97 protein-coding genes and 1 pseudogene (2 of these 98 running past the window's edge) are annotated in these 115343 nt (G+C 63.2%); 40 read left to right on the top strand and 58 right to left on the bottom strand.

The features are described 5' to 3' along the window. The 7 genes from NXY83_RS17750 to NXY83_RS17780 all read right to left on the bottom strand — a co-directional run. A protein-coding gene (locus tag NXY83_RS17750) for an LLM class flavin-dependent oxidoreductase (protein WP_258803530.1) crosses the window boundary here: on the bottom strand, positions 1-813 show its 5' portion. 255 nt of this gene lie to the left of the window's left edge; 813 of the gene's 1068 nt are visible here — the first part of the coding sequence; its start codon is at positions 811-813; its stop codon lies off the left edge, out of view. After that, entirely contained in the window at positions 813-1067 is a 255-nt protein-coding gene (locus NXY83_RS17755) for a tautomerase family protein (RefSeq protein ID WP_258803531.1), read from the bottom strand. The genes NXY83_RS17750 and NXY83_RS17755 overlap by 1 nt, the downstream gene beginning before the upstream one ends. An 11-nt stretch (positions 1068-1078) precedes the next feature. Next, positions 1079-2560 (bottom strand): aldehyde dehydrogenase, encoded by a 1482-nt coding sequence (locus tag NXY83_RS17760; protein ID WP_258803533.1) that lies wholly within the window; start codon positions 2558-2560, stop codon positions 1079-1081. Then, positions 2557-3297, bottom strand: coding sequence for an alpha/beta fold hydrolase (locus NXY83_RS17765; RefSeq protein ID WP_258803534.1), 741 nt, complete (start codon positions 3295-3297; stop codon positions 2557-2559). Before NXY83_RS17765 ends, NXY83_RS17760 begins: the two co-directional genes overlap by 4 nt. Continuing rightward, positions 3294-3845, bottom strand: coding sequence for an amino acid synthesis family protein (locus NXY83_RS17770; protein ID WP_258803535.1), 552 nt, complete (start codon positions 3843-3845; stop codon positions 3294-3296). The genes NXY83_RS17765 and NXY83_RS17770 overlap by 4 nt, the downstream gene beginning before the upstream one ends. After that, positions 3842-4519, bottom strand: a complete 678-nt coding sequence (locus NXY83_RS17775) for an amino acid synthesis family protein (protein WP_258803537.1) — start codon at positions 4517-4519, stop codon at positions 3842-3844. Before NXY83_RS17775 ends, NXY83_RS17770 begins: the two co-directional genes overlap by 4 nt. A 147-nt stretch (positions 4520-4666) precedes the next feature. Then, the gene (locus tag NXY83_RS17780; RefSeq protein ID WP_258803538.1) at positions 4667-5368 is read right to left on the bottom strand and encodes a GntR family transcriptional regulator; all 702 of its coding nucleotides are present in this window, start codon (positions 5366-5368) and stop codon (positions 4667-4669) included. Between the two features lie 118 nt (positions 5369-5486). Between NXY83_RS17780 and NXY83_RS17785 the strand changes: the two genes are divergently transcribed. The 3 genes from NXY83_RS17785 to NXY83_RS17795 all read left to right on the top strand — a co-directional run bounded on the left by NXY83_RS17785 (position 5487) and on the right by NXY83_RS17795 (position 9898). Next, positions 5487-6437, top strand: coding sequence for a flavin reductase (locus NXY83_RS17785; protein ID WP_258803539.1), 951 nt, complete (start codon positions 5487-5489; stop codon positions 6435-6437). 126 nt (positions 6438-6563) lie between these two features. After that, on the top strand, positions 6564-8243 hold the full coding sequence (locus NXY83_RS17790; RefSeq protein ID WP_258803540.1) for a BCCT family transporter: 1680 nt from the start codon (positions 6564-6566) through the stop codon (positions 8241-8243). Positions 8244-8392: 149 nt separating this feature from the next. Beyond that, positions 8393-9898, top strand: a complete 1506-nt coding sequence (locus NXY83_RS17795) for an NAD-dependent succinate-semialdehyde dehydrogenase (protein ID WP_258803541.1) — start codon at positions 8393-8395, stop codon at positions 9896-9898. 198 nt (positions 9899-10096) lie between these two features. Here NXY83_RS17795 and NXY83_RS17800 read toward each other — a convergent pair whose 3' ends face one another. Continuing rightward, complete coding sequence (locus NXY83_RS17800) at positions 10097-12013, bottom strand: glycoside hydrolase family 15 protein (RefSeq protein ID WP_258803542.1); 1917 nt, start codon at positions 12011-12013, stop codon at positions 10097-10099. A 153-nt stretch (positions 12014-12166) separates the two neighbouring features. Further along, on the bottom strand, positions 12167-12286 hold the full coding sequence (locus NXY83_RS17805) for a RidA family protein (protein ID WP_258803543.1): 120 nt from the start codon (positions 12284-12286) through the stop codon (positions 12167-12169). A 290-nt stretch (positions 12287-12576) separates the two neighbouring features. On the opposite strand from NXY83_RS17805, the gene NXY83_RS17810 reads away from it, so the two are divergent. Then, positions 12577-12786 (top strand): YegP family protein, encoded by a 210-nt coding sequence (locus tag NXY83_RS17810; protein WP_258803544.1) that lies wholly within the window; start codon positions 12577-12579, stop codon positions 12784-12786. A 331-nt stretch (positions 12787-13117) separates the two neighbouring features. Here the strand turns inward: NXY83_RS17810 and NXY83_RS17815 are convergent, their stop codons facing one another. Beyond that, positions 13118-13420, bottom strand: coding sequence for a DUF4193 domain-containing protein (locus NXY83_RS17815; RefSeq protein WP_258803545.1), 303 nt, complete (start codon positions 13418-13420; stop codon positions 13118-13120). Positions 13421-13889: 469 nt separating this feature from the next. Here NXY83_RS17815 and NXY83_RS17820 point away from each other — a divergent pair, with 469 nt between their 5' ends. Beyond that, positions 13890-14534, top strand: a complete 645-nt coding sequence (locus NXY83_RS17820) for a hypothetical protein (RefSeq protein WP_258803546.1) — start codon at positions 13890-13892, stop codon at positions 14532-14534. Positions 14535-14702: 168 nt separating this feature from the next. Here the strand turns inward: NXY83_RS17820 and NXY83_RS17825 are convergent, their stop codons facing one another. From NXY83_RS17825 to NXY83_RS17865, 9 genes are all read right to left on the bottom strand, one after another. Beyond that, positions 14703-16100 carry a plasmid pRiA4b ORF-3 family protein gene (locus NXY83_RS17825; RefSeq protein ID WP_258803547.1) on the bottom strand — a complete coding sequence of 466 codons (1398 nt, stop codon included), beginning with the start codon at positions 16098-16100 and terminating at the stop codon, positions 14703-14705. A gap of 65 nt (positions 16101-16165) precedes the next feature. Next, complete coding sequence (locus NXY83_RS17830; RefSeq protein WP_258803548.1) at positions 16166-17287, bottom strand: hypothetical protein; 1122 nt, start codon at positions 17285-17287, stop codon at positions 16166-16168. A gap of 326 nt (positions 17288-17613) precedes the next feature. Continuing rightward, a complete protein-coding gene (locus tag NXY83_RS17835) occupies positions 17614-17961 on the bottom strand; it encodes a helix-turn-helix domain-containing protein (RefSeq protein WP_258803549.1) in 348 nt (115 codons plus the stop codon). Next, positions 17958-19088 (bottom strand): tyrosine-type recombinase/integrase, encoded by a 1131-nt coding sequence (locus NXY83_RS17840; RefSeq protein WP_309484096.1) that lies wholly within the window; start codon positions 19086-19088, stop codon positions 17958-17960. Before NXY83_RS17840 ends, NXY83_RS17835 begins: the two co-directional genes overlap by 4 nt. 825 nt (positions 19089-19913) lie before the next feature. Continuing rightward, positions 19914-21743 carry a S8 family peptidase gene (locus NXY83_RS17845; protein ID WP_258803550.1) on the bottom strand — a complete coding sequence of 610 codons (1830 nt, stop codon included), beginning with the start codon at positions 21741-21743 and terminating at the stop codon, positions 19914-19916. A 218-nt stretch (positions 21744-21961) separates the two neighbouring features. Beyond that, positions 21962-23218, bottom strand: coding sequence for a glycoside hydrolase family 26 protein (locus NXY83_RS17850; RefSeq protein ID WP_258803551.1), 1257 nt, complete (start codon positions 23216-23218; stop codon positions 21962-21964). Between the two features lie 673 nt (positions 23219-23891). Continuing rightward, on the bottom strand, positions 23892-24758 hold the full coding sequence (locus NXY83_RS17855; protein WP_258803553.1) for an alpha/beta fold hydrolase: 867 nt from the start codon (positions 24756-24758) through the stop codon (positions 23892-23894). Further along, positions 24745-25131, bottom strand: coding sequence for a hypothetical protein (locus tag NXY83_RS17860; protein ID WP_258803554.1), 387 nt, complete (start codon positions 25129-25131; stop codon positions 24745-24747). The genes NXY83_RS17855 and NXY83_RS17860 overlap by 14 nt, the downstream gene beginning before the upstream one ends. A gap of 240 nt (positions 25132-25371) precedes the next feature. After that, complete coding sequence (locus NXY83_RS17865; RefSeq protein WP_258803555.1) at positions 25372-25974, bottom strand: GntR family transcriptional regulator; 603 nt, start codon at positions 25972-25974, stop codon at positions 25372-25374. Positions 25975-26367: 393 nt separating this feature from the next. Between NXY83_RS17865 and NXY83_RS17870 the strand changes: the two genes are divergently transcribed. The 5 genes from NXY83_RS17870 to NXY83_RS17890 all read left to right on the top strand — a co-directional run bounded on the left by NXY83_RS17870 (position 26368) and on the right by NXY83_RS17890 (position 30474). Further along, entirely contained in the window at positions 26368-27285 is a 918-nt protein-coding gene (locus tag NXY83_RS17870; protein WP_258803556.1) for an NAD(P)-dependent oxidoreductase, read from the top strand. 28 nt (positions 27286-27313) lie between these two features. Then, positions 27314-27736: a carboxymuconolactone decarboxylase family protein gene (locus NXY83_RS17875; RefSeq protein WP_258803557.1), complete on the top strand. Its 423-nt coding sequence runs from the start codon at positions 27314-27316 to the stop codon at positions 27734-27736. A gap of 74 nt (positions 27737-27810) precedes the next feature. Then, positions 27811-28620 (top strand): N-acyl homoserine lactonase family protein, encoded by an 810-nt coding sequence (locus NXY83_RS17880; protein WP_258803558.1) that lies wholly within the window; start codon positions 27811-27813, stop codon positions 28618-28620. Further along, on the top strand, positions 28601-28903 hold the full coding sequence (locus tag NXY83_RS17885; RefSeq protein ID WP_258803559.1) for a putative quinol monooxygenase: 303 nt from the start codon (positions 28601-28603) through the stop codon (positions 28901-28903). Before NXY83_RS17880 ends, NXY83_RS17885 begins: the two co-directional genes overlap by 20 nt. Positions 28904-28953: 50 nt before the next feature. Then, on the top strand, positions 28954-30474 hold the full coding sequence (locus NXY83_RS17890; protein ID WP_258803560.1) for an NAD-dependent succinate-semialdehyde dehydrogenase: 1521 nt from the start codon (positions 28954-28956) through the stop codon (positions 30472-30474). Between the two features lie 550 nt (positions 30475-31024). On the opposite strand, the gene NXY83_RS17900 is transcribed toward NXY83_RS17890, so the two are convergent. Continuing rightward, positions 31025-31939 carry a LysR family transcriptional regulator gene (locus tag NXY83_RS17900; protein ID WP_258803561.1) on the bottom strand — a complete coding sequence of 305 codons (915 nt, stop codon included), beginning with the start codon at positions 31937-31939 and terminating at the stop codon, positions 31025-31027. 36 nt (positions 31940-31975) lie between these two features. Here NXY83_RS17900 and NXY83_RS17905 point away from each other — a divergent pair, with 36 nt between their 5' ends. The 4 genes from NXY83_RS17905 (at position 31976) to NXY83_RS17915 (ending at position 36431) form a co-directional block, all read left to right on the top strand. Next, entirely contained in the window at positions 31976-33358 is a 1383-nt protein-coding gene (locus tag NXY83_RS17905) for an MFS transporter (protein ID WP_258803562.1), read from the top strand. A gap of 33 nt (positions 33359-33391) precedes the next feature. After that, positions 33392-34321: a carbon-nitrogen hydrolase family protein gene (locus NXY83_RS17910; RefSeq protein WP_258803563.1), complete on the top strand. Its 930-nt coding sequence runs from the start codon at positions 33392-33394 to the stop codon at positions 34319-34321. Positions 34322-34667: 346 nt separating this feature from the next. After that, positions 34668-35021 (top strand): helicase associated domain-containing protein, encoded by a 354-nt coding sequence (locus NXY83_RS21115; RefSeq protein ID WP_397427525.1) that lies wholly within the window; start codon positions 34668-34670, stop codon positions 35019-35021. Between the two features lie 216 nt (positions 35022-35237). After that, complete coding sequence (locus NXY83_RS17915) at positions 35238-36431, top strand: type III polyketide synthase (RefSeq protein ID WP_258803564.1); 1194 nt, start codon at positions 35238-35240, stop codon at positions 36429-36431. 114 nt (positions 36432-36545) lie between these two features. Here NXY83_RS17915 and NXY83_RS17920 read toward each other — a convergent pair whose 3' ends face one another. Beyond that, positions 36546-37961: a glycosyltransferase 87 family protein gene (locus tag NXY83_RS17920; RefSeq protein ID WP_258803565.1), complete on the bottom strand. Its 1416-nt coding sequence runs from the start codon at positions 37959-37961 to the stop codon at positions 36546-36548. A gap of 140 nt (positions 37962-38101) precedes the next feature. Between NXY83_RS17920 and NXY83_RS17925 the strand changes: the two genes are divergently transcribed. Together NXY83_RS17925 and NXY83_RS17930 are read left to right on the top strand one after the other, a co-directional pair. Continuing rightward, a complete protein-coding gene (locus NXY83_RS17925; RefSeq protein ID WP_258803566.1) occupies positions 38102-39301 on the top strand; it encodes a molybdopterin-dependent oxidoreductase in 1200 nt (399 codons plus the stop codon). Continuing rightward, positions 39301-39813, top strand: a complete 513-nt coding sequence (locus NXY83_RS17930; RefSeq protein WP_258803567.1) for a hypothetical protein — start codon at positions 39301-39303, stop codon at positions 39811-39813. The genes NXY83_RS17925 and NXY83_RS17930 overlap by 1 nt, the downstream gene beginning before the upstream one ends. Here the strand turns inward: NXY83_RS17930 and NXY83_RS17935 are convergent. Genes NXY83_RS17935 through NXY83_RS17945 form a run of 3 tightly spaced genes read right to left on the bottom strand, consistent with a single transcriptional unit; the run spans position 39774 to position 42027 of the window. Then, positions 39774-40511, bottom strand: coding sequence for a class I SAM-dependent methyltransferase (locus tag NXY83_RS17935; protein ID WP_258803568.1), 738 nt, complete (start codon positions 40509-40511; stop codon positions 39774-39776). The genes NXY83_RS17930 and NXY83_RS17935 overlap by 40 nt on opposite strands. After that, positions 40508-41200, bottom strand: a complete 693-nt coding sequence (locus NXY83_RS17940; protein WP_258803569.1) for a TIGR04282 family arsenosugar biosynthesis glycosyltransferase — start codon at positions 41198-41200, stop codon at positions 40508-40510. The genes NXY83_RS17935 and NXY83_RS17940 overlap by 4 nt, the downstream gene beginning before the upstream one ends. Then, positions 41197-42027, bottom strand: a complete 831-nt coding sequence (locus NXY83_RS17945) for a glycosyltransferase family 2 protein (protein WP_309484097.1) — start codon at positions 42025-42027, stop codon at positions 41197-41199. Before NXY83_RS17945 ends, NXY83_RS17940 begins: the two co-directional genes overlap by 4 nt. Positions 42028-42150: 123 nt before the next feature. Here NXY83_RS17945 and NXY83_RS17950 point away from each other — a divergent pair, with 123 nt between their 5' ends. After that, positions 42151-42891, top strand: coding sequence for a response regulator transcription factor (locus NXY83_RS17950; protein WP_258803570.1), 741 nt, complete (start codon positions 42151-42153; stop codon positions 42889-42891). Then, positions 42884-44023: a sensor histidine kinase gene (locus NXY83_RS17955; RefSeq protein ID WP_258803571.1), complete on the top strand. Its 1140-nt coding sequence runs from the start codon at positions 42884-42886 to the stop codon at positions 44021-44023. The genes NXY83_RS17950 and NXY83_RS17955 overlap by 8 nt, the downstream gene beginning before the upstream one ends. Here the strand turns inward: NXY83_RS17955 and NXY83_RS17960 are convergent. The 3 genes from NXY83_RS17960 to NXY83_RS17970 all read right to left on the bottom strand — a co-directional run bounded on the left by NXY83_RS17960 (position 44020) and on the right by NXY83_RS17970 (position 46737). Further along, complete coding sequence (locus NXY83_RS17960; RefSeq protein WP_258803572.1) at positions 44020-45090, bottom strand: NAD-dependent epimerase/dehydratase family protein; 1071 nt, start codon at positions 45088-45090, stop codon at positions 44020-44022. The two genes, NXY83_RS17955 and NXY83_RS17960, sit on opposite strands and share 4 nt — an antisense overlap. Continuing rightward, the gene (locus tag NXY83_RS17965; protein ID WP_258803573.1) at positions 45087-46016 is read right to left on the bottom strand and encodes an MTAP family purine nucleoside phosphorylase; all 930 of its coding nucleotides are present in this window, start codon (positions 46014-46016) and stop codon (positions 45087-45089) included. Before NXY83_RS17965 ends, NXY83_RS17960 begins: the two co-directional genes overlap by 4 nt. Positions 46017-46137: 121 nt before the next feature. After that, entirely contained in the window at positions 46138-46737 is a 600-nt protein-coding gene (locus tag NXY83_RS17970) for a DUF1440 domain-containing protein (protein WP_258803574.1), read from the bottom strand. Between the two features lie 153 nt (positions 46738-46890). On the opposite strand from NXY83_RS17970, the gene NXY83_RS17975 reads away from it, so the two are divergent. The 5 genes and pseudogenes from NXY83_RS17975 to istB all read left to right on the top strand — a co-directional run bounded on the left by NXY83_RS17975 (position 46891) and on the right by istB (position 52620). Further along, on the top strand, positions 46891-48066 hold the full coding sequence (locus NXY83_RS17975; protein WP_258803575.1) for a zinc-dependent alcohol dehydrogenase: 1176 nt from the start codon (positions 46891-46893) through the stop codon (positions 48064-48066). Positions 48067-48139: 73 nt separating this feature from the next. Further along, on the top strand, positions 48140-48832 hold the full coding sequence (locus NXY83_RS17980; protein ID WP_258803576.1) for a DUF1440 domain-containing protein: 693 nt from the start codon (positions 48140-48142) through the stop codon (positions 48830-48832). A 39-nt stretch (positions 48833-48871) separates the two neighbouring features. Then, on the top strand, positions 48872-49837 hold the full coding sequence (locus NXY83_RS17985) for an SDR family NAD(P)-dependent oxidoreductase (protein ID WP_258803577.1): 966 nt from the start codon (positions 48872-48874) through the stop codon (positions 49835-49837). 472 nt (positions 49838-50309) lie between these two features. Beyond that, positions 50310-51805, top strand: a pseudogene (istA, locus tag NXY83_RS17990) (IS21 family transposase). Beyond that, on the top strand, positions 51802-52620 hold the full coding sequence (gene istB, locus NXY83_RS17995) for an IS21-like element helper ATPase IstB (protein WP_258803578.1): 819 nt from the start codon (positions 51802-51804) through the stop codon (positions 52618-52620). Before istA ends, istB begins: the two are co-directional and overlap by 4 nt. A 1923-nt stretch (positions 52621-54543) precedes the next feature. On the opposite strand, the gene NXY83_RS18000 is transcribed toward istB, so the two are convergent. Beyond that, positions 54544-57279: a phytase gene (locus tag NXY83_RS18000; protein WP_258803579.1), complete on the bottom strand. Its 2736-nt coding sequence runs from the start codon at positions 57277-57279 to the stop codon at positions 54544-54546. A 961-nt stretch (positions 57280-58240) separates the two neighbouring features. Beyond that, on the bottom strand, positions 58241-58987 hold the full coding sequence (locus NXY83_RS18005; protein ID WP_258803580.1) for a FadR/GntR family transcriptional regulator: 747 nt from the start codon (positions 58985-58987) through the stop codon (positions 58241-58243). 203 nt (positions 58988-59190) lie between these two features. On the opposite strand from NXY83_RS18005, the gene NXY83_RS18010 reads away from it, so the two are divergent. From NXY83_RS18010 to NXY83_RS18035, 6 genes are all read left to right on the top strand, one after another. Beyond that, the gene (locus tag NXY83_RS18010) at positions 59191-60555 is read left to right on the top strand and encodes an MFS transporter (RefSeq protein ID WP_258803581.1); all 1365 of its coding nucleotides are present in this window, start codon (positions 59191-59193) and stop codon (positions 60553-60555) included. A 111-nt stretch (positions 60556-60666) separates the two neighbouring features. Further along, positions 60667-62412 carry a dihydroxyacetone kinase family protein gene (locus NXY83_RS18015; RefSeq protein WP_258803582.1) on the top strand — a complete coding sequence of 582 codons (1746 nt, stop codon included), beginning with the start codon at positions 60667-60669 and terminating at the stop codon, positions 62410-62412. Beyond that, the gene (locus tag NXY83_RS18020) at positions 62409-62879 is read left to right on the top strand and encodes a ribose-5-phosphate isomerase (protein ID WP_258803583.1); all 471 of its coding nucleotides are present in this window, start codon (positions 62409-62411) and stop codon (positions 62877-62879) included. The genes NXY83_RS18015 and NXY83_RS18020 overlap by 4 nt, the downstream gene beginning before the upstream one ends. Next, positions 62863-63696, top strand: coding sequence for a triose-phosphate isomerase family protein (locus tag NXY83_RS18025; protein WP_258803584.1), 834 nt, complete (start codon positions 62863-62865; stop codon positions 63694-63696). The genes NXY83_RS18020 and NXY83_RS18025 overlap by 17 nt, the downstream gene beginning before the upstream one ends. After that, positions 63693-64493, top strand: coding sequence for a sugar phosphate isomerase/epimerase family protein (locus NXY83_RS18030; RefSeq protein WP_258803585.1), 801 nt, complete (start codon positions 63693-63695; stop codon positions 64491-64493). Before NXY83_RS18025 ends, NXY83_RS18030 begins: the two co-directional genes overlap by 4 nt. 1 nt (position 64494) lies before the next feature. Beyond that, entirely contained in the window at positions 64495-65355 is an 861-nt protein-coding gene (locus NXY83_RS18035; protein WP_258803586.1) for a phosphogluconate dehydrogenase C-terminal domain-containing protein, read from the top strand. Between the two features lie 308 nt (positions 65356-65663). Here NXY83_RS18035 and NXY83_RS18040 read toward each other — a convergent pair whose 3' ends face one another. The 5 genes from NXY83_RS18040 to NXY83_RS18060 form a co-directional block, all read right to left on the bottom strand. Then, on the bottom strand, positions 65664-66071 hold the full coding sequence (locus NXY83_RS18040) for a Dabb family protein (RefSeq protein WP_258803587.1): 408 nt from the start codon (positions 66069-66071) through the stop codon (positions 65664-65666). Beyond that, positions 66068-66823, bottom strand: coding sequence for an SDR family NAD(P)-dependent oxidoreductase (locus tag NXY83_RS18045; protein WP_258803588.1), 756 nt, complete (start codon positions 66821-66823; stop codon positions 66068-66070). Before NXY83_RS18045 ends, NXY83_RS18040 begins: the two co-directional genes overlap by 4 nt. A gap of 23 nt (positions 66824-66846) precedes the next feature. Beyond that, positions 66847-68589, bottom strand: coding sequence for a hypothetical protein (locus NXY83_RS18050; protein WP_258803589.1), 1743 nt, complete (start codon positions 68587-68589; stop codon positions 66847-66849). 77 nt (positions 68590-68666) lie between these two features. Then, entirely contained in the window at positions 68667-68765 is a 99-nt protein-coding gene (locus tag NXY83_RS18055; protein ID WP_258803590.1) for a DUF5605 domain-containing protein, read from the bottom strand. 48 nt (positions 68766-68813) lie between these two features. Next, positions 68814-71261 (bottom strand): beta-glucosidase family protein, encoded by a 2448-nt coding sequence (locus NXY83_RS18060; protein ID WP_258803591.1) that lies wholly within the window; start codon positions 71259-71261, stop codon positions 68814-68816. A 189-nt stretch (positions 71262-71450) separates the two neighbouring features. On the opposite strand from NXY83_RS18060, the gene NXY83_RS18065 reads away from it, so the two are divergent. Continuing rightward, positions 71451-71639, top strand: a complete 189-nt coding sequence (locus NXY83_RS18065) for a hypothetical protein (RefSeq protein WP_258803592.1) — start codon at positions 71451-71453, stop codon at positions 71637-71639. 193 nt (positions 71640-71832) lie between these two features. Here the strand turns inward: NXY83_RS18065 and NXY83_RS18075 are convergent, their stop codons facing one another. After that, positions 71833-73182, bottom strand: coding sequence for a carboxylesterase/lipase family protein (locus tag NXY83_RS18075; RefSeq protein WP_258803594.1), 1350 nt, complete (start codon positions 73180-73182; stop codon positions 71833-71835). A gap of 170 nt (positions 73183-73352) precedes the next feature. Between NXY83_RS18075 and NXY83_RS18080 the strand changes: the two genes are divergently transcribed. Beyond that, on the top strand, positions 73353-74423 hold the full coding sequence (locus NXY83_RS18080; RefSeq protein WP_258803595.1) for a quercetin 2,3-dioxygenase: 1071 nt from the start codon (positions 73353-73355) through the stop codon (positions 74421-74423). A gap of 64 nt (positions 74424-74487) precedes the next feature. Here NXY83_RS18080 and NXY83_RS18085 read toward each other — a convergent pair whose 3' ends face one another. The 6 genes from NXY83_RS18085 to NXY83_RS18110 form a co-directional block, all read right to left on the bottom strand. Continuing rightward, entirely contained in the window at positions 74488-75726 is a 1239-nt protein-coding gene (locus tag NXY83_RS18085; protein ID WP_258803596.1) for a DUF3500 domain-containing protein, read from the bottom strand. Beyond that, entirely contained in the window at positions 75704-77476 is a 1773-nt protein-coding gene (locus NXY83_RS18090; RefSeq protein ID WP_258803597.1) for an FAD-dependent monooxygenase, read from the bottom strand. The genes NXY83_RS18085 and NXY83_RS18090 overlap by 23 nt, the downstream gene beginning before the upstream one ends. Beyond that, positions 77476-78333, bottom strand: coding sequence for a fumarylacetoacetate hydrolase family protein (locus NXY83_RS18095; RefSeq protein ID WP_258803598.1), 858 nt, complete (start codon positions 78331-78333; stop codon positions 77476-77478). The genes NXY83_RS18090 and NXY83_RS18095 overlap by 1 nt, the downstream gene beginning before the upstream one ends. A gap of 54 nt (positions 78334-78387) precedes the next feature. Then, entirely contained in the window at positions 78388-79269 is an 882-nt protein-coding gene (locus NXY83_RS18100; protein ID WP_258803599.1) for an alpha/beta hydrolase, read from the bottom strand. A 784-nt stretch (positions 79270-80053) separates the two neighbouring features. Next, positions 80054-81004, bottom strand: a complete 951-nt coding sequence (locus NXY83_RS18105; RefSeq protein WP_258803600.1) for an alpha/beta hydrolase — start codon at positions 81002-81004, stop codon at positions 80054-80056. Further along, positions 81001-81987: an alpha/beta hydrolase gene (locus NXY83_RS18110; protein ID WP_258803601.1), complete on the bottom strand. Its 987-nt coding sequence runs from the start codon at positions 81985-81987 to the stop codon at positions 81001-81003. Before NXY83_RS18110 ends, NXY83_RS18105 begins: the two co-directional genes overlap by 4 nt. 177 nt (positions 81988-82164) lie before the next feature. On the opposite strand from NXY83_RS18110, the gene NXY83_RS18115 reads away from it, so the two are divergent. Beyond that, positions 82165-82995 (top strand): IclR family transcriptional regulator, encoded by an 831-nt coding sequence (locus NXY83_RS18115; RefSeq protein ID WP_258803602.1) that lies wholly within the window; start codon positions 82165-82167, stop codon positions 82993-82995. Between the two features lie 98 nt (positions 82996-83093). Here the strand turns inward: NXY83_RS18115 and NXY83_RS18120 are convergent, their stop codons facing one another. The 6 genes from NXY83_RS18120 to NXY83_RS18145 form a co-directional block, all read right to left on the bottom strand. Further along, a complete protein-coding gene (locus NXY83_RS18120; protein ID WP_258803603.1) occupies positions 83094-83930 on the bottom strand; it encodes a nucleoside hydrolase in 837 nt (278 codons plus the stop codon). A 532-nt stretch (positions 83931-84462) separates the two neighbouring features. Then, the gene (locus NXY83_RS18125; protein WP_258803604.1) at positions 84463-86748 is read right to left on the bottom strand and encodes a glycoside hydrolase family 78 protein; all 2286 of its coding nucleotides are present in this window, start codon (positions 86746-86748) and stop codon (positions 84463-84465) included. A gap of 72 nt (positions 86749-86820) precedes the next feature. Further along, on the bottom strand, positions 86821-87831 hold the full coding sequence (locus NXY83_RS18130) for an ABC transporter ATP-binding protein (protein ID WP_258803605.1): 1011 nt from the start codon (positions 87829-87831) through the stop codon (positions 86821-86823). Continuing rightward, positions 87828-89930, bottom strand: a complete 2103-nt coding sequence (locus NXY83_RS18135) for a dipeptide/oligopeptide/nickel ABC transporter permease/ATP-binding protein (protein ID WP_258803606.1) — start codon at positions 89928-89930, stop codon at positions 87828-87830. The genes NXY83_RS18130 and NXY83_RS18135 overlap by 4 nt, the downstream gene beginning before the upstream one ends. Continuing rightward, complete coding sequence (locus NXY83_RS18140) at positions 89927-90880, bottom strand: ABC transporter permease (RefSeq protein ID WP_309484098.1); 954 nt, start codon at positions 90878-90880, stop codon at positions 89927-89929. The genes NXY83_RS18135 and NXY83_RS18140 overlap by 4 nt, the downstream gene beginning before the upstream one ends. A 65-nt stretch (positions 90881-90945) precedes the next feature. Beyond that, positions 90946-92499 carry an ABC transporter substrate-binding protein gene (locus NXY83_RS18145; RefSeq protein ID WP_258803608.1) on the bottom strand — a complete coding sequence of 518 codons (1554 nt, stop codon included), beginning with the start codon at positions 92497-92499 and terminating at the stop codon, positions 90946-90948. Positions 92500-92720: 221 nt separating this feature from the next. Here NXY83_RS18145 and NXY83_RS18150 point away from each other — a divergent pair, with 221 nt between their 5' ends. The 4 genes from NXY83_RS18150 to NXY83_RS18165 all read left to right on the top strand — a co-directional run bounded on the left by NXY83_RS18150 (position 92721) and on the right by NXY83_RS18165 (position 98986). Continuing rightward, entirely contained in the window at positions 92721-94025 is a 1305-nt protein-coding gene (locus NXY83_RS18150) for a glycoside hydrolase family 1 protein (protein ID WP_258803609.1), read from the top strand. A gap of 45 nt (positions 94026-94070) precedes the next feature. Next, positions 94071-95249 carry a CaiB/BaiF CoA transferase family protein gene (locus tag NXY83_RS18155; RefSeq protein ID WP_258803610.1) on the top strand — a complete coding sequence of 393 codons (1179 nt, stop codon included), beginning with the start codon at positions 94071-94073 and terminating at the stop codon, positions 95247-95249. Continuing rightward, complete coding sequence (locus tag NXY83_RS18160; RefSeq protein WP_258803611.1) at positions 95246-96766, top strand: acetyl-CoA carboxylase carboxyltransferase subunit alpha/beta; 1521 nt, start codon at positions 95246-95248, stop codon at positions 96764-96766. The genes NXY83_RS18155 and NXY83_RS18160 overlap by 4 nt, the downstream gene beginning before the upstream one ends. 108 nt (positions 96767-96874) lie before the next feature. Further along, complete coding sequence (locus NXY83_RS18165) at positions 96875-98986, top strand: beta-galactosidase (protein WP_258803612.1); 2112 nt, start codon at positions 96875-96877, stop codon at positions 98984-98986. Between the two features lie 1237 nt (positions 98987-100223). Here NXY83_RS18165 and NXY83_RS18170 read toward each other — a convergent pair. From NXY83_RS18170 to NXY83_RS18205, 8 genes are all read right to left on the bottom strand, one after another. Beyond that, on the bottom strand, positions 100224-100592 hold the full coding sequence (locus NXY83_RS18170) for a nuclear transport factor 2 family protein (protein ID WP_258803613.1): 369 nt from the start codon (positions 100590-100592) through the stop codon (positions 100224-100226). 206 nt (positions 100593-100798) lie between these two features. After that, positions 100799-101755, bottom strand: a complete 957-nt coding sequence (locus tag NXY83_RS18175; RefSeq protein WP_258803614.1) for an amidohydrolase family protein — start codon at positions 101753-101755, stop codon at positions 100799-100801. Between the two features lie 3 nt (positions 101756-101758). Then, positions 101759-103039, bottom strand: a complete 1281-nt coding sequence (locus NXY83_RS18180; protein ID WP_258803615.1) for an MFS transporter — start codon at positions 103037-103039, stop codon at positions 101759-101761. Between the two features lie 166 nt (positions 103040-103205). Further along, entirely contained in the window at positions 103206-103829 is a 624-nt protein-coding gene (leuD, locus tag NXY83_RS18185) for a 3-isopropylmalate dehydratase small subunit (RefSeq protein ID WP_258806322.1), read from the bottom strand. 15 nt (positions 103830-103844) lie between these two features. Further along, a complete protein-coding gene (locus tag NXY83_RS18190; protein ID WP_258803616.1) occupies positions 103845-104210 on the bottom strand; it encodes a hypothetical protein in 366 nt (121 codons plus the stop codon). Beyond that, on the bottom strand, positions 104207-105148 hold the full coding sequence (locus NXY83_RS18195) for a hypothetical protein (protein ID WP_258803617.1): 942 nt from the start codon (positions 105146-105148) through the stop codon (positions 104207-104209). The genes NXY83_RS18190 and NXY83_RS18195 overlap by 4 nt, the downstream gene beginning before the upstream one ends. A 77-nt stretch (positions 105149-105225) precedes the next feature. Beyond that, on the bottom strand, positions 105226-106056 hold the full coding sequence (locus NXY83_RS18200) for a citryl-CoA lyase (RefSeq protein WP_258803618.1): 831 nt from the start codon (positions 106054-106056) through the stop codon (positions 105226-105228). Beyond that, on the bottom strand, positions 106053-107267 hold the full coding sequence (locus NXY83_RS18205; protein WP_258803619.1) for a CaiB/BaiF CoA transferase family protein: 1215 nt from the start codon (positions 107265-107267) through the stop codon (positions 106053-106055). The genes NXY83_RS18200 and NXY83_RS18205 overlap by 4 nt, the downstream gene beginning before the upstream one ends. 218 nt (positions 107268-107485) lie before the next feature. Between NXY83_RS18205 and NXY83_RS18210 the strand changes: the two genes are divergently transcribed. The 3 genes from NXY83_RS18210 (at position 107486) to NXY83_RS18220 (ending at position 110396) form a co-directional block, all read left to right on the top strand. After that, positions 107486-108199, top strand: a complete 714-nt coding sequence (locus tag NXY83_RS18210) for an IclR family transcriptional regulator domain-containing protein (RefSeq protein WP_258803620.1) — start codon at positions 107486-107488, stop codon at positions 108197-108199. A 155-nt stretch (positions 108200-108354) separates the two neighbouring features. Continuing rightward, positions 108355-109983: a bifunctional 3-(3-hydroxy-phenyl)propionate/3-hydroxycinnamic acid hydroxylase gene (locus NXY83_RS18215; protein WP_258803621.1), complete on the top strand. Its 1629-nt coding sequence runs from the start codon at positions 108355-108357 to the stop codon at positions 109981-109983. Further along, positions 109980-110396 (top strand): nuclear transport factor 2 family protein, encoded by a 417-nt coding sequence (locus tag NXY83_RS18220; RefSeq protein WP_258803622.1) that lies wholly within the window; start codon positions 109980-109982, stop codon positions 110394-110396. The genes NXY83_RS18215 and NXY83_RS18220 overlap by 4 nt, the downstream gene beginning before the upstream one ends. A gap of 464 nt (positions 110397-110860) precedes the next feature. Here NXY83_RS18220 and NXY83_RS18225 read toward each other — a convergent pair whose 3' ends face one another. Next, positions 110861-112009, bottom strand: a complete 1149-nt coding sequence (locus NXY83_RS18225; RefSeq protein WP_258806324.1) for a 4-hydroxybenzoate 3-monooxygenase — start codon at positions 112007-112009, stop codon at positions 110861-110863. A gap of 132 nt (positions 112010-112141) precedes the next feature. Further along, complete coding sequence (locus NXY83_RS18230) at positions 112142-112921, bottom strand: IclR family transcriptional regulator (protein ID WP_258806326.1); 780 nt, start codon at positions 112919-112921, stop codon at positions 112142-112144. Positions 112922-113054: 133 nt separating this feature from the next. Here NXY83_RS18230 and NXY83_RS18235 point away from each other — a divergent pair, with 133 nt between their 5' ends. After that, on the top strand, positions 113055-114419 hold the full coding sequence (locus NXY83_RS18235) for an MFS transporter (protein WP_258803623.1): 1365 nt from the start codon (positions 113055-113057) through the stop codon (positions 114417-114419). A gap of 205 nt (positions 114420-114624) precedes the next feature. Here the strand turns inward: NXY83_RS18235 and NXY83_RS18240 are convergent, their stop codons facing one another. Beyond that, positions 114625-115343, bottom strand: partial view of a methylenetetrahydrofolate reductase gene (locus NXY83_RS18240; protein ID WP_258803624.1) — the 3' portion only. 118 nt of this gene lie beyond the right edge of the window; the window shows 719 of its 837 coding nt (coding positions 119-837); the start codon falls outside the window, past its right edge — the gene reads right to left on this strand; the stop codon is at positions 114625-114627.

The raw sequence follows: 115343 nt of genomic DNA on the forward strand, positions 1-115343 counted from the left end.
GAAGCCGTTTTTCGGAGTGGTCTTGTTTCCGAACCAGGCATCGAATGTCCGGTAGAACTTTTGGATGGCCTCGGCCGGGCGCCGCCATCCCTCGGGCTCGTCTTCCGAGTGGACATGCGTGTGGCGGAGCACCATGAGGTCCGGGCGGGCAACGCCGGGGTTGTTTTCCACAGCGGTGTTGAACTTGTTGGCAAGGTCTTCGACTTCCTCGTCGCCCTTCATGAGCGGGGTCACCATGACGTTGCAGCCGTTCGCGACGGCGAACTCGTGCGAGGAGATGTCGCGGGCGGCGATCCACATGGGCGGGGTGGGCTTCTGGATCGGCTTGGGGACGCTGGTGGAGGTGGGGAACTGCCAGACTTCGCCGTCGTGTGCGTAGTCACCTTCCCAGAGCTTGCGCACTGCCGGGACGAGCTCGCGCAAGTGCTTGCCGCCGTCGACTGCGGACATGCCGCCCACGAGCCGGTCGAACTCGAACTGGTACGCGCCGCGGGCCAGTCCCACTTCCATCCGGCCGTTGCTGATGACATCCAGCAGAGCTGTTTCGCCGGCCACGCGGAGCGGGTTCCAGAACGGCGCGATGATCGTGCCCGCGCCGAGCCGGATGCGCGAGGTGCGTGCCGCCAGGTATGCGAGCTGGGGCATGGGGCTCGGGGAGATGGTGTACTCCATGGAGTGGTGCTCACCGATCCAGACGGTGCTGAATCCGCCGGCTTCGGCGATGAGCGTGAGTTCCGTCAGGTTCTCGAACAATTCCTGGTGCGAGACGGACTCGTCCCAGCGTTCCATGTGGACGAAGAGGGAAAAGCGCATTAGTGACTCCTTTGTTCTGCGGCGGCGTTCTGCGGTGCTTCATTGAGTACTGCGTCCTGGGCCGCGGCGTTGCGTTCGGCGATGGTCTGGTTGCCGCGGGACCAGTGTTCGTGCTCGATTTCGCGGACTATGACGGTGGTGTTGTCCGGAACCGCACCCACAGCGGTCTCTGCCGCGCGGTGAAGCCCGGCGATGAGTGCGCGGAGCTGCTCCGGGGTCCTGCCCCGGGCTATGGAGACTTCAATGAGAGGCATGGGTGGCTCCTTCAGCTGCGCAGGACGAAGGGGTCGGACACGGGTCCTTCGTCGGTGTTGATCCAGATGCTCTTGAGCCGGGTGTATTCGTGCATGGATTCGAGCCCATGTTCGATGCCCACACCCGAGTTTTTGAAGCCCTGCCGTGGTGACATGGGGGACATGGCGCGGTAGGTGTTGACCCACACTGTCCCTGCCTCCAGCCGGCGGGCCATCCGGTGGGCTCGGGCGAGGTTCTGCGTCCAGACGCCGGCGGCCAGGCCGTACTCAGTATCGTTGGCCAGGCCTACCACCTCGTCCTCCGAGTCGAAGGGCATGATCGCGGCGACGGGGCCGAAGATCTCCTCCCTCACCACACGCATCGAGTTGTCAACGTCGGTCAGGACAGTAGGCGAGAAGAAGAACCCCGGAAGATCGATCTCGGGCCGGCGGCCTCCTGTCCGGACCGTTGCACCCTCACTGACGCCAAGGTCGACGTAAGAGCTGACCTTGTCCAGCTGTGCACCGAAGGCAAGGGGTCCGAGCTCGGTCGTGGCCAGGAGCGGGTCACCGATGATGATCGATGCGGCCCGTTCTGCGACCCGTTCAACAAGTTCGTCGTAGACGCTGCGGTGGGCAAAGACCCGGCTTCCCGCGATGCAGGTCTGCCCTGCTGCGGCAAAGATCCCGGCGATGACACCCATAGCGGCATTCGACACATCGGCATCGTCGAACACAATGTTGGGGCTCTTGCCGCCGAGTTCAAGGGTTGAGCCGATGAAGCGTGAGGCAGTCTCTGCGGCGATGCGGGCTCCGGTCTGCGTGGACCCCGTGAAGGAGATTTTGGCCAGGTCGGGGTGGCTTACCAGGGCAGCCCCGGCCTCCTGGCCGAAGCCCGTGACGACGTTCACCACGCCGTCGGGGAATCCTGCCTGTGAGGCCAGCTCGGCGACGCGGAGGATGGTCCGCGAGGTGTACTCGCTGGGCTTGATGACCACGGTGTTGCCGGCCGCGAGGGCGGGGGCGAGTTTGGAGGTGGTCAGCGTCAGCGGGGAGTTCCATGGAGTGATTGCCCCGACGACGCCAAGCGGTTCGCGCTGGGTGTAGTTGAGCATCGTGAGCGAATTCGTGGGGATCTGGCTGCCCTGGACCTTGTCCGCTAGCCCGGCGTAGTAGTACAGGTACTCGGGCAGGCCGGCGAGCTGGCCGCGCATCTCGCGCAGCAGCTTGCCGTTGTCGAGGGTCTCAAGCTCGGCGAGCTCCTCGGCGTGCTCGCCAATGAGGTCACCGAGGCGGCGCAGAAGGTGCCCGCGCTTCGTTGCTGTAAGGTCACGCCAGAGCGGTGACTGGAACGCGTTGCTTGCCGCTGCCACGGCCCGGCGCACGTCCTCCTCGCTCCCCCGGGCGGCTTCATAGAGAACCTCGAGCGTTGCGGGGTTGGTGCTGGCGAAGTATTCCCCGCCGGCGGGAGCAGACCACGTACCCCCGATGAAGTGGTCGAGTCGAACAGTCATGCGCGTTCTCCTTCGGAATCTTTAATGAACTCATTGATTGCCCGGGCCAGGACGTCAGCGTCCTGAACGGGCAGCATGTGCCGGGCACCAGGCACGATGACGGCCTTTGCGCCAGGGATTGCTGCGGCAAGCCGCCTGGTCATCTCCGGTGTCGAGCCCGGGTCGTGCTCGCCGGTGATGGCCAGTGCCGGCACCTCGATGCGGCTGAGCTCGTTGCCGATCACCCCGTCCCCCAGAGCGAAGACACGGTAAGCGTGCACAAAGGACTGCACATCATTTGCCTCCAGGGTCCGGCGGGTGGCTTCCACGACGCTTTGAGGCACAGCCGTCCCTGAGTACCAGCGGTCGATCGACGCCTCAACCGTCGCGGGAAAGTCCGCTTCGGCCGATGCCAGCCGGGCACTTACCGCGCTGCGCTCGGCATCCGTGCGCTGGCACACGGAACTCACGCAGGTAAGGGTCTTGACCCGGTCTGGATGAAACCTCGCAATGTGCTGCCCAATCAACGCGCCCAGTGAGAAGCCCACGAGGTGGGATCGTTCAGGGAGGCGCGTGAGCACGTCGTCGGCCATGTCTCTAAGGGTGGCCGGTCCCGTCAGCGGTGGCTGCTGTCCGTGCCCCGGCAGGTCGATGGCTATCGACTCACGCCCGAGGGCATCCTGGACTGGTGCCCACATGGCTGCATTGAGCCCGACCCCGTGCAGGAAGGCAACCGGTGTTTCCTGCGTTTGTGTCATTGTTCTGTGGTGAGGGGCGCAAGGCGCTCCTGGGGCCGGCCCTGCGCGGAGGCCGCAAGGGCAACGAGAATTTCACCGGGATGGGGAGCGTCGGCAATCCTGACCTCGACGGTCTGGTGGTGGGAGCGGATGGTCGCGTCCGTGATGTGCTTCATCGGGATGTCGAACACAGTGCCGGCCGGCGCGCGTTTCTCGACGGCGGGCAGCAGGGTGGTTGCGGAAGCGGCCTTGCGGTAGTGGTCGCCGAATTTCAGGGTGTGGATCAGGGCCGAGCCGTGCTCCACCTCCCCTTCGATGCCCACAATGGCTGCCTTGCCATAGGCCTCGACCGGGGCGCCAAGGGCTTCGATGACCTTTGGAGTAAGGAGGGCGCCAAGGTCCGAGGCTGTTGCATCGATGCCGTGACTGAGGTCCTCGACGAAGCCCTGGCCTGCCCAGGGGTTTTCCACGACGGCGATAGCGACGGCGATGCGGGCTCCTGGCGTAACGGGACGCCCGCCCTCGGTCAGGATTTCTTCGGACAAAGTAACGATCTTGCGGATATTCACGGCAGGATTCCCTCCAGTATTTCAGCGGTTACGGGGCGGTCAGTTGTTCGATCGCCAATGCGGGGATGCGGACGCGACCCCGTGGACGCGGCGGCAATGACGACGATTTCATCCGGGTGGGGCGCATCGCTCAGGCTCAGCGTCAGGGTTTGGTAGTGGCTGCGGGTGGACGCGGCCTCTTTGTGCCACATGGGCACGGCGATGGAGGTTCCTGGTTCCGCGCGGTCGTCCGAGAAGGACAGGATTGACGTCCCTTCGAGGAACTCGCGGACAAGGTTGCCGAAGAACGGTGTGTGGATCAGGGCCGCGGCGTGCTCGACCTCACCGTTCAGCCCGACAACGGCCGATTTGCCGAACGCCTCGATTTGTCCGGCGCCGCCCAAGGCGGCGGTGAGGCGGTCGGTGAGGACCTTCGCCAGCACCGGAGCGATCCGTTCGGTCTCGGCCGCAAGGTCCGTCGAGACCGGCAAGCCGGCCCAGGGGTTACGGATGATGGCGGCTGCGGCCGCCCTGGTCACGCTGGTTGGCAGCGAACCCTGACCGTCACGCAGCAGTTCTTCCGTGAGCACGGTAATCTTCCGGACACCGACCCGCCGGGCGAGCTCTTCCATCAGAGGTGCTTGGTGAAGGTCGGTTCCGTCAGTGGCAAGGGAAGTCAGGGTTGTATCAGGCACGGTTCAGGTCCTTCCATCGGAAGCCAATGGCAGTCAGGGAGCACACAGTGCACGTCCTTTCGGTTTCTCCGCCGCGAAGGGCGGTTCGCTGTTATGGCGGCAATGCCGCGTTGGCCCCGCTCACGAGGGATGGAGCCAGCCAAAATTTCAGTTCCCGGCCACTTCGGGGGCTTCGGGCGCTTCGATGCGTGCCGCGGCAAGGCTTGAGGCATTGACGTGGCCGCGCATGGCCAGTTCGGCACCGGTCGGATCCTTTTCCAGGATCGCTTCCAGAACCGACTGATGCTCACGGATGGAGGCCCGCATCCGGGCAGGGCGCTCAACGGTCTCCAGAACGATGCGGTGGTACGCGAGCTGGTTCATCAGGCGTCCGTAGTGCTCGCGGAGCTTTGAGTTATCCGAGCCGTTCACGATGGTCCAGTGGAACTCGTGGACCAGTTCGGCATACTTAGCGCTGTCACGTCTACGCTCGGCGCCCTCTGACGCCTCAATGTTGCGTTTGAGCCGTTCCAGCTCCGGCACCGGACCACGCCGGGCGAGCAGGCTCGCTGCCAGGCCCTCAAGGCTTTCCTTCAGCTGGAACAGTTCGACGATTTCGCGCCGCGTGGGTATCCGGACGAAGGTACCAACCTTTGGCCGTATCTCAACCAGGCCTTCGTTTTCCAGCTGCTTGAGCGCCTCCCGCACAGGTGTCCTGCTCACGTCGAACTCTTCAGCCAGGAACAGCTCCGGAAGAGGAGCGCCGGGAGGGTACTCGCCGCTGAGGACGAGCTTGCGCAGCTTTTCGAGGAGGCTTACCTGGTTCCCGTTCGGCTGCTCTTGTGTTTTTGCCTGAAGCGTCTCTTGCATGCATCAAACCTACGTTGCATACAAGCAGGACGTCAAGGCATTGCTGCTATTCCTTGCTGTTGCACCATTTTTCGCGCAGGGTGTTGACGTGAATCACAGTTAGATTTACGGTTGTGGCATGCAACAGACAATCAACCACACCTTGACCGCAGCTTGGACCGCAGCCTGGGACGAGGGTGACGTCAGTGCTTTCGACGCGATCGTCACCGCCGACTACCAGCGTGAGAGCGCCGGCACGAAGAAAATCACCGGCCTGAAGGAGCTCCAGCAGGAAATCCTGGAAGTCCGGGCGGCATTCCCGGACCTCACCACACGCATCGACAAGGTCATCGCAGACGGCGACGATGTAGCAATCTTCTGGACCACCACCGGCACATTCACGCATCCGCTTGGTGGAGTTCCGCCCACAGGACGTGTCGTGGAGACCCGCGGATCGAACGCCCTCACGCTGCGCGATGGCCGCATCGCTTACGAGCGGGTCACCTGGGACTCCGCGGAACTCCTGGCCGACCTCGGAGTTCCGTCCCTCCACTCAGCATTCGAGGACGATTCATCGAATGTGGTGGTGGATGAATTGACCGGGAACCTTCCGCCGGACGTCATGAAGGGCTTCAACCGGCAGTTCATTACAGGTGTCACCGTTGTGACCACCATCGACGAGGACGGCAAGCCCCGCGGCCTTGCCGCCAACTCCTACGCTTCAATTTCGCTGGACCCGCCGCTCGTTCTCGTGTCTGTCCAGAAGACGTCGTCCACCTACCCGGCCCTGTTCCGGTCGGGACACTTCGGGATCAACATCCTCAGCAACGAACAGCACGACACGGTACGGACGTTCGCTTCAAAGACTCCTGACAAATTCGCCAACATTGAATGGCATGCAGGGCCCAAAGGTGTGCCACTGATCGACGGCTCGGCCGCCTCCCTCGAGGCCGAGATCAAGGAACGGTTCCAGGCGAAGACCCACACGATCTTCGTCGGCCGGGTCCGGCACGCTGAGGTAGCTGACGTAGCCCCCATGATCTACAAGGCAGGGCAGTTTTTTGACGGCGCGCGCCTCGAGGAACTCTGAGCGCACCACCGCACAGCCGCCCGGATCTGCCGGCCCCCAACGGACTGGTCCGGGCCCTCAACGTCCCTCATTCGTGAAGGCCTCCCGAACCCCAACCTATGCAGCCCACTGCAACCTGGAGCACCCATGACCCACATCAAAACTGCCGAGGACCTGATGGATGAAACATCCCCCGGCATGGGCGACAACAGCAAGGCATCAAACTCCCCCGCTGCCCCCGAGCACACAACCGAAACCGCCATGGCCCAAGCTGACCGCCTCCGGCACAGGCCCGGGGCAGTCTTCTGGACATCTGTCGGCCTCATCGGCGCGTTCACCGCCTGGGCATCACTGGCCCCCGAAAACCTGAGCGGCGTTATGACCGCGGCAATGAACTGGGTCGCTGAGAGCGTCGGCTGGAGCTACCTGGTTGTGACCCTCGGCTGCATCGGCCTGCTCATCTACATTGCCCTCAGCAGGTTCGGAACTATCCGCCTCGGCGCCGACGACGCAAAGCCCGACTTCAGCACCTGGTCCTGGCTTGCGATGATCCTGTCCGCGGTGATGGGAATCGGCCTCGTCAGCTACGGTGTCGCCGAGCCCATCTCGCATTTTGCTTCACCTCCGCACGGCCTGGCCGAGGCCGGCACGATGGAAGCCGCGGTCCGCGCCATGCAGTTCTCCTACTTTGACTGGGGTCCGCACGCCTGGGCCGTGTTCGGGGTCTTCGGCCTCGCCATCGCCTACTCCACACACCGCCGCAACAACGCCGGACTGGTGTCACCGATGCTGCGCCCGGTCTTCGGCAACCTGGTTGACGGCTGGTTCGGCAAGATGATCGACATCTTCGCCATCATCGCCACCCTCTTCGGAACAACGACGTCACTTGGGCTCGGTGCTTCACAGATCGGTGAAGGAGTCGATCGGGTGTTCGGCATTCCCTCCAGCCTTATAGGCCAAATCCTGATCATCGCCGTCATCACCGTGATCTTCACACTCTCCGCGCTCTCCGGCGTGCACCGCGGCATCAAGTACCTGAGCCAAGGCACCATGGTCCTCTCTGCCGGGCTGGCCCTCTTCGTGCTGTTCACGGGACCAACCAACTTCATCTCAAACCTGTTCTTCCGGTCCCTTGGCCAGTACTTCACCGAATTCTTCGCGGTGAGCCTGCTGACCCCCAGCACCCCCGAAGACGTCCAGTGGATGCAGTGGTGGACCTACTTCATGATGGCCTGGTGGCTCAGCTGGGGTGCCTTCGTCGGTGTCTTCCTCGCAAAAATCTCCAGGGGACGCACCGTACGCCAATTCATCGCAGGGGTCATGATCGTCCCCAGCATCGTGTTCTTCGCCTGGTTCACCATCTTCGGCGGCACGGCAATCAAGTTCGACATGGAAGGCGGAGGCCAGATCGGGGCCGCAGCGCTGGAGAACGTCAACTCGGCGTTCTTCGCCACCCTCGCCGAACTCCCACTTTCCGGCATGACCTCGGTGGTAGCAATCTTCCTGGTCGTGATGTACTTCGTCTCCGGCGCCGACGCGAACACCTACGTCCTCAGCATGATGTCCTCCCGCGGCACACTCAAACCCACCAAGCCAGTCCTGACAACCTGGGGCCTGCTCACCGGCCTGTGCGCCGTCGTGCTCCTGATCGTCGGCGGCCTGGGCGCACTCCAGCAGGCGGCCATGCTGTCGGCACTGCCATTCACCGTGATCGTCGCCCTCCTCGGCTACGGCCTGGTAGTAGAGCTGAGGAAAGACCCCCAATTCCATGGCACACGCGCACTAACCCAGCGCGACCTCAGCCGCATCCTCAAACCGGAGGCGTAGCACCACTGAAGGCAGGTGATGGCGGCGGGAGCACCCCGCCGCCATCACCGCGTTAACTTCCTGCTCTTGCCTGAATACTGCCTGAAACGCGCAGACACTGCGGCCACGACCCCTGAGCACGACATTGTTTCTTCAAAGGAGACCTTCGAATGACCACTTACCCCGCAATATCCCCTGCCATCTCGTCCGAGCGTGAAGCCTCCCTGCTTGCGTCCGTCCCTACCGGCCTGTTGATCGATGGGCAGTGGCGGGACGCGTCCGACGGCGGCACATTCGACGTACACGACCCCGCCACCGGGGAGGTACTTGCCACCCTCGCCTCCGCAACCAGCGAAGATGCGGTCGCCGCTTTGGACGCCGCAGACGCCGCCCAGGCGTCCTGGGCCCGGACCGCGCCCCGGGTGCGGGCTGAGATCCTGCGCCGCGCCTTTGACCTGGTGACCGAGCGGGTCGAGGACTTTGCCCTGCTGATGACCCTGGAAATGGGCAAACCGCTGGCCGAAGCCCGCGGCGAGGTCACCTACGGGGCCGAGTTCCTGCGCTGGTTCTCCGAAGAAACGGTCCGCGACTACGGCCGCTACCTCACCACCCCCGAGGGAAAGAACAAGATCCTGGTCCAGCACAAACCCGTCGGGCCCTGCCTGCTCATCACGCCCTGGAACTTCCCGCTCGCGATGGCCACCCGCAAAGTCGCTCCCGCCGTGGCCGCCGGCTGCACCATGGTCCTCAAACCAGCCAAACTCACCCCCCTCACAGCCCAATACTTCGCCCAAACCATGCACGACGCCGGCCTGCCCGCCGGAGTCCTCAACGTCGTCTCCTCCGCCTCCGCCTCCGGGATCTCCGGGCCGCTGCTGAAAGACTCCCGCCTGCGGAAGGTCTCCTTCACCGGCTCCACCCCGGTCGGCAAACGGCTCATGGCCGACGCCGCCCAGAACGTGCTCCGCACCTCCATGGAACTAGGCGGCAACGCACCGTTCATCGTCTTCGAGGACGCAGACCTGGACAAAGCCGTCGAAGGAGCCATGGCCGCCAAGATGCGCAACATGGGCGAAGCCTGCACCGCCGCCAACCGCTTCCTCGTCCACGAATCCGTCGCACAGGAATTCACCGCCAAGTTCGCCGCCGCCATGGGCGCCCTGACCACCGGCCGCGGCACCGACCCCACCACCCAGGTCGGCCCCCTCATCGATTCCGGAGCACGCGATGACGTCCACGCCCTCGTGGCCGCCGCCGTCGACGCCGGAGCCACCGCTATCACCGGCGGGACACCGGTGGACGGGCCCGGCTACTTCTACCAGCCCACCGTCCTCGGCGGCGTGCCCAACAACGCCGCGATCCTGGGCCAGGAAATCTTCGGACCCGTCGCCCCCGTCACCACCTTCGCCACCGAAGAAGACGCCATCCGGCTGGCCAACGCCAGCGAATACGGACTCGCCTCCTACCTCTACAGCCGCGACCTCAACCGGCTCCTGCGCGTGGCCGAACAGATCGAATTCGGCATGGTCGGCTTCAACGCCGGCGTCATCTCCAACGCCGCAGCACCCTTCGGCGGCGTCAAGCAATCAGGCCTCGGCCGCGAAGGCGGCACCGAAGGCATCGCCGAATACACCACCACCCAATACATCGGCATCGCCGACCCCTACGCCGACTGACCCGCCCCACGCCAAAAGCGCCTGCCGGCCCTCTCATTAAAAGGGGCGGCAGGCGCTTTCTTTTCGGACCCATCAGTGCTGCTTACATAAGGCTGTTATCAGTGGTCAAATCCCGGCAAGGCCATTGTCCATGTCACGGGTCAGCGCCAGGCAGCTTCGCTGAACCCGATGCGCCACATATGGCGAAAAAGGCTGAGCTCATTCCGGGCGGCTTCGAAGGTGGAGTTTGGCCTCGGTGAGGGCGTCGGCTGCTCGAATGAAGCCCAGGTGGCTGAACGCCTGCGGGAAATTCCCGGCCAGCCGCGCGCTGACGGGATCGTACTCCTCCGCGTAAAGCCCGACGTCGTTCGCGTAGCTGGTGAGCTGGTCCAGTAAGGCTGTGGCGTCCTCTATGCGGCCGCTGAATGCGTATTGTTCCACCAACCAGAACGTGCAGATGAGAAACGGGTATTCATGGCCTTCCAACCCATCGAGTCCCGAGGCCGTGCGGTAGCGGTGCAGCAGGCCGTGTTCCTCCTGCAAATCGGCCTCTATCCGGGCAACAGTGCCGAGCATTTTCGGGTCATCGTAGGCCACGAAACCGGTGTGCGGCAGCTGCAGCAACGACGCGTCCACCTCGGTGTTCGAGTAAGTTTGCGTGAACGAGTTGAGCTCGTCGTTGAAGCCGCGGTCCATTATCTCCTCACGCAGCCGATCGCGCAGGCCCCTCCATCGTTCCGCAGGCCCTTCCAGTCCTTGCTCCTCCACCGCGCGCACACCCTGATTGAAGGCCGCCCACATCATGACCCGTCCGTGGACGAAGTATTCCGCTTCCCCTCGCATCTCCCATATCCCGTGGCCTTTACGGTTGAGGTTCTGCTCGCAGAACCGCAACAGGTTCTTCTGCAGCCCCCACGAGTACTCTCCCTCCGGCACGCCCGCGTCACGAAGGGCAGCCAGCGCCAGCATTACCTCGCCGATGACATCGGCCTGGTACTGACCCACCGCCCCGTTCCCAATCCGCACCGGTTTCGATCCCTCGTACCCGCCCAGGTGGTTCAGTTCGCTCTCAGGCAGTTGGCGTTCGCCCGCGATGCCGTACATGATCTGCACCTGATCGAGGTCACCGGCAACCGCGCGCAGGAGCCAGTTGCGCCAGTGCAGGGCCCCGTCGGTGAAGTCATGGGCTATGAGGGCCTCGATTGTCAGAGCCGCGTCCCGCAGCCAGGTGTAACGGTAGTCCCAGTTGCGGGACCCACCGAACTCCTCGGGCAATGACGTGGTGGGAGCAGCCACGATGCCGCCAGTCCTGCCGTGTGTGAGCGCCCGCAACACCATCAGGGAGCGCAACACCGCCTGATCGTGCTGATCGTTGACTTCCACCCGGGAAGACCAGTCCATCCAGAAAGCGGTGGTTGCGTCCAAGGCTGCGGCCGGGTCTGCCGGTGTAGGAAGTCCATCATGGGACTGGTACCAGGTGAGAACCCAGTCAGCGGACTCACCGGCGGAGAGCGGAAAAAGTCCGGTCAGTCGGGTGGACACAGCGCCCTGATAATCGTCCGCGTGGCCTTCCGGGGATGCCTCGTGCCGTTCCTCCATACCGGCTTGTGGCTCTACCTGCTGATCCTCGTACGGATGCAGCAACGGCCCGGCTAACAACAGCGCATCCGGTCCGGCCACCGACAGCAACCCATAGGTGCCGGTCCCGTCGAGATCAACCCGCCGGGTCCAAGGTTTGGCCCGGGCGTAGTCGAAGCGGATCCGCAGGTCATGCTCAACCTGAACGGTCCCCGAGACGCATTCCACCCGCCGCACAAGATCTGACTGCGTATCACCAGGCGGCAGGAAATCAGTGACGACAACCGTCCCGGTCGCTGTACGCCAGGTGGTTTCCAGGATGAAAGTCCGCGGCAGATACCGGCGGGAGATCACCTCCCCGTTCACAGGCGACAGCTTCCACCGTCCATCTTCCGGATTCCCCAGCAGAGCCGCGAAGACGGACGGCGAGTCAAAGCGGGGGAAACATAACCAGTCGATGCTGCCTTCGCGCGACACCAGCGGACCTGTGCCCATATCGGACAGGAGTGCGTATTCCTCCAACGGCGTGGACAAGTGCTCAGCAACCTGATCTCTCATCTGCCCATTCAATCAGCATCCCAAATCGTGGGCGGCACACCCCAACCTGACGTCGGACGCCGTCCTCGGGGTTGTCATAAGATCAGGAGCGCGGAAGAGGAAGTGTCGGGCCGGTTATCGCACAGCGTAGCCGTACCAGGGTTTCCCATCAGGTCAGTCCGATAGCACGGCGATTCCGTCGATCTCGACCTTCATTCCGGGTCCCAGCCCGGCGGAGACTGTGGTGCGGGCCGGATAGGGCTTGTCGAAGAACTCTTCGTAGACCTCGTTCATGCCGGGGAACTCGGCGTGTTCGTTGATGAATACGCCGACCGTGACGAGGTCGCATGCGGAAGCGGCTCGGAAAGGGACTCTCGGGAGGCCTCGTTGACTGACCCGGACACGCCAACCCGACGCCGGCGGTTGGGCCCAAGCTGCCCGACCGCCGGTACGTACTCGCGGGTAACCATTTTTCCATCTAGTGTAGAAACATCGGGCGGCTGGGGGGCCGGGACGCAACGATGCGTTTCGTTTGGTGAAAGATAATCCCGAGGTCGGTGGCCCCGGGGGTTTAGGGGTAAACCATGACCGGAAAGTTTGAACTCTTTATTGACGAGCACGCGTCCTACGCGTTCAGGCTCAAGTCCCACGACGGGGCAGTCGTGGCGGTGTCCGGCCCGTATCCAAGCAAGGAATCCGCTGTTCAGGGCATAAGGGACGTGCGTGAATGCGCCGCCACCGGGTTGATCAGCGATCAGTGTTCCCTTTCGAGGTCCCGCCCTCAGGAGGACTGACTGCATTCCCGCCTTGGATCAGGACTCGACGGTTATGCAGCAGCAGCGACTGCAGTGGCCTAAGAAAGCACTATCCAACTGGTTTCAGTTCGCCGTAACGGATCCAGGTAAAGGCAAATAGACCGCGCCGCTTCACCCATCCGGGGAAGTTAGCGCCTTCTGTGCCACCTTTGCAGGCGGCTAAGACCAGCAAACCGCCAGGCCGGGGTCTTGCCTACCGCATTTGCTGGCGGTGACCGTGCTGCCCAGTCAAGTGCGCCGAGCAGGTGTCGATCGAGATGCCCCTTCGGCCACGTGCCTGGATCTCTTTGAATTCCTCAAAGGTGCGCCCCTAGCCTTCGCACTCGATGCAGTAGGAGTGGCCGTTGCTCTCGCGCGCGATCTGGGACCGGTGCCGGACCAGGAAACAGGAATAGCAGGTGAACTCATCCGCCGCCTGAGGAATGACCTGAACCATGAGCTCTTCGGAGACAATTTCCCCGCCGGGGGTCAGTCCCTCATCGAGTGCGTCGGCCTCGTCCAGTTCCGTGATGACGCTGCGGGCATCCGGGGCGTTCGCAGACTGCAATGCCTCCAGAGAACTGTCCTGGGATTCCTTGACGTCGGAGCGGACTTCGTCATAATCGGTAGCCACGTGATGATTCTCTTTCCGAGGGTTTTGTCTGATTCTGATTTCTGACTACATTGCAACGTACCCCGGCGCGCCGTTGTTCCCGGATGCCGAGCCCGAATGGGTGGAAGCTCCCAAGGCGGGCCTGGCATTCAAAGTCGGCTGCGAGGCCTATCACGCTGACGGCGGCATTCCCGGCCTTTGCCGATGCGGGGCCGTCCATCCCCTGCTATGACTGGATGAGTGCGACGCAATGAAAGGGACACATCATCGGGAACAGAATAGCCGTGACCAGCACTGGAGTGTCCGGATCAGCGCTAGCCCGTACAGGCACCCACCGGGTCCCCGTGCGGCATCCACGTGTGCTCCCGTGGTGACCAACGACGAGAGGCATGGGGGCCGGCGCGGCCCACTTCGGCTGCGCTTAGCCCTTTATCTGCTCGGGGTGCTCGCGTTAGCGCTGGTGCTCCTCGGGCCCGGTCTGCTCAGTAGTTTGCGTATTGAGAACGGCTCGCTGCTGCTGCGCCCGGAATGTACTGTCGAAACCTCTGAGGGGGAAGTGGGGCTCGACCGTGATGAGGCGCAGTTGGCCACCACGGCCGTCGCCCTCCTCGCCCGCGGGATGGAGGCACCGGACACCTCCAACATCGATGAGGCGGTGTTGCAGCGGTTGGCCAACGGACCTCCCGGGGACGCTGGTCCTAGCCTGAGCTGCCGGGCGGCCGCCAGTGACTTGCAGGAACAACAGCTGACTGCCACCGGCCTGACACCGCGCGCCGAGCAGTTGCGCGAAGCCATGACTGAAGTGTTCGGCGACCAAATCCTGGGCGGGTTCGCCCCGGGCGGCATTGACCACGGACACGGGGAAGACTCAACGCACTACGACGGCCGGGCAATGGACATCTTCTTCCGCCCGGTGACCGAGGAGAACCGGCGCAAGGGGTGGATACTGGCCCACTGGCTCGTCGCCCATGCCGAGGACCTGCACATCCAGTACGTCATCTTCGACGACCGGTTCTGGAGCGTGTACAGCTCCCGAGGGCAATGGCGGGACTACGATGCACCGGACCCAGGCAACGAAATACTGCGTCACCTCGACCACGTGCACGTGGACGTGCTGGGCGGAGGCACCGACTAAGAGGCTAATGCACTGCCGCTTTCCGCCTAAGTACTCATTAACGGGCTGGAGCCAGTATGCTGGTGAGCCTGCGTATTCGGAACCTGCGAATACCGTTGCTTCAATTGCAAGACCTAGCCTCCCAGGACGTGGGTCGCCGTGGGGTCGGTGATTGCTGGTTGTGAGTGGTTATGAATGAAGTGCCGCGCGGGCGAAGGCTTGCCTTGGAGCTTTGACGGTGTTGGCTTTGAGCCCGAAACGGTCGTCGAAGATGCCGAGGTTCAGCAGGACCTCGTGGGCGTCGACGAGGAGTGCTTGGACGGTGTTCGGTTCCAGTTCGGCTCCGGTGTGGCTGCGCCAGCCGAGTGCTTCGAGGCCGAAGGCGACGGCTTCAAGATAGTCGGCCCAACCACTTCGTTTCCCTGCCGCGACTTCGAGTAGGAGTAACAGCGCCGCGTCACGCTCGGAGTCATGACGGTGCCGGTGGGCAACGGCTCGGGCCAGGAAAAGCCAAAGGCCTGCGGGATCATCGAGCAGCCGCTTGGCGGCGGAGGTGAGGACGAGCCTGCCTTTGATTTTGCGGATCAGGCCGAGTCGTAGAGCGCTTTCGCGCAGCTGAAGAACGGGCAGGGTCTGGTCCTCGCGGTTGGCTTTGCCGACCCAGTCCTTGGCCCACCCGAGCTCTGTCATGGCCTCGCGGACCACGGCCGGCGGCAGCCAGCCGGCAGCGGTGAGGGATAGACCGTCAAGCCCGACGCGGCGGGTGAGCCAGAGATAGGGCGCGGTCATCGCCTCGACGACGTCTGCTTCGACCGTTGCGGGGCCGTCGAGGCCGGCGGCGTGCAAGTATGAACGGAATTCACGTCGCAGCCCGGGAGGCATCCGATTCGTGAGTTCCTGGGTCAGTGACTCACTTCCGGGGCCGTGTTCGCTGGCAGAGGGAGCAGGGAACAGCAGGGCGAGCTCTTTGTTCACGGCATTGATGTCCAGCTGTTCCGGGTCGAATTCCTGCCATGGCCCGGCTGTCCAGGCGACCCATGCCTTCAGGTCTTTGTGGTCTTTGTGGCCGGGGTCTGCGAGGGCGTCGAGGAGGTCGTGGTAGCCGCCGGTGCCGCCGGAATCTTCCAGCGGCGCCCGCCGCTCCCCGTCCAGGAGCCGCGCCCTTGGGGTGTTGGCCGGCATGGGGAGGCTTCCGGTGAGCTCGAGGCGGTGGATCCAGCCGTCTCCGAAGTCGTATTCATAGAACAGGGGACCGGACTCCGGGGTGAGGAGCTGGCCCAGGTTCCAGTCCGTCTCGGGCAGGTCATCGTCAGAGTCTTCCATCAGGTCCAGGGGGACCCAGCGACGTGGTTCGCGCACGATCCCGTTGACGGCACGCAGACGAACAAAGGGGTCGGTGTCTGTGAAGGAATGCAGGTGTGAATCCCGCCAGCCCACGGCCGTTTGCAGGACCTCGTGGACTCTGTCCATGGTCAGGGATGGGTCTATTTCGAGTAGCCGCCAGATGGCCGGCTCGCTGCCCACGATGGAGACTTTCATCCGCAGCAACATCGCATCGGGATCTGGATCTGGATCGCGTTTCGTCACAGCACTATCCTGCCAGCCCGAGTATTTGCGCTAGACCTCTGTCCGGGTTCGCGGCGTCCACTGTGCTATCGCCGGTAAGAGGCGTAGGTGGCCCAGGTGTTACCGGCTTGTTTGGCGTGCTGTTCGGTGATTTGGGTGCTGTAGCCAAGCGCCTGGGCGACAACTGGAGGAGGCATCGTCAGAACGAGAGCTCGCAGCGTGGCAGTTCTGGCGCCCAGGAGGTGGATGCCGCTTTCACGGAGCTTTTTCATGAGATGGCCGGGATGAAGGTGCTGGCCGGGGCGGTATCCGGGAAAGAGCCACGGAGAGGCGCGGTTGGCGGCGGTGTTCATGTTCGGCCGGTCGGCGAGGTGTTGTTGAAGGATTTCGTCGAAGGGGTGGGGAACCGGGACTGGCTGGTCCTCGAAGACGATGACGGTTTCACCGTCGTCGGTGCGGCTGATTTGCTCGCATCGCATGCTGGCGATACGTGTCAGTGGTTGGGCGTAGAGGAGCAGCAGGACTGCTGCGGCGCGGTGATGGAGTGGGATGTTCTGGTTCTCGAGGGTTTCGCGGAGCAGTCTGAGCCGTTCGTTCTGGTCAAGGACGGGACGGGAATTGGCTTTGCGGTAGGGGAAGTCGACGCGGGGAAGGTGCTGGTTCCGGACTGCCCAGCGCACGAAAGTTCTGGCAGTGCTGCGCGTTGTCGGTCCCGTGGCGATCCAGTGGTCGATGTCTTCCTGCCGGCATTGGGTGGGCAGTTTCCCTCGTTCTGAGAGATGCCGGAGGAAGTCCCTGGCTACGGAGACATCTTGTTTGGCTGCGCGGGCGGTGCCCCAGTTCAGTTCTCCGGCGACGGAGAGTTGGCGCATCCGGCGCAGGTGGTGCCAGGTGGCGAACTGTTTGATCAGGGCGTGGTGATCCGGGTCCATGAGTTCGGCCAGGATCCGGTCCAGCCAGGCCTCGAAGTTCAGTAGGTTCCGGTCGATGGGCTCCAGAAGTCCGTGCTCGATGAAGAGCTCCCGCAGGTGCATCGCCGTCCGCGGCGACTCGTGGTCATCGAAGGTGGTGTGGGCCAGCGGCCGGGCGCCGGTGGCGATGGAGGACAGCAGATCGCGGACGTCCGGGTTGCGCAGCCACGTCAGCGCGCTGCGGGGATGGGGCTGGGCGCTGATTCCCTCGTGCAGGGGTTTGAGGGGTTCAGACACGGTCCCGGTGCCATCGTCGAGGAGGTCGGCCAGGTGATCTTGCAGGCAGCAGCGGGCGCACCGCCGGGCCCGGTAGGGTTCTTCCTCGGCGGAACATTGGGTGCAGTGGAAGTCGGCCGGGATACCGGCGCAGTCGACACAGACCGGGGATCCGGTGTCGTCCAGGCCGGGCAGGAGCCTTTCAGTCCCGCAGCCGGGACAGGTCCCGTGCGTCCGGGCAGCGCGCTGGTAGCAGAGCCGACAGACCCGCCCCTCGGGCCATTTCGCCCCAAGCCTGGCGGCTGGTTTCCTGCAGCGGGCGCATAGCTTCTCGTCCGGGGTCAGCATTACTCTGCGGGGCGGACGCGGGCGCGTTTGGGCCGGATCGTCGTGTTCAGATCAACGACTTTCGGGCCGTTCGATGCGAGACCGTTCACGATATTTTTCCGCTGGGCTGTGGCAACGGTATGGAACTGGCATAAATCCTCGACCGTGCAGTTGAGGGCGTCGCAGAGGGCGCCGAGCAGGGTCATGGACATGCGTTCGGGTTTTTGTCCGACGAGCCGGTAGATCTGTGAGGGGGAGAGGTCGATGCCGCGTTCGACGAGCAGGGGAATGAGGTCGGAGATGTTGAACAGTCCGCGTGCGGCCATGATTTCGCGCAGCCGCCAGGAGTATTCGATGTGCTTTTTCATAGTGCGTTCCTCTGGTCGGTGCCGGTGGCTTCTGCGGCCATCTTGGTCATGGCCGCCCGCAGGGTGCGGGTGCGGTAATCGGAGGAGACACCGGTGTAGAGGGCGGTGGTGGAGGAGTGTTCGTGCCCGACCTGTTGCTGGACGAACAGGGCGTCGTAGCCGTCCTCGATCAGGTGGGTGACGTAGGAGCGGCGCAGGGAGTGGAAATCGATGCCGTCCGCGAGTCCGAGCCCGGTCCGTAGCAGAGTGAATTCCCGGGTGAGTGAGTCGGCGCTGACCCTGCCGCTGCGCTCGGTGGGCCAAAGGGATGCGTGTTCCTCGCCGGTTCCGGGTGGCCGGACCTCCTCGATCCATTGCCTCAGGCAGTCCACGGCCCAGCCGGTGTGGGGGACTGTCAGGACGCTGCGGCGTTTGGGAGGTGAGCCGCGCATGGCTTTGCCGTGCCGGACGTAAAGAACGCCGTATCCGCCGAACTCGGCTGCGTGCGGGTTGGTTCCGAAGTCGGTCAGTTCGAGCATGCGCACCTCGTTGCGCCGAAGGCCCCAGGCGTAGGCGACTTTGATGGTCGTGGCCATGCGGAACGCTGAGATCCAGCCTTTGCGCCCCTGCTTGAGGGCGTGATCGACCCGGTCATCGGCGTAGTCGAACAGGTCCTGCAGCTCGTCCCTGGTCAGCGGTCGCTTGCGGGGGCGGGCGGATGCTTCCTGAACATGCGCGGCGGTGTTCCACTCGTGGCAGACCTGGACCGGGTGGGTGCCGAACCGCTCCATGCATTCCTGCTCCCAGCCGTAGGCCGGATCGGTCAGATAGCCCAGGAACAGGCGGAGGGCGTTCTGGTATGCCAGCAGCGTTGAATGGCTCGCGGAGCGGACGGCACGCAGCTCCATGAAGAACTCATCGACATCACCCACGGTCCAGGACCAGGGATCTTCGCCCGTGAAGGAGCGGAAACGCTGGATGACCTGCTCCCGGCGCGCGATCGTCGTGAAGGCAAGGTTCCGGCTCAACTGCTGATTGCGCCACCCGTCCAGCATCGCCTGGAACACCTGCTCGGCAGGGTTGAACAGCGCCACGTCCCGGGCGATTTGCTGCCTGGCCGTTCCGGCGGGTCCGGGCTGTCTGCCCACATTTTGTCCTCGCATAACACGCGATACTTTCGCATATTCTGCGAATCAACAGCAAAACGGCCTGTAACTGCGGGGATTTTTCATTCGTGCTGTCCGCCCACGTCACGCTGATTTAGCTCCGGTAACGTGCTGCCGTCGGCTCTAAAGAGCCCGAAAACATAAGGAATCCCGGGGGCAGCCGGTTGTCGGCAGGGCAGCGGTATCAAAGTCCGTCGAATTCGCACCAGATGCGATTCGCCGGGTTCCTCCGAACATAATCATCATTATCGGCGTTCAAGTAGGACGAGTAGAAACAGATGAGAGAACCCGTCCCAGCGTGCGGTCGGCAATGAACACCCGTTCATCTTCAGACAGATATCGCGCAGACATCGTTGGTACTGGCACCACAACCCGGGGCGGGTAGAGCATCTGCCTGCTCAAAGCGCCGACGCCCTTGCGACCGCTCAACCACCGGTCACCTGTGTTCCGGTGAATCTCGAGGATTCTGTGGGCTTCCGAGTTTGAATGTCCCTGTTGCATGAGCTGAACGTATCGCTCGCGCTTCTCCGTCAGCCCCGAGGGGCACATCTTCCGCGTGCCGCATCGTGAACGTCCCACAAAAGCACCACTTCCAGTCAGGTGTTGCGACGCTAACGAGAAAGCACATCGGTTACGCCGCTAAGCAGTGCACCGATGATGTGGCCGCTGAATCCGAGCATGGTGTCCTCGCTTCTCCGCTGGGCGGTTCTTCGTTGCCGATCGATCTGCTGGCTTCTATGCAGGCAACGCTGTGACGGAGCAAGGGCAATTGGGCGCACCCGCACTCCGCCCTACCAACTGCCCCGGTCAGACGGCCGGATCCGCCTCGCTTTTGGCTGCCCTGGCTGATTTCAACCTCCTGATCGCATATGTAAGGGCACATCCGCCGAGGAGCATTCCCAGGACCATGGCCGCAAGAGTGCCGTTCGCTTCAGGGGTCTCCTTGGCTTCCGCGGCGTCGGCTGATGCGGTGACAGCGGCAATGTGGGCCGCACTCTGTGATGTCCGACTGGGGGTCGGCTGGATAACAGGTGTTACTTCTTCTGCAGTCTCCACAGGTGCGCTGGCTTCAGGTTCAGCCGGCGCTGTCTCCCCTTTCACAGCGGCAGGGACGTGTGGGGCGGATGCGGCTGCGACCTGTTCGGCGGGAGCGCCGGCTTGTGCAGAGGCCGGCTCACCGGCTCCCGGGGGCGGGCCGACTGCAACCGGCGCAGGAGCCACATCGGCAACTGGCGGACCTGCAGGAGGTACTTTGGAGGTGTCTGTGGCTGGAACCGTCGCCGGCGCTTCAACACTCGCGGGAGCTTCAATTGCGGTTACAGCGGGGACCGGAGCTTCGGCAACGCCCATGGCTGGCTCAGTGGCAGTTGGGTCAACAGAAGTTGCCGATCCCTTCAGCCCGCAATGCGTGCCTATCCCGGACCATGCATCGCCAAGTTTGAGATTGGCGCAGGACGGGTGGTTAAGGGCGGGGCCGGGAATGAACAGCAACCTGTTTGGGGTTGGGCCCTTAATGGCGCTGACTACACCGGTCGTTGCGTTGACAATCATTGCCTGGTGCACCTGGGCCGGAGACAGCGACCGGTCGCGGGAGAGCAGGACTGCGGCGGCGCCGGCAACGTGGGGAGCAGCCATCGAGGTGCCATCCAGGGTGTTGTATCCGGTGGGGGCATTGGTCCAGGCAGACCGGATCCACACTCCCGGCGCGTGAAGATCAACGCAGGAACCGTAGTTGGACCATGATGCCTGGGCGTCGTTGATATTGGTCGCAGCAACAGTGATGGCGGTGGGCACCCGGGCGGGGGAAGCCCAGCAGGCATCAACACCGTCGTTTCCCGCTGCCGCCACTACTGTGATGCCGTCATTCACTGCACCTTGAACGGCCTGGTCAAAGGACCAGTTGGTGAAGCCACCGATGCTCAGGTTCATTACGGCCGGCTGACCGGCAGGGTGATGAGCCACCGCCCAGTCGATTCCGGCCATGACCGTTGAGGACCAGCCGCTGCCGTTGCAGTCGAGGACCCGGACCGGGATGATGTTCGCCTTCTTCGCAACGCCATACGTTGTTCCGGCAACACTCCCCGCAACATGCGTCCCATGTCCGGCGCAGTCGTTGGCGGCACGGCCGTCATGAATACCCCACCAGCTCGTGGGCACCCGGCCGGCAAAGTCTGTGTGGGAAAAGTTCAACCCTGAGTCGACCACGTAGACGTTCACGCCGGCGCCCTCGTCGCCAAGGGAGAACAGGCCGTCGCGCCCTGATCGCTGATCGATCCGGTCAATGCCCCAGATGGAGGTGGCCCCGGAGATCGAAACACGGGTGTCCAGCTCAATTGACGTGACGTCCGCGGATTTCCCCAGGGTCTCTATCTCCTCTGGCGACGCCACAACCACAGACGCCTGCATGGTGTGGGTAAGGGTTTCCTTGACTTCTATGCCCTGCTGCTTCAGGGACTGGGTCTCCGCTTCCGCGTTCACCTCGCTGCCGTATTTCACAATGTATCGCTGATCCCCGCCGGACAGTGAGTCGCTCAGAGATGGTGTTTCCGCAGCCGCGGCTGCCATGACGGGAACCACCACTCCGGAGGCAGCCAGAAGGAAGCCGGCCAGGATGATGCCGGTGAGGCGCTGTTTCATAGGTGCTTTCTGTCGATCGGCTGCTGGGAGGGCTGTCCCGTCACCGGTGCGGCCTTGATACGGTTCACGGCTATATGTACGGCGCAGTACCGACAGGTCATCGCAGGTCAACCGTGATTTCGATTCCTGATTCCTGAATCCCCGGGTCTGGGACCGGCGGGCGCCGATCCCGGAAGCCCAGGCAGGCTGCCGCTGATGAGCGCTCTGCGGCAGCAGGGTTATTTGCGGGCAGCCAGTGCCTGTTTGAGTGCTTCAGCGGATGTTGTGCTGCTGTTGATGCGCCAGTCGGTTTCCTTGTTGAAGTGAAACCAGGTCACGGCTGTGACATCACCCTGGGAGGCGAGGTAGCTGATGAGTGCGGTGTTCCACTCCGCCTTGGAGCCGCCTTGTTCGGCGGAGGAGGTTTCGGCGATGAGGATCTGCTTTCCAGGTGCGAGGGTGCGGAGCTGGGAGAGCCCGTCCCCGAAGAGCTGGGACGGGGTAACCCAGGTGCTCCAGGACGCGGCGGTGCCCCAGTTGTAACCGTCCAGCGCTACAGCGTCCACGTAGGTGCTTCCGGGGTAGAGGCCGGTCAGGGGTGTTGATCCCCAGTAGGGGACATTGGGGTTCCAGACCCAGGTGATGTTGGAGGCACCCTCGGCAGTGAGGACGTCGTGCACGTGTCGCCACGCGGCCACATAGTCGCCTGAGCTGTTCCCGTTGACCTGCTCGGACCACGGGTACCAGTTGCCGTTCATCTCGTGCCCGAACCGCAGCAGTACCGGGTGGCCCCAGCTGGCCAGGGACTGGCCCCACTGGCGCAGGTACGGGTCGAAGTCCCCGGCGGTAATCCGGTCCAAGGCGTACGCCGGCTGTGATGTCCCGCCACCCCAGGCCCACGGCTCCCAGGTCAGCAGGGTGAGCGCGCTGCGGGCGCGGACCGCGTCCAGTTCCTTTAGCGGCGGTGCCTGGTTGAAGTCCTTGTACGAAAGGATGATCGAAGGCGCCTCACCTGCCAGGGCTGTGACTTCATCCAGCTCGGACCCTGCCATCGGCCCGCCGGGGGTCCCCACGCCAAACCTCAAGGCCGCGGTGCTCGGTGTTGTGGTGCTTGTTGAACCGTCAGTGACGACGGGATCGGTTTCTTCTTCCGTGGCCGAAGGTGAGTAGGTGACGGTAAAGGAAGCTGAAGCGCTGGCGGTTGCCGTAGCGGCACGGACGGTGATGGTCGGATCAGCCGTTTCGGGCATCACGACCTCGGCGGTGAAGTACCCGGAGGCGCTGGTCTTGAACGGGGCGCTGGCGGTGCCCGCACTGACGGTTCCGGAAGTCTTCTTCGGGAACCCTGTGCCAGTCACTTTCACGGACGTCCCTACTGGGCCGGTGTCCGGGCTGAGGGTGATCGCCGGGTTCGCAGCATGCGCCGGTGCCGCGCTGAGGGGCAGAACCCATGCCAGCAACACCACTAAACACAGCACGTACCTGAACAGTCTCATCCAAAATCCCCATCTTTCATTCGCCATGAGCGGCACCTGCTGACATGCGGAAGCACGGCCTGCCAAGGAAGGAGACCGGCTCGAACACCCCCTTCCAATTCTCTGCGTTGGGGTCGTTCCCCTGCGGCGGATTTGCGCAGGATTCGCCTAGTATTCCCCCACCAACCACATCGTCAGGCCCACGCGAACACCGCAGAGCGGCTCCCCGAGATCACAGCCTCCGCACAATGGATGCGGAACTGGGCCGATCGGCCCAACGTGCCCAAACAAGAGCATGCCTAGTTCGGGCAGCCTGACGGAATATCAATTATCGGCGTTACGGGAAGGGCCGATGATCTCCTGAGCCAACCTCTACAGCGGGCAACACTTTTCTCGAATGCCTTAGCCGTCATTGGACGAGGAAACAGGGCATCTGTTCCAGGTTTCGGGCGGCTGCCAACCGTCCGTCGAACAGGTCGCTCGTGTTGGAGAAAAGGGAATTACCTTTTAGGAAAGTGAAGACGCGTTTGTACCGGCTGGGTAATTGTCCGGAACCTTTAGCCGGTCGCGGCCCACGCAATCGCTGCCAGCCCTTCCTTCAATCTGTGCGCAAACGGAAAGAGGTCATGCAGCCAAGGGACCTGCCGGGGGTGAAAGTCGCCCTGGCACAGGTGATTGGGATATAAGGCGAGAGCTAAACCGTCGTTGCTTTGCTAATGATTTCGTCGAGGACAGGCGTCAGGAAGGTGCGGAACAGCGGGTAATTCTCCGCCATGGGAAAGTGGCCGATGCCGGGCATTCGTCCTCCCCGGGCACCGGGGATGGCGGCGATGGCTTGCTCAGTATCCTCTGGTGTGCAGGCATGGTCGTACTCGCCAGTCAGGAGGTACACGGGGCAACGAGCCGTATCGATGGTGGAGGCGGTTTCCCTCAGGTCAAAGTCCTGCGCGTAGAAATACGTGTCACCTCTATAGATTCCGGGGCCGCCCTGGCTATAGATCCACCAAACTTCGCGACGGGACTCTTCCGGGCTGTGGGGCGACATCAGACTGTGGGTCCACGTCGGTACAATCTGTTGGGCGTTTAGGTCTGTTCGCACGGGCCAGTCGTGGAACCGACCTTCGACCTTCATGGCGCCGGATAGTCCCAGAACCGCCCGCCATCGATCGGGGCTGCGGCGCGCCAGTTCAATGGCAAGCGAGCCTGCCATTGAGCAGCCGACCACAATGGGCGTCTCCAGTTCCAAGGCTGCGCAGAAGTCTTCGACAAGGGACGCGTAGACGTCCGTAGTCAGGAGATACTCATCTTTCCACCAGCCCGCTGGTGGAAGCGACTTTCCGTGCCATGGGAGATCAAAGACGACGACCCGGAATCGGGAGGTCAGGTCTTCGTCGGCCAGCATATGGCGGAACTGCCGGGAGTCGGCACCGGCGGTGTGGAGTCCGAGGATCACGGGGCCGCTGCCGGCCTCCTCAAAGTAGACCCTGTAGGTCACGTCCTGAGAGGTAAACCTGACGTAGCGGCCAGTGATCGGTTCAAGGTAGACGTCAGGTTGTGGCATTTGCTTTTCCGATCTCAACGAGGCGGGTGATGACGCGCAGGTGGCGGAGAAGGCCGTCGTAGCCGGCAACGACTACCAGCCCGTCTGGTGCCTTCAGGAGGGCTAGAAGGTCGTGGCGGCGCGGGGCGGCATTCGCATCAAAAAGCTCCACCCAAGCGGCGGCGCTTCCTTGGAGGTGGATGAAGTCCTCTTGCGTACCAGGGGCGGGTTTTCCTGGTGTGAGCACCCCTGCCGTGTAGACATAATCGGCCTGGTAGCCGTCCCTCGATTCCAGTCTTAAACCGAACCGGGACATCCGGCCGATGTGGTGGTTTTCAGGGTCTGCGTTGACCGCAGACGCCCAGTGAGAGCCCCAAGCGTCAGTGATGCTCAATGTTGTGCGTCCTTTGCTGGCAGTGCCCCTGCAGGTGCGGACCCTTCAGTTGGCATAGTCGTTGGAGTGCAGATACCGGCTCACAATTGGTCCCTACCAACCAATTCCGTCTTACCGTAATACCGTAACTGGTGAGTTTAGGGATAGATGTAATGCAGATCAATATTGAAACCGGCACGGGTCGGGCGCCGCGACTCTGAGCCCGGCGGGTAACGGGCTTGCCTCGGCGGGCAGGCAGGGTTAGTGGCCGGAGGCACGCTTCATGGCCAGGAGGGCAGCGTCTGCGGCATTGCGCACATGCTCTTCGCAGGCGATTCTTACCTCGTCCGGATCCCGGTTTATGGCGGCGGCAGCCGTGATTCTGGTTATCTCCGCCACCGTTTTCGCTCCGCGGTTCTCGGAGGACAGGGAGTACATGCGCAGCACCTGAGTGCGGGCATTCACAACTCTGAGAAGCTTGCGGATCTCTTCATTGCCCGCCCCGGCGAGCAGCACGTCGTAGTACCGGTCCTTGACTTCGAGCTTGCGTCCGGGGTCGTCGGATGCCATTGCCTTCTTTACTTCATTAAGGCAGTGCACGAGTTCAGTGCACTGTTCATCGGTGGCGCGCTCGGCAAACAGGCTTCCGGCCAGTGATTCCAATGCACGGCGGACCTCGTAAAGGCTTTCGGCCTCGCGGATGGTGAGAGTAGCAACCTCCGGGCCCCTGTTGGGGACGATGGTCACGAGCCCCTCCGCTTCCAGCTGGCGCAACACCTCGCGGACAACGGTCCGGCTAACGGCAAACTTTTCGCACAGGACGGATTCCACGAGACGCTCGCCAGGAGTAAACTCGGCGGTCACGATGGCTCGGCGCAAAGCACCTGTAACCTCCTGCCTCAGCGGAGCGGCGGTCCTCTTCACGGCGGAATTCATATGGTCTCCCCTTCACGTCTAGTCGTGATACTGCCGGTGCCGGCCCAGCCGGAAGAATTTCACGGCACTAGACACTGCTAACCATAATACGGTATTACTGAAAGAATGCTCAATAGCAAGCCCAAACATTTGCATGGTTGGTGGGAACGCTGAGGTTTCATCGTCAGGGCCCTAAACGACGGTTCTTCCCGTCTGGGACGGAGCGCAGTTTCATCTCAGAGTCGTCCAGCCTGACCGCGATATCAGAAGGTGGCAAAGAGTGAACGATCAAGTCCAAAGCCGTATCGGGCAACCCGCTGACGCGGACGGAGAATTCTCAACATGGTAGTCACCGACACCACTCGGTCACTTTTCATCGGTCTGGGCAATATGGGTCGGCCCATGGCCTCACGCTACGCCCAGGGCCGAGAAGTGTTCGTCTTTGACCAGAGCCCAGAGGCAAGGAAAGCCACGGCAGAACAAAGCGGTGCCACGCCTCTGGAGAGCCTGGACACCCTGCCCGAGAACATAAAAGTGGTCATCCTCATGCTGCCTAACAGCCGGATAGTCGAGGCCGTCCTGCGCGAGAGCCCGGGTCTCCTCAGCCGGCTCAACCCGGGGTCGATGATCATCGACATGAGCTCTTCGGAACCAAAAAGCACCACAGCCCTGGCACATGAGGCCGCCCAACTGGGCATTCACTACGTGGACGCACCAGTCTCCGGCGGCGTCGCCCGGGCCGTAACGGGTGAACTGGCCATTATGGCCGGCGGCAGCGACCAGGCAGTCGAAGCGGCACGTCCCCTTCTCGAGGCCATGGGAACCGGCGTCGTGCACGTGGGCCCTTCAGGTACCGGCCACGCAGCGAAGGCTCTGAACAACCTCTTGTCGGCAACTAACATAGCCGCCGCGGCCGAGATCATCTGTGCAGCGGCCTCAGCGGGCATCGCCCCACACGTCATGGTGGACGTCATCAACAACTCCACCGGCCGCAGCCAGGCGACTGAAGTCAAGTATCCGAAGCACATCCTCACCGGGGCATTCGATTCTGGCTTCGCCATGGACCTGATGCTCAAGGACCTCAAAATCGCCCGCCAGATTTTCGAGGCCAATGCCGTGGAAGCACCGGTCGTCCTGACCGCACAGACTGTTGCCGAAAATCTGCGCGAGAAACTTGACTCTGCGGCCCCCGACCACACTGAACTTGTCAGGCACTACGAACAAGCCAATGGAGTCCTTATCCGAGACCCCCGCCCCTAGCTCAACCACCCACACGAGAGGCTTCACCATGACCACCGATACCGCTAGTGCCCAGGAGTACATCAACGACATGGCCCGCAAGCGCGGTTATGTGCTGGACTACCACAAAGTCATGGCCAAACACGATTTCCCCGTGCTGCAGGCCGCCAACCACATTGTTTCGGCCGCCTACCTTGACGACCGCACGCTTGACCGCCGCACCAAAGAACTGATCTTCATCGTCAGCCTTACGGTCATGCGGGCCTCCAAAGGTCACATCCAAAGCCACATCAGGGTCGCCCTCGACCTGGGCCTGACTCCGACCGAAATCCTCGAAGCTATCGAAATTTCGCTTCCCGAGGCGGGAATCGTTGCGTTCCAGGCCGGCTTTGAAGCATGGCGGGAGGTCGTTGACGCTGACGGCATCGAACCGACAGTTAAGGTCCACGAGGGCGGAAGCGGAGCCTCTTGAGCCAACGAACAACCGACCCGCAACGCCCTGCATCAGCAGATGGCACCGCCAAATACCAGGTTATAACCGTCAGGATGGGCACCCGCGCGACAAAGCGCAGCGATGTATTCCTGAACTACCACCTCTACGGGGAGCCAGATGGCCCAGCCAAAGTGGACTACTTCTTCTGGATCCTCCGCAACCAGCACCGGACTGTCATCGTGGATACCGGCTTCAGCCCAAGGGCCGGCCTTAAACGCGACAGGGAACTCCTTCTTCACCCCCGTCAAGCACTGATGGAACTCAGCATCGAACCAGACGATGTCAACGACGTCATTCTCACCCACGGCCACTACGACCACATAGGAAACGCTGACCTCTTTCCGCAGGCGACCTTTCACATGGCTGAAGCCGAATACAGGTTCTGGAACTCACCAACGGCTGCTCACACACAGTTCTCCCACTATGCAGAAGAGGTGGAAATAGGCTACCTTCGCCAACGCCACCACGCAGGAAAACTGAATCTTTTCAGGGGACAATGCTCCCCCGCGCCCGGGCTCGAAGTGGTAGAAGTTGGCGGACATACCCCAGGGCAGGCCATGGTCCGACTGCAGACCACAGCCGGTCCCGTCATACTCGCCTCGGACGCTGTGCACTTCTACGAAGAACTCGAGCGGGACATGCCCTTCATCGCGATCAGCAGTCTTCCTGAAATGTACGACGTGTTCCTGCATCTGAGGGATCAGGCCCGCGCAGCAAACGCCATTATTGTTCCCGGACACGACCCGGATGTGCTTCACCGCTTCACCCCACATGAGTCCGCCCTGGGCGGCAATGCCGTCACGATCGGGGACCTTCCGGTCTCCCGAGAGGAGAAGGAGCACCATGCCAGCGACCAGATTTGAAGTTGTAGCCACATACACAACGCTCACCGGACGTGAAGCGGAAGTCCTCGAAAACCTGCGCGCCCTGGCCCAGGCCAGCCGCGAGGAACCTGGAAACGTCCGCTACGAATACTTCCAAGGAGTCGAAGACGACTCCCGCATCGTCATTCTGGAGACCTACCACACCCCCGGTGACTTCGAAGCCCACCGACAGACGCCGCACTTCCAACGGATTGGCGCCGAAACCATCATTCCGCTCCTGCAAAGCCGAACCGTGTCGACCTTTGAGTCGCCCCTCGACTAACACCCGGCCTCTCCCACCGTTACGCAAGACCCCCGGAAACCCCTTAGGAAATGGAGACCACATTGTCGTCGCCCACCATTGACTCCGCTCCCCCACCCACAAGAGCACGGGAACATCAGCTGCTCGCTTCTGTTCCGACCGGACTGCTGATCAACGGTGAGTGGCGCGGCGCCGCTTCGGGCAAGACGTTCGACGTCGAGGATCCGGCCACCGGGAAGGTCCTGCTCAGCATCGCTGATGCCGGCGCTGAGGACGGTGCCGCGGCCCTGGACGCAGCCGCCGCTGCCCAGGAGTCCTGGGCGAAGGTCCCGCCGCGTGAACGTGGCGAGATCCTGCGCCGTGCCTTTGAACTGGTGACCGAACGCGCCGAAGACTTCGCGCTCCTGATGACCATGGAGATGGGCAAGCCGCTGGCCGAAGCCCGTGGCGAAGTCACCTATGGTGCCGAGTTCCTCCGCTGGTTCTCCGAGGAAGCCGTCCGCGCCTTTGGCCGCTACTCCGTATCCCCGGACGGCAAGTCCCGACTGCTGGTCACCAAGAAGCCCGTAGGCCCCTGCCTGCTGATCACGCCGTGGAACTTCCCGCTGGCCATGGCCACCCGCAAGATCGCACCCGCGGTGGCCGCCGGCTGCACCATGGTCCTGAAGTCCGCGAACCTCACCCCGCTGACCTCCCAATTGTTCGCCGCCGTGATGCAGGAGGCCGGGCTGCCCGCGGGCGTCCTGAACCTCATCCCCACCTCCACGGCCGGTGCCACCACCGGACCGCTGATCAAGGACCAGCGCCTCCGGAAGCTCTCCTTCACCGGCTCCACCGAAGTGGGCCGCCGGCTGCTGGCCGACGCGTCGGAAACCGTACTGCGGACCTCCATGGAACTCGGCGGGAACGCCCCGTTCGTTGTCTTCGAGGACGCGGACCTGGACGCCGCCGTCGCAGGGGCAATGCTCGCTAAGCTGCGGAACATGGGTGAGGCCTGCACCGCTGCCAACCGCTTCATCGTCCACGAATCAGTTGCTGCCGAGTTCGCTGAGAAGTTCGCCGCGAAGATGAAGGAGATGACCACCGCCCGGGGCACCGAACCGGAGTCCAAGGTAGGCCCGCTCATCGATGCCAAGAGCCGGGACAAGGTCCATGAGCTGGTCTCCGACGCCGTTGCCTCAGGCGCCAGGACGGTCCTGGGCGGCGGGCCGGTGGAGGGCCCGGGCTACTTCTACCAGCCCACCATCCTTTCCGGCGTCACCGAAGGAACCCGGATCCTCTCCGAGGAGATTTTCGGCCCCGTCGCCCCGATCATCACCTTCAGCAGCGAAGACGATGCCGTGCGGCTGGCCAACAACACCGAATACGGGCTGGTGGCCTACGTCTTCACCAAGGACCTCAACCGCGGCATCCGGATGGGCGAACGCCTGGAAACCGGCATGCTGGGCCTGAATGCCGGCGTCATCTCCAACGCCGCCGCACCTTTCGGCGGCGTCAAGCAGTCAGGCCTGGGACGCGAAGGCGGCCTCGAAGGCATCGAGGAATACCTCTACACCCAGTACATCGGCATCGCCGACCCCTACGCCGGATAGCCTGCAGGCCGTGCCAACACTACGTGGGCCGCGAGGGCACCCGTGTTGGTTGAAGACTTGCCGGGCTGCTGTGACGTGTGCCGCCCGGCAAAGCGCACTCAATTTAGGGGCCAGGGACACTTCCGTCCCCGCTTTACTGGTCTTGCCGCCGTCGATGATGGTGACTTCTACTTCGCTGGGCGGTGTACCCCCACGTAACCAGCTGGTTCACATAATCCCGGTGGCTCTGGACGGGTGGCCAAAACAAGTCTTTCGCGATGGTCCTTTCATGCCCTGGGCAGACCATCGCGATAAGAGCTAACTCGGGCCCATGGTGAAAAATGGCAGCTGATCGATCAGCGTCTCGGAGGGCTAACGCCCGGGCCGCCTGTGCAGCGGACTTCTCAACATAACGCTGGTCGGTGTGAGGTAGATGAAGCTTCGAGCACACGCTGTAGCGCCGGCCCGAGATACCGCATAAGCGGCAGGGTTTTCGGCGTGCGGAAAGTGCCCCGTTCAGGCATGAGCTCGAACGATGAGTTCAGAATCCGGTCGCCCTTCACGAGATGCGCTACAGGCTCTGCGCGAACTCGCTCAAAGTTTTCCGAATCCAGACGTTCTCAGGCAAGCCATCGGCCTGCGTATTCCAGATCGCTGAAATGGTGAATCGTGGCGCGTGGATTGGGACCGGACTGACGGCCAGACTGGCGATTTCCGCAAGGGCCCTAGCCGCGTGCTCAGGGATAGTTGCGATGACCGGCGCACTCGACAGGATCGGGGGGAGTCCCGCAAAGTGGCTGATGGCACAAAGGGTTTTGCGCTTGTAGCCCCTGGCCGCGAGCAGGTCGTCAACCCACCCGCGTTGCGCGTCATACGAGACGCGCACATGATCTACCGACACATACTCATCGTGCGTGACCGGGTCCGATAGCGGCAGCAATTTTGGGTTGAAAAGGCATAGGTAGCCGCTGGAGAAAAGTGGCTCGGACTGGAAGGCCGCGGACTCCTGGCCAGGGGTCATGGTCAACGCGACATCATTGCGAGAGTTCTCGACGCTCTCGCGCCAGAGAGTGCTGTTGGTTTGATGAATCGCGAATTCGACGCTCCACCCCTCAGCGAGCTTGCGTTGGGCAAGCCAGGGCGCGAGCACGATCTCGAGGTCATCCGACATTGCCAAATGAACAACCCGGTTGCTGCTGGAGGGTTCAAACTCGGGTTCATCGAAGATGACATCGGCGATCGACGTCAACGTCGGAGCAAGACGCGCTGAAATTGCGAGGGCGCGCGAAGTGGGGAGCATGCCCGCCCGGGAACGCTCAAACAAGGGATCATCGAACAGCGTGCGGAGCCTGGCCAGAGCGGCGCTCACGGCGCTTTGACTGAGATTCAGCTTGACCGCGGAACGCGTGACACTACCCTCCTGCATCACCGCCTGAAAGACGACCAAGAGGTTCAGGTCCACGCGACGAAGATCAATCACATTCATAACCCCCATAATAACTATCAACTGGACAGTTCTTCCGTGATCATCGACAGTTGTTTCCATAACCCGCTGTGCCGTAAACAAAGGAGATTACGCATGGAGCTACCCAGCCCCGCGACACAACGCAGCGATACCGAACTGTTGGATCTGCCGAAGCGTGACCGCCAGAAGCGCATGGTCGCCATTGGTATCGGCAACTTCATGGAGTGGTTCGACTTCGCTATATACGGCTACTTCGCTGCCATTATCGGCGCACAGTTTTTCCCATCTGGTGACCCCACTGCCGAAATGCTGTCGGCACTCGCTGTGTTCGCCGTCGGATTCATCTCACGCCCGGTCGGAGCGCTCTTCCTCGGCCCCATGGGAGATAAGCTGGGCCGAAGGACCGTCCTGATTATTACAGTGCTCGGGATGGGCATCATCACGACGCTCATCGGCCTGACACCGTCGTACGCCACGATCGGAATCGCCGCTCCGATCCTAATCGTGATCCTGCGCCTGCTGCAGGGCATGATGGTCGGGGGCGAGTGGACGAGCGCCGCCGCTTACATCGGTGAGAGTGCCCCCAAGGGCAAGCGTGCTCTGTACGCGAGCCTTATAACCGCGACCGCTGGCCTCGCGTTCCTGGTTGGAACGCTTTTCGCAGCACTGCTGACGGCTGTCATGAGCGCGCAAGACCTCGCGAGCTGGGGTTGGCGCATTCCGTTTATCGCTTCGCTGCTGATGGCACTTATCGCCGTCTACATCCGGCGGAAGCTTGCGGATACCCCCGTTTTCGAAGAGCTGGAACGCAAGCGTGCCAATAACACCGTCGAGGTGACGAGCCGTGGACTCAAGGTGCGCGCCTTTGTCATGACGCTCGCATTCGCTGGCATCTTTGGTGTGAGCCTGTACTACTTCATCACCTACTCAAACAACTACCTCTCCGGGCCCATCGGCATGCCGCGCCTCGACTCGCTCATCGTGACAGGAGCGGCCATGGTGGTGTACGTGATATTCAACCCGCTGGTCGGTATGGTCGGTGACCGCATCGGCCGGCGCCCCGTGCTCCTGACGGGCGTGATCGGACTCATCATCTGGTCGGCTCCAGCGTTCCTGCTTATGAGCACCGGCAATCCCTTCCTCGCATTCTTCGGCCTGGTGGTGTTCTCCCTATTTGTCGCCTGCTGCGCGGTCATGAACAACGTACTGCTGGTCGAGGTGTTCCCCGCATCCGTGCGTTCGACCGGTTCAGCGATCGGTTACAACGTCGCTTACGCGGTGCTGGCTGGCCCCGGGCCCCTGATCGCCGCATCACTCGTGGCTGCCACCGGCCTGCTCGTGTCCCCCGCGTTCTACGTCATCGCGGTGGCGATCCTCGCCCTGGCGGTGCTGTGGCCAATGCTGAAAGAAACCAAAAATGTCGACATTTCCTACGGATAATCTGGCAACCCCCTCACGGGCACGGAGGTAATCATGAGCAAAGTTGCAGTCATCCAGAGCGCTTCGGTGCCGTTCAACGCGGACGCATCGACGACAAAAGCGGAGGGGCTCATAGCCCAAGCGGCAACCGCCGGTGCTGAACTGGCAGTATTCCCCGAAGCATTCATCGGCGGCTACCCGAAGGGCACAGCGTTCGGCGCCGCCATCGGATACCGCACAGAGAGCGGCCGCGACGAGTATGCACGATACAGTAACGGTGCCGTTACGCTGGACGGGCCCGAAGTGCGGCGTCTCGTGAATGCTTCATCCGAGCACGGCGTCTTCGTCGTCATCGGAGTCATCGAACGACTCGGGAACACGCTGTACTGCACGGCCTTGATGATCAACCCGGACAAGGGCTTGGTCGGAAAACACCGCAAGCTCATGCCTACGGGCACGGAAAGACTTGTGTGGGGCTACGGCGACGGTTCGACTCTCGACACCATGGACACCCCCCTCGGCCGAGTCGGATCGGTCATCTGCTGGGAAAACTACATGCCGCTCATGCGGCAGGCAATGTACGCGAAAGGTGTACAGCTGTACTGCACCCCGACTGCCGACGACCGGCCAACGTGGCAGGCCAGCATGACCCACATCGCCCTCGAGGGCCGCGTGTTCGTACTGTCAGCCTGCCAGTATCTAACGCGGGGCGCATTCCCATCTGACCACCCATTCGACGTCGAACCGCCACACGGTGATGTACTCCTGCGGGGTGGCAGCGTGATCATCGACCCATCGGGCAAGGTGCTCGCGGGGCCGGTCTTCGATGAGGAAACGATCCTATACGCGGACATCGACCTCGAGACGAAGACCAGAGCCCACCTCGACTTCGACTCGGTCGGACACTACTCACGGCCCGACGTCTTCTCGCTGACAGTTAATACGAGGCCTGCGGACTCGGTGACGTTCACGAACAACAGCTAATACTGAGCCTAAGGGCGTGCGGCAATTATTTGGCCGCACGCCCTTGGTCTGTCTACACGTCTTCCAATGCCACCGGGCAAGCTGGCACTCACAATCCCGCGACCCTTGCTTTTGAGCTCGGGCCGTATTTTCAATTCCTTGCGCGGCCTCTCGAATCGCTCTTGGCCTCAAGGAGGTTAATCCAAGGAACTTTGGACTATCCCGGTTGCACGGGTAGTAGCCAGCTTGCGAAGCGGGGTACTCCTGCCAGAGAAGGTGGTGAAGCTGGAAGAGCTGCTACCTGACTGGAGCTCGCCTTATCCAGCTGGGAACAGATGTTGGCCCACACAGTGCTATTCAAGAGTCAATGGGGCAGGTGGCCTTCGGCCCAGTCTTCGGACAGCGCCGAGCGTACCTTGCGAACTGGCTGTACCGCCAAGCTGCAAACCGGGACCGCAAGCATGCGGAACGAGTAGCCAAGTTGAATAGCGCCTTGCCGGGCTGGCGCAGCCGTCCTTCCGGTGGCTTGGAACAGCTTCTGGAACACGTGCGGAGGTACGGCCGGCTTCCGGTCCTGGGCTCATCCACGCCACCAGAGGAGTACGCGCTGGGCAAGTGGCTGTCAGTTCAGCGGTACGCCCTGAAGAAGGGCACGCTGTACCCGGAACGAATAGCAAGGCTGGATGAGCTTCTTCCGGCATGGCGGCGCCCAAGCGGCTAACCCATGAACCGCCGACGTCACCAGCTCCGGAAAGAAAACCTGTGCAGGGCAGGGCAGGCGTTTCCTGGAGGGGCGAGACAAAGGCTAAATGGCTGTTTTTGGAGGAAGCCCCGGGGATGACCGAACGACGCGGCGACGTCAGCCGGACAGGGGAGGTATCCGACGGATCTGCAGGTCCGCATTGTCTTATTCAGGGCGCTCGTTAAGAATGAGTCAATGACGGTCTATGTGCGATCACTGGAAACTGCAGTCCCAAAAACGATGCTGATCCAAACAGAAGCCCGCGACGTTTTTGCGGCCCAACCAGGATTGTCGAGGCTTGGCTCACGGCTGGTCAGTACCTGTTTCGACTCTGCCGCCATCGACACCCGGTATACGGCCGTGGAGGAATTAACTATGGATTTCCGCTCGGATGATCCGAAGTTCTTCGACCCGGAGACCGGTCTGCTGCTGAATCCCAGCACGAAAGTCCGCAACGACATCTTCGCTCGGGAGGCAACACAGCTGTTCGTGAAGGCTGCCCGCGCAGCGGTCGACGCCGCCCCCGAACTCGAGTCACGAGATATAACGCACGTTGTGACAGTGTCCTGCACCGGATTCTTCAACCCAGGCCCGGACTACAAGGTCGTCCGGGAGCTGGGCCTGAACCCCGCCGTTCAACGCTACCACCTGGGATTCATGGGCTGCTACGCCGCCTTTCCCGCGTTGCGCGCCGCGAAAATGTTTTGTGAGGCCGACCCGCAGGCCGTTGTCCTTGTGGTGTGCGCCGAGCTTTGTTCACTGCATGTCCGGGCGTCGAACGATCCGGACACGATCATGGGCTCCGCTTTGTTCGCCGACGGTGCCGCCGCCGCCGTCGTCACTGCACGCAGCGGGTCGGAGGAAAAGTCCCTGCTGCAGCTTGACCACTTCGAAACCGTCCTCACACCCGTCGGCGAGGACTCCATGGCCTGGAACATCGGCGACCACGGATTCGAAATGGTGCTGGGAAACTACGTGCCGCACATCATCGATGACCACATCGTGGGCGCTTTACAGCCACTTTTTGCCCGGGATCGGGAACTGGAAGCACTCCCTTACACCGACATCAGGCACTGGGCCATCCACCCTGGCGGCCGCAGCATCCTGGACAGAGTCCAGTCCCGGCTGGGTCTTACGGACGAGCAGTTGGTCCCGGCGCGCGAGACGCTGCGCAATTACGGGAACATGAGCAGTGCGACCGTGCTTTTTGTCCTCAAGCACATCCTCGAACAGGACCCCGAGGACGGGGACGAACGGATCTGCTCCATGGCCTTTGGCCCGGGACTCACCGTCGAAACCGCACTGTTCACCAAACTGCGGCAGGCGCCCAGCGCAGTGCTCTCCGGCCACGCGCACGGCAACCTCGCTACCGAAGTACCGGTCCCCTGAGCCCACTGGGTTTGCTGATGCGGCACTGACCGAAACCGGAGCAACCATATGCCTGGCCCGGGTCGTGGTCAGCGTCCGGCCGCTGTCGGAGGGCGGGTTTTAAAGCAGTAGGTTTTAGGCCGTTGAGCGGCGTTGCCGCACGATTGTGGCAGCGACTATGAGCACGGCAACGGTGCTAAGGCCCAGCCTGGCCACTAGCTGGCCGTGTGGTTCGGCGCCGGTGAAGTACATCAGGGCCAGTACGGGGGCGAGGGCGGCGAACTCGTAGCGCCGGCTCAGCACAACGAACGGCAGCAGAAGCAGGGCGTACCAGGGGTAGCTGGGCGAGACGAGCAGCAGCGTCCCTCCGACCATGAAAACTTGCCCGTCCCAGGGCCGGGCGGCGTCGGTGGTCCGCCAGACATACACGGCCAGACCCAGCAGCAGGAGCAGTGCCGCGGGGGCGGCCCAGCTGGCCGGGAGCACCAGCTTTAACAGTGTAAATCGCGGGCTGTTCTGCCCGTCGTACCCCTCGGAGCGGAGGTATTCGGGCAGGTAGCCCAGCACTGACCAGCCGCTGGCGATGACATACGGAATATATGCCACCACGAAGGTCGCCGCTGCTGCGACGATAAAGCGGACCGGTCGGCGGTAGAGCAGGGCCGGGGCGCTGATGGCCGGAATAAGCTTCGTGGCAACCGCCGCCCCGAATGCCATTCCAGAACCCAAGGGCCGCCCGCCCGCCAACAGCAGGGCAGCGGCCAGGGTGAGGGCGGCGCCGAGTGTGTCCACGTGGGCGCCGTTGATGCCTTCGATGGCCACCAACGGGGACCATCCCCACCACACCGCCTGATGTGCCGGACGGCCGGTGCGGCGAAGGAAGGTCAGCAGCAGTACAGTCACAGCCAGGCTCAGCAGCAGCCCGGCCAGCTGGAAGGCGATGAACCGCACTTCGGAACCGGCGACCAGCCGGACGGCAAGGAAATACAACTCCCCCACAGCCGGATAGACGGTGGGAACGGCGGGCCGGTTGATGGCTGTGCACAGCGTCGTGCCCCCGGGAATGTTGGTGGTGGTTTCCGTGCCGGTGGGAAAGGGGTTGGTGTTGCAGGTTCCGTCCGGTCCGGGGTCCTGGAACAGCCATTCCGGCCGGAGCGGCCGCAGCGCCTCATCGGCCGGCACATACTGGTAGGGGGAAATTCCCGCTTTCTGGACGATGCCGTCCCAGGCGTAGCGGGCGGAGTCATTGCTTGTGGCGGGCGGGGCAGAGATCGCCGCGGCACCCATCAGCACCGAACCCAGCAGCACGACGGCGGCCCCATGCCGGGCTGGGATCCGCCGTGCCATCAGGGCGGCCGCAAGAAAGAGTGCCCAGGCCGCCAGCGTACCGACCGGTGACACCCACTCCGCTGAGGGATCGGTGGTGACCGTCCACCAGACAGCGCCGGCAAGCAACGCCACCAGCGCCAGCGCCGCCACTGTCGCAACGAGGCGCGGCGGAGCGCTTGCCGCCGGGCTGTTCCCCGCCCGCCTAGGGAATCCTGGTGCCATGTGCCCTGCGGGGTGTTGGTTCGCTCACCCCTTGATCCTGCACCACGTACAGGCCGGTGCGCGATGGAATCTGGGGAGCGTTCCGGTTTCGTAAGGTCTGGTCCGGGACTGGACAGGAGTCCCGGTGGTCTGATTTTGGTATGGACAGAGTGACCACCATCCTGCACGAGCGGATGGATGCGGTGAACGCACGGTTCTCCTCCCCTTTGCGAAGCAAACGGTTGACGGTGGTCCTGGGCCGCTGGCTCGGCGCGGCATTCACCGTGTGCTTTGTGACGGGGCTGTTCAGCCACCTCCTGCAAAATCCGCCCGGTTGGATGCTTTTCCCGACCCGTCCTGTGTGGCTGTATGTGGCCACCCAGGGCATCCATGTCACCGCCGGAATCGCTTCCATCCCGCTGCTGGCTGCCAAGCTGTGGTCCGTGTTCCCAGAACTGTTGCGGTGGCCGCCGCTGAAATCTGTGATGCACGGCCTGGAGAGGGCCTCGATTGCCCTGTTTGTGGCCGCCTCGCTCGTGGAAGTCACCACCGGGCTGCTGAACACGTTCCACTGGTACCCCTGGCCGTTCTCTTTCAGGGATGTCCATTATTGGCTGGGCTGGGTGGTCATCGGGTCATTGGCGTTGCATATTGCGCTTAAGCTGCCCCTCATCCGGGCGCACTGGAGCCGTCGATCCGCTGCTGCCGCCGAAGAGGCCCCGCCTAGCGAAACGGTTCCTGCTGCGATAGCGGCAGCCAACGGACCGGGGTGGAGCCGCAGGGGGTTCCTGGCGGCAATCACCGCTGGCACCGGCGTCGTCGTTTTGACCACGGCGGGTCAGTCTTTCTCGTGGTTGGCGGGTCTGAACCTCTTCGCGCCGCGCAGAATGGATACCGGTCCGCAAGGGGTACCGATCAACAGAACCGCGGCCCAGGCCGGTGTCGCGGACGCGGCCCTGGCCCCCGACTGGGTGCTGACTGTTTCGTCGGAATCAGTGCAGAAAACGTTGACGCTGGCCCAGCTGGGCGCCCTGCCGCAGTACAGCTATGGACTGCCCATAGCCTGTGTGGAGGGGTGGAGTCAGGACGCCCAATGGCGCGGTGTGCGGATCCGGGACCTGATAGCCATGGTGGGCGCGCCGGCGGACTCCGAGCTCCAGATTTCCAGTTTGGAGCAGGGCGGCGTCTATGGGCGCTCCTTCATGCCCGCGGCGTACAGCCAGGATGAGCAGACATTGCTGGCGCTCGAGCTCAACGGCATGCCACTGGACCTTGACCACGGTTATCCGGCACGAATCATCGCCCCCGGCCGGCCGGGAGTGCTGCAGACCAAATGGGTGCAGAAAGTGGAGGTGATCTGATGCCGCTGCCGCTGATACGTCCGCCGGAGACGACTGGCCGCGGAACGCTGTGGTGGGTCCGGGCTGCGCTGGGCGCCACGGGCCTGGCCGCGGTGGGTTATGCCCTGTTCGGATTGCTGACCAATGTTCCACCTGCCCAGCTGGTCGGTGTGGCGGCCTGGCTTGCCGCGGCGTTGCTGGTGCACGACGGCGTGCTGGTTCCGTTGACAACCCTGGCCGGCGGTGGATTATCGCGGCTGACGTACGGGCTGCGCCCCCTCCAGCAGGGAATAGTCCGGGGTGCCCTGTTGGTGGGGGCAGTGGTGACTCTGGTGGCAGCGCCGCTGATTCGCGCCCAGCAGGTGCTCCAGCCAACCGGCCCGGGAAGCGGTGCCAACGACACGGTCCTGCAGGGAGACTATGGGCAGGCCTTAGGCCTCTTCTGGCTGGTTCTGGCCGTGGCAGCTACGGCGGGCGTCGCCGCTGCAGGACTTTACGCCCGGCGCTCCAGCGTCAAAAAGACCCGGCCCTGAACAATGCGGGTGGCGACGGAAACCAGCCCCGCCCGGGCCGCATGGCCGGCCAGTGCTGTAGCGCCGGCGCGGGCCCAGGGGAAGGCGGCGCTGGCCCGCCCCGTCGAGTCCTCCAGCACGGCCAGGTAGGCCACGTCGAGGGAATCGTCCGTCTCGGCTTCTGCCAGTGCCTGCCCGCCCGGTGCCAGCAGCGAGGCAATACGCTCCAGCAGTCCCCGGATGTTCCCGCCGATTCCGATGTTGCCATCCAATAGCAGTACCGAAGCCCAAGCGCCCTCGTGCGGGACCGGCTGGAAAATCGAGCCATGGATGGCAGCGGCGCCACGGCTGATGGCCAGCCGCACCGCAGGAGCGCTCGTGTCAACGCCCATTGCCGCCAGGCCCAGTTCCCGTGCAGCGGTCAGCATCCGGCCAGGGCCGCAACCGACATCAAGAACCGGCCCGCGAAGTGCGCGCAGCAACTCGCGTTCACCGGCGGTGGCGGGGGCAGACCAGGAGAGGACGCTGAAGTGAACAGGCCCGATCGGTTCCGGGCCGGACCGTTCCGAACGGAGGGTCAAGTTCCCCACCCCCGTGGACAGGCTGCCAGCGTAGGGCTCGTGTCCTCCCTGGCCAAAAAAACCACACGGGATGTAGCCGCCTGCAGCTGCGCCACCGGCCCCGGTCCCGGTATCCCCGGCAGCTGTCGGGGTGCTCATGACGTGGCCGACCCTCTGGTGGGTGCGTTCGCCGGCACCGACACCCCCGGCACCGATAGCCCCAGGGCCAGGCGGTCAACCGCCCGGGCAAACGGGGTGCCGGGGCAGTCCCGGGCGGCGGACATGGCATCGGCGAAGTGATCCACGTCCCGCAACATGGGCAGCAGCCCCACCGCCAGGCCGGCATTGACGATCCGGGCCACCTGGTGTGCCCCGGTCTGCCGGGTGGACATTTCCACGCCCTGGATCAGGGCGCCGTCGGGCTGGTGCAGGGCCAGGGCCCAAAAGCCGCCGTCCGATGCCGGTCCGATCCAGGCGTCGTGGCGGGGTGTCGGGACGGACCAGTCCGCCAGCAGCCGCGCGAGTGGCGCAGGCGAAAGTTGGGGGGTGTCCATGCCCAGAATCAGCAGCGGGCCGGTGACCTGCGAACAGATGGTCGCCAGCCGTTCGTCCAGCCGCCCGGTGCTCTGGGCAACCACGTCAAACCCTGCAGCGTCCCTGGGGTGCGGTGTCCCCTCGAACACGAGCAAACGCCTGGTCCCGGGCAGGGACCGTACCAGCTGCAGCGTCTGGCTGAGGCTGATCTGGGCCAGGGCTGCGGCCTGCGCTGGAGTGAGCGGAGGAGTGAGGCGCGTCTTGGCCTTGCCCGGGATGCATTCTTTGGCGATGACCGCGATGGTGAGGTTCATGGCCTGGCTCCACGGCCTGCTGGCGGCCCGTCCGCCGGTGGCCTGTCACCAGCCGGCCCGCCGGATAGTCCCCCCTGCGCCCGTCGGGATGCGGTGTCCAGTTGCGACTTCATGTCTTTGATGGCCGTCAGGGTTCCCCGCACTGTTCCGGTCACCTTTGACTTGCCCAGGCGGGGTGCATAGGCGACGGGGACCTCGGCGAGTCGCCAGCCGTTGTGGTGTGCTTTGAGGAACATTTCCAGCGGGTAGCCGCTGCGGCGGTCGGTGAGGTCCAGTCCCAGAAGCGCGGTGCGCCGGGCCAGGCGAAGCGGGCCCAGGTCCGTGACGGGGATTCCCGTCATCCGGCGCAGCCGACGGCTCAGGGCGATGTTGGCCAGCCGGGCGTGGAGGGGCCAGGCGCCGCGGACCGTTTGCCGGGTGCCCAGGACCAGATCGGCGCGCCCGCTGCGCACCAGCGTCAGCATAGGGGCCAGTTGGGCAGGGTCCAGCGAGCCATCGCAATCGCAGAAGGCCACAAACTCAGCGGTGGCAGCCAACAACCCCGCATGGGCCGCCGCACCGAACCCGCGCCTGGGTTCCTGGACGACGGTGGCCCCCAGACGTGCGGCCAGCATTCCGGAGCCATCGGTGGACCCGTTGTCGACCACTATTGCGCGGTATCCAGGCGGCAGGGCCGCCAGCACCCAAGGAAGGGCTGAACGCTCATTGAGGCAGGGCAGCACAACGTCCACCAGCACGGCGAACCCGGGCCCGGCGTCCTTATCTGGTCCGCCGCGGCCGCCGGCGGCACCGGTTCCATCGTGCGAACTGCTCTGCTTGTTCTCCACCCTTCGACCGTAGAATCCGTCGGCCCGCCGCGGCAGGGGGAAATCCTTACGGAACAGGGACGTTTGCGCTCCGGTGATCCCCGCACAGACCCACAGCGGCGCGCACGAACCTATGCTGGAAATGTGAACACTGATCAGCCAGACGCGGACCCCGGGGACGTTGGCAACCGGCGCATCCTGCTCGTTGAAGACGAGGCCACCATCGCAAAGATAGTGCATGACTATCTTGTACTGGCCGGTTTCCAAGTGGACATGGCAGGGGATGGATTCAGTGCCCTGCACCTCGCCCAGACGCATAACCCGGACCTTGTCATATTGGACCGTATGCTGCCCGGTCTGGACGGGGTGGAAGTTTGCCGGCGGATCAGGCTCACCCAGTCCATGCCCATCATCATGCTCACCGCACTTGGTACCGAGGACGACCGTATCCTGGGCCTGGAAATGGGCGCCGACGACTACGTCACCAAACCCTTCTCGCCCCGGGAGTTGGTGCTGCGGGTGAAGTCGGTGCTTCGCCGCAGCATCAAGGAATTCACCCCGGAGCCGCCCGTGGAGCTGGCCGGGTTTGTCCTCAACCCGGCCTCGCGCGTTGTCAGGTACCGCGGTAAGAACCTCACTCTCACAGCGCGGGAGTTCGATCTTCTCGCGTTCTTTCTGCGCCGCCCGAACCAGGTCTTCAGCCGTGACGTCCTCATCAAGGCCGTCTGGGGTTGGGATTTTGGTGATCTGTCCACCGTTACAGTTCACGTCCGCCGGTTGCGGGAAAAAATCGAGGCCAACCCAACCCGGCCCGTGCTGCTGAAAACGGTGTGGGGTGTGGGGTACAGGTTTGACCACGGCACGGACACGACCAGCCATGACTAGCGCCGATCTGTTCACCATTGTCGCCGTCGTGCTGGCGTGGGCCCTGGGCATCGGTGCTCTGACTGTCGCGCTGCAGCGCCTGCTCCGCAGGACCTCAATCGTGGTGCAGATCCTGCTGGTGGTCCTGGCTACCGTGGCCATCCTGGTGGCAGGGATGGTCAGCGCCTTTAACGCCATGTTCATCACCGAGTCGGATCTGCAGGTGATGTGGGTCATCCTGGCGGTCGCCTCGGCCGTTGCTACCGTCGTGGCCGTACTCCTGGGAGCCGGGCTGGCCAGGCTCACCAACAGCCTGGCCGGGGACGCTGCCAGAATCGGCCGCGGAGAACCCGTGGCAGCGCAACGGAAAATGACCTCGGAGCTGTCCGCGCTGGCCGCCGAACTGGCCGCTACCAGCCGCAAGCTGGAGGAATCCAGACAACGTGAGCAGGCGGTGGAAGCTGCGCGGCGCGAACTGGTGGCGTGGGTTTCCCACGACCTGCGCACTCCGCTGGCCAGCATGCGCGCCATGGCCGAGGCGCTCGAAGATGGTGTTGTCGAGGATGTCTCGGGCTACCACCGGCGAATCATCGGGCAGACCGACCAGATGGCCGCGCTGGTCAATGACCTGCTCGAGCTCTCCAAGATCCAGGCCGGTACTCTGGTGCTGGACCATCAGCAGCTGGACCTGTACGACGTCGTCAGCGACGCCATAGCCGACCTCGCACCGGTCGCGGCGAGCCGGGCCATCGCCATCAACGGTGACGCCGTCACCCCCACCATGGCGGCCGCCGATGGGGCATCATTATCCCGGGCCATCCGCAACGTGGTCCTCAACGGCATCCTGTACAGCGCCCCGGGCAGCACCGTGTCCATTGCCGTGACATCCACGGGCGGCGAAGTCTCGGTGGAGGTCCGCGACGGCTGCGGCGGGATCCCGGAGGAGGACCTGCCCCGAATGCTCACCCCGGGCTGGCAAAAGGACACCGGACGCACCACATCGCGCTACAGCGGCGCGGGGGTTGGGCTGAGCATGGTCCACGGCATCGTCAAGGCCCACCGAGGCACCCTGGAAGTTGCCAACACTGAAGGCGGCTGCCGGGTTCTGCTGCGCATACCGGCCGGGCAGGAGAACCCCGGACCGGCCACCTAAGGGCGGTCACCGCGCAGCGGAGCGGTGGCGAACTCGCGCATACCGTCCTCAAACCCATGCCGCGCCGCCCAGCCCAGTTCGGCCTTGGCCCGTGCCGAACTCGCGGTGATGTGCCGGACATCGCCCAGCCGGAAGTCCCCTGTGATCACAGGGACCGGGCCGCCAACAGCAGCGCTCAGGACCGCGGCCACCTGCCCAATCGTGTGGACCTCCGGGGCTCCTACGTTGTATGCCCGCAGTGTCCCCGGCGGTATGACCCGGCGGCCTTCCGCCAGCGCTTCGACGGCGCACAGGTTTGCCTCCGCCACATCGGCCACATGGATGAAGCTGCGGCGCTGGCCGCCGTCCTCGAACACCCGCGGCGCCTCCCCCCGGGCCAGGGCCGAGCGGAACAGGCTGGCCACGCCCGCATAGGGGGTGTCTCTGGGCATTCGGGGCCCGTAGACGTTGTGGTACCGCAGCGCGATGGCAGCCCCTCCGGTTGAACGCGCCCATGCTGACGCAAGATTTTCCTGGGCCAGTTTGGAGGCAGCATAGACATTCCGCGGGTCCAGCGCTGCGTCTTCGGCGACCAGTGCAGGCAGCAGGAGCTCTCCGGTGGCCGGGTCCCGGGGATCAAAGATTCCCTCTTCCAAATCTTCCACCCTGCGCGGGCCGGGCCGCACCAGCCGGCCGGTCGGATCGGTGTAGGCGCCTTCGCCGTAGACCACCATTGAGGAGGCCAGCACCAGCTTGTCCATGCCGGCCGAGGCCATTGCTGCCAGGAGTACGGCCGTGGCCAGGTCATTGTTCCGGACATAGTCCGGTGCGTCCGAGAAACCCACGCCAAGGCCCACCTTGGCGCTCTGGTGAACAACGACGTCGATCCCCTCCAGCGCCCCAGCGACAGCAGATGCATCACCGACATCACCCACCAGCAAAAGCGCGCCCGGATTCACTGGCGGCCGGTCCGGGTGCACCGCCGGATCCAGTGAATCCAGGACTCTGACTTCCCAACCACGTGCCAGGGCGGCATCGACGATGTGGCCCCCTATGAAGCCGGCTCCGCCAGTTACCAGAATCCTCACGGCACGCTCGGTGCGGTGCCGGGGAGGACCGGGCAGGAGGCCCCCATCACGGCCGCCACGGCTTCGGCCGGCATGAGGTTCATCGGCGGGAAACCACCCTCACCCGCAGGCCCCGCACCGGCCAATCCCGCCAACACTCCCGGCACCGCCGCAGACAGTACAGCCAGCAGGCGCGGCTGCGCGGCAGCCAAGCGGCCGAGCACCAGCTCAGCGGTCACGGGTTCGGAACCGTCATGGCCGGTGTCAGCGTCTGTGATGAACGCCAGCGTAGCGAAATGCATGTTCAGCTCCGCCGCCAGCACGGGCTCGGGGTACTGGGTCATGCTGACCAGATGGGCACCGGACTGCACCAAATCCGCAGACTCCGCCCTCGTGGAAAATCGCGGCCCGTTGATCACGGCCACGGTCCCTGCGGGTGCGAAGTCTTCGCCCTGCAGCTCCAGCGCCGCGAGGAGCGCCGCGCGCAGCGGGACGCTGTAGGGCTCGGCGGCGGGCAAATGCTGCACCCCGGTGGGCAGCGACCCATCATAAAAGGTGTCTGCCCGGCCCCACGTCCTGTCCAGAAACTGGTCAGGTACGGCAAAGGCGCCGGTTCCATGGCTGGGAACCAACCCGCCCACTGCCGCGCAGGAAAGAACAGCCTCCACACCCAGGCTCTTGAGGGCCCAAAGGTTGGCACGGTGATTGATCTGCTGTGGAGCTATGCTGTGTCCGCGGCCATGACGGCTCAGGAATGCGACCATCGGGCCGTCCGCGCCTGCGTGGCCTCCTGTTGGGCCCAGCCGGGTAAGGGTGACAGGGCTGGAAGGCGCACCGAACGGCGTCGCAACGTTCAATGTGCCCAGCACGGCGGCACCTGGGATCCGGTATAGCCCGGTGCCACCAATGATGCCGACGCGGGCAAGGGGTTCCAAAGGGTAGGCCATGACCCCATCATGCCAACCCCGCCAGCAACCGCAACGAGTGCAATCCTTACATGTTCCGAACGCCGGTCCTTGAAACCCTCGCCGGAACCCTCAAGCACCGAACCGCTGGCCCGTCATTTGTTCATCGGAGGCGGTCGGTTGCGCGCAGGAGGATTTCGGTCGTTATGCCGAGCACCAGATGGGCCACCAGGCCGCGTGCGTGCGCCTGCCAGGGATACCGTCCCGGTGAAGCGGCTATCCCGGTCAGCGGCGCGGCGGTTTCGTCCATCACCACAAACAACACCAACCCGTACAGGGCGCCGGACCCGGTGGCCGCTGCGGGTCTTCTCCGGCGTACTGCGCCGTAGAGGGCGCCGGGCAGCATTCCCAGCGCATAATGAAACAGGCCCGCGCCCGCTCCCAGCTGCTGATCGGTCGGGCTCACCCCGCTGACCTGCGTAGCCTTTTTCAACGCGCCGGCAGTGGAGAGCGTGCCCGTGGCACCCGCCTGCACCGCGCGGACCTGCTTTTCAATCCCCGCTTTCCCAGCCGCATCTTTGTCGCGCGCTGCCAGGTCCCGGGTCAGGGTTTGCCAGTTTTCGAGTCCAAGCATGAACCACCCGACCTGGTCCATGGCCCAGACACCGGCAGCACCTGCAGCTGCACCCAAAACCGCATCAAGGCCTGAAGAACGCAGCCCTGCCACCGGAGCCCATCTCCGGGTGGTCCGCTGGTCATTCACCCGATCACCTTCGTCCTGGCAGTAAATTGCCGATCGATAAGCGCTTACTTCTGACTCGGGGATCGGACCCGGCACAAGCAGCCCCTTCCTTTCGGCCAGTAAACGTGAACATACTGGGACTGCTAAGCATACTTACCAATGACGGGAATGATCATGAGGGCACTTACCTGGCAGGGAAAGCGGTCGGTCAGCGTTGAACAGGTGCCGGACCCGGTCATCCAGGAGCCGACCGACGCGATCATCAGGATTACCTCCACGGCGATCTGTGGGTCGGACCTGCACCTGTATGAGGTGCTGGGCCCCTACATGAGCAAGGGTGATGTTCTGGGTCATGAGCCCATGGGGATTGTCGAAGAGGTTGGCAGTGCCGTGTCGAACCTGGCGGTCGGGGACCCGGTGGTGATTCCCTTCAACATCGCCTGCGGGACCTGCCTGATGTGCAATCTGAACCTGCAGTCGCAGTGTGAGACCACGCAGGTCCGGGAAAAAGGGCTCGGTGCGCGGATCTTTGGCTACTCGGAGCTGTATGGTTCGGTTCCCGGCGGGCAGGCGGAATACCTGCGGGTCCCCTTCGCCGATTACGGCCCGATAAAAGTGGGCCAGGACCTGCCCGATGTGCGGTACCTCTACCTCTCGGACATTGTGCCCACTGCCTGGCAGGGCGTGCAGTACGCGGACGTACCCGACGGCGGCACGCTGGCGGTTTTCGGGCTGGGCCCGGTCGGGCAGTTCGCGGCCCGCGCCGGCGTCCATCTGGGGTACCGGGTCATCGGCATCGAGCGGGTGCCCGAGCGCCGCGCCATGGCCGAACGGCACGGCGTGGCAACCCTGGACTACAGCGACACCATAGGTGATGAGTTGCGGGACATGACCGGCGGCCGGGGCCCGGACTCCGTTCTGGACGCCGTCGGGATGGAGGCACACGGATCCCCGGTAGGGGCTTTCGCGCAACAGGCAGCGGGGCTTTTGCCGGATCCGCTCGCGCAAAAAGCCATCGAGAAGGCCGGTGTGGACCGGTTGAACGTTCTGCACGCTTGTATTGACGCTGTGCGCCGCGGCGGGACTGTCTCCATCAGCGGTGTTTACGGCGGCATGGCAGATCCGATGCCGATGCTGACTTTGTTCGATAAGCAGATCCAGATGCGCATGGGCCAGTGCAACGTCAAAGCCTGGATCGATGACCTCCTGCCGCTGGTCGAGGATCCTTCCGACCCGCTCGGCGTTACCGACCTGGCGACCCATGAAATCCCTTTGGATGAAGCACCCGCAGCCTACGAAGTCTTCCAAAAAAAGCAGGACAACTGCATCAAAGTCATTCTCAAACCCTGACACACCCACCCCGGCACCAGGGTTTCCTTCCGCTATGACGGAAGTTCCCCCGAACCGTTGAAAGGACCCCTCGATGACACATCCCACGACAGCCGAAAACCTGCCGGACGGCTCCCTGGCCCCGACACCCTCCGGGAACGGGCATCTGGGTGCCGCTCCCGTTCCGGTCAGCCCTGTTCCCGCCCGGCATGTAAAACAACCACAGCCCAGCGTTGCTCTGGATATGCTGCTCGGCGCAGTAGCCGGCGCGGCCGGTGTGTGGGCGATGGACCGCGTCGGATGGTTTCTGTACAACCATGAAGACCCGGACGCGATGGCACGCGAACTGCAGGCCCGAAAGGGCGGGAACGACCTCCAGTACACCGATGCCGAGAAAGAGGCCCTGGACCGGCAGCCGCAGGCGCAACCGGCAGGCAAAGACGTCGCCCACGTGGGAGCCGAGAAACTGGCCGCTCTCACCGGCATCAACGTTCACACGGGCCAACCAAACCCTTCCGGTGTTGCCCTGCACTACGCGCTGGGCATTCTGCCCGGAGCGCTGCACGCCGTCGTCCGCAGGAAAGTACCCGTCATGCAGGCAGGCGGAGGTGCCCTGTACGGTTTTGGCCTGTTTGTGATCAACGATGAAGTGGTCGCCCCTGCACTCGGGCTGGCCTCAGGGCCAAAGGAATACCCCTGGCAGGCACACGCAAGGGGCGCGGTAACCCACGTGGTCCTCGGCATGGTCACCGAAAGCTTGCTGCGGTTGTTCGACCGTGTCCGCTGACCATCACCCCACAGCGGCGGCCAACGCGTGGCAAACCCGGTGAAACCGGGAAAACCCGGTGCACCCGGCGCCGTAGTGGTGATCACCGGTGCCTCCAGCGGCATTGGCCGGGCCACCGCTCATGCGTTCGCGAAAGACGGTGCCCGGCTGATTCTCGCCGCCCGCAGCACAGAAACCCTGCAAGAAGTCGCCGCCGAATGCGCCGAGCACGGGGCACAGGTCATCACCGTGCCTACCGATGTCAGCCAGGAGTCCGAGGTAGAAAACCTCATGCGCGCGGCAGTCGAAGCCTTCGGCCACATCGACGTCTGCGTCGCCAATGCCTCCGTCTACAGTTACGGAACCTTCGAAACCACACCACCCCAGGTGTTCCGCCGCATCATCGAAACAAACCTTTTCGGACCCGTCCACACCGCCCGTGCGGTGCTGCCGTACTTCCGCGCCCAGGGCCAGGGAACCTTGATCATGATCGGTTCGGTGTACTCCAAAATCACCTCGCCATACGTCTCCCCCTACGTGACCAGCAAATTCGGGTTGCTTGGTTTCACGGAAGTACTGCGCCAGGAGTTACGAACAGCCAAGGACATCCACATCTGCATGGTGCTGCCGGCAACAATCGACACGCCCATCTACCAGCACGCCGCGAACTACACGGGCCACCTCGTCCACCCACTACCCCCTGTTGTGTCCCCACACCGTGTCGCCAAGGCAATACTCCGAATCGCGAAACGGCCCCGGCCGGTATCAGTGGTAGGTCAGATTCAGGGAACACTCATCCCGATCCACAGCCTCTTTCCACGGCTTTATGACCGATGCATCAACCCGGTGATGAACGTGCTTGCACTACGTCAAGGCGTTATAGCACCTTCAAACGGCACCGTCTTCACCCCGGACCCCTTGAGCAACCAGACCACCGGAAACTGGCGGACCACGCGGACCAGAAGGCTGGCAACAGCCAGCGCCATCTTTACTATCTGGTCGCTCGCACGGCGTCGTCGCCCGTAACGTCCACAGAATCAACCCGGGTCAGCGAACATCATCACTTCGACAGGTGCCGGCTTACCGGCGGCGCAAGCTGACTGCCTGCACTCCGCAGACCGGACCCCGCTCCCAACGAGCAATCCCACCTCGTCCGCTGGCGCGGCAACTACCCGCTCATGCAGGTTAGGGATCATGCGATGAACGAACCCCTGTCCGGCCGTCACCTGGCCAGCCCGAGGAGAGTGCGCCCCTACCTGTGATCATCGCGCAGACCACTCCCTAAAATTCTCGGCCAGGCAAATCCAAATCGGGCAGTCGGCCGCTTCATTGCTGCATTAACGACTGTCTCTGGCTGTGACAGGTTTGGATGGCCCCGGTAGGACGGTTATGTCTGGCCCCACTTTATGACTCGCCGGGCACCTTGTGACAGTTATTTGTGGCCCCACCTTCAACGTTGGATTCATCAGTGGATGGATGCGGCGGAAGGTTGGTCTGGATGGAGTCGAGAGTGGAGTTGTTCGCGCGGATCCGAAGGGACGCCCGGGTTGAGGGCCTGTCCGTTCGTGCGTTGGCGGTCCGGCACGGAGTTCACAGAAGAACGGTGAGGCAGGCACTGGATTCAGCTGCCCCTCCGGAGCGCAAACAGAGGCAAGGCGTGTCCTGGAGGCTGGAACCGTTCAAGGGCGCGATCGACGCGATGCTGATCGAGGACACAACGGCTCCGCGGAAGCAGCGTCATACCGCACGAAGGATCCTGGCCCGGCTCATCGAAGAGCACGGTGTGCAGGAGCTCTCGTATTCCACGGTGCGTGATTACGTAAGGGTCCGTCGGGCCCAGATTGATGTGGAGGCCGGACGCCGCGTTGAGGTGTTTGTTCCTCAGGAACATGCGCCGGGCGCCGAGGCCGAGGTGGACTTCGGCGAGGTCTTTGTCGTGCTTAACGGGGTGAAGACGAAGTGTCACATGTTCATCTTTCGGTTATCGCATTCGGGCAGAGCCATCCACCGGATCTACCCGACCCAGGCCCAGGAAGCCTTTCTCGAGGGCCATATCGAGGCCTTCAACGTTCTTGGCGGCATCCCGACCAAACACATCCGCTACGACAATCTCACCAGCGCGGTCACCGCTGTGGTGTTCGGGCAAGGCCGGCAGCGCCAGGAGAACGACCGGTGGGTGTTATTCCGTTCGTTCTACGGCTTCGATCCCTTCTATTGCCAACCTGGCATCGGAGGGGCCCATGAAAAGGGCGGGGTTGAGGGTGAGGTGGGCTGGTTCCGGCGTAACAGACTCTCGCCCATGCCTGTCGCTGAATCCCTGGACGAGCTCAACGACCGCATCCGCGGATGGGAAGCACAGGACGATCGCCGGCGAATCAATGACAGGATCCGCACCATCGGTCAGGACTTCGAGATTGAACGGCCGTTCCTGGCCCCCTTGCCGGCGGAGGAATTTGATCCGGGTCTGTTGCTGAACCCGAGGGTTGATAGGTCCTCGATGGTCACGGTCCGGATGGTGAAGTACTCCGTCCCGGCCCGGTTCATCGGCCGGAGGGTCCGGGTCTCGTTGCGGGCGTCCGAGGTCGTGGTGTTTGACGGCCGCATGGTGGCCGCCAGACATCAGCGGGTCGCCGCCCGGCCGGGGCAATCGGTCCAGCTGGATCACTATCTCGAAGTACTCAAAACCAAACCCGGTGCGCGGCGCTGGGAGTGGGCGCGGTCAGCGCCGACGTCGTCGCGGTCGAAGCCCGCAGACACGCCGCGGCCTCTTCCCGGGATGGGGCCGGTACCGACTGTCATCCCGTTGCTCACAGCGAATTGAAAGTGCAACGGGTTGTCAGTCTCACCCAGCGCCGACTCATGAACCCCGCAGCCGTCATTGCCGGGCTCCCGCCTGACGTCCGGCCCCTGCCTTCGGTCAGTGCCTATGACGAGCTGCTGGCCAAACGCACCGAACACCCTGCAGGAACCGCGTCGAAGGAGAACATCTCATGAGCCCCACGGCACCCGCCATCACCATCACCCCTACTCTGCGCCGGCGCCGCGGCCTGACCGAACAGGCAGCGGTTGCCGCCGTGGACCAGGCCTGCCGTCGACTGCGTTTGCCCACCATCCGGGGAGTCCTCGATGAAGCCCTCACCGTCGCCGGGAAGGAACAACTCTCCTACCAGGGCTTCCTAGCCGAGCTGCTGCTGGCCGAGTGCGACGACCGGGACCGGCGCTCCTCCATTCGCCGCGTGAAAGCTGCGAACTTTCCCCGGGACAAGTGGCTCGGGGACTTTGATTTCGATGCGAACCCGAACATCAACCCTGCCACCATCCACACCCTGGCCACCGGGGAATGGATCCGCAAAGGACAACCACTCTGCCTCATCGGGGACTCCGGAACCGGAAAATCCCACCTGCTCATCGGCCTCGGCACTGCCGCCGCGGAGAAGGGTTACCGGGTCAAGTACACCCTCGCCACCCGGCTCGTAAACGAACTCGTCGAAGCCGCCGATGAGAAGGTCCTGGCCAAGACCATCGCCCGCTACGGCCGCGTGGACCTGCTTTGCATCGACGAGCTCGGCTACATGGAGCTGGACCGCCGCGGCGCCGAACTCCTGTTCCAGGTCTTGACCGAACGCGAGGAGAAAAACTCCATCGCGATCGCCTCCAATGAATCGTTCTCCGGCTGGACCAAAACCTTCACTGACCCTCGCCTCTGCGCCGCCATCGTGGACCGACTGACCTTCAACGGCACCATCATCGAAACCGGCACCGACTCATACCGCCTCGCCCACACCATCGCTCAACAAGCGGCCACCTAAAAGCAACTGGCACGGCCAGTTGTAGCCGTCCTGCGGGCCCAAAAAGGGTTGATTGGTCAGCCCGTTCTGTTGGGCCGCGGCTGCAGCTCCCCGATCGCGGGAGCTGCCGCGAATAGGCAATGATGCGTCATTGTCCTGATCTCCGTTAAGAAGCCGGTGCGACGTCTCCGAATTGAACTGTGACAGGGCATCCCGCTGCCTCGGAATACCCGCGCTCCAGACTTGCGACATCGGATGAACCCTGGACGGACTCATCGATGGTCAGCTGGAGGGCTGACCCATCGGGTGACACAGAAAAGATGTTGACCGTCGGGTCTGTTGCCAGGAGATGGCTACCGTATTCTCTGAGCTTGCCTGGGGAGCAGCGGGCTGTCTCAACGGTTATCGGAACCTCAGGAAAGCGGGTGATGAGATCTTGCAACTTCGAGTCAACCGGCCCTTCCCAATGAACCACAACGTTTTTTCCCTTCAGCACTTCGACTGAGGCAAAACGGGCATCTCCCGCCAGTTCGCGGCTCAGTTCGCTGGCCGCGTAGGCGACGTCCCCGTCGACAGCCTGCGCCTCGGTGGTGACTATTGAAGCGGGGCTCTCCGAGCCTGGCGCAGGTTGTTCCCTAGCGCAGGAAGTAGCGCAGAGGCTAAGACCCATCAGAACAACGCAGAAGCGCCTCATCTCACAACCACTCATTGGAGATGAGACTGGACAAAAGCGATCTACGTGCAGCCATGCCGGACTCCCATTCGATGCGCTCCCCAGTGAGCAACTTTGCGCTCCCCTGTGAGCACACATAGATCATGCGATTTCTTCGGCCGGTTAATCAAGAGCGTTGATTAACCGGTTGGCGCTCAAACCCGGTAAATGCTGGGTGACAGGCCGACCGTCAAAAGCCCATAGGTGGGGCCAGATTTTGCCGTCCGAGTGGGGCCAAAAATACTTGACACATTCAGTCTCTCAACCCTTGGGAAACGAGACGTCTCACCGACTGTGTGAAGGCACCGTACCCGTAGGTGAATTCCGTGACCCCGATTCTTGCAACTATGTATGGCAACTCGCTGTCTCGGCATCGACACTCGTCATTAGTTTCGAGACGACGAGCACTACGCGCCACCTTCCATGACCGCGTCCTGTTGCAGCACACCTCAAGCTCACGTTGTGAGCGTGGATTTCTCAGACAGTCCCCGTGGGAGCTCGGGCTCTGGACCGACTGGAGCTGCATTCGGAAACCCCGGTGGAGTCAAAGCACTACGGATCAACTACTACCGTCTAAGCGAGTACTGGTACTCATTTAGGCGCCGGGCTGCCTCAAGCGAATCGAAGTAGTGGAGCACCAGAATGTTGTTGGGGTCGTCAGCCATGCGGTGCACTGAATGATCGATAACACCCGCCGGCCTGACGCAGCCCGTCGGCTGAATCGTAGACCCTGCGGAAGTTGTCGTAGTCGGCGAAGTGGCGGAGAAGAGTGACGAGTGCCATGAGAGAGTCCTTCGACTCGTTCCAAAATATAGGGTGGTCCGTATCGTAAAACTAGACGTGGGACCAGGACCGGTCAAGGTATATAACTCTTGGTCCGTGCCCACCAACGTCTGGTGCAGGAAGCGCAGAAGGAATTGGTGGATTACCTGCGCTGACACCTTCGGGGAAGGGAACACCCCGCTCCGATACCCTGCGAACGCCGAGGCGAAGGGGCAACGTTACGGTAGATAGCATTCCTGGCCGTCGGCCTGGTTCTGTTCTTCATCAAGAACAGGCCAAGGTCAACCCCGAAACCCCTCCCAAGGATGAGGACATAACCGGGGTCGTCTGACAAGCAAGCAAAAGGCGGGGTCCACTGGACCCCGCCTTTTGTTCTTCTAAAAAGCGTCAATGGAGACGACCCCTCTTGATACGCAGACAAGGCCTGAAGCTGGTCAAGCTGCGACTACCTACGATTGTTGCAGTTGGAGCACCAGCTTGGGTGGGGTCGTAGTCTCTCTTGAGCCGAAGTCGGCCCCGTCGCTGCTGGTGGCGTTGATGCCAAGCGAGAGGATGCCGCCGAGCTCGCCCTGCAGAGCTGACGCATTCAGCGTCACTTCATAATTGGTGTTCGACGTGACCGGTCCCAGGCTGCCCAGCACGCTGCTGCCCAACGCTGGCCTTGTGCTGTACGTGAGGCCGCTCTCAGTCCACGTGTCGTCCGTAACCAACCTGACGTTCTGCGTACCCACTGAGCCGCTGGTCGTCGCCCGTAGTTGGAGCTTCGCGCTTACGATTGTTTTACCTGCGAGTGCCGACAAATCGAACTTCAGGTAGGCATTCTCCACCGGGCTGTTGTCCACTGCGAGCTTCGGCGCCGTCCCGTAGTTCGTCGTCGTCGCCCCGCTGGAAACATACGCGTCCGCTGTGGCCGTCAAAGTCACCGTCTCCGAGGGCGTCGTAGCTGCGGCTGTAGTGAAAGTCCACGTCTTAGCCACGACTGTGTTGCCGGCGGAATCTTTCGCTCCGCTGACCCTCGCGGTGTACTGCGTACCAGGTTTCAGATTGGCTGTGGGATCCAATGTGGCGGTGTTGTTGCTGAGGGTGACCACCGCATCCACAGGAGTGGTTGACGTTCCCTCGGCCAGCGTGAACGTCGTCCTGTTGACCGTCGTCGGGTCCATGGCCTCCGAAAATGTAGCCGTGACATTTCCGGTGACCGGTGCGTTTGGTGCATTCTCTGCCGGAGTCACTGAGGTAACCGTGGGTGCGGTGCTGTCCTCGGGTGGCGTCCCCGTGCCCGATCCCAGTTGGAGCACCAGCTTTGGTGGGGTCGTAGTCTCTCTTGAGCCGAAGTCGGCCCCGTCGCTGCTGGTGCCGTTGATGCCAAGCGAGAGGATGCCGCCGAGCTCGCCCTGCAGAGCTGACGCACTCAGCGTCACTTCATAATTGGTGTTCGACGAGACGGGTCCGAGGCTGCCCAGCACGCTGCTGCCCAAGGCCGGCCTTGTGCTGTACGTGAGGCCGCTCTCAGTCCACGTGTCGTCCGTAACCAACCTGACGTTCTGCGTACCCACTGAGCCGCTGGTCGTCGCCCGTAGTTGGAGCTTCGCGCTTACGATTGTTTTACCTGCGAGTGCCGACAAATCAAACTTCAGGTAGGCATTCTCCACCGGGCTGTTGTCCACTGCGAGCTTCGGCGCCGTCCCATAGTTCGTCGTCGTCGCCCCGCTGGAAACATACGCGTCCGCTGTCGGCGCCAACGTCGCCGTTTGCGGCGCCGAGGTGTCGATTACCCAAGTTCGTTCCGCAGGAGTCGCGTCGGAGTTGCCAGCCGCGTCGGTCGCCCGCACTGCGAAGACGTGCGAGCCACCTGCGAGATCAGCGTATTTCTTCGGCGACGTACATCCCTCGAAGGCACCCCCATCCAAGGCACACTCGAAAGTCCCAGGCTCCGTCGCAGTGAAGGTGAACTCAGCCGAAGTGCTGCTACTGGTCCCTGATGGACCACCTGTAATCGAGGTATCGGGCGGTGTGGTGTCCGGTCCGGGGCCTCCTCCTCCGGCCGCTGCTCCTATTTGACGCGGGTCAAAAGTGGTGTCCACAAGCAGCCGAGGGCTGAAAGAATCGGCAATTCGCTGCCAGGAGACAAGCTTGTGGTTTTGGTTACCACTGTTGCCGTTGCCCGCATTGGTGTTGTTGTGATCCTGGCTGGTGAAAAGTCCAGCGGGATAGGAAGGGCCAAGTGGAAAATTGGTGACATCAATCCCGTCTTGACCGTTCACACCGTCGACGCCACCGCCATCGATGATCTTGAAGGAACCGACGAAGGCGTTGTCACCGCGGTTGTAGATGACGAAGTTGGATCCGCCCTGGCTCGACACAATCAAATAACCGGTCCCCTGCCGGCCATAATAGATGGCGGTGTTCTTGATGTTGTCCACTATTCGTCCGCCGGTTGCCACGGTGCGGTCCACGAGTGTCCGGGTTGAACCGTCCCCCGGCTCAGCTCCGTACCGCCACACGCCGACTTCCTCCTCGGATACATAGAGACGTTGAAGCTCGTCATCTGCCGAAATGCCTTCGGAGCTGTCGCCGTTGTCGAAGGAACGCACGGCAGTCCCTCGAACCGATCCGTTGGAGCCGTCCAGCTCGAACTGGCTTATCACGTTCGTGTTGAAGTCATGCACAAAGGCGTAATACTTCCCAGAGACTGGGGAGTGATACATCCCGAAGCCGCGAGGCCTGCCCGGGGTGGTGATGCGGCCCACCTCTGTCAGCGACCGATCCGCCACGTTTACCTTGTAGAAGCGAACGCCGGTCGACCCCACATTCCTCTCCGTCACGCCGACGAGGGCGATGCGCTCACTGCCCAACGGAAAGTTGTACCGGAGATCGACGTTATTCATACTGCCGTGCAGGTAAAAATGTAACTGGCGCCCCGACAGGTCGTAGACCCCCACGCCTCCGGTACTTAACTTGTCCGTACCGATCACCACGCTCTGCGACGGATCGGTGGGGTGTATCCAGATCGCGGTGTCGTCTGCCGCGTCACTGGAGCTCGGAACGGGTGTCGTCTCCGCCGACGGAGCCACAAGGACGTCCGCCGCATGCGCTTGCGGGGCGGTGAGTACGGTGAGGCTTGCGAGGGCCGCAGCTAATACCGCGACAATCAGGAGCCGGAGCAGCGTGGGAGCGTGGCGCAAGGATCCGCCAGCTGCGTGCCTGCGTGGAACACTAACAGTGTGAGCCATGGATTTCCTATCCGTTGGCCGGTGCGCTGCACGAAGGCACCGTAGGAGGCTGACGAGCAGATGCGTGCACACCTGTTTCGCCCCCCAGCGGACTATCACCCTCCTCCAAAAGGCCTAGGCAAGAAAGGGAAGTAACTACTCGAATTTATGATTGGGTATTACTTGCGAAGGGATATCCTCGCGAATGGCTTCCCCTCGTTAGTCACCCGGCAAGGTGTGGCGCCAGCCGGGAAAGAGTTCGTCCAAAATGATCCGGGTACAGCTGGTCTTTTTCAGGGCAGGCGGTTCAACCCGAGACCCGTTTGGCCAGGGCATATTCGTGGGGTTGAGCTGGATCATCCCATGAGGGCAGTCGGCCATGTGTCCGGAGGGCTCTAGCAGCTGCTCAAAACGCTTGGTCCGACCTTTATTGTCGCCGGGGGAACTGCGCCACCCCCGCAAAGCATTCCTCAGCTTAATCAATTCGTCCTACTTGACAGACCCGCAGAAAGTCGCTGGCTCAGCCTGTCTACGCCGGCTTGGTATCGACTGTACCCGGGGCTCGGACTCGGAAAAATACGGGAAATCGGGTACGGACGGAGGCTCGTCCAGCTAGGGAACACCCCAACCTGACAAAGGGCTCCTTGCTGGACTACAGAAGCAATGGGAAATGATCTATGGCCGCCGCCCACAGCCGGGGACAATTCTCATAGGTTATCCACCGCTACTGCTGTCAGGGAGCTACCCCAACGGCTCCCAATCCCAGCCGTGGATAACCCGGATTGACCCCAGCCATGGACGGCTCAGAGTCGGCCCCCAGTCCCGGCCGCGTTATCAGCAAGCACGGCCTAATCAGCCCGAGGCAGGTTGACGGAATCTCCATTATCGGCGTTTGCATATGGGCGGGGGAGGGCCTGAAGGAGTACCCTCGCTGCTACTGGGAGGCGTCGAAGCTCAGGAGCAGTCGCCGTGATGCCGTCTGCATATGGGAGCGCATTGAGGCTGTGACTGCGGCAGGATCTCTGGCTTCCAGCGCTGCGTGGATTTCCGTGTGTTCCTTTAGGGCAGCGGCGGCGTGCCCTTCGTCCGTCAGTGCCCGGTCCACCCAGATGCGCAAAAGCGAACGGATGCTCTGAAGCAGTTCCTGAAGCACCTGGTTCCCCGAGCCTTCGGCGATTTCGCGGTGGAAAGCAGCGTCGGCCTCCACGAAGGCGGCGAGGTCGTCGAGATTGGCCGCCATAGTGGCCAGGTTGCCCTTCATCCTTTCCAAGGCTTCGCTGGTGATGCGTTCCGCCGCAAGTTGCGCGGCCTGAACCTCCAAGCCGCTGCGTAATTCAACCAGCTCGCGGGTTCGGGGCGCTCCCAGCATCATGCCCCAGCTCAGTGTTCGGGGCAGAAGCTCCGAGATCCCGTCACGCAGATAAGTCCCGGAGCCCGGACGAACCACAACGATGCCCAGGATTTCCAGAGCGGCCAGAGCCTCCCGCACCGCAGAGCGCCCAACTCCGAGGGAGGCCGCGAGCTGGCGCTCTGCCGGCAACCTTGTTCCCGGAGCGATATCTCCGCTGGTGAAATAGGCAAGGAGGCGTTCAGCCACTTCCGACACCACTGATCCCTGGCCCACCGAGCCGAGGGCTTCGCTGATCTTGGCCGTGGACAGGGACGAGGGGTTTATGGACACAACCCAAGCCTAGCAATGAGGACCGCTGGAGTACTTGCAACAGAACGAATCGATCAACCGGTTGACCAATTTATTTTTGGCGCTTATGGTGGAACTCACATGCTTTAGCCGCCGGTTCGGTCCGCAGACCCTTCCCGGCCTAGAGACAGACCTCAGCCCCCAGTGACGGAGGGCCCTGGGAATTTCACTATCTAGGAGTCAACGTGGACACCACACAATCGGTGGTCGAAAAATCTGCAATCAGGAAAGTGGCGATCCGGCTGGTGCCGTTCGTTGCCCTGATGTTCTTCATCAATTACCTGGACCGCACGGCCATCTCCTTTGCGGGCCCGAATGGCATGAACGAGGATCTCGCTCTCTCGGCAGCCCAGTTCGGCTTCGCGTCCGGCGTGTTCTTCATCGGGTACATCCTGTTGGAAGTACCCAGCAACCTGGCGCTGCATAAGTTCGGTGCCCGCCGGTGGCTTGCCCGCATCATGGTCAGCTGGGGTATCGTGTCCCTGCTGTTCACCTGGGTGGGGAACGTGGAGCAGCTCTATGTCCTGCGCTTCATTCTGGGTGTGGCCGAGGCCGGGTTCTTCCCGGGCGCCATCCTCTTCCTCAGCCTGTGGGTTCCGTCCCGCCACCGCAGCAAGATCCTGGCCCTGTTCTACCTGGCCCAGCCGCTGACAACCGTGATCGGCGCCCCGCTGGCGGGCCTGCTCATCCAGCAGGACGGACTCTTCGGACTAGAGGGCTGGCGCGTCATGTTCTTCGGCGTTGCAGTCCCCGCCATCATCGTCGGCATCATCGCCTGGTTCTACCTGGCTGACTCCCCCGCCACGGCCAAGTGGCTGACCCCTGAGGAAAAGACCTGGCTGACCGGTGCTCTGGAGACGGAGAAAAAGGAAACCGTTGCCGGCAACAAGCACGTCAGTGTCCGCACGGTCTTCGGCAATGGCCGGGTCTGGATGCTTTCGGCCATCTACTTCGGGTTCATCTATGGCCTGTACGCCCTCGGCTTTTTCCTTCCGACCATCATCGCCGGCTTCGAAGGCATCTACGGCACCAAGTTTGACGTCATGCAGAAGGGCCTGATCACGGCAATCCCGTACCTGCCGGCAGCTTTCGCCCTGTACTTCTGGTCCAAGGACGCCACCAAGCGCGGCGTCAAAACCTGGCACATCGCCCTTCCAGCCCTGACCGGCGCACTCAGTATCCCGCTGGCACTTTTCGCCGGATCCCCGGCAGCCACCATCGCCGTCATCACCATCACGGCCATGTCCATCTTCGCGGCCCTGCCCAACTTCTGGACAGTCCCCACCCAGTTCCTCACCGGCGCCGCAGCGGCGGCAGGCATTGCCCTGATCAACACGGTGGGCAACCTGGCGGGCTTCAGCGCCGGCTACATCACCGGCTGGCTCAAGGACCTGACCGGGGCATACACCGTTCCCATGTTCGTTGTCGGCGGCTTCATGTTCCTCTCCGCCGTCCTGATGGTATTGCTGAGCCGCTCCGGCAAGGTCAGTGAAGGCGTACCGGCCGAGGCGCTGGACCCGGCCGGAGCCGGACACCACGCCGAACCCTAGAGACCCGAGCCCTGACAAGACCCGGTGGCGTCCCCCTTACCCGGGGATGCCACCGCACCACAATGCCCCACCGAAACACGACTTCCCTTTAGCTAGGCCCAGGAGCTTTCCATGACCCGCCTGTTCAACGAACCCGCAGCCTTCGCTGACGAAATGATCGAAGGCTTTGTCGCCTCCCACGGACGCTGGGTCAAGCGCGTCTCCGGCGGCGTTGTCCGCAACACCGAAAGCACGCCTGGCACTGTGGCGCTGGTCATCGGCGGAGGCTCCGGCCACTACCCGGCCTTCGCCGGTTTGGTGGGCCAGGGCCTGGCCCATGGCGCCGCTATGGGCAACCTGTTCGCCTCCCCCTCGGCCCAGCAGGTCTACAACGTGGCCAAGGCAGCGGACAACGGTGGGGGGGTCCTGCTGGGCTATGGCAACTACGCCGGTGACGTCCTGCATTTCAATCAGGCGCAGGAACGGCTCCGCCGGGAAGGCATCGACTGCCGCAGCATCGCCGTCACCGACGACGTTTCCTCTGCCCCGCTGGCCGAGCGTACCAAGCGGCGCGGCATCGCCGGGGACCTGACCGTCTTCAAGGTGGCGGCCGCGGCAGCTGAAGCCGGCTACTCCATGGACGCGGTGGTAGACATCGCCGAACGCGCCAACGACCGTACCCGTTCCTTCGGCGTGGCATTCACAGGCTGCACCTTGCCCGGCGCGGAGCACCCGCTGTTCACCGTCCCCGAGGGCAGAATGGCCGTAGGTATGGGCATCCACGGCGAGCCCGGCATTGATGAGACAGACATCCCGACGGCTGATGAACTCGCCGAGCTGCTCGTGTCCAAGCTCCTCGCCGAGGTCCCGGACGGCATGACCGCTACCGGTGCACGCGTGGTCCCCATTCTCAATGGCCTGGGCAGCGTCAAGTACGAAGAGCTTTTCGTGGTTTACCGCAGGGTTGCACAACTCCTCGCTGAAGTTGGCCTGGAAGCGGTAGACCCCCAGGTGGGCGAGCTGGTCACCAGCTTCGACATGGCTGGCACCTCCCTCACTCTGTTCTGGCTCGACGACGAACTCGAGACCCTCTGGAACGCCCCCGCAGACACCCCCGCTTTCCGGCGCGGTGCCGTCACAGCCGCCGCCCTGGAGACAAGCGAAGCTGCCGCCCTGGCCGACGTTGAAGTCTCCATCCCGGAAGCAACAGCCGACTCCCGCGCCGGCGCCATCCAGGTCCTGCACGCACTGCGTGCGGCGAAGGCAGTGGTGGACGCCAACGCCGAAGAGCTGGGCCGGATCGACGCTATCGCCGGCGACGGTGACCATGGGATCGGTATGGAACGCGGCGTCCGCGCCGCCGTCGAAGCCGCATCGGACGCCGTCGCACGCGGGGCAGGGGCCGCCACCGCCCTCTACATCGCAGGTGACGCTTGGGCTGATAAGGCAGGCGGCACTTCCGGCGCCCTCTGGGGCATGGCCCTACGCGCAATCGGCGATGCCCTGGGCAACACCTACAAGCCCGACGCTAATGCTGTTGCCACCGGCGTGGCCCAGGCGGCCGCCGCGATCATGGAGTTCGGCAAAGCCAAGCCCGGGGACAAAACCCTGGTGGACGTCCTGGTCCCGTTCCGCGACGCCCTCACCTCCGAGGTCGTTACCGGGAAGCCCCTCACCGAAGCGTGGGGAACCGCAGCCACCGCCGCCCAGGAAGCAGCCGATGCTACCGCAAACCTGCTCCCCCTGATGGGCAGGGCCCGCCCCCACGCCGAAAAGAGCCTCGGCACCCCTGACGCGGGAGCCGTTTCCATGGCACTGATCATCCGAGCCATCCACACCACCCTCGTCGAGAACACCACTATGAAGGAGAAAGCATGAGCACCAAACTGCGCCTGGTCATCGGAGCCGACGACGCCGGTTTCGAATACAAGGAAGCCCTGAAGGCTGACCTGGTTGCCTCAGACCTGGTGGAATCAGTCACCGACGTCGGGGTGGACGCTACCAGCCACACCCCCTACCCGTCCGTCGCCATCGCCGCCGCCGAACTCGTCGCCGCCGGCAAGGCCGACCGCGCACTGCTGGTCTGCGGAACCGGCCTCGGAGTCGCCATCGCCGCGAACAAGGTCCCCGGCGTCCGTGCCGTCACCGCCCACGACAGCTTCTCCGTGGAACGGTCCGTCCTGAGCAACAACGCCCAGGTCCTCACCTTCGGCCAGCGGGTCGTCGGCCTGGAGCTTGCCCGCAGGCTTGCCCGGGAATGGCTCACCTACACTTTCGACGAAACTTCGGCTTCCGCCGAGAAAGTCACCCTGATTAAGGACTACGAAGGTGTCACTTCCTGCTAAGAACCCTTCCGCCAGCGCCGAAGGATCCACGCCTGCGAAGGCCATCATCGGCGTCAGCCTGAAGATGTACTTCGGCTACCAGCGCTCTGTGGATTACTGCCGCGACGTCGCCGCCATCGCCCTGACGCACCCGGCGGTCCAGAGCGGTGAGATCGAGCTCTTCGTCCTGCCTACCCTCCCTGTCCTTCCCGAAGCCGCCCGAATTCTGGGCCCATCGGGAACGGCTGCGGGAGCCCAGGACATCTTCTGGGAAGACGAGGGCGCGTACACCGGTGAAGTCGGCGGCAAGAACGTAGCTGAACTCGGCGGCCGCTATGCCGAAGTGGGCCACGCCGAACGCCGCCGGATCTTCGGTGAGGACGACGCGGTCATCGGCCTCAAGACCGCCGCAGCCTACCGCAACGGTCTCACTCCGGTGCTGTGCGTCGGGGAGCTGCAGCAGGGCTCGGCGGAGGAGGCAGTGACCCGTTGCGCCGCGGAAATCGACGCCGCCCTCAACCGGGCGCGGTCTCTGGGCCCGACCCGCCGGACCATCGTGGCCTATGAGCCGCAGTGGGCCATCGGCGCCCCGGAACCTGCGACGCCGGAGTACATCAGCGCCGTCATCACCGGATTGGACGCGCACTTGCGCGCCCTACCCGGTCAGGAGAACAGCCGCGTCATTTACGGCGGCAGCGCCGGACCCGGCCTGATCACTAAGCTGGACACCGCCGTCGCCGGCCTGTTCCTGGGCCGCTTCGCCCACGACCCCCAGGCGCTGAAGACCATCCTGGACGAGACCGCCACAAGGCTCGCCGCAGCGGAGGTGACGGTATGACTTCGCGGATTGGATTGAGCAGCTACGCATTCTTCTGGCAGCTCTCGGACAAGGTCTCCGCGCCGCTCAGCATCCACGATGCGCTGGAGCGGACCGCGGAACTCGGCGTCGACCTCTTCCAGATTTGCGACTACGCCCCGCTGGAAGCCATGACGGATTCCGAACTGGAAGCCGTCCGGGCCACCGCTGACGGGCTGGGAATCTCCCTGGAGCTCGGCACCAAGGGCATCCGCCCCGGGCACCTGCGGAAGTTTCTCCACATCGCCGGGATCCTGGGCTCACCCCTGCTGCGGACCATGTTCAACACCCCCGGCCACACCCCCACGAATGAGGAAGCGGTAAGGATCTTTAAGGAAGTCCTGCCCGAGTTCGAAGCCGCGGGAGTAAAGATCGCGGTGGAAACCTACGAACAGGTGCCCACCTCCCGGATCCTGGACGTGATCCGGGGCGTGAACAGCCCGCACCTGGGCATCTGCAGCGACCCAGCCAACACCGTTGCAGCACTGGAAATGCCTCGCGAGGTGATCGACGCCGTCGCTCCCTACGTCCTGAACATGCACATCAAAGACTTCGCGTTCAGCCGCAAGGACGGATGGGTTGGATTCACCTACTCCGGCGCACAACTTGGCGAGGGCCTGCTCGACTACGAGTACATGGTCAGCAAATTCCAGCCCCACCAAAGAAACATCAACCAGATCGTCGAACACTGGCTGCCCTGGCAGGACACCGAGGCCGACACCATCCACCTGGAAAACCAGTGGACCCAGCACAGCATCAAATTCCTAAGGAGCAAATGAAATGTCAGCAGAAAAATTGACCGTCGCCGTCATCGGAGCCGGAGGCAAAATGGGAATGCGCGTTTCCCGGAACCTCCAGAAGAGCGCCCACACCGTCTTCTACAGCGAAAACTCCCCCGCCGGCCAGGACCGCATCAAGGCAGAAGGCCGCGACATCACCCCCACTGACGACGCCGTCAAGGACGCCGACGTGGTCATCCTCGCCGTCCCGGACACCGTCCTGGGCGTCGTATCCGAGGGCGTCGTCCCCCAGATGAAAGCCGGCGCCATCCTGCTCACCCTGGACCCCGCCGCCGCCTACGCCGGCCTGCTGGCCAAGCGCGACGACGTCATCCAGGCCGTGGCGCACCCGTGCCACCCGTCCGTGTTCCTCGAGCGCACCACCAAAGAAGAATGGGCCGACACCTTCGGCGGCGAAGGCGCCCCCCAGAACGTGGTCGCCGCCATCGACGACGACGCCTCCGATGAGACCAAAGCCGCAGCCGAGGCGATCATCCGGGTTATCTACGCCCCCGTCATTGACGTCCACTGGGTTACCGTAAAGCAGCTCGCCATCCTCGAGCCCACACTGGTGGAAACCGTGGCCTGCATGATCGGCACCCTCCTCAACGAGGCCCTGCACGAAACCGTCCACACCGCCGGCGTACCGGAGGAAGCAGCAAAGGCCATGCTCTTCGGCCACGTCCAGATCGCCCTCACCAACGCCCTGCGCGGCTCCAACCCCTTCTCCGAGGCCTGCGAAATCGCCATCCAGTACGGCAAGGACACCATCATCAAGGACGACTGGAAGAAAATCTTCAACGACTCCGAACTCGACAGCGTCATCGCTAAAATGCTCAAGCTCGAAGCAGTCAAGCGCTAGACCCATGATGAGTAGCCCAGTGCCGATGATCGCGGCGCTGGGCTACTTTTTGCTCATTGGCGTCCTGATACAACCGGAAGTAGCCGTTTAGTCGCTACCGAGTAAGGGGATTCTTCCCTAAAGCGGTGGGCGGGGAGCTTGCTTGTCCACGTAGGGCACACCCAAAGCAAACGAGAAGTCCGCTCGCCCGCCCACAGCCGGGGACAATTTGTATAGGCTATCAATCAAGCCCCTACTGCTACCAAGGAGCTACCCCAACGGCTCCTACTTCCCCGCCTGCATCCAACAGCTTCACGCATCGCGCACGCCTATCGGACGCTGAAGTCAAAGACAAGAACACCTGTCGGACTTAGGTATTGGCCCACAAACCTCTTAAATTCATGATGCGCCGGATCATAATTGGCCGGATTGGTGATGAGCGGCTCCCCCACATAGTAGTTCCGGTCTCCCTCAGATTCGAAGGAAGCTATGAATCCGTGCTCCAGATCCCTGTGCTTGCCCTCCGGGCTGTGCTGGACGCCCGATTCGATACTGGCAACGTAGCGTCTGCCCTGCCTTTCTGATTCGGCCAAGGCATGGAACCGCTCCTTGATCTCTTGACGCTGTTCGGGTGTTGTCGCTTCCAAATACTGGAAGAGGACGATGTGCCTTAGTAGCCCCGGGCGATAGTCCGGTGCCGTAATGACCGACTCGTTGAGTGCCTCCGCCGGGGTCATAGTGCTGTGAGCCCGCCGTCGACGGTGAAGAGCCCGCCTGTGGCGTAGGCTGATTCGTCGCTGGCGAGATAGACCATGATGCCTTCAACATCGGCAGCGGTACCTGCCCGCCCGAGCATAGTCGAATCGACCAGGCCGGCACGGCTGGCAGGGTCATCGGCGATGGTTTGCACGAGCGGGGTCTCGGTGTATCCGGGTACTACGGTGTTTACCCGGATACCTTCTTTCGCGTAGTCTGCCGCGACGACCCGGGCCAGTCCGTGAACGCCGGCTTTGGAGCTGGAGTAGGCGGTGAAGGTTTGACCGCAGGCGACGACAGCGGTGGGACTGCCCGTGCAGATGATGGATCCTCCCCTGCCGTTCAGCGCCCGCACGGCGTGCTTCAGGGTCAGGAAGGCTCCTCGGTGGTTGACCGCCACGGTCTTTTCCCAGACATCCAGCGACAGGTCGCCTACTTTGGCGTCCTGGCCGAAGAGCTGGACGCCGGCGTTGGCCACCACAATGTCCAGGTCGCCGTCGGCGGCGATGGCGGCGTAGGCGGCTTCGACGCTCTGCTCGTCAGAGATATCAACTGCCAGTGCACTGGCCCGGCCGGTGCCGGTGACTGCAGCTGCTTTTTCGGCGGCTTCGACATTGATGTCGGCGAAGTAAACGCGGGCACCTTCAGTAGTGAAGCGCTGCGCTACTGCAAGCCCGATGCCGGAACCGGCACCGGTAACGAGGGCGGTCTTGCCTTCTAGCCTGTTGGACATCATGTTCCTCTTTTCATGTTGGGTCAGCTGAGGGGCCGGGTCAGGGCGGACCAGGCCGGGATTTCGAGAGTCCGCGTGTACCCGTCTTCGAGTTTTACGGCTGTCTTCAGCGGCTGTGCTGTGAGATTAGCGGCGAAGAGCAGCATTCCGGTTCCGGATGCTACCGGGTACAGCACCAGGCCGGGGACGGCACCTTCGACATGCAGCACATCAGCGCCCCGCAGGTCGGCCAGTTTTGACAGGATCTCGAACGCCGGCGTAAGGAATCCTTCTGCCGTGACGAGGCCTCTGGGGCCGCTGGCCTCGAAGTAGCTGACGGATTCCACGCCAGGAACCGTCAGGGCATTGATGCTGCCCAGCAGCCAGGCGGCGGTGAACTCCTCCGCCTGGAGCGGGTCGGTTGTCATGGCCTCCAAGGTGGCGGGGTCGTAGGCGCCGTGGGCGGAGACGGCGTTGAAGCGGGCCTTGAGGGTCACGGGACCGATGTGCAGAGGTTTGCCGGATCCGAGATGCAGGGCATTCAGAGCTGTCTGCCGTTGGATGGGCAGGCTTTCGACGATGTGCGGCACTTCGGTGGCGTGCATCTGGGGTGTGATGCTGTAGGTAATCGCGTCTGCGTCGGGCCGGATGGAGTCCCGTTGGCGGTTTAGCTCTGTGAAGTGGGAACGGGCGCCGGAAAGCAATGCACCGTCGAATTTGCGGCGTTTCGCCTCGGTGAGCAGTTGCTCCCACAATTCCGGCTCGGTGACGTGCCCGTTGGAGCTGAACGTTCCGATTCTGATTACATGTGCCAGAGGCAACAGCTCCATCACCGGCGGGATGTCCGCGGGGGTGGTGGCGATAATCCGCACATCCAGCGGGCTGCCGAGTTCGTCGGCCTGCCGGGAGGCGTGTGCCAGCAGCCCTGCGGCGGCGGCAGGATCACGGCCGGGAACCTCCACGATCAAGGCCTCGAGGCCGGGCAAGGACGGCAGTTTTATTACGGATGTGGATGCCGACGTGCTCAGGGCCGGGACGCTACCACGGGCTTCCTTCCTCACGGTCAGCACATTTGGCGCAGATGCCCGGACAGAAATTGTCGTAACCGGTGTCGATGGTATGGCGCTGAGCCGGACACTCTGGTGGATCTGCTGACCGGTGTCAATACTGACGGGGAAGGGCCAGGACAGTGGGGTGCTGTAGGTCTTGAAGGAGGCGTCGGTCCAGTTTCGCTGGTCTTCGGTTTCGAAGACGTCGCCGCTGAAGTCCAGCCGAAAGGCCGTGCCGTCTCGTTCCCAGTTCATGGCGGCAACATCCACGAAGGGCTGGTGCGGGCTGATGTCCGTGGGGAAGGCGCTATGGATCTCGGTGTGGTCCGGCGACGTGATGCCCACATCGCGCCCGGCGTCATCGGGCCGGTGCAGGACTACCAGGCCGATGCGGTTGCTCCGGAAATCCTGGGTCGCGATGCCGTCGAAGGTCACCTGGAGGTCATCGGCAGAGGCATGGAGGGTGAGTTCGGCCCGGTATTCGCAGTCGAGCCCGGTGAACCGAATAACGAGGGTCTTGGCGAGTGTTTCTGCGTCTTGGCTGTGAGTGACAGACTCGATAACGGGCGAAAGGGTTCTCCAGTCGTGATCCCGCACCACGGGCCGGATGGCCCTGACGACTGGTTTTCCCCGATATCTAATGTCGGCGATTTCGTCACCGCGCAATTGCAGCAGCCAGGGTCCGTGTGCAAGTTCCTGGGCAGGCGTAAGGAGCCGGGACTCGTTTTCCGCAAGCATCGTTGGGCTTTCAGGTTGGGGTGGGCGGGGGCGTCAATCGCCGGGGGCTATTGACGCCCCCGGCTATTAGAAAAACGTCACGCTACGGCGCGGAGCCGGACGGCGATGTACTGCCGGCCGGGCAGGTCGATGCGGAACCGGCCTTGAAAGGTGCCTGGAAGTGTCTCCACGGTCATGTTCCAGGTGTCGATGACGTCGAATCTCGAAGCTGACGTCCTGAGGCTTCACGAACCGTCGGTACGTGGGCTGGAAGAAGCCGAAGTAGATGAGCTCGTGCTCGTTTGCAGAGCCGCTGTGAGACTGTCCTTGATGAAAATCTCAGCTGTGGCGTGTATATCCCGGGAGGAAAGCCCCACGGATACCTTGTACGTGCCGGGGTGCAGGATCGACTGCCCGCTACCAGCGTCATAGGCAGCCAGTTCATCTGCGGGGATAGCAAAACTGAAGCGGTAGTTTGCGCCCGCTTTGACCATTGCCGCGCTGAAGGCTTTAAGCATCTGCGGTGGATGGCCTGCTGAAACGGGACAGCCGACATAGACCTGAGGTACTACTTTGCCTTCTCGGTGTCCAATATTGCGGACGTCGACGCTCCCATGAAGATCGCCGGAGATGAGTTCGAGAGCCAGCGGGCCTGAGGTGAATTCTGTATAACCAAGGCCGTGACCAAAAGCGAAGGCAGGCGCGGTGCCGGTAGCGTCATACCAGCGGTAGCCCACCAGGAGTTCATCGTCGTAATGTACAGTCCCATCGACACCGGGATACCGTTCCGGCGAGCTCACCGGGGTCAAGTCTTCACTTCCGGGGAAGGTCAGGGGCAACCGGCCTCCTGGTTCTGCCTTCCCAGCGAGGAGACGGGCCAGGGCCTGCGCGAACCGCTCCCCCGGATTCCACATGTGCAGGACAGCGGCAACATCGTCCAGCCAGGGCATGACCACGGGTCCGCTGCCACAGGTCACCACCACTGTCCTTGGGTTCGCGGCTGCGACCGCTCTTACGAGCGCCTCCTGATCTCCCGGGAGGTGCAACGAATCCGCGTCCATCGCTTCACCGGTCACCCTGCCTACCACGACAACTGCGACATCGGCAGCGCGTGCAGCATCTACAGCATCATCGAGCGCCTGATCCGGACCGGTGATCCCGAGCCTGATTCCTGGTAGGACAACCGGAGGCATGGTTATCGCCGGGCCCGTTTGGTATTCAGCCCTGATGACTACTTCTTCCCCGCCCTTCCATGTGACAACAGCCTGGAGAGGATACTCGGGGCCATGAAACATGGGGGAAGCTTCCCTGAACCCTGCAGCCACTTTCTCCTCATTAATGAAGAGCTCCCCTTCTCCTGCAAATGTGAGGGCAAGGCGATAGCTGCCTGTCTGTGGCGGCGTAAACCGCCACAGCAGGGTAGCGGACCAATCCGGTCCGATCCCCTCCGGCGGGTCGAGGAGCGCAAACTCATCCAGGCTGAGCTCCAGCTCCTGTCCGGTAACGTCGTCCCGGACCGTTGCGTGGACACGGCCCTCAGCAGTCGGCAGGGGCACGTCGCCAAGCGTCCCCCCAACGACCCTGACCGGCATGTCGCCGAAGTGGACGCGCAAGGCCTCCGCCAACGGAGTAACCCGGGCCGGACTCAGCGTAACGGCAGCGGAGCCGCCCATTACCAACAGGTGTGCAGGGTCAGCGATTCCCGGCAGCGCCAGGGATGATGTCGTCTCCGGCGTCAACGGCAGGAGGTTGCCGACGTTTTTGAGCAGGACAGACCCCGACTCCAGGATTTCCTGTGCGAGGTCCTGCGACAGTTCATCATTCAACGGCTCAATGGAATCCTGCACAACCGCCGGATTTGCCTTTGCAAGAGACCAGAGAAGATGCCCGCTGATGAGGTCAAGCTCCTCTCCCACCAACGCCTGGACCATATCCTTGGTTCTGCCGGCTGCACCTCCCAAGCCAGGCAAGTCCAGGCCAGCCTGCATCGCCTTCATGTCGTCCCTGACGGCGAAAAGGAAGTCAGGAACGATGACACCTTCCCACGCCCATTCATCACGCAGGATCCCCAATACTTCCCGGCTTTCCGAAACGTACTCGCCATTAAGCCGGTTGTAGGAGCTGAGTACAGCTCCCGCACCATACTTGGTGAGCACCCTCCGGAATGGCTCGGCATAGATTTCCCGAAGCGCACGCTGCGAAATGTGGACGTCGACGGCATCAGAACGGCGCGGCAGGCTCCCCTTGCCCGTACGGAGGAACTCAAAGTTGTTGGCGACAAAGTGCTTGGGCACGGCCATCACACCGGAGCGCTGGAGTCCTTCGACTATCGGGCCTCCTATTTCACCCACCAAAAAAGGGTCTTCGCCCAAGGCTTCCCCCGTTCGGCCGGCCCACGGGACGCGGGCGATATCAAGACCGGGGGCGAGCAGCGCATTTCGTCCCGCAGCAAGGCATTCACGGGCGAGGGCATCGCCGTAGCGTAAGGCCAGCGGCCGGTCAAAGGAAGATGCGACGGCCAATCCGGATGGAAACGCAGTTGCTCCTTTGGAGCCCCGCACGCCATTAGGTCCGTCCGCATACACCAGATCAGGTAAGCCGGCGGCCGAAAGGTCATGAAGCGCGATGGCTACCTTCTGGTCATGACTTAGCTCCACGGTGGTGGCGGCGCTGTGCTGAGCTGGGCGTGGCATATCGTTTCCTAACCTTCCGAGCAGTTCAAGAGGAGTATTGACCGCTCCTCAACCATCGACGAAGCGCGCCGGCCGCTAACATCAGGATGTCATTCATTGGAAAAGTGTTGGGGCCACGATCACGCGGCGGGCAAGGATTTGCAGGCCCATATTGCAAATTACGAAGAACAGCGGCTCCAAACTCTTGACATGATCGACGCCCTCGAACACCGCGCCCATCCCACGCTTGCAAGGCGCCTCACCCGATACGCCGAAGAGGAACGGGACCAGATCGTCCGCTTCAAAATTTACGCCTACGAAGGCCAACTTGCCCGCGCCGAGCAGGAGATCGCCTGGGCGAAGCGCGGCTTGCAGATACTTGAGGAGATGGGCTTGTAGCCGCGCTGTTTAAAGGGCGGCGTCCCCTGCCCAGAACTTCCGCAGTTCCCGCCGCGGGTCGTCCACCAAGCGAGGGAGCACGTCCAAAATCATGGTCCTCCGGCGCCCGCCGTAAACCGGCCAATCCGGCAGACCAAGAGCCGCAGGCTCGCCCGTGCGCGCAAACGCACCCCAAGCGTTGCTCATCATATCGCTAAGGCTTTGCGGCGCTTCCCCTCGTGTGAGGAAGGCGGCCTGGGACGAGCCCAGCTGCCGGAACACAAAGGGAACATCCAGGGCATGACAGGAGCCCAGCCTGCCGCCCATAGCAGGGGCTGCGCCAGGTGAAGAGGTAGCAAAATGTTTTACCGCCTGTTCCCCGGCGGGCGTCCAGAAGCCGGTTACTGGGTTGCCGGTAGACGGAATCCGAAATTGCCGCCTCCAGCAGCTGCCTGCCGCCGGGTGCGACCCCCACTGATCGGGTAACGGCTTCGTCATACTCCCTGACCCTCCCGGCAGCCCCTGCGCCTGCAAGGACCGCTGCTGCGCGCTGGACATGGGACGGCTCTGCCGGTGTTGCGGGGCGCATCTCGACGGCGAAAGACCCCTCGTTCAGGTTCGTCCCGATCAGCAGGTCAACGTCAGTGTTGAGGCCGTTCCGCACAGCGTCAAGCGGAGGGGCCGGAAGCGATGGCGTTCCTACGGTGGGCTTAAAAGGCAATGGCACCGCGAAGGTTTTGGAACCGGCACGCCGGACCATCTCCTCCTGCGCTGCAAGCAGCCGTTCCACAGGAACCGCAAGCAGTTCCGGCGCGAGAGCATGGTCCAGCCCGCACAGCGAAAGGAATTCCTCCGTGCTGCGTACCGCGTCCCCTGCGCTGCGGTACCTTTCGGCGGTACCGCTCTGCATGATCGCCCTCCGGAACAGCCCCTGGGATGACGGCATTCCCAACAGCGTGCCTATGGCGGCAGCCCCTGCTGATTCACCGAAGAGCGTCACGTTATGCGGGTCACCGCCGAAGGCCCATATATTCGTTCTGACCCATCGCAGCGCTTCAAGCTGATCCAGCAGCGCCGCGTTCGAGGAATCGGCGTACTCCGGGCCCAACAACTCCGCCAAGTGCAGGAAGCCCAGAGCGCCCAGCCGATAGTTGACCGTCACCACCACGGTACCGGTCGCTGCCGCGAGGTATCCGCCGTCGTACATCCCGTCACTGCCGGAACCGGAGACATAAGCACCACCATGGATCCACACCATCACCGGGGCTCTCGCGTCGCCAGTGTGGGGCGTCCAGATATTGAGGTTGAGGCAAGCACTTTCGCTCCAGCTCCGAAGCCTGCTGCCCGGATGTGCCTGCGGTTCGGGGTTCTGCGGCGCGGTCGGTCCGGGCGCTGTGCAGTCACGGACTCCCGCCCAACTCTCCGCGTGAACGGGCGGGAGGAACCGGCGCGACCCTGCAGGCGAACCGGCGTAGGGAATGCCGAGGAACCGGCGGACGCCCACACCGTCAACATGGATGGCTGTTCCACGGACTGTCCCCGCGGAGGTCCTGGCGATCGTCATGAAGTCAATGCTCCTTGGATAACGAAAAGGTCGGTCGCCAGCCTCCCACCATTCGGCATCAGCCGGCATCGGTCTTCCAACTATTGGAAAACCGGTTCGCACCGAAGTCCACCGCACGGAATGATGAAAGTCACATTCCGGCCCAGCCGGACAACTGGAAGGAAGAAACCATGTCCCTCAGCGTGGAGGAAATGAACCAGCAGCTGCCCGTGGCCAATACCCTGCCCGGCGAAGCTGTCCCCTACTACATGGCGTCAGGTGAAGGCGCCCGCTACGAGATCAACGGCCAGCTGGTCACCGTCATCGCCCGCGCGGCTGATACCGGCGGAATTTTCAGTGCCGCGTACATCTCCGGCGGCATGGGTGCGGAATCGCCGTTCGTCAGCCACAAGGTGGAACACAAAACCCTTTACGTCTTCGATGGCATCCTGCACGTCTGGCTCCCCGGCGAAAGCCGCATCCTCACCCCCGGCGACTCCGTGGTCATTCCGCCCAACACGCCCCACGCCTACCGCATGGCCAGCCCCTACACGCGCTTCCTGAACTGGATGACGCCTGGTGGCGCCGAGGCGTACTACGAGCGGGTGGGTACGCCCATTGATTCCCACGTCCCGCCTGTCCGTGCCGGCCGCACGGCAAGTTTGCAGGAACAGGCTGAGGTGGGGGCCGAGTTCGGCATCTCCTTCCCCGACGTGGAGCGGGTCACACCAATTTTCAAGCGTGACGCCGGCCTGCCGCCCACGCAGAGCCCCTACTTCCTCAGCGCCCACGAAGGTGAGCGCCTGGTCAGCTACCAGACCATGTTCACCTACTTGTCACGGCCGGCCAACACCGGCTCAAACTACTTTGCAGTGCACACCAAGGGGGCCAAGACGCCCTATATCCCGCTGCACTTCCACTCGGAGCACACTGAGAACTTCCTCGTCACCGAAGGCCGGATGTGGATGTACGCCAACGGACGGGAAATGCTGCTGACCAAGGGCGACTTCGTGCACGCCCCTGCCGGCACCATCCACTCCTTCGCCCTGGATTCGCACAACACCCAGATGGTGGGCTTCCTGACCCCGTCGGTCTTCAACGGATTCTTCGAGTATTTCAACAAGCCCACCGAGGACTACATGTACACCGAGGGCGGCGAGCCCTACATGGACATGGAAGGCTTCGGCCGGGCCCAGGCCGAGATGGACCTGACAGTGGTGGGCCCCCCGCCGCAGCGCCGGGCGGCACTCGAGATCTCCTAGCTTTTTCCACGGCAACAGGAAAGCCCGGACTTTCAAAAGTCCGGGCTTTCTTGTCGCTACGGGATCAGCTGTTCCAGGCCTGCTTCACAAGTTCGCGGCCGTAGTCGTTGCCGTTGGGGGTGCGGACCACGGTGTGCATGTGGAAGGGTGCGGGTTCGTTGTTGCTGAGGAACACGCCGGTGTGATGGTCGAGTTCAAGTACCACCACGGGGCTCTGCAGCCGGAAGTAGAACGCCTCTTCACCTTTCCAGCCGCCTATCCAGCTGAAGAAGGTCGCGGGGTAGTGCTCCTGGATCTCCCGGCGGCGGGCAGCCCTTGGGCCGTCCGGGAGGTAGGCAATAAAGTCGTCCACCACGGCGTCCAGCACGGTGCGGGCTTCTGCCGGCATGTCAGCTACCCGGATGCCCTCGTACGGGATCACGCGGTTGTCCTGGAAGCAGCCCCCGAGGTGGCGTTCGTCGCCCGGGTGGATCCGGCCCTCCGGCATGGCCGGGTCCACCATCTCCCGGTATACCGTAGCCTGCGCCCGAAGGTCCTCCGGGAGCGCAGCCATCAGCTGCCGGGCCAGCCCAATGCGCTCCTTGAACACCTTGACGCCCTTGTGCGGGCCGTCGTCGATCATGTCCGGTTCGGCACCCATGAACACGGGCGAGATCACCAGCTGCGTCCCGGCCACCAGGCAGTTCAGCGCGGCGTGGTGGCCAAAGATCTGCCACCCCCACGGCTCCGTCCCGGACGGCTCGCCATAAAGGGCCACGTTGTAGCTGAACTCGTTCATCAGCAGCGGCAGCTCCACCAGATCTCCCAGGAAGCCGTTGATCCGCATCAGATTTCGCACCAGTTCGTAGCCCTCGGCGCTCAGGCCCGCCTCCACCAATGCGAGAGCGGCGTCGCGGACCGGCGGATCCAGTTCATCCAGCCGGAGCCCGGTGTCGTGCTGCATGAACTCGGGGTTGGCCCAGCTCTGCCACTCCGGCGCATCCACGGCGTAGCAAAGCCTGCGCTTCTGCTCGGCGGTAACCGCACCGAGGAGCTTGCCCGCTGCCGCCACCATTTCCGCGGTCGGCGCCTCCTCACCGGGACGTGCGGCGGTGAGCGGATACAGGCCCTCGCGGCGGACACCGTCGCTGGTGATGCCGGTGAAAGCCTGCGGATACAGCTTTGTCCAGCCCTCGATCATGGGCCCCGCGAAGGAATCGGTTTTCGCCGCTTCAGCGTATTCACGGGCATTCAGGCCGCGGATTTCCGCCACCCGCGGGTGGTCCGGGGCAAAAAGGAAGTCACGGAATGACAGCGTCGACACGGGTGCTCCTGAACTGGTCTTGGGATGCCGGATCCTGGGATGGCGGCTGTTGGGATGCCGGCCATCCGGCGGCGATGGACAGTGCTGCGGCGGCAGCACCGGCGGAGCTGCCGCGCCAGGCCACATGCTGGTCCGGGCGGACCAACACAGCTTCCGCTCCCCACACTTCGGACAGCGGGGTGCCGTCGTCTGCAGGTCCGACAGCGGCAGCGGTCACCGGGATGCCCTCCCGGACACCGGTCTCCAGCACCGCTGCAAAACCCTCGGCTTCCGGCACCCGGCCCAGCGCGCCGGCATCTACCAGCAGGGTGAAGCCCTGGCCCAGCCGGCCATAGACCGAGGTGGCGTCCTCCAGCCACACGTGGGGCAACAGGGCGCCCGGGCTTGCGCTGGGAATATAGCGGATGGGGTCCTCGGCGGGAACGGGCGAGCCGTCGGGCACCACCACGGACGAATCAGCGTAGGCATAACCGAGAACCAGGCCCAGGGAATCGAACTCGCTTTGCTTCACGGCGAGCGCCTGGTGTGCCGCCTGCCGGGCCGCTTCACCTGCGGCGCCTTCGGAAGTGAGTTCCGGGTCGGCGAAATGGTAGGCCAGGGCCTTGCCGTTGGCCGCAGCGTCCCGGATGGTGCGGGCGGCCACCGGTCTGCGCTCGTCCCCGTAGCTGGCCAGAAGCGAGGGCCCGCCCCATCCCTTGATGACGGCAGCGAGTTTCCATGCCAGGTTGGCGGCGTCGCCGATGCAGGTGTTGAAGCCGTGGCCGCCCCATGGCGGGTTGAGATGGGCAGCGTCGCCCACCAGGAAGATGTTGCCGCGGCTGTATTCGGGAGCCAGCAGCATGCGCGCGGTCCAGGGGTCCGTTGCCAGAACTTCGAGATCCACATCCGCACCCACCAGCGAACGCACCATGGACTCGGCCTCCCCCGTACTGACGGCTTTGTCAGGATCGACGCCTTGGATGATGGCCCACCACATGTCCCCCGTGTCCATGGGGCCCACCATTCCTGACACGTCCGTCCCCACTACCCAGTACTGGACGGCAGGATCGAGGGTCACCGCGGAGGCGAGTTTGGTGGACCGGAAAAGGATACTGATGTTGGACAGCGCAGCGGATCCCCCTTCCAGCCGCATGCCGAGGCTGCGGCGTACGGCGGATGACCCGCCGTCGGCCCCGATCACGTAGTCAGCCTTAATGGTGCGGTTGTCGCCTGAAGCGTTGGACACGTCGACGGCGTGCGGCAACTGCACAACGCCGGCATCGTGCACGCCGCGAACCTCATGGACTGTCCAGCCCGTGATGAAAGTGATCTGCGGATGATCCACCGCAGCGGCGCGGAGCACCTCTTCCAATACCGGCTGCGGAACCTGCTGCCCGCATTCGGGTTGGGGGTCATAACGGCCGGGAACCAGTTGGAACGCGTTCGGGAACCGGCGCAATTCATGAGCTGCCGGGCCGGTGAGCCCGGTGCAGAAGATAACGTCCTGAGCGTAGTCGACCGGAAGGGGTGAGGCGGAACGCAGCGCATCCGCCAGGCCCAGACGCAGTAAGTGCGTCATGGTCCGCGCGTTGGTGGTCTTGGCCCGGGGGCGGGTGTGGTCTACAGCGTTTCGCGGCTCGATGACCGTGCTGGCGATGCCGCGGGCAGCCAGGTCCAGCGCCAGGAACAGCCCGCTGGGGCCGCCGCCCGCAATCAGGACCTGCACCTCTTCCGGGATCCCATGCCCCGGTGGAAGATGTCCGGTGATCATCAGGCACGGCTCCGGAGAGTCGCGTCGCCAACCGGCGTGGTCAAGGTGCCCAGGTTTTCGATCTCCACCTCGACGGTGTCCCCCGGCTGAAGCAGCCACTGCGGAGTCCGCGCGTAACCGACGCCTTCAGGGGTTCCAGTGGCAATGAGGTCCCCGGGATGAAGCGTGAACGTCTGGCTGATCAGGGAAATGATGGCCGGAACCGAGAAAATCATGTCCCGGGTGTTGCCGTTCTGGGCCTCGATGCCGTTCACGCGGGTGCGTACCTGGAGGCCGTCGCGGAGGTCGCCCACCTCGTCGCGGCTGAACAGGGGCCCCGCTGGGCCGCTGAAGTCGCCGTTCTTACCCAGAGTCCATTGCGAGGTGAGCTTCTGTGCCGTACGGGAGGTGATGTCGTTGAAGGTGGAGTAGCCGAAGACCGCCTCTTCAGCCTCGGACTCGTCCGCGGACTCCACGCGCCGGCCGATGTAGGCTGCGACTTCACCTTCCCAGTCCAGACCTGCTTCGCCAGCGGGCACGGGAACCGGGACATTACCCACGGACAGGGATGCAGTCCACCGTCCAAAAAGAGTGGGGTACGGCGGCAGATCCTGGTCTTTGTAGCTGCCTTCCGCAGCATGCGCCTTGTAGTTCAGCCCCACGCAGATGACCCTGGCCGAGGCAGGTACGAGCGGTACTTCGGTGACGCTGCCCCGCACCAACCCTTCATTGGCGTCGGCGGTCAACGTCACGGCCTTGTCCTGCCAGTCGGCGGGATCGGCCCAAAACTGAGGTACGGGTGCCAGTGGAAAGAGGTGCGCGTCCACCAGGGCTGCGACCCAGGATTCGCCATGGTGGTAGATGCCGACAAACTGCATGAGGGGCCTTTCAGTTCTTGCCCGCGCACAATCCGTGCGGTGCGATGTTCAAAGTCAGGGTTTCTGCGCCTGGCGGCGGAAAAAATCGATGGTGGCGCTGGTGGCCTGCTGTGCGGCGGCAGGGCTGTTGTCCGGCAGCAGCCACATGTGGTCCGAATCCTCAATAAGGAGAAGCTCGACGTCCGCGCCGGCGCCTTCCAGTGCTTCGGCGAGGGAGACCGATTGGGTCACCGGCACGAAGCGGTCATGGGAGCCATGGACCAGGAAAAAGGGCGGGGCGTGTCCGCCCACATAAGTGAGAGGGCTGGCCGCTGCGGCCTTGTCCGGGGAATCAGCAGGTTGCGCCCCGATTAGCAGCGCCTCACGCGAGCCGGGATCGTCAGCCGTTGCGACGGCGTCAGGACGGGCCTGTGCACCCATCCTCACGAGGTCTGATGGCGAGTACCAGGCAGCGACCGCAGCAACGGCGTCGTCCGTCTTGTCCGCCGGGTCTTGGAAGTCTTCAGATCCGGCCGTGAGGCCCGTCAGGCTGGCGAGGTGGCCGCCGGCGGAATCACCCCAGGCATAGATCCGGTCCGGGTCCACGCCGTACTCTGCCGCGTGGGAACGAAGCCATCGGATGGCAGCTTTCGCGTCCAGCAACTGAGCCGGAAATGTGGCCTCGGTGCTGAGGCGGTAGTCGGCAGAGGCGACGACAAAACCTGCGTCCACCAACTGCTCAATGGGGCTAAGGCCGGTGGCATCGACCGTTGGTCCCAGCGAAGAGCGCTCCCCCGTCCGCCATCCGCCACCGTGGAAGTGCACTACAGCAGGAAAGCCGGTGCCGGCGGGCGTCTGTTGAGGGGCATAAAGATCCAGCAGTAACGGCCTGGGACCTTCAGGACGGGCGAACTCAATCCCTTTCCGGACCCGCCCTGCCGTCGTCGTCGACTCCATGTGTACCGCGTTTCTGTCATGCGCGGTCCTGTGTTGTGGACCACGTCGTGACTCAACTTTGGGGCATGACAGGAAGGGAGTGCGCCGCGGGTTTCACTGAATGAAAGGTTTTGAAGGAGCCTTGGGACCGTGCTGCGATCGGCAGACCGGCTTGAACTTTCATCAGTTGGATGGGTGAAGAGGAGGCAAGCGCCACCTCTCTTGTGATTCGGCACCTCTTTATCAAGGTATCGACTTTTCACGGCTGGAATTGCAATGTAAGAGGCCTCCCGGTTCGATGACTCTTGAGGAAGCTACCCACGAACTTCTCAACCCGCGGGCAAGGTGCACCTTTGAATCTTCGGAATTCCGCTGGCTAAGGAAGCTCCGCCGTTTCAGCGGAAGCGCTCCTGCCAACGCAGACCGACAGCCCCGGCGTTGCTGGCCCCACGGCAACCGCTGACTGTCTTCCGTGGCAGATTCGACCGGCACGGGCAGTTGCCAACAAAGTCTGGCCCCGGACATGTTGCCATAGGCAGCGCAGGGCAACGGCACTTGGCGGCCACTCACAGACTGTGACCGGAGCCGCGGCCAGGGACGGCCGCCGCCTGCGCTTTGTGCACAACTGGTCTTGGACGCCAAGTCGTTATATAACCTCCCCCGCGGCGCCATCTCGGGAAAGGAGTACAGCATGGGGAAATACCCGAGCTGTCCGCCTGGGATGTGAAAGTCCTGTTTAAGACCAGCTGGGCTGTTTCGGGTTGCAGTGCACCGTAACCGGCGCACTCCAAGCGTGGTGAACCGGTTACCGAGCTGCCCGCAACTCCCCTGCCAGGAAATCCAGGGCCGGCTTTCCCTCGGGAAGACCAGCCGTGTGGTTCAGGTGGCCGTGCACCCCGCCTTCGGCGAGGAAGTAGGTAACGGGCACACCGGCGCGTTCCAAAGACGAGGCAAAAAGTTCGGTTGATCCGCGAACGTCGTCGTACTCACACGCAAGCAGTGCGGTGGGCGGAAGGCCGGTAGGGTCCGCGTAACCTGGCATCGCGTAGGACGACGCCATGCTCACGGGGCCGCCCACGTAGTTCTCGGCGGAACGGACGCAGTCCTCCAGCGTAAACCGCAGACTGCGCGGCAGTTTCGCCATCACTTCCTCATCAAGTCCCTTAGCCGGAGCGGGCAATTCGGCATGGAGGAAAGGGTAGGCCAGCAGGAGCTTTGCCGGCAGCGGATGCCCGGCGTCCAGGAGGTACAGGGCTGCGCCCACCGCGAGGTTTCCGCCAGCACCGGCACCGCCCAGGCACAGAAGCTCCGGATCCAGGCCCAGCGACTCCGCGTTCTTCCGCGCCCAGAACCATCCGGTGAGCGCGTCGTCGTGAGGAACGGGAAAGCTGACGCCGTCGCGGGCCAATCGGTAATCCACGGAAAGCACCGGAGTCCCATTCTCCGCCAATACCCGTGCCAGGTAGTCCGACTCGGGCATGTCAAGGCCACCGCTAACGAAGCTGCCGCCATGCAGCCAGACCAGCCCCGGGCTGCCCGGCGGACTCCCCTCGCCATAGATCCGGATCGGAACCGGACCGTGGCGTCCGTCGGCCGAGACGGTGCGGATGGTTACATCTGGCCCCGGAGAACGGACAGCATTGGGGTTCAGGGTCTGCGGACCTGCAGGAGAGGCCAGGTATTCGGCAAAACCGGCATCCGGTGCCACTCCGGCGTCCGTTGCGGGAACGGTACGCTCCGTACGACGGGGCGTCATCGCTTCAATTTCTCGGAAAAGTAGGAAACGGCCCTTGCAATGATGGTGTCCATCTGGTCCTCGGCGCCGAAGAAGCAGTGGTCGCCGCCCTTGACGGTCAGCACCTCATGCTCCACACCGGCCCCTGCCAGCGCAGCAGCAAGAAGGTCCGTTTGGGAATGCGGCACCAAGCCGTCACGATCACCATGAACCAGCAGGAACGGCGGCGCCCCCGCGTCCACATAGCTGACCGGGCTGGCAGCGGCCAGCAACGCGGGGTCGTCCGAACCACCGACCAGCATGCGATTGGGTTGCAGGGACATTCCCGACGGAACAGCGGCAGTCAGGGCAGCAGAAAACAGTCCTGCAGGGGTTTCCATGGGTGGGACGTCGCAAAGGGAGGAAACACCATAAAAGTCGACGACGGCGCTGATGGCACTTGGATGCCCCTGCGCCCCCAAACCACCATGGAGGTCTTCCCGGTTTCCAGTCAGCCCCAGCATCGCGACGAGGTGCCCGCCGGCGGATTCACCCCACGCTCCGAAGCGGTCCGGGTCGATGTTCAATACCGCGGCGAACTCACGAAGGTACCGGACGGCGGCTTTAAGGTCATGCAATTGCGCAGGGAAGGGCGCTTCCAGGGAATGCCGGTAATCCACGGTGGCACACGCGATTCCTGCCTCATTGAGCAGGCGGAAAACCGAGTCGGACGCGAACGTTGGCGGCAGCTCACGCCGGTCTCCCAACTGGAACGCACCTCCGTGCACCCAAAGGACCAGCGGGACCGGGCCGGAGGACTGACGGGGCAACCAGACGTCCATCTTCAGCGGCCGGAACCCGATGGCCTTGGCGTACGTAATCTCCTGGTGCACCGACGAGACGTCCGAGACGTGCCGGGGCTCGCCTGGAGCGTCAAAGACCGGAATGGACGGTACAGCCGAGCCCGGCCCCGCAGTAGCCGGCAGGGAGGAATCGACTACATCGGTGGTGTCATGCACTGTCAAGTGTGCTCCTAGGTGGCTCAGGTTCCGGGACGCCCCCGCCGGTGGCGGCAACGACGGCTAAGATTCAAGCTTCCTTCCGGGCGACTGGCATCCACAGGTCACTTCCAATAGATGGAATAGTATTATGGATGGCTCATTTTTCAGCGTAGCCACCTCTATGACGCCAGGAAGTTTTTTATGACCGCCCCCATGGAAACAGATGCTCCTCCCGTGCGCGGCAAGCGGCCCAAGCAGGGCGAACCGGTCATTGACCGTGCCCTGAGCCTGCTCGCAGTCTTCTCCGACCGCCGTCGGGCCCTGACGCTCTCAGAACTGGCCCGTCACGCCGGCATGCCTGCACCGACCGCTCTGCGGCTGATCGCCAGGCTGGTCGCCTGGGGTGCGCTGGAACGGCTCGACGACGGCCGGTACGTTGTGGGGGTCCGCTTGTGGGAGGTCGCGTCCCTGTCGCCGCGGGGCCATGGGGTGCGTGAGATTGCGCTGCCTTATCTTGAAGACCTTTTTGAGGTGACCCGCCACCACGTCCTGCTGGCAGTCCGGGACAACGAGCATGCGGTGCTTATTGAGCGGCTGTCCTCGAAAGACGCCATTGAAGCGGCGTACCGGGCGGGCGGCCGGGCACCTTTGCGTAGCACCGCCGTGGGGCTGGTCCTGCTGGCCGGCGCGGACCAGCAGTTTCAGGAAGCGACGCTGCAAGGGCCACCAGAAAACGAAATCGGCGTGGAATTCATGCCGGCGGGCCAGCTTCGCCGGACCCTTTCGGACGTCCGCCGCACTGGAATCGCCATGATCCGCCGCACCTACCCCTCAAGGACCGTATCGGTAGCTTCCCCGGTCTTTGACGCGCAAGGCGCCGTTGTGGCGGCCTTGTCCATTGTGGTCCCGGACGGCTCCACACCGCCCAACGTGCTGGCACCGGCAGTTCGGGCCACAGCCCGCGCCGTGTCCAGAAACCTGGGCCACCAAACAGAAGTCAACCTGGACATACGGGTCAATTCCCAAGGCTAGCTGCCACCAAGGGTCACGGTGCTGCCCGGTTGCACGAGGCGGAACATCGAAACGGCAGCCGGCTGCTGCCTGGCCGTGCGGCGTAGCCCAAGGTGGAACTAGCTATGCATCCTCAGTCGCGCAAAAAAGTCGGAAACGATCAGCCTGGTGTCCACATGTGTGTAAATTCTCCGGTACGGCGAGACGCTGGTTTCATCGTATGTGCAGGTGATGTCCTCAAGTCCCGTCACAATGAGGGGGGCGCTGTCTCCGAGACACCATAAGGGGCCAAATTTGACGAAGTCGGGCACTACAAGGCTGTTGAACCGCTTCCACAACCAAGCACCGCCAGCCCCTGCATCCCTCAGTGAGTAATCGAGCTCGCCGACAGAAATGATGACCTTCCGGTAAGTCTCGGACGGAAACTGCCACACTGGGAGTTGTTGATTAGCAAGGACGAAACGCGCGGCCGCAGGGTCAGTGTAGTAGTTGTACTCGTCCTCATCCTCGCCCGCTGCTGACCCCCCGACCCATGCGAGGGTGATCGAGCCTGCTATTTCAGGCTGAAGGAGGAGTGCGTCAGCGACATTCGTAAGGGGTCCGGCACACACGAGGATTAGAGGGACATCTCCGGCTGACCCGGCGGCTTCAATGATGGCCCGTGCAGCAGCCGTCTCTCGAGGTTTCCCGCTGAAGGGAGTGTCCGCACCGGAGCGGACACTGGCGAGCTCAGGGCGTTTCAGAACAAGGAGCAGATCCTCAGCGAGGTCTGCTCCAACCCGTGCCATGCCCTCCGGAGGGCCGAACATTGGGTTGGTCAATGAGCTGGTTATGGCGACGATTTCGTTGGCGGGAGATAATGCATGGTGCGCCAACCCGAGAAGGCCGTCGGGATCGCCCGCCCAGTCATTGTCAAGGATGACGCGACAACGCGGCTCGACCGAAATCATAGTCATTCGCCGTTCCGCCCGTCACGCGTAAGGGCTGTGGGGCATAGCGACGGATGAGGACTTTGTGCAGGATCGACTGGGGGCTTCCCCGTTTCATTTTTTGGACCTGACTCACTTGTAATGTGTGCCATTCATAACTCCGCTTCTTCAGGCGATGCCTGATTATGTCGAAACACTGAAATCAGCATGACTTGCTCTGACTTCACGGGTGATTGCTTATTTCATTTGGGATACCGTAAACGCTCGCGCAGCCGATGAAGCTGCGGCATGATGCCGTATATGACGACTGGCACAGCTGTCGTCACCACGAAGAAAGGTTCGCAGGATTGAGTGAAGCGTTGCGAGCCAGTCTCCAAAGATGAGGTTGATCGCGGTCAGTGTAGGAAATACCGCGATCCAGATCATCAGTGCCATCTGGTGTTTTGTCGGCGGGGCAAGAAGGTCTTGATGCTCAGCCGGTGAGCTGCCGGTAGCCGCACTCACTGGCTTATTAGGTGCTTTGCCGCCGAACCTTGATTCCACCACATGCGCTGGTTGTTCAGCCCGCTACCGAAGCAGCAATGTGGAGAACGGAGCTGAAGCGGTGCGTGCCGCCGCCCACGGTTCGGAGCTCACCGCCCGGAAGCACGACGTCGGCCTCCACCCCCTCGGGTACCGTCGCCTCGAGGTGGAGGGCGCCGTCGTCGAGCCGCCACTCAACCTGAACGGTTCCGTGCGGGGTCCTCAGTGAAGTCCTGGCCCAGTCGATGTCTCCGCCGGGAACCGGTGCGATCCGTACCTTGCTGTAGCCCGGGGCTGCCGGGCTGATGCCACCGACGGTCTTGTGCAGCCATCCGGCTACGGCGCCCAGGGCGTAGTGGTTGAAGCTGGTCATCTCGCCTGGGTTGATGGTGCCGTCGGGCAACATGGAATCCCAGCGTTCCCATACCGTCGTGGCTCCCATGGTCACCGGGTAGAGCCAGGACGGGCAGCCTTCCTCGAGGAGCAGGCGGTAGGCCTCGTCCATGTAGCCGGTATCGGTGAGGGCGTGGGTGATGAACGGCGTGCCGGCGAACCCGGTGGAGACCCGATAGTTGTTGTCCCGGACAAGTTCTGCCAGGCGGCCGCCGGCGAACTTCCGCAAGGTGGGGGTCTGGAGCACATCGAAGGCAAGGGCCAGGGCGTACACCGTGGTGCAGTCGCTGTGGATAGTTCCATCTGCCGCCACGTAGTGCTCCCCGAAGGACGCCCGGACCCGGGCTGCCAGCTGTTCGAAGTACGCGGCGTCGTCGGTCTTCCCAAGGAGCCGGGCAGCCTGGGCGGTGAGGCATGCCGTCCGGTACAGGCAGGCGGTGGCGACGACGCCTGTATCTGCCTTGGCGGCCCACGGCTGGTCCGGCGCGGCGTCGGGATCCAGCCAGTCACCGAACTGGAAACCCCTGTCCCAAAGCCCGGTGGGTGAAAGCAGAGTTTCCACCCGGCGCGTGTGCGCGGTCATGGATTCGTACTGGTCCTGCAGCACGCTGATGTCCCCGTAGGCTTCCCACAACGCCCACGGTACCCAGACGGACGCCTCGCTCCACAGCGCGGATGACTCCGGCGAAGGGAACTCGGCCGGCTGGGAGCAGTACTTCAGCGCATCCGGAACGGTGATGGGCACCAGGCCGTCGGCAGCCTTCTGCTCAACAGCAAGATCCAGCAGCCAGTCCTGCAGGAAGCCTTTGACGTCGTAGAGGAAGGCAGCGGTGGGAGCGAAGACCGCAATATCACCGGTCCACCCGAGCCTCTCGTCGCGCTGCGGGCAGTCGGTGGGCAGGTCCAGGAAGTTGCCACGCAGGCCCCAGACGATGTTGCGGTGCAGCTGGTTGACCAGTTCGTTGGAGCACTCGAAGGTGCCGGTGCGCTCCAGGTCAGAGTGCACCACTACGGCCTCAAGCGATTCTGCGGTGGGCGTTCCCGGCCAGCCGGTGACCTCGGCATAGCGGAAGCCGTGGAAGGTCTTGGTGGGTTCGAAGACGTCCTGCCCGCCGGAAAGAACGAAAGTGTCTGTTGCCTTGGCCGAGCGCAGGGGACGGGTGCCCAGCTCGCCGTCCTCCAGCACCTCGGCGTGCCGCAGGGTGATAACGGAACCCGCCTCCCCCTGAATTGTGAATCGAAGCCAGCCCACCAGGTTCTGACCGAAATCCACCAGCGTCTTGCCGCTGGGCGAGGTGGTGATTTCCACCGGTTTGACCACGGCGGTACGCACCACGGGCGGGCTAACCGGCTCTGCCAGCCGGTCGACGTCGAATTCCAATTCCTGCACGCCCGTCCAGGTGCCGTCATCGAAGCCCGGCTCCGCCCAGCCGGACTGGTTCCGGCGCGCATCGATGGTTTGCCCGTCATAGAGATCGTTGAATGTAGTGGCGGACGGGCCAGACTGCCAGGAGGTATCCGACGCTACCGACTGGACGTGTCCGTCTGCGAACTCGATGTCCAGCTGGCCGAAAAAACCGAGATCCTTGCCGTAGAGGTTGGATTTGCCGTGCCAGGCGAGCCGGCCCCGGTACCAGCCGTTCCCCAGTTCCACGCCCAGCACAGAGGACGGGGCAACCAGGGCGGTCACGTCGTAGGTGCGGTAGCGGAGCCGCCATTCGTAGGAGCTCCAGCCCGGGCTCAAGACATCCTCACCTACCGGAACACCGTTGATGAAAGCCTCGTAGACACCGAAGGCGGTTGCCCGCAGGGTGGCTTTGGCCACGGCGCCGTGACCCTCCGCCACCCGGAACTCCTGACGCAGGCGCGGGGCGCCGTCGAAGTCCTGCTCAGGGGTGATCATCACTGCGAGCCAGGGTGTCTGCGTCATGTAAAGGGTGTCCGATCTGCTGGGCCGGCAGTGCCGGCGGCGGGGAAGGTCAATAATTCGAAAAGGAACTGGTCAGGATGCGTAGTGGCAGGCGACTTCAGAGCCGCCCACCAGCCGGAGGGCGGGACGCTCTGTAGCGCACAATTCCGTTGCAAGCGGGCAACGGAGCCGGAAGGGGCACCCGCCCGGAGCGGGAGTAGCAGCGGCACCTGTTCGAACGCCCAGGGATTCACGAGCCTCACGGCGGGCGGCCTGCTCGGCGGGCCGCGGCACCGGGGAAGCTGCAACGAGCGCCTGGGTGAACGGGTGCCTGGGGTTCTCGGTGACGGCGGCGGCAGGGCCGCTTTCCATTACCTGGCCACGGTAAAGCACCACCACACGCTGGGCGAGGAACTGCACCACGGCGATGTCGTGGGCGATGAACAGATAACTAAGGCCGCGTTCCTCACGGAGATCGGCCAGAAGGTTCAGCACCTGCGCCTGCGTGGAGAGGTCCAGCGCGCTGACAGCTTCATCGCAGACCACCAGCTGGGGATCGCAGATGAGCGCCCGTGCAACGGAAATCCGCTGCCTTTGCCCGCCGGAAAACTGACTGGGGTATCGGTCAACGGCGTCGCGGGGCAGCCCCACGCGTTCCAGCATGTCCTCGGCACGCTGCCTCGCCTCGGTCGCGTTCACGCCACGGAGCCGGAGAGGTTCCGCAAGCGAGGAGCCCACCGTGTTCCGGGGGTTCAGCGAGGAGTTGGGGTCCTGGAAGACCGCGCGGAGTTCCCCGCCCAAAGCCCGGCGCTGGGAAGCGCCGGCGGACGTGATGTCCCTGCCCTGGTAGGTAATGGTTCCGGCAGTAACCTTCTGCAGGCCCAAGATCGCCTTGCCGATGGTTGATTTGCCGGAGCCGGACTCCCCTACCAGGCCCACGGTTTCACCGGGGGCGATGCTGAAACTGACGCCGTCAACAGCAGCCGGAGTGGCCGCCGCTATTCGCCCGCGTCCGTAACGGACCACCAGGTCCTTGACTTCGAGCAGCGGCTGGGCGGCGGCGGGCCGTGCCGATTCAGGGCGGACCGAAGTTGCGGTGCTCATGAGTGATCCTTTTCAGCAGTCCGGTGTTCCGGTCCGGCGGGAGGTGCTCCTGCGTCGACCAGCTTCAGAACCTGGTGGGCGGGTACGTCGGTGGCCACCCAGTCCAGGCCTTCGACGGCGAGTTCGTCCGCCTTGACGCAGCGCACCAGGCCGTCGCCGGTTCCGGAGGGCAGCAGCGGGATAGGGACCAGGCACGCAGAGCCGGCGAACTGGCAACGGGCTGCGAAGCGGCACGTGCTGGGCCAGTCCTTGGGCTGGGGAACCTGGCCCTCGATGGTGGCCAGCCGTTCGGGCATGTCCGTCGCGTGGTTGGCATGCGGGTCCGCAGCCAGCAGGGCGAGGGTATAGGGGTGGCGGGGATTGTCCAGGATGCTGTCTGTCCGGCCGTTCTCGACCACCTCCCCTGCATACATGACAGCTACCTGGTCACACAGGTCGGCCACTACGCCAAGGTCGTGGGTGACTATCACCACGGACATCCCGGTGTCCTTCACGAGACTACGAAGCAGAGACAGGATCTCGGCCTGCACGGTGACATCCAGCGCCGTGGTGGGCTCGTCCGCCACAAGCAGGCGCGGTCGGCCCGAAAGTGCCAGGGCGATGGCCACGCGTTGGGCCATACCGCCGCTGATTTGGTGCGGGTAGGTCTTCAGGATGCGCGCAGCGTCAACGATGCCCACTTTTTCCAGCAGGTTCAGGGCCTCTGCCTTCGCGTCGGCCCTGCCCATCGCCCGGAGACGTCGGATGGCGGCGGTGAGCTGGTAGCCGACGGTGAACATCGGGTCCAGTGCACGCATGGGTTCCTGCGAGATGAGGGCGATCCCGCGTCCGCGGACGCCTTCCGCCTCCTTGTCGGTAACCGCTGCCATGTTTTTGCCGTTCCAGAGAATCTGCCCGCCGGTCACTGACACGCCGGACGGCAGCAGTCCCAACAGCGACAGCGCGGTCATGGTCTTTCCGCAGCCGGATTCGCCAACCAGGCCCAAGACGGTGCCCGGCGCCACATCGAAGGAGACGTCAGTAACCAGGGGGACACCATTGTCCACGCCCACAAAGAGGTTGCGGACCATCAGGGTGTCCTTCCCAGCGGCATCGTTTCCGCTGCCAGGGCCTGCTGCAGCGGCACGTGCCGTGGCTGCTTTTACGGACTTCGTCCGTTGGCGCCGGGCGGCTGCCGAAGGCAGGTGGGAGGCTGCGGCGTTCGGTGCCTTCCCGAGGGCGTTGCCGATCGCGTTGGCAGACAGAACCGTCAAGGCAAGCACGGCGCCGGTGGGAACCATAAGCCAGGGTGCGTTGTAAAGGTTCTGGGACGCGCTCTGGATCATGGCGCCCCAGCTGGGTTCGGGGATGGGCGGGCCGAACCCGATAAAGGCCAGACCGGCCTGGATGAGCATGCCGACGGCGAAAATCAATGCCGCCTGGACCACGATGGTGTTGGTCAGGCCAGGCAGCACATGACGAAGGCTGATCCCCACTGTGCTGACGCCGTCCACCTTGGCGGCGTCAACGTACAGCTGGGACTGCAGGGATTTTGCCTGGCCCAGCATCACGCGGTAGATACCGGCCGAGATGAGGATGCCCAGGATGGCCATGACTAACGGGATGTTGGTGCCCACCACGCCGATTACAGCCAGGATGATGACCGTGCCGGGCAGGGACATCAGAATTTCGGTGACGCGGCTGATGACGTTCTCCACCCGATCGCCTGCGGCGGCTGCCAGCATGGCCAGCAAAGTGCCGAGGCCGATGGCGACGATGACCGTGATCATGGACGTCCCCAGGGTGCCGGCAGCGGCGCTGAAGATGCGGCTCAGGATGTCCCGTCCCAGCTCGTCGGTTCCGAGCCAATGGGCGGCGGTTGGTCCGGAAAGGACTGCCGTGAGGTCCTGGTCCTGGGTTTTGTAGGGCAGCCAAAGCGGTGCCGTCAGGGAAGCGGCCACAATTGCGGCCAGCCAGACCACCCCGGCGATGCTTCCCGGTGCGGAGAAGAGCTTGTTGGCCGAGAAGCGCTGGACGGCCCGGCGGCCGGAAGTCTTGGGAAGAACGGTGGTGGCCGGTTCAGACGAATCGGCCGGTGCGGGGGCAACGTTGGGAATCATGAGGTACGCAACTTCGGATCGAGGAACTTGGTGGCGAGTTCAAGCACCAGGTTCACGGCAACCACCACCACTGTGGCGATCACCACCACCCCCTGAACGGACGGGGCATCATGGGTGCTGACGGAGGTCTGGACAGCCTGGCCCAGACCAGGCATGGCGAAGAGCTGCTCGGCGATGACGGAACCGCCGAACAAACCGATGAACTGCAATGCAATCCCTGCCACAATAGGCAGGCTGGCGTACCGCAGGGCGTGAACGTACAGGATTTTCCAGGTGGGGGTAGCCGTGGCCCGGAGCGTCCGGATGTGTTCCTGCTGCAGTGCCTCAAGCATGGAAGCCCTGGTTTGGCGGGCAATGAACGCCGCTCCGCCCACGGCCAAGGTCAGCACAGGCAGCGCCAAGGACAGCGCCCAATCCCGGGGGGAAACCTCAAACGGGACGTAGCCGGTAGCCGGAAAGATGGAGGCTTGCACCGCAAACAGGTACACAAAGATGATGCCCACCCAGAAGTTGGGAAGAGCCACGCCCAGGCCGCAGACACCGCCAATGATCCGCTCGGCAACGCCGCCACGGACAGCCGCGGTCACGCCCATCGCGATGCCCAGGATCGCGCTGAGCAGGGTTGCACCGGCAGCAAGGGACGCCGTGACCGGAAGCCTGCTCGCGAGGTCGCCGCTGACTGATCGTCCGTCGATGAGCGAGATCCCGAAGTCACCCTGGACCGCGGCACCGAGCCAGTTGAAGAACTGGACCAGCAGGGGATCATTCCAGCCCAGGCGCTGGTTGACCTCCGCAATTGCTTCCTGTGTAGCACCGGATCCAAGTGATACCGCTCCCGGGCTGCCCGGCGTTGCGTGCACCAAAAGGAAAGCCAGGACAGCAACCACAAACACGGTGGCCAGCGCCATCAGCAGGCGCTTGGTGATGAATAGTGCCATGGTGACCTCCATCGGTCAGGCCCTGCCGGGCGGACGCTCCTGTGTGATGAGGAGCGTCCGCCCGGCAGGGGCCGGTATCAGTTGGCGGGCTTGTAGGACGACAGGAGGGGGAAGACGTTGGCGCCGGCGAACTCCACAGGGGCGATTTTTTCCGGGTTGTAGCCCTGGTTGGTCAGGATTTCGTAGATGGGAATTATCCAGCCGGACTCCACCAGGCGCTTGTTGAGTTTGGTCAGCGCAGTTTTGCGGGCGGCGTCGTCTTTGGCTGCGGCAGCCTCGCCGGTGGCGGCGCTGAGTTGTTCGTCGGTGGCTTTGTGCACGTTGGTGAAGCCGTTCAGGATGACGCCGTACATCAGGCCAACCGGGTTGTGCCAGCCCAGCGGCGGGTATCCCATGGGCGTGGTGGAAACTGAGGCGAAGAGCTCGTCCGTGGAGGCGGGAACCTTGATGTTCATGGTGATGCCTACGGCGGCGAGGTCTTTCTGAATGACCGGCATGTCGGTATCGGTCGCTGCGGCCACAATTGTGAATTCGAAGCCGTCAGGGTAGCCGGCCTCGGCCAGCAGTGCTTTGGCCTTTTCGGGGTTGTAGGCGTATTCCGTCTCCAACTCCTCAGTGAAGCCGAGTGAGTCCTTGGGCAGGGCGCTCCAGGACGGGGTGTCCCCCTTGTGGAGTGCTTCCACCAGAGCTTCACGGTTGATGGCGTACTGGAAGGCCCGGCGGACCTTTTCCTCCGCGAAGGCCGGGGTGGTCTTGCCGGTCTTGTCGAACGCGACCAGGGCCTGCATGGTCCCGCCCGCGCGGGAGACTCCCATCTTCTTGGATTCTGCGAACTCCACCATGGGTGAGGTGAGTTGGGCAACATCAGCCTGGCCGGAAACCAGCGCGTTGGCCCGGGCCTGGGGGTCAAGGACCACGCTGAAGATCACCTTATCGAAAGCGTACTTCGCAGCATCCGGGTACTCCTCCTTCTTCACCATCACGTATTTGTTGCCCTTCACCGTGGAAGGGTCGATGGTGTAAGGCCCGGACCCGGCAGGGGTGGCGGCCAGGCTCGCCGTGTCAGTGACACCTGCCTTGCCCACAATCATGCCGGTGGGGGAAGCCAGGTTCTTTTCGAAGCCGGGCTGCGGCTTGGCGAAGTTGAGGGCCACCTGGGTGGGGCTGATGACGTCCACAGAAGTGATCTCCTGCGCCCCGCCCGGTGCTACAGCGGAGTAAGCAGTCAGGGCAGGATCGGAGCGGCGGTCCAGGTTGCCCTTCACCAGCTCAGCGTCGAGGGTGGAGCCGTCAGTGAAGGTCACGCCCTCTTTAAGGGTCAATGTCAGGACTGTGTTCTCTGCGTTGTATTCGAAGGCGGTAGCCAGGCCTGGACCTACAGAGCCGTCTTCCTGCAGGGCCATCAGGCTTTCATACAGGCCCTCGAAGAACGGGCGCTGCGCATCTGCAACCCGCAACGGATCGTAGCCGAACGACCCGGAGTCAAACTCGACCGCATAGGTCAGTGTGCTGGTATCAGCCTTTCCGGCAGATGGGGCCGAGCCCCCGCTGCATGCACTTAACGATCCCAACAGGAGCGCCCCGGCCAGAACGGCGGAGCTCCCACGTGCTGTGGAGTTCAAAAGTTTCATATATTGCGCCTTTGCATCCTGATGTGACAACGGAGAAACAGCTTGGGGGCTGGCAGCTCGCCGGCTCCCCTCAAGCATCGACCGGGGGCGCATCCTGCTCACATGACAATGTCATTCAATGAAAAAGTATTGTGGCCCCGGTCACGAAGCGGGCAAGGATGGAAAGCCAGGGCAGCGAAGCCCGGAGCGCCCCAGCCGGGCGCTGAACCGAAAGGAACCATATGACCACCGCCGCATCACCATTCCCTCAGGACTTTCTTTGGGGCGTAGCGAGCGCAGGGCACCAGGTGGAAGGAAACAACGTCAACAGTGACATCTGGTTCCTGGAGCACCTTCCTGGCACCATGTTCTCCGAACCTTCCCTTGACGCGGTGGACCACTACCACCGCTATCGTGAGGACATCGCGCTCATCGCCGGCCTCGGATTCACCACGTACCGGTTTTCGCTGGAGTGGGCACGCATCGAACCGGAAGAGGGATTTTTTTCTCAGGCTGAGCTGAATCATTACCGCCGCGTTTTGGAAGCCTGCCATGAGCACGGCCTCACCCCTGTAGTGACGTTCCACCACTTCAGCTCCCCCTTGTGGCTCCTCGCCAAGGGTGGCTGGGAAGTTCCACGCACGGCTGAGTTCTTTGCGCGCTACTGCGACCGGGTCATGGCGCATATGGGTGAGCTCATCGGCGTGGCCTGCACCCTGAACGAACCCAACCTGCCGTTTTTGCTTTTGGAATTCGGGGTTCCGGGCGGTTCCAAGGAGTCCCGCGCGAATCTCCCCATGTTCGCTTCCGCCGCGGAGCGGCTGAACCTGGAGCCGCGGCAAGTGGCACCCTTCCATTTCGTAGCAACTGCGGAGTCCTACGATGTGCGCCTGGCCGCTCACCACGCGGGCCGCGATGCAATCAAGGCCCACCGGCCCGACCTTCCAGTGGGATGGACCCTGGCCAACACGGACATCCAGTTTGTCGAGGGCGGCGAGGAACGCGCCGACAGAGTACGGCGCGACGTCAACGAGCGTTTCCTCAACGCCTCCCGGGGCGATGACTTCGTGGGCATCCAGACGTATGGCCGTACCATCTTCGCCGCAGACGGTCTGGCACCGGCACCTGCCGGAGCCAAACTGAACCAGTCAGGCGAGGAGATCTACCCGCAAGCCCTCGAAGTCACCATCCGGGAGGCCCACCGGATCGCCGGCATTCCGGTAATAGTCACGGAAAACGGCCTGGCCACGGAGGATGACACGCAGCGGGTGGAGTACCTTCGCGCCGCGGTGGACTGCGTGGCTTCATGCCTGGCGGACGGCATCGACGTCCGCGGCTACATCGCTTGGACGGCGTTCGACAACTTCGAATGGATATTCGGCTACGGGTCCAAGTTCGGCCTCATCGCGGTGAACCGGGACACCCAGGAACGGACGCCAAAGGAAAGCGCCCACTGGCTGGGCAGCCGCGCCCGCGAACATGCAGCAGCGGTCAATGCTTCCGGGGGCACCACAGCCCAGCTGGGCAAGTCACCCCAGCCCGCCTGACCGCCGTCGCTCTTCTTCCTTCAAGCTTTCGAAAGGCCCTGCTCCATGCCCGGACCACTGGACGGCATCACCGTCGTCGACCTCACCCGCGCCTTGGCCGGACCCCACGCCACCATGATGATGGCTGACCTGGGCGCACGCGTCATCAAGGTCGAATCGCCGCAGGGCGGTGACGACACCCGGGGTTGGGGGCCGCCTTTCGTTGGTAGTGAGGAAGACCGACAATCCACGTACTTCCTGTCCTGTAACCGGAACAAGGAATCCATCACCGTGGATATGAAGAGCGACGGCGGTGCGGACACTCTGCGCCGGCTCATCCGAAACGCCGACGTGCTGGTGGAAAACTTCCGCCCGGGAACTCTGGACCGACTCGGTTTCAGCCCGGAAGCCATCGAGGAGCTCAACCCGCGGATGGTTGTCCTCTCGATCTCAGGCTTTGGCCATGACGGTCCCGAGGGAGGCAGGGCCGGCTATGACCAGATTGCCCAGGGGGAAAGCGGTTTGATGTCCCTCACCGGGTCCGGACCGGATGATCCGCAGCGGGTGGGCGTTCCTATCGGCGACCTGTTGGCAGGAATCTACGGGGCCTACGGGGTGCTGGCTGCATTGCTCGATCGGGAAAGGACAGGGCGTGGGCAGGTGGTGCGGACCTCACTGCTCGCGTCCCTTGTTGGCGTCCACGCGTTTCAGGGCACCCGCTGGACCGTGGCCGGCGAAACCGGCCTGGCCCAGGGAAACCACCACCCCTCCATCGCCCCTTACGGCCTGTTCCGCTGCGCGGACGGAGCCGTGCAGATCGCCGTCGGTTCCGAGGGGCTGTGGTCGCGTTTCGCAGCCTTTGCAGGTTTGGATCCTGCCGATCCGGCGTTTGCGTCCAATGCCGCGAGGGTGGCCAGCCACTCCAGGCTGGTTGCCTGCATTGAAGAGTATTTTTCCGGGCACAAGGCCGAAGACCTTCTAGGGGCCTTGAAGGCGGCCGGCATTCCTGCAGGGAAAGTCCGGAGCGTGAAGGAAGTCTACGAATGGGAGCAAACCAGATCGCAAGGACTGGTGCTGGCTGTGGAGCATCCGACGCTGGGCCCGATAGAGCTTCCGGGACCGCCGCTGCGGTTCTTCGAGCATGCCGGAGTTGAGACCACCCGTAATGAGCACACGGCTCCGCCGCTGCTGGGGCAGCATGACGCGTCGGTTGCCCGGTGGCTGGAACAGACGGTACCTGCATGACGCCCCTGCCCCCCGTAGCACGGATCCGACCGGAAGAGTTACTGGCCCTGACCCTGGACACCGGAAGCTTTCTGTCCTGGGACCAGCCCCTCCCCCCGCTGGCCATCGAAGAGGGCTACGGGGAAGAGTTGGCCGCCGCTCGGTTGAAGTCCGGGCACGACGAATCAATCATCACCGGTGAGGGGCGCATTAAGGGCCAAAGGGTAGCCGTTGTCCTGGGCGAGTTCGCCTTCCTTGGTGGTTCCATCGGCGTCAATGCGGCAACAAGGATCACCGAGGCAATCCACCGGGCAACACAACAAGGCCTGCCACTGCTGGCCTCTCCCGTCTCCGGTGGAACCAGGATGCAGGAAGGCACTGCGGCATTTGTCCAGATGGCCCGGATCACAGCCGCTGTCAACGCCCACAAACACGCCCACCTGCCGTATCTGGTTTATCTGCGGCACCCGACCACCGGTGGCGTGTTTGCGTCATGGGGGTCGCTGGGTCACATCACCGCAGCCCAACCCCAGGCCATGATCGGTTTCCTGGGGCCGAAGGTCTATAAAGCGATCTCCGGCGAGGACTTCCCGGCCGGCATCCAGCAGGCCGAGAACCTTCACAGGCATGGAGTCGTGGACGCCGTGATTGATCCGAGGCATCTGCGCAGTTTTATTATCCGCATTCTCAACGTGGTCTATTCAGCCTTCTCGGTTATTACACACGACCTGCCGGCGTCGGATGTTGAAGACACCGGCGACACCGACGCGTGGTCCTCCGTAACCCTATCGAGGCTTCCGCAGCGTCCCGGCCTGCGGAAGTTCCTGAGCCAAACCGCAGTGGATGTCATCCCGATTGGCGGAAGTGCCGGGGATCCGGGCGGCACCGTTTCACTCGCATTGGCGAGGCTGGGCAACCAGGGAGCGGTCGTCGTCGGGCTTGACCGTGAAGCGGCCGACGACGGTGCTCGCTTTGGTCCCGCAGAATTGCGGGAGGCGCGGCGCGGCATGAATCTTGCCGCGGGCCTGGGGCTGCCGCTGCTCACCGTCATTGACACTCCGGGTGCGGACCTCTCGAAAGAAGCGGAGGAAGGCGGCCTTAGCCGTGAGATTGCTTTTACGCTTGCCCGTCTGCTGGAGCTGCCCGTTCCCACGGTAACGCTGCTTCTGGGCCAAGGTGCCGGTGGCGGTGCGTTAGCGCTCTTTCCGGCGGACAGAATCATCGCCCTCAGCAGCAGCTGGCTGGCGCCGCTCCTCCCCGAAGGAGCCAGCGCCATCATGCACGAAGACACCCAACATGCAGCGTTGATGGCGCGGCGGCAACGAGTGGGCGCCGCAGCCATGCTGCTAGACGGCCTGGTCGATGAAGTGGTGGCGGAACCCTCCGGCACCGAGGGCCACAAGCCTGATTTCTGCGGGCGCGCCGCTTCCGCTGTAGCGCGGCATCTAGGCGAGCTTGCAACCCGGGACCCCGATGTCCTCGTGAGGGAACGCTCCCGGCGCTACTCCACAGGAGCCGCCCTTTACCATGCGCATTGATGCATCGGCACGATAGAACCAGGACAACCGCCATGAACGGTACATCAACTACGCCTATCAAAAGCGGGCAATCATCTCCGCCCACAACGCCGGGCAAGTAAGGACATCATGCAACACCTCAAAGACCGCATACTCTTCGGCGCCGCGTACTATCACGAGTACCAGCCAACTCCCCGCCTGAGCGAAGACATGCGCCTCATGAAGGAAGCAGGCTTCACGGTTATCCGTGTCGGCGAGTCCGTATGGTCGACCTGGGAACCCGAAAACGGCACATTCGACCTCGAGTGGCTCGCCCCGGTCCTCGACGAGGCCCACGCCAACGGAATCCGCGTAATTTTAGGAACCCCCACCTACGCCGTTCCCATGTGGTTGGCTCGTTTGTACCCGGAAATCAACGTTCAGCGGCGCACAGACGAGCCGATGGGCTGGGGCGTGCGTCAGGAAATCGACTACTCGCACCCCGCTTTCCTCTTCCATGCCGAGCGAATTATCCGAAAAATAATCTCCAGGTACGCCGACCACCCATCCGTCATCGGATTCCAGGTCGACAACGAACCAGGCAACGAAATCTTCTACAACCCGCAGGTCTTCCAGCGCTTCGTCGACTACCTACGGAACAAGTACGGCACCGTCGAGGAACTCAATAAGGAATGGGGTCTCACCTACTGGTCCCACAGGCTCTCCACCTGGGCGGATCTCTGGACACCCGACGCAAATGCCCAGCCTCAATACGACCTGGCATGGAGGACCTTCCAAGCCGAGCTGACAACGGACTTCATCGCCTGGCAGTCCCACATCGTGCGCGAATACGCCCGACCCGACCAGTTCGTCACCACCTGCATCTCGTACGAACGGCGAACCGCCCAGGACGAACAACTCACCAAAGCGCTCGATGTCACTGCAGGGAACCCCTACTACCGAATGCAGGACAGCCTTGCGCTGCCGTCACTGCAAGATCCAAAAGACCAAAACTGGACGACCTCCGGAACCTGGGCGCTTTACGCCACAGCTGACCGCATGTACGGCTCCAAGCAAGCACCCTTCCTCGTCACCGAAACCAACGCCCAAGCAATCGGGATGTCCTGGTCCAACGAACCAGCTTATGACGGTCAATGGCGACAGGTAGCCTGGGCGCTCGTATCCCGCGGCGCGGCCATGATCGAATACTGGCACTGGCACACACTCCACGCCGGGGCAGAAACCTATTGGGGCGGGATCCTTCCTCACAGCCAGGAACCGGGGCGCGTCTACCAACAAATCGCTGCCCTCGGGGCAGACTTCGCCTCGGCCGGCGACCGCGTTACCGGACTCATCCCCGACAGCGATGTGGCCATCCTCTTCTCTAACCACAGCAAGTGGGCCTTGGAGGAGCACCCCAATCTCGGTGAAACATCCGGCCCCAATACCCGGTCCTTCCAGACCACCTTCGATACCTTCGCCCGAGCCGCCTTCAACGCCGGCCTGCAAACCAACACCGTCCATCCTTCGCAACTAACGACAGAGGAACCAGGCGAGTACGCGCAAAAGAACCCCGTGCTGGTCGCAGCCGCCTTCACTATAGCCACCGACAAGGACCTGCAGTGGCTCGAATCGTACGCGAAGGCCGGCGGACATCTGATCGTCGGCATTCGCACAGGATACGAAGACCATGAAGGACGGGCACGACTAGAACGCAAACCGGCGTTCCTTAGCGCAGCTGCAGGGGTCTTCTATGACGAATTCAGCAACTTGAGTACCCCGCTCCCGCTCACTGCCGGCCCCGGCGCGGCTGAACTGGGTTTCAGCATCCCTGACTCAAGCACCGCCACGCTTTGGGCCGATGGGCTCATTCCGGACGGCGCTCACACACTTGTCCGCTACGAACATCCACATTTTTCGCGGTTCCCGGCCATCACCACCAAGGAACATGGACACGGCCGAGTAACCTATGTGGGAACGCTTCCAGACGTTGGGCTCACCAGCGCACTCCTGAAATGGGCAGTCGACTTGGGCTTAGACGCCCAAACACTGTGGAGGGCACCCGAACCATCCCAGACAGTTACAAGTGCGACGAACCAGCACGGTGAACGGGTCCACTTCGTACATAACTGGGCGTGGGAACCCAGCACCTTCGTTCTTCCAGCCACCGTGATTGACGCCATTACCGGCAAAAATTACCCTGCGGGAGAACCCCTTCCGTTGGACGCCTGGGACGTCCGCGTGCTTGCGGAGCAACCATGACCCAACACCGAGTTCTCCTGCGGACCTGTGACTGCCTGCTTCTCCCCAAATTGCCAGGTACAGAACACCCCAAGCTGACGACGAGAGATCCAAAAACCAGGTGGACACGCGTCTGTCGCAACCCACAACCGGGGACAATCCGCACAGGTTAAACGCCGCTACTGGGGCCTGGGAGCTACTCCAACGGCTCCCAGGCCCCAGCCGTGGATAACCCGAATTGACCCCCAACCGGGGACTGTTCAAGTCGCCCTCGTGGCAGGAAGCACAAACATGTCCGGGCGTGGGCAGGTTGACGAATCTTCATTATCGGCGTTCGATAAGGACAGGGGGAGCCTCCCAAATGGCACCTCTAGTCTCTTTTGGACAGAGCTGTCAGGAGAGACGTGCAACGCTTCGACGTGATGCCCCGCGTGTTGTTCCAAACTGTGTCACACCGCCAGGAGCTGCCTGCTCGTATTCCCTTTGCATGCCATTCGTGACATTCGTCTTAGCCGACCTTCTGTCGGCGCGGTTGTGTCGCTCCCGTGACTCGGTGGCGCGATCCGGGCTGGAAACCCAAGGACCTTTCCGTACTTTCGAAAGGACCCGCCATGTCCCCTTCCATTTCATCGTCCGGCCGCGGGCTCGCGGTGGGCAGCCGCACAACCCCACGTTCTTCCACCCGGCTGCGGCTGCTTATTGCGGCGCTCCTAGCGGTAGCCTTCACAGAGGAGGGATTTCATCAAGGGCTGGGTAGCATAGGAGTTAATTGAATCCCCCACGGGCCCTGCTCCCGCTAATGAGAACTCCCGCCGTACACCGGGCGAGACTTCGCGGCCCCTGACTGACAACAAGGTCACGACCTCTCGATACACCCCAAGCTGACAAAGGACTCCTTGCCTAGACGGCAGAAGCAGTAGGAATTGGTTCTCCACTATGCTGCCGCCGCCCATAGCCGGGGACACTTCTCGTAGGTTATCCACCGCTGCTGCTGCCAGGGAGCTACCCCAACGGCTCCCAAATCCCAGCCGTGGATAACCCGGATTGACCCCCAGCCACGGACGGGCCAAAGCCGCCACCAGTTCCGGCCGCGTGATTAGCAAGCACGGGTTTGCCCGGCAGAGGCAGGCTGACGGAATATCCATTATTGGCTCTTCGAAAATCTATTGGCTCTTCGAAAATCGCGGGGAGTGGCGTCAGAAGGGGCTCTGCCGGGACATTCCGCTCGGCTTATTGCGCCACTCGACTGCTTGTTAGGTCACAAGCTGAGGGTGCGTCGCGCCTCGGGGGTGTCTTCGTAAACGCGCCATTCGTCGAACCGGCCGCCACGGATGACGGCGGACCAGAGCGCGGGGCCGTCCAGTTCAGGATGGCCGGGACATACGGAATATCCCGAGACGCTCACAGCCTCGTCGTTGGCTGAAAATGCTACGAAAACGTTGCGGTACGTCGGGTGGGCAAGGAAGAAGCCGCGCCAGGCGTTTAGGCATGCGTCCTTTCCGCGGATCGCTACACCGCCGGTATCAATGAAAGTGTGCTCATCCGACATCAATTCGGCAAGACCACCAACATCGCCTGTGTTAATGCAGTCGTTAAACCTCGTCAGCAACGCGGAATAGTCATTCATGCGTACAGAGTAATCCTTGCCCGGAATGACGGCGGGCCGCGCAGCAGACTTGACTGCCCAAGTCCGTACTAGAGGCGGCAGCTCCCGGCCCGCTCCCCTACCGTCGAACCAAGTACAACATACGTAAGGACGGTTAGCGGCTCTTCTGGAGCGGGGTCGAAAGGGGTCGCCTGCCCCGCCGCAGGAACTGGCGGCGGGGCAGATCTTTAGATGCTCAGGAGCTTGGCGGCATTTCCTGATGCAAGGGCTTCCTTGACTGAGGGTTCAATTTCGACGGTTCGAAGAAACTCGGTGGCAGTTTCTGCGGATTGATAGGGGTAATCGACGGAGAACAGTACTCTGTCGCTGCCCATGGCCTGAAGGGCACAGTGCAGTGGCGGAGCGCTCTCAACCCCGGCCGTGGTGACGTACATGTTCTCGCGGATGTAGTCAGAGGGTTTCCGTGCCAGCGGTGAGGCGTGCTGGAGTACGGCCCATCGGTCATCGAGACGGTCCAGCGTGAAGGGCAGGCCCTCTCCCATATGGCCCAGCAGGATTTGAGCTTCGGGGTGCCTGTCGAAGACGCCGCCGGCGACAAGGCGCAGTGCGTGGGATGCAGTTTCAAAGCCCCAGCCCCATACTGGTCCGGCGAGCTCGGGGTAGCCCTGAAGCGGCGGCAGTGGTGCCGGGGAGAAGGCCGGGTGAATGTAAAGCGGGACTTTTAGGTTGGACAGCTCCGCCCAGAGAACGTCGAAACGGGGGTCATCGAGATAGGCGCCGGCGGTGTGGCCGTTGACCAGGACGCCTTTGAACCCGAGGTCCAGGACGACTCGTTTGAGTTCGTTCACGGCTTCTTGTGGGTCCTGGGTGGGAAGGGCGCCGAAGGCTGCAAATCTTTCGGGGTGTTCACGTACTACTTTGGCCATCACGTCATTGCTTCGCCTGGCTTTTATAACAGCGTCTGCGCTGCCGCTTTCGCCCTGGACTCCGGGGGTTGTCAGGGACAGGACCTGAACATCGATTCCGGCTGCGTCCATTTCGGGGAGACGGATGTTCTCGACGTCGCTGATCCTTTGGGCTATGGATTCGGCGAAATCGGGTACGAAGGCTCCTCCTTCACCTTTGCTGTAGTCGGGTGTGGCGAAGTGTTCTTCGAGGGTTATGACCCTCATTCCGTTGATCATGACTTAGTTCCCTACTGTCTTAAGGTTGTTGAGGGTTTCCTGGCCGTTGCGGATACCGACGACAACGAGCAGTGCGAGGATCATGCCGATTGCGGCGACGACCGCGAACACGTAGAAGTTCCACTGTGCCGGCATTCCTGCCCCGAGGATGACGCCGCCGATGAGCGGGCCCATGATTGCGCCGAGGCGTCCGACGCCCAATGCCCAGCCCAGGCCGGTACCGCGAATTTCGGCGGGGTAGATGGAACTGATGAAGACGTTGACGAGGATTTGTGTGCCTAGGGTGCCGGCGCCTGCCAGGGCGACCAGGGCGAACATGACGGCGGTAGGCGGGCCGAAGCTGAGTGCCGTGACTGCGAGGCAGCCAATGGTGAAGAGGGCAGCAACGACCGGCTTGGTCCGGCCCTTGTCGGCTATGCGGGCGGCGATGAGCGTTCCGATGACGGCACCAACGTTGAGCGTTACCGCGAAGAAGAGGGCGGACTGCAGGTTGTATCCCATGCCGATCATGATGGTTGGCAGCCAGTTGACCATGCCGAACACCAGGAGCAGGCTACAGAACTGGACGCCCCACGCGAGCAGGGTGTTGCGCGCCAGTCCGTCTTTGAACAGTGCGGAGATTGACGATGCGGCGCTCTTTCGCGTGACTGTTTGGCCTTCCGCTGTCAGGGATTTTGCTGCCAGCCAGGCCTCCGACTCAGGCAGGAGCTTGAAGGCTACCGGGACGAGCAGAATGGGCAGGGCCCCTACCCAAAAGAGTGAACGCCAGCCGAGCGTCGGGATGAGCGCCAGAGCGAGAACCCCCGCAAGGATGCCTCCGGCGAGGTAGCCGAAGAGGGTGAAGGAGTAGGCCATGGCTTTGCGGCGCTCGGGAGCGATCTCAATAACGAGTGCCGTGACCGTTGGAAACAGTGCGCCCAGACCGAGCCCACCGATGATTTTTGCGATCTCGAATACTTGTGCGTTGGGAGCTGCGGCGCATACAGCCATGGCGATGGAGAACCATGCCAAGCTGGCGACGACGACGCTCTTACGGCCGAAGCGGTCAGAGAGAGTACCGGCTGTTAGTGCGCCGATGAGCATTCCGACCAGGGTCAGAGAGGCGATGCGACCGGCTACAGCAGGCGTGATGCCCCACCCGGGTTCGGCGATCAGGGAGGGGATGACGTTGCCAAAGACGATGAGGTCGTAGCCGTCGAAGAGAATCATGGCGGCGCAGATCCCTATGACGAGACCGCTGCCCTTTCCTGCGGCTGGAGCCAGCGGTGCTGGTTGGGTTGACATGGTGTTGCCTTTCTCAGGGTTTGGGGGCGGCAATCGCGGTACGTCGGCGGGCCGTGATTGCCAGGTAGGTCACTTCAGGACCCCGGACCCGGGTGGGCCTGAGGTTTTGCTTAGGGTTGGAAATGTCGGTGGGATAGGTGTTTAGAGTGCAATGTTCGTGGGGTTTTCATCTGGCCTCAGCCCCGTCATGGTGGGGCTGCTGCAGCGTGGTGGTCGGCAGCCAACTGCTGCGTTGTTGTTCAAAGGATGTGATCAACGCGGCGCTTTGGAGCGTCAGGTCGATGTCATCAAGTCCGTTGAGCAAACGCCAGCGGGTGTCTTGGTCGAGCTGGAAGGAAATGACCAGCTGGCCGGCGTGTATGGTCCCGTTTTCCAGGTCGACCCGGAGCGCAAGGTCCGGTGTGTCCTCCACTATGTCCAAGAGCCGGTTCACGTCCTCTTCGTCGACCTGGGCCGCCAGCAGCCCGGCCTTGCCGGCATTTCCGCGGAAGATATCGGCAAACCGTGGAGAAATCACCACTTGGAAGCCGTAATCCATCAGCGCCCACACGGCGTGTTCCCGGGATGATCCGGTCCCGAAGTCCGGACCGGCGATGAGGATCTTCGCGGTAGCGAACACGGGGTGGTTGAGAACGAAGTCGGGCTTTGTTCGCCAGGCGGCAAAGAGCCCGTCTTCGAAGCCGGTCCGGGTGATCCGCTTCATGTAGCTGGCCGGGATGATCTGGTCGGTGTCGACGTTGGTGCGCCGCAAAGGAGCGCCGGTGCCTTCGATAACCCTGACCGCTTGGATTGGCACTGCCGGTTCCTAGAGTGAGACCGAGGGGTAGTCGCGGCCCAGCCAATGGTCCAGCTTCTGAGCGAACTCCCGCTGGAACGACAGGGGACCGTGTTCCTTTGTGTAGTCCTCTTCGAAGACGGCGACGAAGAGGGTCAGGGAGAGGAAGAAGTGCGCACCGTTTTCGAACAGCCACACGTAGTCGTAGTTGACCAGTGCCTGGCGCTCTTCGTCGGTGAAGGACAGCCAGGACGTCTTCTCGACGCTGTTGAGCCAGATGCCGACTTCCTTTTCCCAGTCCGCGAGTGCTCTGGCAGCGTCTTCCTTATAGCGTGCTACCCATAGGGGGTCACGGTCCACGGTGTACAGGAACTTGTTGACGTAGTACTTGCTCACGCTGAGACTCCTTCCTTGGCGGTGACCGGTCCTGCGCTGCCGCCGGAAACGGCTGCTGCCTGCTCGGCGGCGGCGGCCTGCTTTTCGTTTTTGTTGGGGTACCAGGTCATGAACATTTCCCTGGTGTGGTAGAGATCCAACTGGTCGACGTAGTCGGCGTTTTCGGGTCCGGCGATGCCCATCATCAGGATCAGGTCCATGAATCCGTGGGTGGCGTTGCCGGCGCCGGACATGGATTCGTGGGTGACGTTTTCGAGGATGGCTTCGATGTTGCCGGTGGAGAGCCATTCGATCGCCTGGCGGTCAAATTCGGGGTCGGGCCCGTGTTCGCCGAACTGGCGGGGGCCGCCGAGTTCCAGGGACAGGTGCCCCGTTCCGACCGCTGCGATTTTTTTGTCGGTCGGGTATTCGTCGATGACCTGGCGGATGGCGCGGCCGAGGTCCCAGAACCGTTTCGGGGAGGGCAGCGGCGGAGCGAAGATGTTCGTGTAGATCGGGATCACGGGCAGGTCAGCGTCGGGGCGGACGGTGATGATCGGGCAGATGATGGAGTGGTCGATTTTCAGTTCGTGGCTGAAGGAGAAGTCGAAGCCGCGGTCCATGAGGCCCTGGTGCATGAAGTTGGAGAAGGCGACGTCCCCGTCGAGGACGTACTTGGGGATCCCGAATTCGCGCTCTTCGTTGTAGAAGGTGGCGTCGTACTTTTCCTGCTTGCCGATCATGAACGTTGGGTAGTTATCCAGGAAGAACTGGTGGAAATGGTCGGCGCCGACCATGACCAGGATGTCGGGTTCTGCTGCGGTGAGAGTTTCCCGGTAGGCCTCGACTTTGCGTTTCCACTCGTCGGCCTGGGGCATCCGTTCTTCCGGCGGCGCGGTGGTGGCCTTGAGGTAGAACGGGTGGTGGGTGCTGGCCAGTACGGCTGTGAGTTCAGCCATTGCATCTCCTTTGATTTTTGCCGGCGTGCTCGTGGAGCGGCCGGGTTTGGCTGCGGGCCGCTCGGGCCCTGCTGGTTTTAGTTTTCGTCCGGTGCTGTGGGTGAGTGCGGGTCGACGTAGACGGCGTTCCGGTCCACCGCCATGTAGACGTCCATGCCGATCGGGTTCCGCCGTTCCTCAGCGATTTGCCCGAGCAGGCCCGCTGCCCGTGCCAGCAGTGCGAATCCTCGCAGCAGGTCGGTCGGCAGGCCGAGATCGGCCAGGGCGGCACCGCAGACTCCGGCGCCGTTGAGGGGGAGTTTTCGGCCGAGGGCTTTTTCGCTCATCCGGCCGATGGCCTCGAAAAGGCGCAGGTGCGGCCCGCGCAGGCCTTCCTCTTCGGCGATACCGATCAGCACCGGCGTTCGGGGATCCTGCACCTTGTGGTTCGGATGGCCCAGCCCCGGAACGAATTTGCCTGCGGACCGCTGGGCATTGATCGCACCGAGTGCGAGGTCATCCCATCCGGCCTCGGTGTCCGGGAGGTCCCCATCATGGGCGGCGAGGGTGGCGGCGAGGAACTGGCCGCAGTCCTCGGTGACGCCGAGGAACCGTGAGCCTCCACCGAGCAGGCCGGCGGCCATGGCTCCCTGCAGGGAATCCGGGGCGCTGAGGTACGTGAGCCTCGCGGCGATTGCTGTGGGCGTGAAGCCGTGGTCAGCCAGTGCTACCAGGACGGATTCAAAGACGCGCAGTTCCCCGGCCGTGGGGCGGCGCATCGCAACGAGCCAGAAGGCGAGTTCCCCGAAGCTGACTTTGCCCATCAGGTCCGCGGTGAGGTCCTGGCCCAGGAGACGGATTTCTGTGGCGGTGGATGTTCCCAGTGAAGTAGGGAACTGCAGCTTTTCCTGCTCGAGGGTGGGGTTCATGATGCTCCAGGGGTTGAGGTGGTCGGGACGGCGGCGGCGGCAAGCCAGGCACGGATCTCTTCGGTGTGTTCGCCCAGCTCCGGCGGTGCCAGGTCGTACCGTGCCGGGGTTGCGGAGAACGTGATCGGGTTGCGCACGCCTGGAACGGTTTTGTCCCCGGAGCCGACCTGGACGACGGGCTGCAGCCCAAGTTTCCGGGCGTATTCAACGCCTTGTTTGATGGTATTGATGGGTCCGTTGGGCACGCCGGCTTCGTTCAGCTTCTCGAACCATTCTTCGGCGGACCGGGTCTTCAGTCGTTCCACCAGCAGGGGGCGGAGTTCTTCGCGGAGCCGGGTCCGGCCGGCGTTGTCGGCGAACCGTTCATCGTCGGCGAGTTCGGGCACGTCCAGTACGGCGCAGAGCTTGCGGAACTGGGCATTGTTACCGGCGGTGATGATCAGGTCATCGTCCTTGGTCGGAAGAGCTTCATAGGGGAACAGGCTCGGGTGGGCGTTACCCATCCTGAACGGTGTGACGCCGCCGGCCACATAGGCGGAGGTTTGATTGACGAGCCCGCTCATGGCAGAGGCCATGAGGCTCGTTTCAATGTTCTGCCCTTCACCTGTGCGGTCGCGATGGTGCAGGGCGGCGAGGATGCCGATCGTCGAATGCAGCCCTGCCACGACGTCGAAGACGCTGATGCCCGCACGGTAGGGTTCACCACTGGGGTCCCCGGTGAGGCTCATCAGCCCCGACATGGCCTGGACGATCAGGTCATAGCCGGGAAGGGCGGCGCCTTCGGCCGTGCCGAATCCACTGATGGAGCAGTAGATGACAGCCTCATTGCGTTCCCGCACCGAGCTGTAGTCCAGCCCGAACCGCTTCAGTCCGCCGGGCTTGAAATTTTCAATCACGACATCGGCGCGGGCGGCGAGCTCCTTGGCGGCGGCCAGGTCGTCCTCGTCCTTCAGGTTAAGCACGACGGACTTTTTGTTGCGGTTGATGGCCGAGTAATACGTCGAGACCCCGTCGGGGCGGACCGGCGGCACCCACGAACGCGTGTCGTCCCCGCCCGGGCTTTCAACTTTGATGACTTCCGCGCCCATGTCTGCCAGGAGCATGGTGGCATACGGGCCGGCCAGCACACGGGAAAAGTCGGCGATGACGATCCCATCGAGGGGGCGGGCGACCGGGACCTCGGCGGCCTCCGGCTTGGGATTGCTTATCACGGTGGTTCCTTTCGGCTTCGAACTCAGTATGTCCGTCTAGCGGACAACCGTCCGAAGATGTGGGATATTTATAGAATGAGCTTTTGGCGCGGATGTGTCAAGGCTCACCAGACAACAGGAGGTGCGTGATGGCGCAGCGGGGTACAGGTCCGGACTTTATCGAGGCATTGGCGCGCGGATTGGATGTCCTGCGCTGCTTTTCACCAGAACAGCCGCACATGAGCCTGAGTCAGGTGGCTCAGTCGGCGGATCTGGCGCGCCCCACGGCCCGGCGCATCCTGCTGACCCTGGAGGAGCTCGGTTATGTCAGGGCAACCAATGGCGTCTTCACTCTGATGCCAAAGGTCTTGGAACTGGGCATGGCCTACATCGGAGCGCTCGGGCTATGGGACATGGCCCGGCCCCACCTGGAAGACCTCGTGGGGAAGACCGGCGAGTCCTCATCCATGGCTCAGCTGGATGGTTCGGACATCATCTATGTTGCCCGGGTGGCTGTGCCTAAGCTGATCGCACTCAGGGTTGATGTCGGGACAAGATTCCCGGCGATGCTGACCTCCCAGGGCAAAGTGCTCCTCGCAGCCCTTGCCCCTGAGGATGCATTGCGGATCCTGTCCCAACCCTCCCGATCAACCGTCCCGGCACCGAGCCATCCGGATGATGAACGTGTCCTGCGGATTCTCGCCAGCGTGCGCCGGCAGGGCTGGGCACTGGCGGACGAAGAACTGGCCCCAGGTGTCCGCTCCATCTCTGTGGGGGTGCGCGACGGAGAAGATGTGGTCCGCGCGTCAATGAACATCACTGTCCACGCCCAGGAAACGAGTCTCGACAAGCTGACCGGTGAATACCTGCCCCTGCTTCAAGAGGCAGCGGCTGCAACCGAAAGCGACTGGACGCGCTGGCAGTCCCGGCCGGTAAAGTCCCTGAAACCCTAGGCCCTGTCGGTAATACGCCGTCCAGCGGTGTGACTCTTGACACCCCCGTTCGCCGTCTGTCACTATCAAACCCAGAAGCAACGTACACGTGTCCGCTAGGCGGACGCCAGCCTCTTCCTTCGGGAACAGCAACGGGACCAGAAAGACGACCACTCATGAGCCAGTCAACGGGCAAGGACGCCCATGCCACCGCAACCCACACCGAGGACTTCGATGTAGTCATCGTCGGCTACGGACCGGTCGGGCGGCTGCTCGCCCTGCAGCTGGGCCGCCGCGGCCATCGCGTGGCCGTTATCGAACGCCAGGAGAGGGTCTACCCGCTCCCCCGCGCAGTACATTTCGACGACGAAATTGGGCGCATCTTCCAGTCCGTGGGCGCCGGGCCGAACATCATGGCCGAGGTTGTGGAGCCCTACGACGACTTCTACGAATGGCGCAACGCGAACCACGAGACACTTCTGCACGTGGACTGGCGCGGAGCCGGCCCGTCCGGCTGGAATGTCAGCAACTTCTTCTACCAGCCCGGAATGGAAAACTTCCTCGACGCCAAGGTTATCGACCTCCCCTCGGTGACCATCCTGCGCGGGTGGGAAGCGATCACTCACACCGAAACGGAAGACCGGGTCCTTTTGCAGATCCGGAACGCTGCCGATGAACGTCGGGAACTGAACGCCCGGTACGTCATCGGGGCCGACGGCGCCAACAGCAAGGTTAGGGACTGGATCGGCACGCCGATGACAGATCTCGGTTACTTCCACGACTGGCTCGTCGTGGACCTTATCCCCATGACGCCGCTGCAGATCAGCCCTCCTGCCTCACAGTTCTGCGACCCCGCCCGGCCCACCACCGTCGTCCCCGGCGGGCCGGGGCGGCGGCGCTTTGAATTCATGCGCCTCGAACACGAGACCAAGGACGAACTGAACACCGAAAGCCGGGCCTGGGAACTCCTGGAGCCGTGGGGCGTCACACCCGAGACCGCCAAAATGGAACGCCACACCGTTTACACCTTTCAGGCCCGCTGGTGCGACCAGTGGCGCCGCGGCCGGCTGCTCCTGGCCGGAGACTCCGCCCACCTGATGCCGCCCTTCGCCGGGCAAGGCATGTGCTCTGGCCTGCGGGATGTAGCCAACCTCGAATGGAAGCTCGACCTGATCCTGCGGCAACTCGCACCCGATTCGCTGCTGGACAGCTACGGCCCGGAACGCTCCGAACACGTCCGGCACTTCATCGACCGGTCCATGCAGCTCGGAGAAGTCATCTGCCTCACCGATCCCGACGCAGTGGCCAAGCGGGACGCAGCAATGGCAAAAGACATCGCCGACGGCGCCTCGATTCCTCCCCGCCCGCTGCCCAAACTCGGTGACGGCCTGCACCGTGCCGACGCCGGCGGCGGCACGCTCTCCATCCAGGCCCCCGTCCAGGCCGGGGAAGGACAGACGCTCTTCGATGACGTCTTCGCCCCATCCGGGACACTGCTGCTCCGAAATGCCGATGCCCGTGCCCACCTTCCAGCAGACGCGGCCAGCGGCCTGACCGGGCTCGGATTCCAGATCATCGACTTCGGCTTGGAGCCCTCGGATACGACAGCAGTTGACGCCACCGGAGCCTACGGCCAATGGTTCGATGCCCTCGACGCCGACGCCGTCCTCATCCGTCCCGACTTCTACATCTACGGCGTCGCCGGGGTTGAAGGACTTCCCGCCTTGGTCCGGGACTTCCTCTCAGATCTCGGTGCACCCATCGAGACCATGAAGACACCCGGTCTCAACGCTGCCGCACTGTGACCACTTTCCCTGCCTCCGGCAGCGCCACGGCGCTGCCGGAGATCCGCCACACGATCGAAGAATGCCTGGCCCGCTATACCCGGGCAATGGACAACCAAGAGCCGAAAACAGCCGCAACGCTGCTCGCCGACGCCGAACTGCACTTCAAAAACAACCCCCCAGTACAGGGCCGCCGCGACATCGCAGGGTTCTTCGCCTCCGTGTTTCCCAACCCATCGCGCACCCGGCATCTGATCAGCAACCTGACGATCGAGCCGGGCACGGACTGCATCGAATACAGAGCCATCTACCAGCGATGGTCCGTGGCTGATCCCACGGCTCCCGTCTGTGAAGCGCTTGGCCACTACACCGGCCGCTTTACCCCCGCTGCAGCCGGACTCATCTGGTCCGAGCATAGGGTGATCACAGACTAAACCTCAGAGCTTGGGGCGGGAAGTTGCCATCCATCGCAACATGAAACCTGAAATACAGGCGGCACCTCCCGCCCCAACCAGTCGAAGGCCGGGGACTTCATGGCAACCCTTGGCTGCGGCCCCCGGTTTAGACGCTCAGGGAGTACTGGTACACGGGCATTCAGTTTCGAACTATTCCTGCCCCGGGGACAATTCTCATAGGCTATATCCACCGCTACTGCTGCCAAGGAGCTACCCCAAGGGCTCCCAGTTTCCAGCCGTGGATAACCTGACTTGACCTCAGTCACGGACGGATGAAAGTCGCCGCCAGTTCCGGCCGTGTGATCATCAGGCAGGGGTTTGCCCGACTTAGGCAGGTTGACGGAATATCCGTTATCGGCGTTGTCACCCGGGACTCCCCGGATCACTTACCGCTTTACTTTCCTCCGTTCGCGACCTGCGGCGACGGCGGGATTGCAGAGGGGCTAGGCGGAGGGCCAGCCGGTGTATGCCTCGGCGAGGTAGGCCTGGCCGTGACGTGAGGACACCACGGAGTTGAGTTCGCCGAGTTGGCGTGCGCGGGAGAAGTCATCGGCGTCCGCTGGGGTGTGCAGCATCGAGGTCATCCAGTAGGAGAACTGCTGTGCTTTCCACACGCGGTCGAGGGCTCGGTCGCTGTAGGAATCCAGGAGCGCCGTGGAGCCGGTGCTGTAGTAGCTTTCCAAGCCCTCGAAGAGCACCTTTACGTCGTGGATGGCCAGGTTCAGGCCCTTGGCGCCGGTCGGCGGGACGGTGTGCGCGGCGTCCCCGGCCAGGAACAGCTTGCCGTGCCGCATCGGAGTGTGCACGAAGCTGCGGAACTTCAGGACCATCTTGTCGATGACCGGACCCTCCTTCAGCTCGAAGCCGTTGCCGTTGACCCGGCTCCGGAAGGCCTCCCAGATGCGATCTTCGCTCCAGTTGTTCACGTCCTCGTTCGGGTCGCACTGGAAGTACATCCGCTGCACCGTCTCGGTGCGCTGGCTGATCAGCGCGAAGCCGTTGGCGGAGTTGGCGTAGATGAGTTCGTCGGCGCTGCGGGGAGCTTCGGCCAGGATGCCGAACCAGGCGAACGGGTATTCGTGGAAGTACCACTTGCGGTGGGCCTCGGGGATCTGGAAGCGGCAGTGGCTGCGCGAGCCGTCGGCCCCGGCGATGAAATCGGCCTGCAGTTCGTAGTCAATGCCGTCGGCATCGGTGAACCAGACCTTGGGGGACCCTTCCAGGTCGTGGACGGTGGTGTCCGTGACGCTGTACCGGACGTCACCGCCGTCGGCCTCGCGCCGTGCGGCGAGGTCCATGAACACGTCGGTCTGTGGGTAGAGCCAGACCGACTCCCCCACCAGTTCCTTGAAGTCGATGCGGTGGTTTTCGCCGTTGAAACGCAGTTCGATGCCGTCGTGCCGGTCGCCTTCACGCAACACCCGGTCCGAAACGCCGCTGTTCACCAGCATGTTCACCGTTCCTTGTTCGAGGATGCCCGCGCGGACCGTCTCGGAGATCTCCTGGCGGCTGCGGATTTCGATCACCGTGGATTCGATGCCGGCCTTGGCCAGCAGATGGGAGAGCATTAGACCCGCGGGGCCGGCGCCCATGATGGCGACTTGGGTTTTAATGACTTTGCGTGCTGCCACGATGTTCCTCGCTTCGTTGCGGGGCCCTCGGCATGAAAACTGGGGCCGACGTTACTTCTGCCTAACAGTGTGCGCCGGAGAGTGTGAACGGCGTTACACCGATTCCATTGAACGGAAACCTGTTCCGGGCTCCATTTCGCCCAGCCGCCGCGCGATGCCCCTGGCGGCAGTCTGCAGCGCAGGGACCAGCGCCTGCAGGCGCACCTCTTTCAACGGAACGACGACGCCGAGAGCGGCCACCGCGCGCTTCTTGCCATCAAGCACCGGAACCGCGATCCCCCAGGTGTCAGGGTCGATGACGCCGGCCAGCTGCGCGTACCCCAAGTGGTTGGCTTCGGCGAGCAGTGCGCGGAGGTTCTCCTCCGTGACCTTTCCGGCAGGATCCTTGAACTGCCCGAGGTACTCGGCCTGCACGGACGGCAGCTGATAGGACATCAGTGCCAGACCGGCGGAGGAGATATGAACTGCGAGGCGGCCCGCGATCTGCGCGCGGTTGGCCACGGAGCCGCGGCGGGAGAGCCGCTCGATAAACAGGGCCTCCCAGCCGTCAAGCACTGCCAGATTCACGTTCTGGTTCAGCACGTGTTGGATGTCTTCCATGAACGGCATCGCCGCCTGCCGCAATGCCAGCGTCGGTGAATTGCGGTTCACGATCTCCCAAAGCCGCAACCCCAGCCGTACGGAACCGCCGGGAGTGGTTTCCAGGAGACCGTGCGCGGCTAGTTGCCGGACCAGCCGGTGCGCTGTAGTCAGCGGAAGCTGCGCGCGGGCGGCGAGCTCGGATAGTTGCAGGACGGAGACGCCTTCGGGGAAAGCGGCGATAACGCGAACCACGCGGTCCACCACAGAATCACCGGAGTCGGAATTGGCCACAGTTGCTTCTTCCATTGAATGGTTTGGGTTGTCCTAGATTACATCGTCAGGTGATACAAATCTCATGTCGGGCTTCGCTTGCACCGGCCACTCCCTTTCATTCCCACCTTTGCAACCGGACAATGAGGTTCCTATGACTACGCTCCCGGCCGCCCGTCGTTCCCAATGGCCCGTTTGGCTTTGCTGGCTCGCCATGGTTCTGGACGGATTCGATTTGGTGGTGCTCGGCACCGTCATTCCCACTCTCATCAAGACCCAGGATCTTGGTTTCGACGCTGTCGGGGCCACGTATGCAGCCACTATCTCGCTGGTTGGCGTGGGCATCGGCGCGCTGTTCATCGCGCCGCTTTCCGACCGCTTCGGACGCCGCCGCCTGCTCGTGGCCTGCGTGGCATGGTTCTCACTGTTCACTCTCGCTGTGGTGTTTGCCCCCAACGTGGCCGTGTTTGGCATCTTCCGGCTGCTGGCTGGCGTTGGGCTGGGGGCCTGCCTGCCTGCGGCCTTGGCATACATGAATGACTACGCACCGACCGGCACAGCAGGGAAATCCACCACGCGGACGATGACCGGATACCACGTGGGCGCCGTCGCCACCGCGTTTCTGGCGATCCTCGTGGTCCCTGACTGGCGCATCATGTTTGTGGTCGGCGGGGTGGCCGGATTCGTTCTGGTGCCGTTCCTGTGGTTCCGGCTCCCGGAAACTCTGCCTCCTGTCCAGACGGAACACGGCAAGGACGCCCGGGATGTAGCGGCTCCAGCGGCCCCTGCGCCCGCTTCGGTCCACACTGCGCGGACACACCGCCCGATTGCCGTCCCGGCAGCCGAGCCGGAAGCCGCGCCCGCATCGCTCGTGCCGGCGGATGCCTCCGGTGAGCGTGCCAGCTTCCGCGACCTCACGAAAAAGCCCTACCCGCTGGTTGCGCTGGGCATTGCCGTGGCATCCTTCATGGGGCTCCTGCTCGTGTACGGCCTCAACACCTGGCTGCCCCAGCTCATGTCCTCGGCCGGTTACACCGTGAGCACCGGCCTGGTCCTGTTGCTCGTGCTAAACGTGGGCGCCGTCGTGGGGCTGATCATTGCCGGCATCCTGGCCGACAAGCACGGGACCAAGAAGATCGTGTTGCTGTGGTTCGGCCTCTCCGCCGTGTTCCTCGCCGTGCTCAGCGTCAAGATCCAGAACGAGTTCCTGCTTAACGCTGCCGTCTTCGTCACCGGCGTCTTCGTCTTCAGCTCGCAGGTGCTGGTCTACGCTTGGGTCAGCCAGCTCTTCCCGCCCCGGCTCCGCGGAACAGCGCTCGGCTTCGCGGCCGGCGTGGGTCGTCTTGGCGCCATCATGGGCCCGGCCGTCACCGGATCGCTCGTGTCCGCCGGCATCGCCTACCCTTGGGGCTTCTACGTCTTCGGCGCCGCGGCCGTGCTGGCGGTCATTGCCCTGGCGACCGTCCCCCACACCATCACCCCGGCACCGAACCAGGCACCCGCCATCGGGAAATCCTGATCCAGCCTTCTGCCCCCGTGTGGGTGGGAGCGTGGGCGCCTCAGCGGCATTGCCATCATTGACGGGCACTACGGGAAGACGGACATACCCCGCAGGGGGCAGGAGGCATCGGCCCTCGCTCCCGAACCATCGGAGCTAACTGCTAGCCGCCCTGAAAGCCGAACTTTTACCGGGACAATTGCAGGGCATCACGGAGCGGGGACCGTCATCCCATGCGCCCAAGGGTGGACGTGGGATAACCCTTGGACAGGCGGCTGTTCATCCACTGAACGCCTTCCATGATCCCGCCGAACGGATAAAGGTGATACAGGACAGCTCCGAGGTTCCCGCCGTCCAGCCCGGCTGCGAGGTGATCCCAATAGCGCTCAGGACTGAAGCGGTGGTCAGGGTCGTCCACCGCGAGCCCATATCTCCGGGCGATAGCTGCCGATGGCACCGAGCCAAACTGCTTGGCGTATCTCAGGAGCTTTCCCACACTGGCCGGCCCCGGCACGCCAATGCGGACGGGCGCATCGATTCCTTCACGGCGCAGGCGCTCTATCCACTGCACAACGGCATCGGCGTCGAATCCGTACTGGGTCGTAATCTCGACCGAGCAACCTGCATCCTGGAGAAAGCCGAACTTCCATTTCAAACAGCGCCAGAGCGTGTCGGTGTCGACCTTAGGGTGTCCTTCTGGATATCCCACGATACCCACCTGGCGGATGAAATGCCGTTCCAGGAGGTCGCTTCTCAAGAGGGCCAGCGAGTCCTCAAAGGGACCGGCAGGGACGGCCGGGTCACCGCCCACGAGGATTATCCGCGACGGGGCTGCTTCTGCAACCAGGGCGTCGAGAAGATAATCGCGGTCCCGCTCCGAGCGCAGGCGGCGCGAGGAAATTATCGGGACGGGCTCGAAACCGCATGCTCGTATTACCCGTGCAG

It is taken from the genome of Pseudarthrobacter sp. NS4 (assembly GCF_024758005.1).
Classification (GTDB): domain Bacteria; phylum Actinomycetota; class Actinomycetes; order Actinomycetales; family Micrococcaceae; genus Arthrobacter.

What these genes read in the sequence shown, in the direction of transcription:
- NXY83_RS17755 (WP_258803531.1), bottom strand. Translation starts at nt 1,067, where the DNA reads ATGCCTCTCATTGAAGTCTCCATAGCCCGGGGCAGGACCCCGGAGCAG.
- NXY83_RS17760 (WP_258803533.1), bottom strand. Translation starts at nt 2,560, where the DNA reads ATGACTGTTCGACTCGACCACTTCATCGGGGGTACGTGGTCTGCTCCC.
- NXY83_RS17765 (WP_258803534.1), bottom strand. Translation starts at nt 3,297, where the DNA reads ATGACACAAACGCAGGAAACACCGGTTGCCTTCCTGCACGGGGTCGGG.
- NXY83_RS17780 (WP_258803538.1), bottom strand. Translation starts at nt 5,368, where the DNA reads ATGCAAGAGACGCTTCAGGCAAAAACACAAGAGCAGCCGAACGGGAAC.
- NXY83_RS17785 (WP_258803539.1), top strand. Translation starts at nt 5,487, where the DNA reads ATGCAACAGACAATCAACCACACCTTGACCGCAGCTTGGACCGCAGCC.
- NXY83_RS17790 (WP_258803540.1), top strand. Translation starts at nt 6,564, where the DNA reads ATGACCCACATCAAAACTGCCGAGGACCTGATGGATGAAACATCCCCC.
- NXY83_RS17795 (WP_258803541.1), top strand. Translation starts at nt 8,393, where the DNA reads ATGACCACTTACCCCGCAATATCCCCTGCCATCTCGTCCGAGCGTGAA.
- NXY83_RS17800 (WP_258803542.1), bottom strand. Translation starts at nt 12,013, where the DNA reads ATGAGAGATCAGGTTGCTGAGCACTTGTCCACGCCGTTGGAGGAATAC.
- NXY83_RS17805 (WP_258803543.1), bottom strand. Translation starts at nt 12,286, where the DNA reads ATGAACGAGGTCTACGAAGAGTTCTTCGACAAGCCCTATCCGGCCCGC.
- NXY83_RS17810 (WP_258803544.1), top strand. Translation starts at nt 12,577, where the DNA reads ATGACCGGAAAGTTTGAACTCTTTATTGACGAGCACGCGTCCTACGCG.
- NXY83_RS17835 (WP_258803549.1), bottom strand. Translation starts at nt 17,961, where the DNA reads ATGAAAAAGCACATCGAATACTCCTGGCGGCTGCGCGAAATCATGGCC.
- NXY83_RS17845 (WP_258803550.1), bottom strand. Translation starts at nt 21,743, where the DNA reads ATGAAACAGCGCCTCACCGGCATCATCCTGGCCGGCTTCCTTCTGGCT.
- NXY83_RS17850 (WP_258803551.1), bottom strand. Translation starts at nt 23,218, where the DNA reads ATGAGACTGTTCAGGTACGTGCTGTGTTTAGTGGTGTTGCTGGCATGG.
- NXY83_RS17855 (WP_258803553.1), bottom strand. Translation starts at nt 24,758, where the DNA reads ATGCCACAACCTGACGTCTACCTTGAACCGATCACTGGCCGCTACGTC.
- NXY83_RS17870 (WP_258803556.1), top strand. Translation starts at nt 26,368, where the DNA reads ATGGTAGTCACCGACACCACTCGGTCACTTTTCATCGGTCTGGGCAAT.
- NXY83_RS17875 (WP_258803557.1), top strand. Translation starts at nt 27,314, where the DNA reads ATGACCACCGATACCGCTAGTGCCCAGGAGTACATCAACGACATGGCC.
- NXY83_RS17880 (WP_258803558.1), top strand. Translation starts at nt 27,811, where the DNA reads ATGGGCACCCGCGCGACAAAGCGCAGCGATGTATTCCTGAACTACCAC.
- NXY83_RS17885 (WP_258803559.1), top strand. Translation starts at nt 28,601, where the DNA reads ATGCCAGCGACCAGATTTGAAGTTGTAGCCACATACACAACGCTCACC.
- NXY83_RS17890 (WP_258803560.1), top strand. Translation starts at nt 28,954, where the DNA reads ATGGAGACCACATTGTCGTCGCCCACCATTGACTCCGCTCCCCCACCC.
- NXY83_RS17900 (WP_258803561.1), bottom strand. Translation starts at nt 31,939, where the DNA reads ATGAATGTGATTGATCTTCGTCGCGTGGACCTGAACCTCTTGGTCGTC.
- NXY83_RS17910 (WP_258803563.1), top strand. Translation starts at nt 33,392, where the DNA reads ATGAGCAAAGTTGCAGTCATCCAGAGCGCTTCGGTGCCGTTCAACGCG.
- NXY83_RS21115 (WP_397427525.1), top strand. Translation starts at nt 34,668, where the DNA reads ATGGGGCAGGTGGCCTTCGGCCCAGTCTTCGGACAGCGCCGAGCGTAC.
- NXY83_RS17915 (WP_258803564.1), top strand. Translation starts at nt 35,238, where the DNA reads ATGACGGTCTATGTGCGATCACTGGAAACTGCAGTCCCAAAAACGATG.
- NXY83_RS17920 (WP_258803565.1), bottom strand. Translation starts at nt 37,961, where the DNA reads ATGGCACCAGGATTCCCTAGGCGGGCGGGGAACAGCCCGGCGGCAAGC.
- NXY83_RS17925 (WP_258803566.1), top strand. Translation starts at nt 38,102, where the DNA reads ATGGACAGAGTGACCACCATCCTGCACGAGCGGATGGATGCGGTGAAC.
- NXY83_RS17930 (WP_258803567.1), top strand. Translation starts at nt 39,301, where the DNA reads ATGCCGCTGCCGCTGATACGTCCGCCGGAGACGACTGGCCGCGGAACG.
- NXY83_RS17935 (WP_258803568.1), bottom strand. Translation starts at nt 40,511, where the DNA reads ATGAGCACCCCGACAGCTGCCGGGGATACCGGGACCGGGGCCGGTGGC.
- NXY83_RS17940 (WP_258803569.1), bottom strand. Translation starts at nt 41,200, where the DNA reads ATGAACCTCACCATCGCGGTCATCGCCAAAGAATGCATCCCGGGCAAG.
- NXY83_RS17955 (WP_258803571.1), top strand. Translation starts at nt 42,884, where the DNA reads ATGACTAGCGCCGATCTGTTCACCATTGTCGCCGTCGTGCTGGCGTGG.
- NXY83_RS17965 (WP_258803573.1), bottom strand. Translation starts at nt 46,016, where the DNA reads ATGGCCTACCCTTTGGAACCCCTTGCCCGCGTCGGCATCATTGGTGGC.
- NXY83_RS17975 (WP_258803575.1), top strand. Translation starts at nt 46,891, where the DNA reads ATGAGGGCACTTACCTGGCAGGGAAAGCGGTCGGTCAGCGTTGAACAG.
- NXY83_RS17980 (WP_258803576.1), top strand. Translation starts at nt 48,140, where the DNA reads ATGACACATCCCACGACAGCCGAAAACCTGCCGGACGGCTCCCTGGCC.
- istB (WP_258803578.1), top strand. Translation starts at nt 51,802, where the DNA reads ATGAGCCCCACGGCACCCGCCATCACCATCACCCCTACTCTGCGCCGG.
- NXY83_RS18015 (WP_258803582.1), top strand. Translation starts at nt 60,667, where the DNA reads ATGACCCGCCTGTTCAACGAACCCGCAGCCTTCGCTGACGAAATGATC.
- NXY83_RS18020 (WP_258803583.1), top strand. Translation starts at nt 62,409, where the DNA reads ATGAGCACCAAACTGCGCCTGGTCATCGGAGCCGACGACGCCGGTTTC.
- NXY83_RS18030 (WP_258803585.1), top strand. Translation starts at nt 63,693, where the DNA reads ATGACTTCGCGGATTGGATTGAGCAGCTACGCATTCTTCTGGCAGCTC.
- NXY83_RS18035 (WP_258803586.1), top strand. Translation starts at nt 64,495, where the DNA reads ATGTCAGCAGAAAAATTGACCGTCGCCGTCATCGGAGCCGGAGGCAAA.
- NXY83_RS18040 (WP_258803587.1), bottom strand. Translation starts at nt 66,071, where the DNA reads ATGACCCCGGCGGAGGCACTCAACGAGTCGGTCATTACGGCACCGGAC.
- NXY83_RS18045 (WP_258803588.1), bottom strand. Translation starts at nt 66,823, where the DNA reads ATGTCCAACAGGCTAGAAGGCAAGACCGCCCTCGTTACCGGTGCCGGT.
- NXY83_RS18050 (WP_258803589.1), bottom strand. Translation starts at nt 68,589, where the DNA reads ATGCTTGCGGAAAACGAGTCCCGGCTCCTTACGCCTGCCCAGGAACTT.
- NXY83_RS18055 (WP_258803590.1), bottom strand. Translation starts at nt 68,765, where the DNA reads ATGACCGTGGAGACACTTCCAGGCACCTTTCAAGGCCGGTTCCGCATC.
- NXY83_RS18060 (WP_258803591.1), bottom strand. Translation starts at nt 71,261, where the DNA reads ATGCCACGCCCAGCTCAGCACAGCGCCGCCACCACCGTGGAGCTAAGT.
- NXY83_RS18065 (WP_258803592.1), top strand. Translation starts at nt 71,451, where the DNA reads ATGATCGACGCCCTCGAACACCGCGCCCATCCCACGCTTGCAAGGCGC.
- NXY83_RS18075 (WP_258803594.1), bottom strand. Translation starts at nt 73,182, where the DNA reads ATGACGATCGCCAGGACCTCCGCGGGGACAGTCCGTGGAACAGCCATC.
- NXY83_RS18080 (WP_258803595.1), top strand. Translation starts at nt 73,353, where the DNA reads ATGTCCCTCAGCGTGGAGGAAATGAACCAGCAGCTGCCCGTGGCCAAT.
- NXY83_RS18090 (WP_258803597.1), bottom strand. Translation starts at nt 77,476, where the DNA reads ATGATCACCGGACATCTTCCACCGGGGCATGGGATCCCGGAAGAGGTG.
- NXY83_RS18095 (WP_258803598.1), bottom strand. Translation starts at nt 78,333, where the DNA reads ATGCAGTTTGTCGGCATCTACCACCATGGCGAATCCTGGGTCGCAGCC.
- NXY83_RS18100 (WP_258803599.1), bottom strand. Translation starts at nt 79,269, where the DNA reads ATGGAGTCGACGACGACGGCAGGGCGGGTCCGGAAAGGGATTGAGTTC.
- NXY83_RS18105 (WP_258803600.1), bottom strand. Translation starts at nt 81,004, where the DNA reads ATGACGCCCCGTCGTACGGAGCGTACCGTTCCCGCAACGGACGCCGGA.
- NXY83_RS18115 (WP_258803602.1), top strand. Translation starts at nt 82,165, where the DNA reads ATGACCGCCCCCATGGAAACAGATGCTCCTCCCGTGCGCGGCAAGCGG.
- NXY83_RS18120 (WP_258803603.1), bottom strand. Translation starts at nt 83,930, where the DNA reads ATGACTATGATTTCGGTCGAGCCGCGTTGTCGCGTCATCCTTGACAAT.
- NXY83_RS18125 (WP_258803604.1), bottom strand. Translation starts at nt 86,748, where the DNA reads ATGACGCAGACACCCTGGCTCGCAGTGATGATCACCCCTGAGCAGGAC.
- NXY83_RS18130 (WP_258803605.1), bottom strand. Translation starts at nt 87,831, where the DNA reads ATGAGCACCGCAACTTCGGTCCGCCCTGAATCGGCACGGCCCGCCGCC.
- NXY83_RS18135 (WP_258803606.1), bottom strand. Translation starts at nt 89,930, where the DNA reads ATGATTCCCAACGTTGCCCCCGCACCGGCCGATTCGTCTGAACCGGCC.
- NXY83_RS18140 (WP_309484098.1), bottom strand. Translation starts at nt 90,880, where the DNA reads ATGGAGGTCACCATGGCACTATTCATCACCAAGCGCCTGCTGATGGCG.
- NXY83_RS18145 (WP_258803608.1), bottom strand. Translation starts at nt 92,499, where the DNA reads ATGAAACTTTTGAACTCCACAGCACGTGGGAGCTCCGCCGTTCTGGCC.
- NXY83_RS18150 (WP_258803609.1), top strand. Translation starts at nt 92,721, where the DNA reads ATGACCACCGCCGCATCACCATTCCCTCAGGACTTTCTTTGGGGCGTA.
- NXY83_RS18155 (WP_258803610.1), top strand. Translation starts at nt 94,071, where the DNA reads ATGCCCGGACCACTGGACGGCATCACCGTCGTCGACCTCACCCGCGCC.
- NXY83_RS18160 (WP_258803611.1), top strand. Translation starts at nt 95,246, where the DNA reads ATGACGCCCCTGCCCCCCGTAGCACGGATCCGACCGGAAGAGTTACTG.
- NXY83_RS18165 (WP_258803612.1), top strand. Translation starts at nt 96,875, where the DNA reads ATGCAACACCTCAAAGACCGCATACTCTTCGGCGCCGCGTACTATCAC.
- NXY83_RS18170 (WP_258803613.1), bottom strand. Translation starts at nt 100,592, where the DNA reads ATGAATGACTATTCCGCGTTGCTGACGAGGTTTAACGACTGCATTAAC.
- NXY83_RS18175 (WP_258803614.1), bottom strand. Translation starts at nt 101,755, where the DNA reads ATGATCAACGGAATGAGGGTCATAACCCTCGAAGAACACTTCGCCACA.
- NXY83_RS18180 (WP_258803615.1), bottom strand. Translation starts at nt 103,039, where the DNA reads ATGTCAACCCAACCAGCACCGCTGGCTCCAGCCGCAGGAAAGGGCAGC.
- NXY83_RS18195 (WP_258803617.1), bottom strand. Translation starts at nt 105,148, where the DNA reads ATGGCTGAACTCACAGCCGTACTGGCCAGCACCCACCACCCGTTCTAC.
- NXY83_RS18200 (WP_258803618.1), bottom strand. Translation starts at nt 106,056, where the DNA reads ATGAACCCCACCCTCGAGCAGGAAAAGCTGCAGTTCCCTACTTCACTG.
- NXY83_RS18210 (WP_258803620.1), top strand. Translation starts at nt 107,486, where the DNA reads ATGAGCCTGAGTCAGGTGGCTCAGTCGGCGGATCTGGCGCGCCCCACG.
- NXY83_RS18215 (WP_258803621.1), top strand. Translation starts at nt 108,355, where the DNA reads ATGAGCCAGTCAACGGGCAAGGACGCCCATGCCACCGCAACCCACACC.
- NXY83_RS18225 (WP_258806324.1), bottom strand. Translation starts at nt 112,009, where the DNA reads ATGGGCGCCGGCCCCGCGGGTCTAATGCTCTCCCATCTGCTGGCCAAG.
- NXY83_RS18235 (WP_258803623.1), top strand. Translation starts at nt 113,055, where the DNA reads ATGACTACGCTCCCGGCCGCCCGTCGTTCCCAATGGCCCGTTTGGCTT.